Origin of the sequence: Pseudomonas sichuanensis (assembly GCF_024749065.1) — a bacterium.
In the GTDB taxonomy this organism is placed as follows: domain Bacteria; phylum Pseudomonadota; class Gammaproteobacteria; order Pseudomonadales; family Pseudomonadaceae; genus Aquipseudomonas; species Aquipseudomonas sichuanensis.
Map to the genome: position 1 here is coordinate 5,706,459 of NZ_CP087185.1, position 113,554 is coordinate 5,820,012.

Annotated in this window: 100 protein-coding genes and 2 pseudogenes (1 of these 102 running past the window's edge); 43 read left to right on the forward strand and 59 right to left on the reverse strand. The window is 64.8% G+C overall.

Annotated elements, in window-relative coordinates; genetic code table 11:
* Window positions 1-666: the 5' portion of an HDOD domain-containing protein gene (locus LOY51_RS25630; RefSeq protein ID WP_178125763.1), read on the reverse strand. The gene continues 153 nt to the left of window position 1, outside the view; 666 of the gene's 819 nt are visible here — the first part of the coding sequence; it begins with the start codon at window positions 664-666; the stop codon falls past the left edge of the window.
* Between the two features lie 292 nt (window positions 667-958).
* Between LOY51_RS25630 and LOY51_RS25635 the strand changes: the two genes are divergently transcribed.
* Window positions 959-2,155: a class I SAM-dependent rRNA methyltransferase gene (locus LOY51_RS25635; RefSeq protein WP_110992134.1), complete on the forward strand. Its 1,197-nt coding sequence runs from the start codon at window positions 959-961 to the stop codon at window positions 2,153-2,155.
* Window positions 2,156-2,352: 197 nt separating this feature from the next.
* Window positions 2,353-3,345, forward strand: coding sequence for a hypothetical protein (locus tag LOY51_RS25640; protein WP_125860934.1), 993 nt, complete (start codon window positions 2,353-2,355; stop codon window positions 3,343-3,345).
* A 98-nt stretch (window positions 3,346-3,443) separates the two neighbouring features.
* Here LOY51_RS25640 and LOY51_RS25645 read toward each other — a convergent pair whose 3' ends face one another.
* On the reverse strand, window positions 3,444-4,511 hold the full coding sequence (locus LOY51_RS25645) for a phosphatidylinositol-specific phospholipase C (protein ID WP_258643617.1): 1,068 nt from the start codon (window positions 4,509-4,511) through the stop codon (window positions 3,444-3,446).
* Between the two features lie 114 nt (window positions 4,512-4,625).
* Window positions 4,626-6,302 (reverse strand): DUF4153 domain-containing protein, encoded by a 1,677-nt coding sequence (locus tag LOY51_RS25650; protein WP_125860938.1) that lies wholly within the window; start codon window positions 6,300-6,302, stop codon window positions 4,626-4,628.
* Between the two features lie 320 nt (window positions 6,303-6,622).
* On the opposite strand from LOY51_RS25650, the gene ilvD reads away from it, so the two are divergent.
* Window positions 6,623-8,464 (forward strand): dihydroxy-acid dehydratase, encoded by a 1,842-nt coding sequence (gene ilvD, locus LOY51_RS25655; RefSeq protein ID WP_125860940.1) that lies wholly within the window; start codon window positions 6,623-6,625, stop codon window positions 8,462-8,464.
* A 52-nt stretch (window positions 8,465-8,516) separates the two neighbouring features.
* Here ilvD and LOY51_RS25660 read toward each other — a convergent pair whose 3' ends face one another.
* Window positions 8,517-9,572 (reverse strand): HAD family hydrolase, encoded by a 1,056-nt coding sequence (locus LOY51_RS25660; RefSeq protein ID WP_190306096.1) that lies wholly within the window; start codon window positions 9,570-9,572, stop codon window positions 8,517-8,519.
* A gap of 247 nt (window positions 9,573-9,819) precedes the next feature.
* Between LOY51_RS25660 and LOY51_RS25665 the strand changes: the two genes are divergently transcribed.
* Window positions 9,820-11,211 carry an L-cystine transporter gene (locus LOY51_RS25665; protein WP_125860944.1) on the forward strand — a complete coding sequence of 464 codons (1,392 nt, stop codon included), beginning with the start codon at window positions 9,820-9,822 and terminating at the stop codon, window positions 11,209-11,211.
* 255 nt (window positions 11,212-11,466) lie between these two features.
* Here the strand turns inward: LOY51_RS25665 and LOY51_RS25670 are convergent, their stop codons facing one another.
* From LOY51_RS25670 to LOY51_RS25685, 4 genes are all read right to left on the reverse strand, one after another.
* Window positions 11,467-13,851: a TonB-dependent siderophore receptor gene (locus LOY51_RS25670; RefSeq protein ID WP_258643620.1), complete on the reverse strand. Its 2,385-nt coding sequence runs from the start codon at window positions 13,849-13,851 to the stop codon at window positions 11,467-11,469.
* A gap of 119 nt (window positions 13,852-13,970) precedes the next feature.
* A complete protein-coding gene (locus tag LOY51_RS25675) occupies window positions 13,971-14,954 on the reverse strand; it encodes a FecR family protein (protein WP_258643622.1) in 984 nt (327 codons plus the stop codon).
* Complete coding sequence (locus LOY51_RS25680; protein ID WP_125465951.1) at window positions 14,951-15,484, reverse strand: RNA polymerase sigma factor; 534 nt, start codon at window positions 15,482-15,484, stop codon at window positions 14,951-14,953. The genes LOY51_RS25675 and LOY51_RS25680 overlap by 4 nt, the downstream gene beginning before the upstream one ends.
* Window positions 15,485-15,558: 74 nt before the next feature.
* On the reverse strand, window positions 15,559-16,077 hold the full coding sequence (locus tag LOY51_RS25685; protein ID WP_125860947.1) for a dihydrofolate reductase: 519 nt from the start codon (window positions 16,075-16,077) through the stop codon (window positions 15,559-15,561).
* A gap of 54 nt (window positions 16,078-16,131) precedes the next feature.
* Between LOY51_RS25685 and LOY51_RS25690 the strand changes: the two genes are divergently transcribed.
* Window positions 16,132-17,523 (forward strand): DUF2868 domain-containing protein, encoded by a 1,392-nt coding sequence (locus LOY51_RS25690; protein ID WP_125860950.1) that lies wholly within the window; start codon window positions 16,132-16,134, stop codon window positions 17,521-17,523.
* Window positions 17,516-18,874 carry a GTPase/DUF3482 domain-containing protein gene (locus LOY51_RS25695; RefSeq protein WP_125860952.1) on the forward strand — a complete coding sequence of 453 codons (1,359 nt, stop codon included), beginning with the start codon at window positions 17,516-17,518 and terminating at the stop codon, window positions 18,872-18,874. The genes LOY51_RS25690 and LOY51_RS25695 overlap by 8 nt, the downstream gene beginning before the upstream one ends.
* A gap of 107 nt (window positions 18,875-18,981) precedes the next feature.
* On the opposite strand, the gene LOY51_RS25700 is transcribed toward LOY51_RS25695, so the two are convergent.
* The 6 genes from LOY51_RS25700 to LOY51_RS25725 form a co-directional block, all read right to left on the reverse strand.
* On the reverse strand, window positions 18,982-19,533 hold the full coding sequence (locus tag LOY51_RS25700; protein WP_125860954.1) for a phosphonate degradation HD-domain oxygenase: 552 nt from the start codon (window positions 19,531-19,533) through the stop codon (window positions 18,982-18,984).
* Between the two features lie 135 nt (window positions 19,534-19,668).
* Window positions 19,669-20,694 carry a putative 2-aminoethylphosphonate ABC transporter substrate-binding protein gene (locus LOY51_RS25705; RefSeq protein WP_258643625.1) on the reverse strand — a complete coding sequence of 342 codons (1,026 nt, stop codon included), beginning with the start codon at window positions 20,692-20,694 and terminating at the stop codon, window positions 19,669-19,671.
* Between the two features lie 30 nt (window positions 20,695-20,724).
* On the reverse strand, window positions 20,725-22,449 hold the full coding sequence (locus LOY51_RS25710) for a putative 2-aminoethylphosphonate ABC transporter permease subunit (RefSeq protein ID WP_258643627.1): 1,725 nt from the start codon (window positions 22,447-22,449) through the stop codon (window positions 20,725-20,727).
* Window position 22,450: 1 nt separating this feature from the next.
* Window positions 22,451-23,509: a putative 2-aminoethylphosphonate ABC transporter ATP-binding protein gene (locus LOY51_RS25715; protein ID WP_125860956.1), complete on the reverse strand. Its 1,059-nt coding sequence runs from the start codon at window positions 23,507-23,509 to the stop codon at window positions 22,451-22,453.
* Between the two features lie 218 nt (window positions 23,510-23,727).
* Window positions 23,728-24,597: a LysR family transcriptional regulator gene (locus LOY51_RS25720; protein WP_125465959.1), complete on the reverse strand. Its 870-nt coding sequence runs from the start codon at window positions 24,595-24,597 to the stop codon at window positions 23,728-23,730.
* Between the two features lie 123 nt (window positions 24,598-24,720).
* Entirely contained in the window at window positions 24,721-26,979 is a 2,259-nt protein-coding gene (locus tag LOY51_RS25725; protein ID WP_258643629.1) for a heavy metal translocating P-type ATPase, read from the reverse strand.
* A gap of 111 nt (window positions 26,980-27,090) precedes the next feature.
* Between LOY51_RS25725 and cadR the strand changes: the two genes are divergently transcribed.
* Entirely contained in the window at window positions 27,091-27,534 is a 444-nt protein-coding gene (gene cadR / locus LOY51_RS25730; RefSeq protein WP_125465961.1) for a cadmium resistance transcriptional regulator CadR, read from the forward strand.
* Window positions 27,535-27,640: 106 nt separating this feature from the next.
* Here cadR and LOY51_RS25735 read toward each other — a convergent pair whose 3' ends face one another.
* From LOY51_RS25735 to LOY51_RS25745, 3 genes are read right to left on the reverse strand one after another with little or no spacing between them, the layout of a single operon-like run.
* Entirely contained in the window at window positions 27,641-28,612 is a 972-nt protein-coding gene (locus LOY51_RS25735) for a thymidylate synthase (protein ID WP_258643632.1), read from the reverse strand.
* Between the two features lie 50 nt (window positions 28,613-28,662).
* Window positions 28,663-29,472 carry a prolipoprotein diacylglyceryl transferase gene (gene lgt / locus LOY51_RS25740; RefSeq protein ID WP_125465962.1) on the reverse strand — a complete coding sequence of 270 codons (810 nt, stop codon included), beginning with the start codon at window positions 29,470-29,472 and terminating at the stop codon, window positions 28,663-28,665.
* Window positions 29,473-29,488: 16 nt separating this feature from the next.
* Window positions 29,489-30,271 carry a sulfite exporter TauE/SafE family protein gene (locus tag LOY51_RS25745; protein WP_258643634.1) on the reverse strand — a complete coding sequence of 261 codons (783 nt, stop codon included), beginning with the start codon at window positions 30,269-30,271 and terminating at the stop codon, window positions 29,489-29,491.
* A 131-nt stretch (window positions 30,272-30,402) separates the two neighbouring features.
* On the opposite strand from LOY51_RS25745, the gene LOY51_RS25750 reads away from it, so the two are divergent.
* The gene (locus LOY51_RS25750) at window positions 30,403-31,149 is read left to right on the forward strand and encodes an NRDE family protein (protein ID WP_258643636.1); all 747 of its coding nucleotides are present in this window, start codon (window positions 30,403-30,405) and stop codon (window positions 31,147-31,149) included.
* 92 nt (window positions 31,150-31,241) lie between these two features.
* Here LOY51_RS25750 and ptsP read toward each other — a convergent pair whose 3' ends face one another.
* A complete protein-coding gene (ptsP, locus tag LOY51_RS25755; RefSeq protein ID WP_110992113.1) occupies window positions 31,242-33,521 on the reverse strand; it encodes a phosphoenolpyruvate--protein phosphotransferase in 2,280 nt (759 codons plus the stop codon).
* Between the two features lie 22 nt (window positions 33,522-33,543).
* The gene (locus LOY51_RS25760) at window positions 33,544-34,023 is read right to left on the reverse strand and encodes an RNA pyrophosphohydrolase (RefSeq protein ID WP_003249017.1); all 480 of its coding nucleotides are present in this window, start codon (window positions 34,021-34,023) and stop codon (window positions 33,544-33,546) included.
* Between the two features lie 141 nt (window positions 34,024-34,164).
* Between LOY51_RS25760 and LOY51_RS25765 the strand changes: the two genes are divergently transcribed.
* Complete coding sequence (locus LOY51_RS25765) at window positions 34,165-34,821, forward strand: histidinol-phosphatase (RefSeq protein ID WP_258643640.1); 657 nt, start codon at window positions 34,165-34,167, stop codon at window positions 34,819-34,821.
* A 123-nt stretch (window positions 34,822-34,944) separates the two neighbouring features.
* Here the strand turns inward: LOY51_RS25765 and LOY51_RS25770 are convergent, their stop codons facing one another.
* Window positions 34,945-35,370 carry a DUF2269 family protein gene (locus tag LOY51_RS25770; RefSeq protein ID WP_125465966.1) on the reverse strand — a complete coding sequence of 142 codons (426 nt, stop codon included), beginning with the start codon at window positions 35,368-35,370 and terminating at the stop codon, window positions 34,945-34,947.
* 128 nt (window positions 35,371-35,498) lie between these two features.
* Complete coding sequence (gene ilvA, locus LOY51_RS25775; RefSeq protein ID WP_258643642.1) at window positions 35,499-37,013, reverse strand: threonine ammonia-lyase, biosynthetic; 1,515 nt, start codon at window positions 37,011-37,013, stop codon at window positions 35,499-35,501.
* Window positions 37,014-37,148: 135 nt separating this feature from the next.
* Between ilvA and rpiA the strand changes: the two genes are divergently transcribed.
* Window positions 37,149-37,823: a ribose-5-phosphate isomerase RpiA gene (rpiA, locus tag LOY51_RS25780; protein WP_110992109.1), complete on the forward strand. Its 675-nt coding sequence runs from the start codon at window positions 37,149-37,151 to the stop codon at window positions 37,821-37,823.
* A 105-nt stretch (window positions 37,824-37,928) separates the two neighbouring features.
* On the opposite strand, the gene LOY51_RS25785 is transcribed toward rpiA, so the two are convergent.
* The 4 genes from LOY51_RS25785 to LOY51_RS25800 all read right to left on the reverse strand — a co-directional run bounded on the left by LOY51_RS25785 (window position 37,929) and on the right by LOY51_RS25800 (window position 42,093).
* Window positions 37,929-38,834, reverse strand: coding sequence for an SdiA-regulated domain-containing protein (locus LOY51_RS25785; protein WP_125860968.1), 906 nt, complete (start codon window positions 38,832-38,834; stop codon window positions 37,929-37,931).
* A gap of 89 nt (window positions 38,835-38,923) precedes the next feature.
* A complete protein-coding gene (locus LOY51_RS25790; RefSeq protein WP_374046876.1) occupies window positions 38,924-39,850 on the reverse strand; it encodes an SdiA-regulated domain-containing protein in 927 nt (308 codons plus the stop codon).
* 154 nt (window positions 39,851-40,004) lie between these two features.
* Window positions 40,005-40,670, reverse strand: coding sequence for a fumarylacetoacetate hydrolase family protein (locus tag LOY51_RS25795; RefSeq protein ID WP_125860970.1), 666 nt, complete (start codon window positions 40,668-40,670; stop codon window positions 40,005-40,007).
* 25 nt (window positions 40,671-40,695) lie between these two features.
* Window positions 40,696-42,093, reverse strand: a complete 1,398-nt coding sequence (locus tag LOY51_RS25800) for a D-2-hydroxyglutarate dehydrogenase (RefSeq protein ID WP_258643646.1) — start codon at window positions 42,091-42,093, stop codon at window positions 40,696-40,698.
* A gap of 170 nt (window positions 42,094-42,263) precedes the next feature.
* Here LOY51_RS25800 and serA point away from each other — a divergent pair, with 170 nt between their 5' ends.
* Window positions 42,264-43,493 (forward strand): phosphoglycerate dehydrogenase, encoded by a 1,230-nt coding sequence (gene serA / locus LOY51_RS25805; RefSeq protein WP_110992105.1) that lies wholly within the window; start codon window positions 42,264-42,266, stop codon window positions 43,491-43,493.
* A 170-nt stretch (window positions 43,494-43,663) separates the two neighbouring features.
* Here the strand turns inward: serA and LOY51_RS25810 are convergent, their stop codons facing one another.
* Complete coding sequence (locus LOY51_RS25810; protein ID WP_110992104.1) at window positions 43,664-44,140, reverse strand: DUF4399 domain-containing protein; 477 nt, start codon at window positions 44,138-44,140, stop codon at window positions 43,664-43,666.
* 226 nt (window positions 44,141-44,366) lie between these two features.
* Here LOY51_RS25810 and LOY51_RS25815 point away from each other — a divergent pair, with 226 nt between their 5' ends.
* The gene (locus tag LOY51_RS25815; RefSeq protein ID WP_258643649.1) at window positions 44,367-44,837 is read left to right on the forward strand and encodes a transporter substrate-binding domain-containing protein; all 471 of its coding nucleotides are present in this window, start codon (window positions 44,367-44,369) and stop codon (window positions 44,835-44,837) included.
* Window positions 44,838-44,857: 20 nt separating this feature from the next.
* Here LOY51_RS25815 and LOY51_RS25820 read toward each other — a convergent pair whose 3' ends face one another.
* A complete protein-coding gene (locus LOY51_RS25820; RefSeq protein WP_125465973.1) occupies window positions 44,858-45,358 on the reverse strand; it encodes a 2-thiouracil desulfurase family protein in 501 nt (166 codons plus the stop codon).
* The gene (locus tag LOY51_RS25825) at window positions 45,345-45,968 is read right to left on the reverse strand and encodes a 2OG-Fe(II) oxygenase (protein ID WP_125465974.1); all 624 of its coding nucleotides are present in this window, start codon (window positions 45,966-45,968) and stop codon (window positions 45,345-45,347) included. The genes LOY51_RS25820 and LOY51_RS25825 overlap by 14 nt, the downstream gene beginning before the upstream one ends.
* A 121-nt stretch (window positions 45,969-46,089) precedes the next feature.
* On the opposite strand from LOY51_RS25825, the gene LOY51_RS25830 reads away from it, so the two are divergent.
* Window positions 46,090-46,842, forward strand: a complete 753-nt coding sequence (locus tag LOY51_RS25830; RefSeq protein ID WP_110992100.1) for a DUF2059 domain-containing protein — start codon at window positions 46,090-46,092, stop codon at window positions 46,840-46,842.
* Here LOY51_RS25830 and bipL read toward each other — a convergent pair whose 3' ends face one another.
* Window positions 46,843-47,769, reverse strand: a complete 927-nt coding sequence (gene bipL / locus LOY51_RS25835) for a phospholipase BipL (RefSeq protein ID WP_258643652.1) — start codon at window positions 47,767-47,769, stop codon at window positions 46,843-46,845.
* 208 nt (window positions 47,770-47,977) lie between these two features.
* On the opposite strand from bipL, the gene LOY51_RS25840 reads away from it, so the two are divergent.
* A complete protein-coding gene (locus LOY51_RS25840) occupies window positions 47,978-48,547 on the forward strand; it encodes a DUF6436 domain-containing protein (protein ID WP_258643653.1) in 570 nt (189 codons plus the stop codon).
* Here the strand turns inward: LOY51_RS25840 and LOY51_RS25845 are convergent.
* On the reverse strand, window positions 48,526-49,092 hold the full coding sequence (locus tag LOY51_RS25845; protein ID WP_258643655.1) for a sugar O-acetyltransferase: 567 nt from the start codon (window positions 49,090-49,092) through the stop codon (window positions 48,526-48,528). The two genes, LOY51_RS25840 and LOY51_RS25845, sit on opposite strands and share 22 nt — an antisense overlap.
* 86 nt (window positions 49,093-49,178) lie before the next feature.
* On the opposite strand from LOY51_RS25845, the gene LOY51_RS25850 reads away from it, so the two are divergent.
* Entirely contained in the window at window positions 49,179-51,545 is a 2,367-nt protein-coding gene (locus LOY51_RS25850; RefSeq protein ID WP_258643657.1) for a penicillin acylase family protein, read from the forward strand.
* Window positions 51,546-51,676: 131 nt separating this feature from the next.
* A complete protein-coding gene (locus LOY51_RS25855) occupies window positions 51,677-52,495 on the forward strand; it encodes an alpha/beta fold hydrolase (RefSeq protein ID WP_125860986.1) in 819 nt (272 codons plus the stop codon).
* A 139-nt stretch (window positions 52,496-52,634) separates the two neighbouring features.
* On the opposite strand, the gene LOY51_RS25860 is transcribed toward LOY51_RS25855, so the two are convergent.
* The 9 genes from LOY51_RS25860 to LOY51_RS25900 all read right to left on the reverse strand — a co-directional run bounded on the left by LOY51_RS25860 (window position 52,635) and on the right by LOY51_RS25900 (window position 61,116).
* Entirely contained in the window at window positions 52,635-53,507 is an 873-nt protein-coding gene (locus tag LOY51_RS25860; protein ID WP_110992094.1) for a transporter substrate-binding domain-containing protein, read from the reverse strand.
* Window positions 53,504-54,277 (reverse strand): amino acid ABC transporter ATP-binding protein, encoded by a 774-nt coding sequence (locus LOY51_RS25865; RefSeq protein WP_125465980.1) that lies wholly within the window; start codon window positions 54,275-54,277, stop codon window positions 53,504-53,506. The genes LOY51_RS25860 and LOY51_RS25865 overlap by 4 nt, the downstream gene beginning before the upstream one ends.
* A complete protein-coding gene (locus LOY51_RS25870; protein ID WP_125860990.1) occupies window positions 54,274-54,933 on the reverse strand; it encodes an amino acid ABC transporter permease in 660 nt (219 codons plus the stop codon). Before LOY51_RS25870 ends, LOY51_RS25865 begins: the two co-directional genes overlap by 4 nt.
* Window positions 54,914-55,579, reverse strand: a complete 666-nt coding sequence (locus tag LOY51_RS25875) for an amino acid ABC transporter permease (protein ID WP_258643660.1) — start codon at window positions 55,577-55,579, stop codon at window positions 54,914-54,916. The genes LOY51_RS25870 and LOY51_RS25875 overlap by 20 nt, the downstream gene beginning before the upstream one ends.
* 611 nt (window positions 55,580-56,190) lie before the next feature.
* Window positions 56,191-56,976: a MetQ/NlpA family ABC transporter substrate-binding protein gene (locus LOY51_RS25880; protein WP_258643662.1), complete on the reverse strand. Its 786-nt coding sequence runs from the start codon at window positions 56,974-56,976 to the stop codon at window positions 56,191-56,193.
* A 182-nt stretch (window positions 56,977-57,158) separates the two neighbouring features.
* Entirely contained in the window at window positions 57,159-58,106 is a 948-nt protein-coding gene (locus LOY51_RS25885) for a sigma 54-interacting transcriptional regulator (RefSeq protein WP_258643664.1), read from the reverse strand.
* Between the two features lie 63 nt (window positions 58,107-58,169).
* The gene (locus tag LOY51_RS25890; RefSeq protein ID WP_258643665.1) at window positions 58,170-58,751 is read right to left on the reverse strand and encodes an alpha/beta hydrolase; all 582 of its coding nucleotides are present in this window, start codon (window positions 58,749-58,751) and stop codon (window positions 58,170-58,172) included.
* 186 nt (window positions 58,752-58,937) lie between these two features.
* Window positions 58,938-59,576: a peroxiredoxin gene (locus LOY51_RS25895; protein WP_125465985.1), complete on the reverse strand. Its 639-nt coding sequence runs from the start codon at window positions 59,574-59,576 to the stop codon at window positions 58,938-58,940.
* Between the two features lie 166 nt (window positions 59,577-59,742).
* Window positions 59,743-61,116, reverse strand: coding sequence for an OprD family outer membrane porin (locus tag LOY51_RS25900; protein ID WP_258643667.1), 1,374 nt, complete (start codon window positions 61,114-61,116; stop codon window positions 59,743-59,745).
* A gap of 492 nt (window positions 61,117-61,608) precedes the next feature.
* On the opposite strand from LOY51_RS25900, the gene tauA reads away from it, so the two are divergent.
* The 4 genes from tauA to tauD all read left to right on the forward strand — a co-directional run bounded on the left by tauA (window position 61,609) and on the right by tauD (window position 65,222).
* Complete coding sequence (gene tauA / locus LOY51_RS25905; protein ID WP_125465987.1) at window positions 61,609-62,580, forward strand: taurine ABC transporter substrate-binding protein; 972 nt, start codon at window positions 61,609-61,611, stop codon at window positions 62,578-62,580.
* 14 nt (window positions 62,581-62,594) lie between these two features.
* Window positions 62,595-63,389 carry a taurine ABC transporter ATP-binding subunit gene (tauB, locus tag LOY51_RS25910; protein WP_258643669.1) on the forward strand — a complete coding sequence of 265 codons (795 nt, stop codon included), beginning with the start codon at window positions 62,595-62,597 and terminating at the stop codon, window positions 63,387-63,389.
* A complete protein-coding gene (tauC, locus tag LOY51_RS25915) occupies window positions 63,386-64,222 on the forward strand; it encodes a taurine ABC transporter permease TauC (RefSeq protein ID WP_125465989.1) in 837 nt (278 codons plus the stop codon). The genes tauB and tauC overlap by 4 nt, the downstream gene beginning before the upstream one ends.
* 166 nt (window positions 64,223-64,388) lie before the next feature.
* On the forward strand, window positions 64,389-65,222 hold the full coding sequence (gene tauD / locus LOY51_RS25920) for a taurine dioxygenase (protein ID WP_258643671.1): 834 nt from the start codon (window positions 64,389-64,391) through the stop codon (window positions 65,220-65,222).
* Window positions 65,223-65,329: 107 nt separating this feature from the next.
* Here tauD and betT read toward each other — a convergent pair whose 3' ends face one another.
* On the reverse strand, window positions 65,330-67,291 hold the full coding sequence (gene betT, locus LOY51_RS25925) for a choline transporter BetT (protein WP_167409787.1): 1,962 nt from the start codon (window positions 67,289-67,291) through the stop codon (window positions 65,330-65,332).
* 345 nt (window positions 67,292-67,636) lie between these two features.
* Window positions 67,637-68,569 carry a serine O-acetyltransferase EpsC gene (epsC, locus tag LOY51_RS25930; RefSeq protein ID WP_258643673.1) on the reverse strand — a complete coding sequence of 311 codons (933 nt, stop codon included), beginning with the start codon at window positions 68,567-68,569 and terminating at the stop codon, window positions 67,637-67,639.
* Between the two features lie 371 nt (window positions 68,570-68,940).
* Between epsC and tcyJ the strand changes: the two genes are divergently transcribed.
* The 9 genes from tcyJ to LOY51_RS25975 all read left to right on the forward strand — a co-directional run bounded on the left by tcyJ (window position 68,941) and on the right by LOY51_RS25975 (window position 77,900).
* On the forward strand, window positions 68,941-69,735 hold the full coding sequence (tcyJ, locus tag LOY51_RS25935) for a cystine ABC transporter substrate-binding protein (RefSeq protein WP_125861007.1): 795 nt from the start codon (window positions 68,941-68,943) through the stop codon (window positions 69,733-69,735).
* The gene (gene tcyL / locus LOY51_RS25940; RefSeq protein WP_125465993.1) at window positions 69,732-70,400 is read left to right on the forward strand and encodes a cystine ABC transporter permease; all 669 of its coding nucleotides are present in this window, start codon (window positions 69,732-69,734) and stop codon (window positions 70,398-70,400) included. The genes tcyJ and tcyL overlap by 4 nt, the downstream gene beginning before the upstream one ends.
* 2 nt (window positions 70,401-70,402) lie before the next feature.
* Complete coding sequence (tcyN, locus tag LOY51_RS25945; RefSeq protein ID WP_125465994.1) at window positions 70,403-71,164, forward strand: L-cystine ABC transporter ATP-binding protein TcyN; 762 nt, start codon at window positions 70,403-70,405, stop codon at window positions 71,162-71,164.
* Between the two features lie 298 nt (window positions 71,165-71,462).
* On the forward strand, window positions 71,463-72,704 hold the full coding sequence (locus tag LOY51_RS25950; RefSeq protein WP_125861009.1) for an SfnB family sulfur acquisition oxidoreductase: 1,242 nt from the start codon (window positions 71,463-71,465) through the stop codon (window positions 72,702-72,704).
* Between the two features lie 85 nt (window positions 72,705-72,789).
* Window positions 72,790-73,971 (forward strand): SfnB family sulfur acquisition oxidoreductase, encoded by a 1,182-nt coding sequence (locus tag LOY51_RS25955; RefSeq protein ID WP_125861011.1) that lies wholly within the window; start codon window positions 72,790-72,792, stop codon window positions 73,969-73,971.
* Complete coding sequence (locus LOY51_RS25960; RefSeq protein WP_258643675.1) at window positions 73,971-75,362, forward strand: LLM class flavin-dependent oxidoreductase; 1,392 nt, start codon at window positions 73,971-73,973, stop codon at window positions 75,360-75,362. The genes LOY51_RS25955 and LOY51_RS25960 overlap by 1 nt, the downstream gene beginning before the upstream one ends.
* Entirely contained in the window at window positions 75,355-76,155 is an 801-nt protein-coding gene (locus tag LOY51_RS25965) for a MetQ/NlpA family ABC transporter substrate-binding protein (protein WP_125861015.1), read from the forward strand. The genes LOY51_RS25960 and LOY51_RS25965 overlap by 8 nt, the downstream gene beginning before the upstream one ends.
* A 1-nt stretch (window position 76,156) precedes the next feature.
* Window positions 76,157-77,266, forward strand: coding sequence for a methionine ABC transporter ATP-binding protein (locus tag LOY51_RS25970; protein WP_125861017.1), 1,110 nt, complete (start codon window positions 76,157-76,159; stop codon window positions 77,264-77,266).
* A complete protein-coding gene (locus tag LOY51_RS25975; RefSeq protein ID WP_125466000.1) occupies window positions 77,256-77,900 on the forward strand; it encodes a methionine ABC transporter permease in 645 nt (214 codons plus the stop codon). The genes LOY51_RS25970 and LOY51_RS25975 overlap by 11 nt, the downstream gene beginning before the upstream one ends.
* Window positions 77,901-77,966: 66 nt before the next feature.
* Here the strand turns inward: LOY51_RS25975 and dibA are convergent, their stop codons facing one another.
* Window positions 77,967-79,862: a phosphodiesterase DibA gene (gene dibA / locus LOY51_RS25980; protein WP_258643678.1), complete on the reverse strand. Its 1,896-nt coding sequence runs from the start codon at window positions 79,860-79,862 to the stop codon at window positions 77,967-77,969.
* 150 nt (window positions 79,863-80,012) lie between these two features.
* Here dibA and desA point away from each other — a divergent pair, with 150 nt between their 5' ends.
* On the forward strand, window positions 80,013-81,197 hold the full coding sequence (desA, locus tag LOY51_RS25985) for a delta-9 fatty acid desaturase DesA (protein WP_125861023.1): 1,185 nt from the start codon (window positions 80,013-80,015) through the stop codon (window positions 81,195-81,197).
* 139 nt (window positions 81,198-81,336) lie between these two features.
* Window positions 81,337-82,326 carry a GGDEF domain-containing protein gene (locus tag LOY51_RS25990; RefSeq protein ID WP_125861025.1) on the forward strand — a complete coding sequence of 330 codons (990 nt, stop codon included), beginning with the start codon at window positions 81,337-81,339 and terminating at the stop codon, window positions 82,324-82,326.
* A gap of 38 nt (window positions 82,327-82,364) precedes the next feature.
* Here LOY51_RS25990 and LOY51_RS25995 read toward each other — a convergent pair whose 3' ends face one another.
* The 6 genes from LOY51_RS25995 to LOY51_RS26020 all read right to left on the reverse strand — a co-directional run bounded on the left by LOY51_RS25995 (window position 82,365) and on the right by LOY51_RS26020 (window position 92,072).
* Complete coding sequence (locus tag LOY51_RS25995) at window positions 82,365-82,772, reverse strand: hypothetical protein (RefSeq protein WP_258643681.1); 408 nt, start codon at window positions 82,770-82,772, stop codon at window positions 82,365-82,367.
* Between the two features lie 509 nt (window positions 82,773-83,281).
* A complete protein-coding gene (locus LOY51_RS26000; RefSeq protein WP_258643683.1) occupies window positions 83,282-84,619 on the reverse strand; it encodes a response regulator in 1,338 nt (445 codons plus the stop codon).
* 133 nt (window positions 84,620-84,752) lie between these two features.
* Window positions 84,753-86,030, reverse strand: a complete 1,278-nt coding sequence (gene gabT / locus LOY51_RS26005) for a 4-aminobutyrate--2-oxoglutarate transaminase (protein WP_125466006.1) — start codon at window positions 86,028-86,030, stop codon at window positions 84,753-84,755.
* Window positions 86,031-86,219: 189 nt separating this feature from the next.
* On the reverse strand, window positions 86,220-87,662 hold the full coding sequence (gabD, locus tag LOY51_RS26010) for an NADP-dependent succinate-semialdehyde dehydrogenase (protein ID WP_125466007.1): 1,443 nt from the start codon (window positions 87,660-87,662) through the stop codon (window positions 86,220-86,222).
* 346 nt (window positions 87,663-88,008) lie between these two features.
* Window positions 88,009-89,682 carry an aryl-sulfate sulfotransferase gene (locus tag LOY51_RS26015; RefSeq protein WP_258643686.1) on the reverse strand — a complete coding sequence of 558 codons (1,674 nt, stop codon included), beginning with the start codon at window positions 89,680-89,682 and terminating at the stop codon, window positions 88,009-88,011.
* Between the two features lie 17 nt (window positions 89,683-89,699).
* Complete coding sequence (locus tag LOY51_RS26020) at window positions 89,700-92,072, reverse strand: TonB-dependent receptor (RefSeq protein WP_374046877.1); 2,373 nt, start codon at window positions 92,070-92,072, stop codon at window positions 89,700-89,702.
* 155 nt (window positions 92,073-92,227) lie between these two features.
* On the opposite strand from LOY51_RS26020, the gene LOY51_RS26025 reads away from it, so the two are divergent.
* Window positions 92,228-93,142 carry a LysR family transcriptional regulator gene (locus LOY51_RS26025; protein ID WP_110992061.1) on the forward strand — a complete coding sequence of 305 codons (915 nt, stop codon included), beginning with the start codon at window positions 92,228-92,230 and terminating at the stop codon, window positions 93,140-93,142.
* Here LOY51_RS26025 and LOY51_RS26030 read toward each other — a convergent pair whose 3' ends face one another.
* Window positions 93,143-93,595 (reverse strand): YaiI/YqxD family protein, encoded by a 453-nt coding sequence (locus LOY51_RS26030; protein ID WP_110992060.1) that lies wholly within the window; start codon window positions 93,593-93,595, stop codon window positions 93,143-93,145.
* A gap of 147 nt (window positions 93,596-93,742) precedes the next feature.
* Window positions 93,743-95,674, reverse strand: coding sequence for a cytochrome c/FTR1 family iron permease (locus tag LOY51_RS26035; protein WP_258643691.1), 1,932 nt, complete (start codon window positions 95,672-95,674; stop codon window positions 93,743-93,745).
* Window positions 95,675-95,968: 294 nt separating this feature from the next.
* Here LOY51_RS26035 and LOY51_RS26040 point away from each other — a divergent pair, with 294 nt between their 5' ends.
* From LOY51_RS26040 to LOY51_RS26065, 6 genes and pseudogenes are all read left to right on the forward strand, one after another.
* Window positions 95,969-97,360, forward strand: a complete 1,392-nt coding sequence (locus LOY51_RS26040) for a COG3014 family protein (protein ID WP_258643693.1) — start codon at window positions 95,969-95,971, stop codon at window positions 97,358-97,360.
* Between the two features lie 15 nt (window positions 97,361-97,375).
* Entirely contained in the window at window positions 97,376-97,732 is a 357-nt protein-coding gene (locus LOY51_RS26045; RefSeq protein ID WP_110992057.1) for a YcfL family putative periplasmic lipoprotein, read from the forward strand.
* A gap of 21 nt (window positions 97,733-97,753) precedes the next feature.
* A complete protein-coding gene (gene lpoB / locus LOY51_RS26050; RefSeq protein ID WP_258643694.1) occupies window positions 97,754-98,341 on the forward strand; it encodes a penicillin-binding protein activator LpoB in 588 nt (195 codons plus the stop codon).
* 3 nt (window positions 98,342-98,344) lie between these two features.
* Entirely contained in the window at window positions 98,345-99,088 is a 744-nt protein-coding gene (locus LOY51_RS26055) for a penicillin-binding protein activator LpoB (protein ID WP_258643696.1), read from the forward strand.
* Between the two features lie 162 nt (window positions 99,089-99,250).
* Complete coding sequence (locus LOY51_RS26060; protein ID WP_125861044.1) at window positions 99,251-99,847, forward strand: DUF6088 family protein; 597 nt, start codon at window positions 99,251-99,253, stop codon at window positions 99,845-99,847.
* Window positions 99,848-99,926: 79 nt separating this feature from the next.
* Window positions 99,927-100,847, forward strand: a pseudogene (locus LOY51_RS26065) (nucleotidyl transferase AbiEii/AbiGii toxin family protein).
* 55 nt (window positions 100,848-100,902) lie between these two features.
* Here LOY51_RS26065 and LOY51_RS26070 read toward each other — a convergent pair.
* The 8 genes from LOY51_RS26070 to LOY51_RS26105 form a co-directional block, all read right to left on the reverse strand.
* Window positions 100,903-101,154 carry a DUF3077 domain-containing protein gene (locus LOY51_RS26070; protein ID WP_258643698.1) on the reverse strand — a complete coding sequence of 84 codons (252 nt, stop codon included), beginning with the start codon at window positions 101,152-101,154 and terminating at the stop codon, window positions 100,903-100,905.
* Window positions 101,151-101,411 carry a hypothetical protein gene (locus tag LOY51_RS26075; RefSeq protein ID WP_258643700.1) on the reverse strand — a complete coding sequence of 87 codons (261 nt, stop codon included), beginning with the start codon at window positions 101,409-101,411 and terminating at the stop codon, window positions 101,151-101,153. Before LOY51_RS26075 ends, LOY51_RS26070 begins: the two co-directional genes overlap by 4 nt.
* A gap of 760 nt (window positions 101,412-102,171) precedes the next feature.
* Complete coding sequence (locus LOY51_RS26080; RefSeq protein WP_125861050.1) at window positions 102,172-103,611, reverse strand: efflux transporter outer membrane subunit; 1,440 nt, start codon at window positions 103,609-103,611, stop codon at window positions 102,172-102,174.
* Window positions 103,608-104,483 carry an efflux RND transporter periplasmic adaptor subunit gene (locus tag LOY51_RS26085; RefSeq protein WP_110992052.1) on the reverse strand — a complete coding sequence of 292 codons (876 nt, stop codon included), beginning with the start codon at window positions 104,481-104,483 and terminating at the stop codon, window positions 103,608-103,610. Before LOY51_RS26085 ends, LOY51_RS26080 begins: the two co-directional genes overlap by 4 nt.
* Window positions 104,480-104,692 carry a DUF1656 domain-containing protein gene (locus LOY51_RS26090; RefSeq protein ID WP_110992051.1) on the reverse strand — a complete coding sequence of 71 codons (213 nt, stop codon included), beginning with the start codon at window positions 104,690-104,692 and terminating at the stop codon, window positions 104,480-104,482. The genes LOY51_RS26085 and LOY51_RS26090 overlap by 4 nt, the downstream gene beginning before the upstream one ends.
* Window positions 104,689-106,776, reverse strand: a complete 2,088-nt coding sequence (locus tag LOY51_RS26095) for an FUSC family protein (RefSeq protein WP_258643702.1) — start codon at window positions 106,774-106,776, stop codon at window positions 104,689-104,691. The genes LOY51_RS26090 and LOY51_RS26095 overlap by 4 nt, the downstream gene beginning before the upstream one ends.
* The gene (locus LOY51_RS26100) at window positions 106,773-107,210 is read right to left on the reverse strand and encodes a MarR family winged helix-turn-helix transcriptional regulator (RefSeq protein ID WP_125466017.1); all 438 of its coding nucleotides are present in this window, start codon (window positions 107,208-107,210) and stop codon (window positions 106,773-106,775) included. Before LOY51_RS26100 ends, LOY51_RS26095 begins: the two co-directional genes overlap by 4 nt.
* A gap of 127 nt (window positions 107,211-107,337) precedes the next feature.
* Window positions 107,338-108,249, reverse strand: coding sequence for a LysR substrate-binding domain-containing protein (locus tag LOY51_RS26105; RefSeq protein WP_125861054.1), 912 nt, complete (start codon window positions 108,247-108,249; stop codon window positions 107,338-107,340).
* 130 nt (window positions 108,250-108,379) lie between these two features.
* Here LOY51_RS26105 and ycaC point away from each other — a divergent pair, with 130 nt between their 5' ends.
* From ycaC to LOY51_RS26125, 5 genes and pseudogenes are all read left to right on the forward strand, one after another.
* The gene (gene ycaC, locus LOY51_RS26110) at window positions 108,380-109,009 is read left to right on the forward strand and encodes an isochorismate family cysteine hydrolase YcaC (protein WP_110992047.1); all 630 of its coding nucleotides are present in this window, start codon (window positions 108,380-108,382) and stop codon (window positions 109,007-109,009) included.
* 79 nt (window positions 109,010-109,088) lie between these two features.
* Window positions 109,089-109,274 (forward strand): annotated as a pseudogene (locus LOY51_RS27005) (antibiotic biosynthesis monooxygenase); the annotation flags it as partial.
* Between the two features lie 109 nt (window positions 109,275-109,383).
* Window positions 109,384-109,644 carry a putative antibiotic biosynthesis monooxygenase gene (locus LOY51_RS27010; RefSeq protein ID WP_374046878.1) on the forward strand — a complete coding sequence of 87 codons (261 nt, stop codon included), beginning with the start codon at window positions 109,384-109,386 and terminating at the stop codon, window positions 109,642-109,644.
* Window positions 109,645-109,686: 42 nt separating this feature from the next.
* Window positions 109,687-110,505 carry an alpha/beta fold hydrolase gene (locus LOY51_RS26120; RefSeq protein WP_258643705.1) on the forward strand — a complete coding sequence of 273 codons (819 nt, stop codon included), beginning with the start codon at window positions 109,687-109,689 and terminating at the stop codon, window positions 110,503-110,505.
* Window positions 110,506-110,605: 100 nt separating this feature from the next.
* Window positions 110,606-112,579 (forward strand): amidohydrolase, encoded by a 1,974-nt coding sequence (locus LOY51_RS26125; RefSeq protein WP_258643706.1) that lies wholly within the window; start codon window positions 110,606-110,608, stop codon window positions 112,577-112,579.
* Window positions 112,580-112,725: 146 nt separating this feature from the next.
* Here the strand turns inward: LOY51_RS26125 and LOY51_RS26130 are convergent, their stop codons facing one another.
* Window positions 112,726-113,538 (reverse strand): tetratricopeptide repeat protein, encoded by an 813-nt coding sequence (locus LOY51_RS26130; protein WP_125861061.1) that lies wholly within the window; start codon window positions 113,536-113,538, stop codon window positions 112,726-112,728.
* Window positions 113,539-113,554: the final 16 nt, after the last annotated feature.

Genomic DNA, 113,554 nt, shown 5'->3' on the forward strand with positions numbered 1-113,554 from the left:
GGACATCTTCAGCACTGCCAGCAGGTTCTTCAGCTGGGTCTGGGCATTGCGCGAGGACTCGTCGCGGAACACCGCCAGGGCGTTGTGGTGGTTGGCGATGGCGGCGCTGATGTGCTCCGGCAGGCGCCACGACTTGGCGGTGAAGTAGCCGACCACCGAGTGGTTGGTGTTGAACACGCGGTTCTCGGTGTCCACCACGCGGACTTCGTCATTGGCCTTGGCGTAGGACTCTTCCAGCACTTCCATGTAGTTGGGGAAGCGCTTGTGCATCAACGGCACGCCGCAGTCGTGGAACAGGCCCAGGGTGTAGGCCTCGTCCGCCGCCTGGATACCGGTGCGCTTGGCCAGGGTAAGGCAGGTCATGGCCACGTCCTGGGCGGTGTCCCAGAACGGGTTGAGGGTGACGATGGTCTCGTCGCTCATCTCGCCCTTGATCGACTGGGCGTTGATCAGGTTGATGATCGAGCGGCTGCCCAGCAGGTTCACGGCGCGCTGGATCGAACCGATCTTGTTCGACAGGCCGAACTGCGCCGAATTGACCAGCTTGAGCAGGGCGCCGGCAAGGCCAGGGTCCTGGGAAATCAGCTTGGCAATGGTCTCCAGGTCCGGGTCGGGCATGTACTGCTCGAACTGCAGGTCGACCATGATCTGCGGCTGCGGCGGAATGGTGATGCCTTGCAAGGCTTGCTGGATCTGTTCGGCGGTAAGTTCCTGGGACATAAGTGCACACTCGCTGGGGACGGGGGATTCTAACCCTGTACGCCGGCAGGGCACCAATTAGTGGATCGTTGGGTTCAGGAATTTCTTTAGTCATTGCCTGCACGGGCCTCATCGCCGGCAAGCCGGCTCCCACTGTGGGAGCCGGCTTGCCGGCGATGAGGCCACCACTTGGTCGCGCCCCACACCGAACCCTGGGCCGACACGGTATACTCCCGCTCTTTTTTCCCGGAGCGACGTCATGTCCCTGCCCAGCCTTCGTCTCAAAGCCAATGCCGACCGCCGCCTGCGCGCCGGCCACCTGTGGGTCTACAGCAATGAAGTCGACGTTGCCGCCACCCCGCTGCAGGGCCTGAAGGCCGGCCAGCAGGCCATCCTCGAAGCCGCCAACGGCAAGCCGCTGGGCGTGGTGGCCATGAGCCCGAACAACCTGATCTGCGCCCGCCTGCTGTCGCGCGACGCCAAGCTGCCGCTGGACAAGTCGCTGCTGGTGCACCGCCTGAACGTGGCCCTGTCGCTGCGCGAGCGGCTGTTCGACAAGCCGTGCTACCGCCTGGTCTACGGCGACTCCGACCTGCTGCCGGGCCTGGTGGTCGACCGTTTCTTCGACATCCTCGTGGTGCAACTGGCCTCGGCCACCATGGAAGCGCACAAGGACGAAGTGATCGCCGCCCTGATCCAGGTGCTCAAGCCCAGCGGCATCCTGTTCAAGAACGACTCCGCCGCCCGTGACGCCGAAGGCCTCGAGCGCTACGTCGACACCGTCTACGGCGAAGTGCCGGACTGGGTCGCCCTGGAAGAGAACGGCGTCAAGTTCGAAGCCCCGGTACGTGAAGGGCAGAAGACCGGCTGGTTCTACGACCACCGCATGAACCGCGCGCGCCTGGCGCCCTACGTCAAAGGCAAGCGCGTACTCGACCTGTTCAGCTACATCGGTGGCTGGGGCGTGCAGGCCGGCGCATTTGGCGCCAGCGAAGTGTTCTGCGTGGACGCCTCGGGCTTTGCCCTCGACGGCGTCGAGCGCAATGCCGCACTGAACGGCATCAGCGAGAAAGTGACCTGCATCGAAGGCGATGTATTCGAAGCCCTGCGCGAGCTCAAAGCCGCCGAAGAGCGCTTCGACGTAATCGTTGCCGACCCGCCCGCCTTCATCAAGCGCAAGAAAGACCTGAAGAACGGCGAGGCCGCCTACCGCCGCCTCAACGAACAGGCCATGCGCATGCTCAACAAGGACGGCATCCTGGTCAGCGCCTCGTGCTCGATGCACCTGCCCGAGGACGACCTGAACAACATCCTGCTGACCAGCGCCCGCCACCTGGACCGCAACCTGCAACTGCTCGAGCGCGGCGGCCAGGGCCCGGACCACCCGGTGCACCCGGCGATCAGCGAGACCCGCTACATCAAGAGCATTACCTGCCGGCTGCTGCCCAACAGCTGACGCCGCTTGGGGCTGACGCCTTGCGGCCCCATGAAGCTCGTCGTTTGTGGCCTCGCGCAATAGCCGAGGCCATATCCATGCTCGCCAACTGCTCGCCAGCCCCGCGTACCGAACTAGCATTTTTGCCAGTATCCAACGCCAGTCAACTGCCCTCCAATAGAGCCGTCAACTTCACTCTCTTATGAAGGGCAACGGTTATGGCCACTCATCAAAATAAGCTTCAGCCGGCAAGAATCAAGGAAGCAGACAGCGAAGGCGTCGTGTCCTTGGCTGCATTGCAAGTGGGCGTCACGGTCATCATTCCATGGTCTGAATTGTTTGAAATTGGCTATCGCTTTCACATTGTGCTAGGCGAATTCAGCGCCGGCATCGACGTGAAAAACCTTGGCAATGACATCGAGTGCTTCTTCCCTGCTGAAAAACTCATAGGAATGCATGGGCAGCGCGTCAAACTGTACTATCAGAGTCTCGAACTCCCCGTCGGTCCATCTGACGAGACGACCTACCAGTTCGAGGCCGCGCTGTACCATCCTGTCGTCGATGCTGTGATTGGCGGCTTGCTTCCCAGGGATGCCGTGGAAAACGGTTATACCATCAAGATCCCCGTTTTCCCCGGGATGGCAGTCTCCGACACCATCCGCCTGTTCCTGGCCTGCCCTCTGCTGGACGCGAGCAAAGTCATGGACATCCCTGTCAGTGACACAAGCAGCCCTATTGAAGTCCGTATTGGTAATGAGACATCCAGTCGCGCCGATGGAGGCAATGTCCATATCGTTTACCAAGTCGTGCGCGGTGGTGCTGTGCTTAACTCTCCGGCTATTCACTTCGAATGCCCGAAGCGCCTGGAGCCACCGATGCCTACACACGTTTTGAGCTATGGCAGGTACCCGACCGTAGTCATGGCCTTGGTCGAAGAGGGCGACGGGCAATACGAATTTTACACAACGCCCGGCGACCCGTTCGAACAAGGCGATGAAGCTTTTCTTCTGGCCTTTAAGCCGACCTCGAGTATCAGTGCTATCGCACAAGGCGCTATAGAGCAATCGACAGGTAAACTTAAGTTTCGTTTGCCGAAAGATACGCTTTTCTACTTGTTTAGTTACCGAGTGATCACACTGGTGCGCAGAGGCACGACTACTTACAGCTCCGGCATGACGAATGTGGAAATGCCGGTAAGCACGCCGCTCTAACGGACGCTCATCGACGCCATCTGGCGTCTTTTGGCAATCGGTCAACGCCCTGATCTTCTCTCTTGAAGTCGGCCTCACCAATTCGCACGGGTTCGTACTCAGCGCCCCAAGTCGTGGGTCGGGTGGTGATTGTTGGCGATGATGTTGGCAATCAACGACTCGCCCGGGAAGTCGGCCATGATGATGCCGACCGTCCTTTGCGTCGGCCCTGGGCCGTTCATGTCCTTGATATCGTCGCGGGCCAGGGTGTTGGTGCCCTCGAAGGATATCGAGCAGACCCGCATGGCACAGGTTGTCCGGGGAAAGAACGGGTACCAGTCGACTTCCCCCAGCGCGATCAGCCCGGTGGACAACCGCGCGGCATCCGTCCCCGGGCTGACATGGCCGCTGGCAACGAAGTAGGGAAACGAACCGACACTGCCCGACAGGTAGTTCACATAGAACGTATCCGGGCTGCCCGCGGCAGCCCGGTGCAGCTGGCGCCGGACCTTGAGGTACTTCTCGTGCAGGTCCCAGTTGGTTTTCAGGGTTGAATCATCCTGGATGTCGAAACTGGCATAGTCGAGCCCTTGGTTGTTGAGCTCGGCGATATTGGACAGCACGACGAATTTCCCTCGCGCCTCGCCCAGCGTGACACCGGCACCCGGCGCCTTCAGGTAGATGGCCGAGAACTGCGCCATGTACTGCGCGAAGACCTGCGCCAGACTCAGGGTCACATTGCTGTCGGAGGTATGTTCCTGCTTGATGCGAAATAACACGGTTTCGCTGGGATTGGCCTCGAGAAAGCGTCGAATCGACTCAAGCGCGCTGCCGAACATCTTGTCGAGATAGACCGGGCCATGGTGCAAGGCCAATGCATCTCCCGTTTGCCGGATGCGTAGATCGAGCACACGGATGCCGTAGCGCAGCTGCTCGTCGAAATCGAGGGTCTGGGTGCTGACGATGTCCGTGACGATCGGAAACAGGCTGACATCGAAGGTCGCCGAATCGTGGGTGCCCGGAAGTGCCATTTCGCTCAGCCGCACATCGTCACGGATCATGCTCATCCACGCGTGCTTGTCGGTGAATGGATCGTGGGCATCGTGGGAGTAGACATCGTCGAGGTGAGCGAAGGCCGAGCTGGCCAGGCAGCAGAGCAGCCCGGCAAGGCAGCGCAAAGGTCCCATGGGGTGTCCTCCCTGGACTATGAGTAGTGCGGCCACGCTATCAAGCAGGCGAACGACCAGGCGTTAGATAGTTACCCGGTGGCCTGACAGCATGGGACCGCGCTGCTACCCCTGTTACCGCCTGAAGTCCTGCATCAGCTCCTGCCCGTCGATGCTCAAGGTCTTGTAGCGCGGCGTGACCAGCTTCACCACCCCTTCGCGAATGCCCTTGACCACCCCATCCAGGTTGTCCATGTTGCCGCTCAGACTCCCCACCTCCTGCCATTCCCGGTTTTCCCAGGTGAGCACGAACAGGCGCGATGCATAAGTGTGCCGCGGAATCATCAACACTTCGTTGTGGCCGTCGCCATCCAGGTCGACCGCCCACAGGTAGCAGCCCTTACCGCCGCACTGGCTTTCGGCCAGGGTCGAGTCAGCCAAGGCTTCAGTGCTGGACTGCACCGGCCCCAGCCACTCCAGCTTTGGCCCGCGCTCCTCGGCCACTGCCGGGCGTCGCACTTCCTCCAGCGTCGCCAGCAGTTGCGCGCGCCCTGAAGCATCGAACAACTCATCTGTTTGCAGCCGTTTTTCAAGCTGCTCGAAGGCGTCACGCCCCGGCTGGCCCAAGTCGTGGTACAGGTTTCGCGCATCGAACTCGCTGACCGGCGTACGCCCACTGATCAGGCGCTCGACCTGGTTTTTCGCACTCAGCGCCTGTGGCGCGAGCAACGGCGTATAGAACAGCACCACCAGCGCCGCGCTGAACAGGGCGATCCACGGGTTGCTCACCCGCAGGCTGCTCAGCCAGCCCTGACGCGACGCCAGCACCGCCCAGGCCGCCGCCAGGCCGTGGGCCAGCATCACCCCCACCAGCAACAGCGCCATGATGCGCGACGGTGTCAGCCCGTACTGATCGATGCGCATCCAGCTGGCGTAAGCCGCCAGGCCCACCAGTACCGGCAGGCACAGCAGGCTGGCGTTTACCAGGCGTTTGAGCGCAACGGGATAGACGCTGCCCTGATGCCCCTCCTGGAACACACCATTGACCAGGAACAGGTTGATGATCGCCAGCATCAGCAACAGGGTCGTCGAATAGCCTGTGTCCCACACCGGCTGCAGCCCGGTGAACGGCAGCGTCAGGGTGAACAGCACGGTAATCAATGCACCGAGCGGCAACAGGAAGCGGCACAGGGTCAGCAGGATGCCACGCAGCAGGCCGATTACTTTTTCGTTCTCCCGGCCCATGCGCATTCCCAGGGAGAACACCACCGGCAGCACCAGCCAGAGGAACACCGGCGACTCCACCGCCTCCTTCACCTGCGGGATGCCCAGCATGCTGAACAGCAGCGCGCACAGCCACAGCAGCTGCCAGAACAGGCCGGTCAGCATCTGCGCCAGGAACAGGATGAACACATTGTTCCAGGCATGCCGGAACAGGTCTTCGTAGCGCAGCCGCAGCCCTTCGCCGGTCGGCCAGGCAAGGATGAACGCGGTGCCGATATAGCCCAGCACCACCGCCGCCAGGCACCAGGTCATCTGCAGCCAGCCGCTGGGCTCGGCGGCGAACACCCAGGCGCTGATCCCGCTGATCAACAAGGTCAGGCCCAGTACCAGCCAGCCCGTGCCGCGCTGGCGCACAGCGCTGCCGAGCAACTGCAGGTTGAGGCCCGCCACCGCCACAGCGACACAGACCGCGACCGACAGGCCGAAGCCGAGCACTTCACCGCGCCCCAGCACGGCGGCAAGCAATACCAGGCCCTGAAGCAGGCCGATGACAACGTAATACAACAACGAGCGAGCAGGCGCCGGCATGGCAAATCCTTTTGGCCAGAGGGGTATAAAGCGCGCCAGTCTACCGAACCCTGCGCAACCTATGCCAAAGGCTTTAACGTGCGGGCTGGGCCGACTGCCAATTATCACAACGGCATTCCCTCGCAGGCGCGGCGGTGTAGAATCGGGCCTATTCATCGCCAGTCATCCCCGGCGGGTTTATGAGCTCTGGTCGAGCCTGCGGCGATCCCGCGCGGTCTTCGGCCCCCATCCTTGCCAGCGGCAACCGGCCTTCGGCGTATCAGGACAAGAGAAGCTCACTCCCTATTTACGTGATGTGATTTAGCCGCCAGGAGCGCTCCATGCCTGATTACCGTTCCAAGACCTCCACCCACGGCCGCAACATGGCCGGCGCCCGCGCCCTGTGGCGCGCCACCGGGATGAAGGACGACGATTTCAAGAAACCGATCATCGCCATCGCCAACTCGTTCACCCAGTTCGTCCCAGGGCACGTGCACCTGAAGGACCTGGGCCAGCTGGTCGCCCGCGAGATCGAACGCGCCGGTGGCGTGGCCAAAGAGTTCAACACCATCGCTGTCGATGACGGCATCGCCATGGGCCACGACGGCATGCTGTACTCGCTGCCCAGCCGCGAGATCATCGCCGACGCCGTCGAGTACATGGTCAACGCCCACTGCGCCGACGCCATCGTCTGCATCTCCAACTGCGACAAGATCACCCCCGGCATGCTGATGGCCGCCCTGCGCCTGAACATCCCGGTGATCTTCGTCTCCGGCGGCCCGATGGAAGCCGGCAAGACCAAGCTGGCCAGCCACGGCCTGGACCTGGTCGACGCCATGGTCATCGCCGCCGACTCCAGCGCCTCCGACGAGAAAGTCGCCGAGTACGAGCGCAGCGCCTGCCCGACCTGCGGTTCGTGCTCCGGCATGTTCACCGCCAACTCGATGAACTGCCTGACCGAAGCCCTGGGTCTCGCCCTGCCGGGCAACGGCTCGACCCTGGCCACCCACTCGGACCGCGAGCAGCTGTTCCTCACCGCTGGCCGCACCATCGTCGAACTGTGCAAACGCTACTACGGCGACAACGACACCTCGGTCCTGCCACGCAGCATCGCCAACTTCAAGGCGTTCGAGAACGCCATGATGCTCGACATCGCCATGGGCGGTTCGACCAACACCATCCTGCACCTGCTGGCCGCGGCCCAGGAAGGCGAGGTGGACTTCGACCTGCGCGACATCGATCGCCTGTCGCGCAAGGTGCCGCAGCTGTGCAAGGTGGCGCCGAACATCCAGAAGTACCACATGGAAGACGTGCACCGCGCCGGCGGCATCTTCAGCATCCTCGGCTCGCTGGCCCGTGGCGGCCTGCTGCACACCGACCTGCCGACCGTGCACAGCGCCAGCATGGAAGAAGCCATCGCCAAGTGGGACATCACCCAGACCGATGACGAAGCCGTGCACACCTTCTTCAAGGCAGGCCCGGCCGGCATCCCGACGCAGACCGCTTTCAGCCAGTCGACCCGTTGGGAAACCCTCGACGACGACCGCGAAAACGGCTGCATCCGCAGCTTCGAGCACGCCTACTCGCAAGAAGGCGGCCTGGCCGTGCTGTACGGCAACATCGCCCTGGACGGCTGCGTGGTGAAGACCGCCGGCGTGGATGAGTCGATCCATGTGTTCGAAGGCAACGCGAAGATCTTCGAAAGCCAGGACAGCGCCGTGCGCGGCATCCTTGCCGACGAAGTGCAGGCCGGTGACATCGTCATCATCCGCTACGAAGGCCCGAAAGGCGGCCCGGGCATGCAAGAGATGCTCTACCCGACCTCGTACCTGAAATCCAAAGGCCTGGGCAAAGCCTGCGCCCTGCTTACCGACGGCCGCTTCTCTGGCGGCACTTCGGGCCTGTCGATCGGCCACGCCTCGCCGGAAGCCGCCGCAGGCGGTGCCATCGGCCTGGTGCGCGACGGCGACAAAGTGCTGATCGACATCCCCAACCGTTCGATCAACCTGCTGGTCAGCGACGAAGAGCTGGCCGCGCGTCGCGTCGAGCAGGACAAGAAAGGCTGGAAGCCGGCCGAAGTACGCCCACGCAAGGTGACCACCGCGCTGAAGGCCTACGCCCTGCTGGCCACCAGTGCCGACAAGGGTGCGGTGCGTAACAAGGCGATGCTTGAAGGGCTGTGAGGCTTTGATGGCATAAAAAACCGGCGCCTGGTGCGCCGGTTTTTTATGCCTGTTACTGAATCTGCTCCGGCGTCACGATCACCCAGTTCTTGTCCGCCGTCACCGGCAGCCCCTCCTTGGCCTGGGCCGCCGCATGCTTGGCGATCATGCCGTTCAACTGGTCCATGTACTTGGCCTTGCGGTTGATCCACAGGTGGATGCCGCCCTTGCTCACATCGACGCTGTGGAACTGCATGTAGCCATCGCTGGTCGGCGTGTCGCCACCCACCAGCACCGGTTTCTTCCATTCGTCGATATAAGTCAGGATCGCTGCCTGCTTGCCGGCCATCCAGGTCGCCGGGGTCCACAGGTACGGAGTCAGTTCCAGGCCTTCGTTGGCCTTGGGGTCATAGTGCCCGGCGCTGATCTGCTTGCGCGCGGTGGTCAGCTGGCCCGTGGCGCGGTCCTTGAGCAGCAGGCTGACGCCGATCACGTTCTCGGGTTTGACGTTGTAGCCGTACTTGGGATCGGCGGCGACCATGCGCACCAGCTCTTCCGACGCCGCCGAGATCACGTACACCTCGATGCCGTTCTCCATCAGCTTGTTGTACAGCTCGGCCTGGCCAGTGAAGACCTTGGGCGGCTGCACCTCGATGTTCTTGACCTGATCCCCTTCGTAATAGGTGCTGGGGATCGGCTTGCCCGAGGCCATCAACGCGTCGACCTGCTGCTTCAGCTCCTTGAGGGTGAAGCCCGAGAACACCTGGGCCACCCACGGGTAGCAGACCATGTCGTCGATTTCGCACAGGCGGTAGTAGTAGCTGAACAGGCTCTCCTTGTGCTCGGCGGTGTCCTTGAACGGGATCAGCTTGAGCGAGGGGTCGAGCTTGTCGCGGGTCAGCAGGCCCTTGTTCTCCATGTACGGCAACAGCGACTCTTCGAGGTCGAAGCGGTAGCTGGTGTTGTCCATGTCGAACACCGCGTAGTTACCCTTGTTGGCATTGGCGGCGATCATCGCGTCCAGCTTGCTGGCCGCCTCGGCGGGCCAGTGCTTGAGCTCGGTGGCCGCCCAGCTGCTGGCACTGAGCAACAGGGCCAACCCGCCGGCGAGCAGTTTCGGCGCAGACATCATGTGCAGTTCTCCCAAAGACGTGGCCGCTCAACCCTAGACCCGTTTTGTGACACCCGGACATTCGCGACCGACCCCGACGCAGCCACAAACGCCATGCGGATTGCCAATAACGACATGGCGTTATTCCATAAACGACTATGCAAATTCCTTTTGGGTATAAATTCGTTTGTTTTCAGGCTGTTAGCATTTCCGTTCGCAATCGCTCATCAGAGGCGATGCCTCTTCTGCTTTTTCTGGAGCTTCAATGAACCTGCCGCTGTCTCTCAACCTGCTGGCGTTCCTGGCCCTGCTGCTGGGCCTGGCGCAAACCCGCCGCACCGACTGGAGCCTGGCCAAGAAGGTACTGCTGGGCCTGGCCCTGGGCGTGGGCTTCGGCCTGGCCCTGCACACGGTCTATGGCGCCGGCCACCCGGTACTGAAAGCCACCATTGCCTGGCTCGACCTGGTCGGCAACGGCTATGTCGGGCTGCTGCAGATGATCGTCATGCCGCTGATCTTCGCCTCGATCCTCAGCGCCGTGGCCCGCCTGCACAATGCATCGAGCCTGGGTCGCATCAGCGTGCTGAGCATCGGCACCCTGCTGCTGACCACCGCCATCGCCGCGCTGATCGGCATCGTCCTGACCAACCTGTTCGGCCTCAGCGCCGAGGGCCTGGTGGCCGGCGTGCAGGAAAGCGCGCGGCTGCAGGCGATCCACAGCGACTACGCGGGCAAGGTTGCCGACCTCAACATTCCGCAGCTGCTGCTGTCGTTTGTCCCCACCAACCCGGTGGCCGACCTGGCGCGGGCCAAGCCGACCTCGATCATCAGCGTGGTGATCTTCGCCGTGTTCCTGGGCCTGGCCGCCTTGCAACTGATCAAGGACGACAAGGACAAAGGCGAACGCGCGCTGTCGGCCATCGACGTGCTGCAAGCCTGGGTGATGCGCCTGGTGCGCCTGGTGATGAAGCTCACCCCCTATGGCGTGCTGGCGCTGATGACCAAGGTGGTGGCCAGCTCCAACCTCGACGACATCCTCAAGCTGGGCAGCTTCGTGGTGGTCTCGTACATCGGCCTGGGCCTGATGTTCGTGGTGCACGGGGTGATCCTGGCGCTGACCGGCGTCAGCCCGTTGCGCTTCTTCCGCAAAGTGTGGCCGGTACTGACCTTCGCCTTCACCAGCCGCTCCAGCGCCGCCAGCATCCCGCTGAACATCGAGGCGCAAACCCAGCGCCTGGGCGTGCCGCAGTCGATCGCCAGCTTCAGCGCCTCGTTCGGCACCACCATCGGCCAGAACGGCTGCGCCGGCCTGTACCCGGCGATGCTCGCGGTGATGGTCGCCCCGGCGGTGGGCATCGACACCTTCGACCCGCTGTGGATCGCCACCCTGGTGGCCATCGTCACCCTGAGCTCGGCCGGTGTGGCCGGCGTGGGTGGCGGTGCGACTTTCGCCGCGCTGATCGTGCTGCCGGCCATGGGCCTGCCGGTGGAGTTGGTGGCACTGCTGATCTCGGTGGAGCCGCTGATCGACATGGGCCGCACGGCCTTGAACGTGAGTGGCTCGATGACCGCGGGCGTGGTGACCAGCCAGTTGCTCAAGCAGACCGACCAGCAGGTGCTGGGCGGCGATGAGCATGCCGAGCTGAGTCACAGCTGATATCGCCGGGGGCGCTTTGCGCCCCTTTCGCTGGCAAGCCAGCTCCCACAGGGCCATGCATATTCCTGTGGGAGCCGGCTTGCCGGCGATAGAGGTGCTGGGCGGGGATGAGCATGCCGAGCTGAGTCACAGCTGACATCGCCGGGGGCGCTTTGCGCCCCTTTCGCTGGCAAGCCAGCTCCCACAGGGCCATGCATTTTCCTGTGGGAGCCGGCTTGCCGGCGATAGGGCCGCGCAGCAGCCCCAGGCTTCAAGTCAGTAACTGGCCCGCAAGGTCAACGTCAGGTTGCGCGGCTCGCCATAGAAGTTCGCCCCCCAGGCACTGTCCACCCGCTCGTAATACTTGCGGTCGAACAGGTTGTTGGCCGTGAGCGTGGACGACAGGTGCTTGTTGAAGCGATACCCCAGCTGCGCCGTGGCCACGCTGTAACCGCCTTGGACGAAGTCCACGTCACGCTTGTAATAGGTCTGGCTGACCGCCCGCACACCGCCACCCACGCTGAAGCCGTCCAACGGACCATCCTTGAACTCGTAACGCGTCCACAGGTTGAAGTTGTGCTTGGGGGTGATGCTGATGCCCTGGTAGTTCTCCTCGTTCATCGACTTGAGCATGGTGAAGGCGTAGCCGGTGCTGATGCTCCAGTTGTCGGTCAGGTTGCCGGACAGCTCGGTTTCCCAACCCTGGCTACGGACCCTGCCCTGCGCCTCGAAGTAGGTGCTGCGCTCCACCGCCTGCGCACGGTTCTCGTCATAGATGCGGAACAACGCCACGCTGCCGTTCAGGCGGCCATCGAGAAACTCACGCTTGAGCCCCAGCTCGTACTGTTCGCCCTCGCGCGGGTCGATCGGCTTGCCGCTGGCGTCCACGTCGGTCTGTGGCTTGAACACGCTGGTGTAGCTGGCGTAGGCCGAAAGCTCAGGGGTGAGCTTGGCCACCAGCGCCGCGTACGGGATCACCTTGCGGTCGATGTTGGTCTCGGTGTTGGTGAAGTTGTCGAAGAAGGCATTGGCGTTACGCCCTTCGCTCTCGAACCAGGTCACCCGGCTGCCGAGGATCACGTCCAGCCAGTCGGTGGCGCTGATCTTGGTGCGCCCATAGACACCGTACTGCTGCGACTTGACCCAGTTGCCGTTGACCATCTCGTAGTTGCGCTTGGGGATGTTGATACTGCCCGGGTCGTACACATTGATGTCGAAGTACTCCTGGCCGCCGTAGGTGAAGTCCTTGTCCAAGTGCTGGTATTCGGCGCCCACGGTGAGTTCGTGGCTGCGCCCGAACGCCTCCACCGGCAAGGTCACGAAACTGTCCAGGCCGAGGGTCTTGATGTGGGTGTAGTAGGCGTAGGCCACTGCGGAGCTGGCGCCGGTCGCCCTGTCCACCGCGCCATCGGTCCAGGTGAAGTTGCGGGTCGGGGTCTCGGCATCGCGGTAGGTCAGCGAGGTCTTGAACTGGCCGCCATCGTCCAGCGCGTGGTCCACCTCGAAGAAGCCCTCCCAAACGCGTTCGTCCAGCTCGTTCCACTTGGCGTCGACGAAGCTCGAGCGATTCACATCAAGCAGCTTTCCGTCGGCATAGGCCGGCAGGCCGAACGCCGGCGTCGAGTTGTTGCGCTGATAGGCGCCACCCAGGGACAGCGTGGTGGCCGGGGTCACGTCGTATTCCAGGCGGCCATAGACCATGGGCCGCTCGTTCTGCGCATGATCGACGAACGACTGGTTGTTCTCGTAGGCGGTCACGAAACGCCCGCGCAGGCTGCCGTCGCTGTTCAGCGGGCCGGTGATATCGACGGTGGAGTGGTAGCGGTCCCAGCTGCCAGCCGACAGCTCGCCGCTCAGGCCGAAGGTGCCGAGCGCACGCTTGCGCACCAGGTTGATGGTGCCGCCCGGCTCCCCTGCGCCCTGGTACAGGCCGGAAGGGCCGCGCAGTACCTCGACCCGGTCGAACATCGCCAGGTCGAAGCTGGTGGCCATGTCGCCCTGCCCGGTCAGCTGCGAAACGCCGTCCACCTGCACCTGGTCGACCAGGAAGCCGCGCATGTACACATCGTTGAGGTTGGAGCCGCTGTTGTAGCTCTTGATCGTCGCCCCGGTCACCTGGCGCATGGCGTCCTGCAGGCTGTTCATGTTCTGGTCGTTCAGGCGTTGGCGGGTAACCACCGAGACCGACTGGGGGATGTCCTTGAGTTTCTGCTCACCCTTGCCGATGGTCAGCGCGCCGGTGGTGTAGGAGCCGCTGCCCTCGGTGGTGGCCCCCAGCGCGCTGCTGTCGATCTTGACTGCGCCCAGTTGCATCGAGGTGTCGCCTGCCGCGCGCTGGCGCTCCAGGGTGACGCTGTCGGCGTCGATCACGCTGGCGCTCAGCCCGGTGCCTTGCAGCAGCCTGGCCAGCGCCTGGTCCTGTGGATAACTGCCATTCAGGCCCGACGAACGCAGGCCCTGGGTGAACTCGCCCGGCACCAGCACCTGCACCCGGGTGACTGCACTGAAGGCCGCCAGCGCCGAGTCCAGCGACTGCGCCGGGATCTCGAAACGGTAAACCTGTGCCTGCGCTGCGGCCTGCGCCTGCAGCGGCGCGGCCAGGGCTGCGCTGCCCAGCGCGATGGCCAGGCCGAGCACGGTCCGAGTGGCGGTAATCTTCATCAGTGGAGCTCCCCGAAATCGTCCAAGTCATTGAATGGCGCTGCACTATCTGAGAGTGCTTATTATTTGCGCCTGCTCATTCAAGGACGACGGACTTGCGGGAATCCCCGAAACTTTTTTCAACCCTCGCGCAGAATGCGCAGGTAAGGGGTGTATTGCTCGGCGTGGACACCCAGGGTGTGGGTCAGGGCCCTGAGCACGGCTTCCGGCTTGTCGATCTCGAACACCCCGGACACCTTGCGCTGGCGCAGGGCATCGCCCAGCACCAGGGTCTGGCCCGGCCAATAGCGGTTCAGTTCGGCCACCACTTCAGCCAGGGGCTGTTGGCTGAACACCAGTTGCCGTTGCCGCCAGGCGAACGCCCGGCCCGGCTCGAACGGGTGAATGGCCCCCGGCCCATTGGCCGCGTATTCCACCGCCTGCCCCGGCACCAGGAACACTCCGGGGCTTTCCCCCGCACGCACCTGCACCTTGCCCTGGGCCAATTGCACACGGGTCTGTTCGCCTTCGAGGGCGACACTGAATTGCGTGCCGACCACCTTCACCCAGCCGTCGCCGGCACGCACCACAAAAGGCCGGTCGGGGTCACGGGCCACCTCGAACCAGGCCTCGCCACGCAACAGGTGCACACGCCGCTCGCCATGGGCCAGCTCCACCTGGAGCGCGCTGTCGGTGTTCAACTGGATACGCGAGCCATCGGCCAGCTGCACACTGCGCGACTCGCCGGTGGCGGTGGCGTAGTCGGCGCGCCAGCGGTCCAGCCAGGGCGTCTGGCTGAGCAGCAGCCCCAGTGTCAGCACGGCGGCGGCAGCACTTGCCACCCTGGGCCAGGCACGCCGTGGCGCTGTGCGCCATTGCCCGCGCTGCTGCTCGCGCACGCGCCTGGCCGGGGCCTGCAGGGCGCCCAGCAAGGCGATCACCTCGGCCCAGGCCTGGGCCTGCTCCGGCCCCTGCAGGTACCAGTCGGCAAACGCCTGCCGTTCGGCCGCGGTGACATCCTCGGCTTGCAGGCGGTAATACCAGGCGGTGGCTTCGGCGAACAGTTGCTCGCTGTCGGGCATGTCGCTCATGGGGGCAATCGTGCTCTCGGGATCTTGGCTCATGGGCGTTGCCTCCCCCGGTCACCGGCCAACTGCGCCTTGATGAAGGCACGGCAGTCGAGCAGCGCCTTGCGCAACTGGTACTCGACGCTGCGTGGCGTGGTGTTCATGCGCTCGCCGATTTCGCGGTAGGTGCAACCGTCGACATGATAGAGCAGGAAGATATGCCGGGTCGCCTCAGGCAAGGCCTGGATGGCGGCCTGCATCAAGGCTTGCTCCTGCTGTGCGGCCAACTGGTCTTCGGCAGCGGGGGCTTCGCTGGCCAGCTCCTCGCTCGGCTCGCCGGCGTCCAGGCGCTCACGGCGAATGGCCTGGCGCTGGTGGTCGCGCACCAGGTTGCTGGCGATGGTGAACAGAAAAGCCGAAAGGTTGTCGATCTGCTTGTCGGCAGGCAGCCGCGCCAACCGCAGGAAGGACTCCTGGGTCAGGTCGGCGGCCACCTGCGCATTGCCGGTGCGCCGTGCCACGAAGGCCTCAAGGGCCTTCTTGTGCTCGGTGAACAGCCGGGCGATCTGCTTGTTCCATGAAGACACGGCGCATCCTGGCTCTAGGTCTCAAGAGGTGCGCACGCTAGCAGAAGATGAGATGGATTCGCAATTGCTGCTGATCAGCGTTTATCCCAGACCTCGAAATGGTAGGCCGGGCCATCGCCCTCGGCGGCCTGGGCCTGGCTCGATGCCAGCTGCCACTGCGCCGGGTCGTACTCGGGGAACCAGGCATCGCCCTGGGGCGACAGCTCGACCCGGGTCAGGTACATGCGGCTCACCAGCCCTTTTTCCAGCGCCTGGCCGTAAAGCTGCGCGCCGCCGATCAGCATCAGCTCCTCGACGCCCTGCTCCCGAGCCCACTGCTCGGCGCGTACCAGCGCGGCTTCCAGCGACGCGAACACCTCGGCACCGGCCAGTTGCAACCCAGGCTGGCGGCTGACCACGATGTTCAACCGCCCCGGCAACGGCCGGCCCAGCGAATCCCAGGTCTTGCGCCCCATGATGATCGGCTTGCCCAGGGTGGTGGCCTTGAAGTACTTGAAGTCCCCCGGCAGGTGCCAGGGCATGGTGTTGTCGATGCCGATCACACGGTTCTCGGCGAGGGCCGCGATCAGGCTGAGGGGGAGTGAGGTAGTCATGGCGGCGAGGATAGCACCGGGCACGTGGGTTATGCTTGCGCCCTGACCTGTGCAATGGACGAGCTTGTGACTGCACTGACTGAACTGGACAAACACTGGCTCACCGAAGCGGTGCGCCTGCGCGAAGAACACGCCGGCCCCCTGGAGGACCAGGAAGCCAACCGCCGCGCCCGCCAGCAGGGTGGCGACCTGGCCACCCGTATCGCAACCCGCGCCCTGTGGCTGGCCGAGCGTGACGGCATGGCCGAGGCGCTACGCCACTGGAAGCAAGGCGCCCGCCTGGCCTTGATGGCGCTGATGGTGCTGGCCGTGTTCAGCGGCGCCGGCCTGGGCCTGGCGGCGCTGGGCGACGGCCTGCGCCCGGTGAACGTGTTCTGGGCCCTGGGCAGCCTGCTCGGCCTCAACCTGGTGTTGCTGGCCGGTTGGGCCATCGGCTTTTGCTGCGCCGGCGAACAGGGTGCAACGCTGGGCCGCCTGTGGTTGTGGCTGAGCGAACGCCTGGCCCGTGATGCCAAGGCCGCGCAACTGGCCCCGGCGCTGCTGGTGCTGTTGCAGCGCCAGCGCCTGAACCGCTGGCTGCTCGGTGCCCTGGTGCATGGCCTGTGGCTGTTGGCGATGCTGGCGGCGCTGGGCATGTTGCTGGCGTTGCTGGCGACCCGACGCTACGGCTTCGTCTGGGAAACCACGCTGCTCGCCGCCGAACCCTTCATCGCCCTCACCCACGCCCTCGGCGCCCTGCCCTCGTTGCTGGGCTTCGCCGTGCCGGACGAAGCGATGATCCGCGCCAGCGGCGACACCCTGCCGGCCCTCGACCTGGCGCGCCAGGCCTGGGCCAGCTGGCTACTCGGCGTGGTGCTGGTGTACGGCCTGTTGCCGCGCCTAGTGCTGGCCGCGCTGTGCCTGTGGCGCTGGCGCCAGGGCCGCGGGCGGCTGACCCTGGACCTCAACCTGCCCGGCTATGCGCAGTTGCGTGAAGCGCTGATGCCACGCAGCGAGCGGATCGGCGTACAGGACGCGGCCCCAGAAGCGCTCCCGCAGTTCGAGGCCGGGCAACTGGACAGCGGCAGCAGCGGCGCCCTGCTGGTGGGCCTGGAGCTGGACGATCAGCAGCCCTGGCCACCGGTTCTGCCGCAAGGCGTCACCAACGCCGGCGTGCTCGACAGCCGCGAATCGCGCAACAAACTGCTCGAACAGCTTGGCCGCTTCCCCCCGGCGCGCCTGGCCATCGCCTGTGACCCGCGCCGTTCACCGGACCGTGGCAGCCTGGCGCTGCTCGCGGAGCTGGCGCGCAATGCCGGCGCCACGCGCATCTGGCTGCTCCAGCCACAACCCGGCCAGGCGCTGGACGCCGCGCGCCTGGGCGACTGGCACGACGCCCTCGACCGCCTGGGCCTGCCCCACGCCGACACCTCGCCGCTGACCTGGCTGGAGCATGGCCATGACTGAGCCCCTGAAACTGGCCGTGGTCGGCCACACCAACGTCGGCAAGACCTCGCTGCTGCGCACCCTCACCCGCGATGTCGGCTTTGGCGAGGTCTCGCACCGCCCCAGCACCACCCGCCATGTCGAAGGCGCGCGCCTGTCGGTGGACGGCGAGCCGCTGCTGGAGCTGTACGACACCCCCGGCCTGGAAGACGCCATCGCCCTGCTCGACTACCTCGAACGCCTCGAGCGACCGGGCGAGCGGCTGGACGGCCCGGCCCGGCTGGAGCGTTTCCTCCAGGGCAGCGAGGCGCGCCAGCGCTTTGAACAGGAAGCCAAGGTGCTGCGCCAGTTGCTGGCGAGCAACGCCGGGCTGTATGTGATCGACGCCCGCGAACCGGTGCTGGCCAAGTACCGCGACGAGCTTGAGGTGCTGGCCGGTTGCGGCAAGCCACTGCTACCGGTGCTCAACTTCGTCGCCAGCCACCAGCACCGCGAGCCGGAATGGCGCGAAGCCCTGGCGCGGCTGGGCCTGCACGCGCTGGTGCGGTTTGACAGCGTGGCCCCGCCGGAAGACGGCGAACGGCGCCTCTACGAAAGCCTCGCCCTGTTGCTGGAAGACGCCCGCCCGGCCCTGCAGCGGCTGATCGACGACCAGCAGGCGCAGCGCCTGGCCCGCCAGCACAGCGGCAAACGCCTGATCGCCGAATTGCTGCTCGATTGCGCCGCCTGCCGGCGCAGTGTCGAGCCCGCCGACGAAGCCCATGCCATCGAGGCCCTGCGCCGGGACGTACGCCAGCGCGAGCAGCGCTGTGTCGAGGCGCTGCTCAAGCTCTATGCCTTCCGCCGCGAAGATGCCGATGCCGGTGACCTGCCTTTGCTGGATGGCCGCTGGGGCGATGACCTGTTCAACCCGGAAACCTTGAAGTTGCTGGGCGTGCGCCTGGGCAGCGGGGTGGCGGCAGGTGCAGCGGCCGGCGCCGGCGTCGATCTGCTGGTCGGCGGCCTGACCTTGGGCGCCGCGGCGCTGGCCGGGGCCATTGCCGGCGGCGCGCTGCAAACGGCGCGCAACTATGGCGCGCGGTTGATGGGCAAGCTCAAGGGCCAGCGGGAATTGACGGTGGATGACACCGTGCTGCGCCTGCTGGCGCTGCGTCAGCAGCAGTTGATGGTGGCGCTGGAGCGCCGCGGGCATGCGGCGCAGGACAGCATTCGCCTGGGCGCACTGGACGAGAAGGCCTGGCGCGAAGGCAAGCTGCCCGAGGCGCTGAGCAAGGCGCGGGCGCATCCGCAGTGGTCGACGCTCAATCCGGGGGGCAAGGTGAATCAGGCGGAGCGACAGGAGCAACTGGAGGCGTTGGTTTTGCAGATCTGAGTCAGCAGGTTCGGCCTCTTCGCGGGTAAACCCGCTCCCACAGGTCATGTGCAGGCCCTGTGGGAGCGGGTTTACCCGCGAAGAGGCCGGTGCAGGCCATCAAAGTCTCAGAGCAATGCCAGGGCCTTCTGCTTCAGCACCATCAGGTCCATCACCGGCACTCCGACCTCCTTGGCCAACTCATCCCACTCGCGCATCCGCAGGCTCAGCGCAAACAACGGATCCCCCTCGAACGCATCGGCCTCGGCATCGCTCATCACCCCGCCCTGATACCCCAGCGTGCGCCGGCTGGCCTCGCTCAGTCGGTCGTAATACCCCGGCTGGCGCAAGGTCAGGTAGCGCTTGGCCTCGACGTGGTACTCCACCAGGCGCGCCATGCGCTCACCGAAGCCGGCACGGCGCAGGTACTCGGCGCCCAGGCGTTCGTGGCTGACCACGCCATAGCCGCCCATGCTGGCTTCGCCTTCACCCAGCAAGTGGCCGATGTCGTGGAAGAACGCCGCCAGTACCACTTCGTCGTCGTAGCCTTCGGCCATGGCCAGTTGCGCGGCCTGGGACATGTGTTCGAGCTGGGTGATGGCTTCGCCGATGTAGTCGGCGCTGCCGTGGTGTTCGTAGAGGGTGAAGGTGTTATCAATGACCTGGATTGCAGTGAGCATGGATCCACTCCGAATGAATCTGTAAGGCCAATCGCCGGCAAGCCGGCTCCCACAAAGAGCTGCTTCACGCCACCCCTGTGGGAGCCGGCTTGCCGGCGATTCGAGGCCGCAGGCCGCGCAGAAGCCTAGCGGCTGTTACTGCTGGGCGACTTTCTCCGACTTGCCGTCATAGCGCTTGCGCCATTCGCTGAGGATCTCGTCGCGGTTCTTCGAGGCCCAGGCGAAGTCGTTCTTGATCAGGCGCTGCTCGTAGTCCGCCGGCAACTCGGTCTGGGGCTTGGCGATGCCCGGTGCGGCGAGCACGGCGAAGTTCTCTTTGTATAGCTCCATCGCAGCGGGGCTGGCGGAAAAATCTGCCAGGCGCCGGGCCGCATCGGCCTTCGGCGAGCCCTTGATCACGGCGGTGGCCTCTATCTCCCAGCCCAGGCCTTCCTTGGGCAGCACGATGTCCAGCGGCGCGCCTTGGCGCTTGAGCTGCACGGCCGGGTACTCGAACGAGATGCCGATCGGGAACTCGCCGGCAGCGGCCAGCTTGCACGGTTTGGAACCGGAATGAACGTACTGGCCGATGTTCTGGTGCAGGGCGTCCATGTAGGCCCAGCCCTGGGGCTCGCCGAAGGTCTGCAGCCAGGCGCTTACATCCAGGAAGCCGGTGCCGGACGAGGCCGGGTTGGGCATGACGATCTTGCCCTTGTACTCGGGCTTGGTCAGGTCCTGCCAGCTCAGCGGCTTGCTCAGGCCCTGCTTCTCGGCTTCAACCGTGTTGAAGCAGATGGTCGCGGCCCACACGTCCATGCCGACCCAGGCCGGCGGATTGGCGGCGTCGCGGTAATTCGCCGAGATCTTGCCGAGGTCCTTGGGCGCATAGGCATCGAGCATGCCGTTCTGGTCAAGGATGGCCAGGCTGGAGGCCGCCAGGCCCCACACCGCGTCGGCCTGCGGGCGGTCTTTTTCGGCCAGCAGCTTGGCGGTGATGATGCCGGTGGAGTCACGCACCCACTTGATCTCGATGTCCGGGTTGGCCTTCTCGAAGGCCTGCTTGTAGCTCTTGAGCTGCTCGGCCTCAAGGGCGGTGTAGACGGTCAGCTGGGTGGCGGCAGCCGAGGCCTGCAGGCTGAACACGGCGGATACGGCAGCGGCAAGTACGAGGGGCTTGAACATGGTGCGGTTCCTATCGTTGTGGGCAGTCGGTCAATGGCCGGGAGCGCGTTGGCGCCAGGCCTGGGAGCGGCGCAGCAGGCCGCGTGAAGCAGCGGCCAGCAGCAGCGAGGCGGCGGCGCTGGTGAGCAGGATCAGGGTGGACATGGCGGCGGCGCCGCCGACGTTGCCGGCGTCATCCATGTTCAGCACGGCGACGGCGGCGAGAATGGTGTCGGGGCTGTAGAGGAAGATCGCCGCCGACACCGTGGTCATGCCCGAGACGAACAGGTAGCGGATGATGTCCAGCAGCGCCGGCAGGCAGATCGGTACGGTGACGCGCATGAAGTGCTTGTACAGCGGCGCCTTGAGCGACAGCGCGGCGGCTTCGAACTCACCGTCGAGCTGGCGCAGGGCGGTGGTGGCGGTCATCTGCGCGGTGGTCAGGTAGTGGGCGATGGTGCACACCACCAGCAGCGCCATGCTGCCGTAGAACACATGCAGCGGGTTGCCGTTGAGGTTGAAGAAGAACACGTAGCCCAGGCCGAGTACCAGGCCGGGCACGGCCATGGGGATGAAGCTGAGCAGACGCAGGGCCTGGTTGAGCAGGCGTTGGCCTTGGGTCTTCTCCATCAGGTAGGCGCCGCTGAAGATGATCACGCTGCCGATCAGCGCGGTGCACAGGGCCATGGTCACGCTGTTGCGGTAGGCCAGCCAGCCGCCGCCGGCGGTGTCGTCGAACTGGTAGTGGTTCAGCGACAGCGACAGGTTGTAGGGCCAGAACTTGACCAGCGACGAATACACCGCCATGCCGATCACCGCCAGCAACGCCGCGCACACCACCAGCACCAGGGCCAGGAAGCAGGCATCGCGCAGCCTGGAAGGCTTGGGCTCGAACACCTGGGCGCGGCCGCTCATGGCCTCGCCCTGGCGGCGGCGCAACCAGGCATCGACGGCAAAGCTGAGCAAGGCCGGCACCAGCAGCACCATGCCGATCAGCGCGCCACGGCCGAACTGTTGCTGGCCGACCACCGCCTTGTAGGCTTCCAGCGCCAGCACCTGATAGTCGCCACCGACCACCACAGGCACGCCGAAGTCGGTGATGGTCAGGGTGAACACCAGGCAGAACGCGGCGAATACCGCCTGGCGGGTGGCCGGCCAGGTGATGCTGAAGAAGGCCCGGGCTGACCCGGCACCCATGCTCGACGCCGCATCGAACAGCCGGGCATCGGCCAGCGACAGCGCCGACAGCAGGATCATCAGGGCATGGGGGAAGGTGTAGATGGCCTCGCCGAGGACGATGCCCCAGAAGCCGTAGATGTTGTCGCTGAGCAGCCCGCGCAGCAGGCCCTGGTTGCCGAACAGGTACACCAGGGCGATGGCCGGCAGCATCGACGGCGCCAGCAGCGGCAGCAAGGAAATGCCACGCCACAGGCCCTTGGCCGGGATCAGCGTGCGTTGCAGGGCATAAGCGAACAGGTAGGCCAGCGGCACGACGATGGCCGCGACGGTGAAGGCCACCGACAGGCTGTTGCCGAGCAGCCAGTGGAAGTTGGCGCTGGCGAACAGCTCGCGGGCCGCCACCAGGCCACCGCCCTGGCCTGCATCGGCACTGAAGCCTTTCCAGAAGATCGCCAGCAACGGCATCAGCACCGCCAGCACCAGCAGGATCAACAGCAGGCTCTTGCCGCCAACGACGAACAGCCGGTCACCGAAGGCGACGCCACCGCGCGGCGCGGCCTTGGCACTGTTCAGGGGCAGGGTCATGGGCGCGGCCATCTCAGGCAAACACCTGCAGGCTCTGCGGTGGCAGGGCCACCCAGATGTCCTGCGAGCCCAGGCGCGGCATGGCTTCTGGGGCAAGCTCGGCGAGCAGGGCATGGCCCGGCAGGGCCTTGAGCTCGAAGCTCATGCGGCAGCGGTTGCCGAGGAAAGTGATCTCGCGGACCTTGGCCGGGAACAGGTTTTCCTCGTGCACCACCGGGTTCACGGTGATCGCCTCGGGGCGGCAGAACAAACGGCCGCTGCTGGCACGGCCGGCGTTGGCCGCCAGGCGCATGTTCATGCTGCCGACCTGGGCATGGCTGTCGCTGCTGCGCTGGAACGGCAGCCAGTTGCCCTGGCCGACGAACTCGGCGACGAACGGCGTGGCCGGCTGGTCGTAGATTTCCTGCGGGGTGGCGTATTGCTCGACCTGGCCGTTGTTCATCACGGCGATGCGGTCGGCCATCAGCATGGCCTCGTCCTGGTTGTGGGTCACCATCAGCGTGGTGATGCCCAGTTGGCGCTGCAGCTGGCGCAGCTCGGTACACAGGTGCTCGCGCACCCGGGCGTCGAGTGCCGACATCGGCTCGTCGAGCAACAGCAGCGATGGCTTGGGGGCCAGGGCGCGGGCCAGGGCCACGCGTTGCTGCTGGCCGCCGGAAAGCTGGCCGGGGTATTTCTTTTCGCTGCCCGACAGGCCGACCAGTTCGAGCATTTCGCTGACACGCTGGCGCACCTGGTCACGGCTGCTGGCGGTCAGGCCGTAGGCGATGTTGGCTTCGACGGTAAGGTTGGGGAACAGCGCGTAGGACTGGAACAGGATGCCGTAGTCACGGGCCTGGGGCGGCAGCTCGGAGATGTCGCGGTCGCCGATGTACAGGGTGCCGCGGTCCTGGCGTTCCAGGCCGGCGATGCAGCGCAGCAGGGTGGTCTTGCCGCAGCCCGAGGGGCCGAGCAGGCACACCAGCTCGCCAGCGGCGATGTCCAGGGACACGTCGTTGAGCGCGGTGAAGGCACCGAAGCGTTTGTGGATGCCGCGCACTTTCATCTGTGCGCCCGGGGTGACGTGGTTCATGGCGAGTCCTCATCGAAGCGATGGGGGCCATGCTAGGCAGGCTGTGCGAAGGTTCTGTGGCGTTGGGGCAAAAGCCGGTGATAGTGGTATAGGCAGATTTTGTAGTGGCTTTGAGGGCCTCTTCGCGGGTAAACCCGCTCCCACAGGTACAGCACAGTATTCAGAAACTGTGCTGTACCTGTGGGAGCGGGTTTACCCGCGAAGAAGCCAGCGCTTATCTAGAACTGCGAACCCACCACTTCCTGCGCCACCCCCAGGAACGCCGCCGGTAACCGCGCCTGACGGCGCTCCTTCAGGCAATACAGGTACTCATGCATCACCGGCGCATCGTCCAGCGCCAGCACCCGCAGCTCGGGGTTATGCGGCACTTCATGGCGGGCAATGATGCTGATGCCGATATTGCGCAACACCGCCTCACGGATCGACTCACGGCTGCCGATCTCCAGCAGCGCCCCGGCCTTCACCCCGGCGTCCTGCAGCATCTGCTCGGTGAGTTTGCGGGTGGTCGAGCCCTTCTCGCGCATCAACAGGCAATGCCCGGCCACCGCGTCAATCGACACCGCCTGGCGCTGCGCCAAGGGATGGTTGCGGTGAACCGCCAGCACCAGCGGGTCGGTGCCCAGCACCCGGCGCACCAGGCGTGCGTCTTCGAGCAGTTGCGACGAGGCGGCGATATCCACCCGGTAGTCCTCGAGCATTTCCAGCACCTGCTGCGAATTGCCGATCTCCACCGCCACTTCTACCTGGGGCAGGCGCTCGCGGAAGATCTTCACCAGGTCGAGGATGTAGTACGGCGCGGTGGCGGCGATGCGCAGGCTGCCCTGGGCCTGGCCGCTGTTGCGCAGTTCGAACTCGATGTCGGCTTCCTGTTGCAACAGCGCCTTGACCATCGGCAGCAGGCGCACGCCCTCCTCGCTCAGCACCAGGCGCCGGCCGCCACGGTAGAACAGCTCGACGTTGTACTGGCTCTCGAGGTTGCGGATCTGCGTGGTCACCGTGGGCTGGCTGAGCCCGAGCTTCTTCGCCGCCAAGGTGATGCTGCCCAGTCGGGCCACCATGTAGAAGGCTTTGAGCTCGGCACTCAGCATCGCGGTAGACCGCAGCTACAAGCGGCAAGCTGCAAGCTGCGAGAAAAAGTCGGCGCGCGTCGTTTCATGGATCTCGATTCCACCTCGTTCAGCTTGAAGCTTGCCGCTTGAAGCTTGCGGCTGCTACTTACGCAGCAGGCGCAGGCCGTTGAACACCACCAGCAAACTCACGCCCATGTCGGCGAACACTGCCATCCACATGGTGGCCATGCCGGCAAAAGTGATCGCCAGGAATATCGCCTTGATCCCCAGGGCCAGCACGATGTTCTGGGTAAAGATCGCCGCACTTTGGCGCGACAGCCTGACGAACGCCGGGATTTTGCGCAAGTCATCGTCCATCAGCGCCACGTCGGCGGTCTCGATGGCCGTGTCGGTGCCGGCGGCAGCCATGGCGAAACCGATCTCGGCGCGGGCCAGGGCCGGCGCGTCGTTGATGCCGTCACCGACCATGCCGACCCGGTGGCCCTCGGCGTACAGGCGCTCGATGGTGGCCAGCTTGTCCGCCGGCAGCAGGTTGCCCTCGGCCCGGTCGATCCCCACCTGGGCGGCGATAGCCTGGGCGGTGTGAGGATTGTCGCCGGTCAGCATGACCGTCTTGATACCGAGTTCATGCAGTTCGGCAATGGCCTGGCGGCTGCTGTCCTTGACCGTGTCGGCCACGGCGAAGAGTGCCAGCGGGCCACTGCGGTCGAGCAGCAGCACCACGGTCTTGCCCTGGCGCTCCAGCTGATCGAGCTCGGCTTCGAGCTGTGGCGAGCACAGGCCCAGCTCCTCGACCAGGCGATGGTTGCCCAAGTGGTAGGTTTCACCGTCGATGTCGCCGCGTACGCCACGTCCGGCCAAGGCGGCGAACTCGGTGACTTCGCTCAGTACCAGGGCTTGCCCCTTGGCGAAGAGCGCGATGGCGCCGGACACCGGGTGGTCGGAACGGTCGGCGAGGCTTGCCGCCAGCGCCTGGGCGCGGCCCTCGAACAGCGGGTCGAGCACCTTACTGTCGGTTTGCACCGGCTTGCCGTGGGTGATGGTGCCGGTCTTGTCCAGGGCCAGGAAGTCCAGCTTGCGCCCACCCTCCAGGTACACGCCGCCCTTGATCAGGATGCCCTTGCGCGCGGCAGCGGCCAGGCCACTGACGATGGTCACCGGGGTGGAAATCACCAAGGCGCAGGGGCAGGCCACCACCAACAGCACCAGGGCGCGGTATATCCAGTCGAACCAGGCGCCGGCCATGAACAGCGGCGGGATGATCGCCACGGCCAGGGCCACGGCGAACACCACCGGGGTATAGATGCGCGAGAACTGGTCGACGAAGCGCTGGGTCGGCGCACGGGCGCCCTGGGCCTCTTCGACCGCCTTGATGATGCGTGCCAGGGTCGACTGGCCAGCGCCCGCGGTGACGCGATACTCCAGCGAACCGGCCTGGTTGATGGTGCCGGCGAACAGCTTGTCGCCCAGCGTTTTCTCTACCGGCAGGCTTTCGCCGGTGATCGGCGCCTGATCGACGCTGGATTGCCCACTGACAACCTCGCCGTCCAGGCCGATTCGCTCACCCGGGCGTACCCGCACCAGGGCGCCCAGCGTCACCTCGCGCACCTCGACTTCGCGCCACTGCCCGTCAGCCTGCTGCACGGTCGCCATGTCCGGCGCCAGTTGCATCAGGCCACCGATCGCGTTGCGCGCACGGTCCAGCGAGCGGGCCTCGATCAGCTCGGCCACGGTGAACAGCACCATCACCATGGCCGCTTCCGGCCACTGACCGATCAGCACGGCACCGGTCACAGCGATGCTCATCAGCGCGTTGATGTTGAGGTTGCGGTTCTTCAGGGCGATCCAGCCCTTCTTGTAGGTGCCCAGGCCGCAGCCGAGGATGGCGGCCAGGGCCAATGCCGCGACCAGCCACTCTGGGGCAAGGGCGGAGAAATGCACGATTTCAGCGGCGATGGCCGCCACACCCGACAGCGCCAGCGGCCACCAGCGGGTCTTGGCGGCAGGTGCGGCACTGGCCTCGTCTTCACCGCTCAGTGGCTCGGCCTGCATGCCCAGGCTGTCGATGGCGCGCTCGATCTCGGCGGTGCCGTCGAGGGTGTGGCGTACGCCCAGCACGCGGTTGATCAGGTTGAATTCCAGCTGTTCGATGCCGGCCATCTTGCCCAGCTTGTCCTGGATCAGGGTCTGCTCGGTCGGGCAGTCCATGGCCTGGATGCGGAAACGGCTGAGCTGCGCCCCGGCGCTGGCCTTTTCGGTCAGTTGCACCAGGGCCGGCGCGGCGCTGGCACCGCAGCAGCTGTGGGCATGGGTGTCGTGGCTATGGCCTTTGTCACCATGCGCGTGGTCATGGGCGTGGCCGTGGTCATGCTTGTGTTCGGGGCTGACAGGCTGGTTCATGGAATCATCCTTAACTGAGCACTGGCCTCTGCAGTTATCCACAGAGCGGGTTGTTGCCAAGTGAACACCCTGTAGCCACTATAGGGTCAAGCCCTCTGCAGGAGATTTGCCATGAAGATCGGAGAACTGGCCAAGGCCACTGATTGCGCCGTGGAGACCATTCGCTACTACGAGCGCGAGCAACTGCTGCCCGAGCCCGCCCGCACCGATGGCAACTACCGGCTGTACACCCAGGCCCACGTGGAGCGGCTGACGTTCATCCGCAACTGCCGCACCCTGGACATGACCCTCGACGAGATCCGCAGCCTGTTGCGCCTGCGCGACAGCCCGGAAGGCTCGTGCGGCAGCGTCAATGCGCTGATCGACGAGCATATCGAGCATGTGCAGGCGAGGATCGACGGGTTGCTGGCGCTGCAGGCGCAGCTGGTGGAGTTGAGGCAGCAGTGCAATGCGCAGGGGGCGGAGTGCGCGATCTTGCAGCAGTTGGAGACCAATGGGGCGGTGTCGGTGCCGGAGGTGGAGCATTCCCATGTGGGGCGTAGCCACGGGCATTGAAGCCTAAAAGCATCGCGGGGCAAGCCCGCTCCCACGCTGACTGTGTATAGCCTGCGTGGGAGCGGGCTTGCCCCGCGATAGCGTCAGCTCAGGCGATGAGGATCTGTCAGACCGCCATCGGCGCCGTCATCGGCGCATGGTGCTCGTAGCCTTCCAGCCAGAAATCACTCGGTTCGATCTTCTCCAGCCACTCCGGCTCGTACTTGCCGGTCTCGGCAAACGCCGGCACGCGGTCACTGATCACCAGCTTCGGCGACGCCAGCGGCTCGCGCTTCATCTGCTCGTTGAGCATGTCCAGGTGGTTCTCGTACACATGGGCATCGCCGATGAAGTAGGTGAACCAGCGCGGGGTGTAGCCGGTCAGGCGGCCGAACAGCGACAGCAGCGCGGCGCCTTCGGTGAGGTTGAACGGCGTGCCCAGGCCCAGGTCGTTGGAGCGGATGTAGAGGGTCAGGGAGATTTCCTTGGTCTCGACATTCGGGTGGAACTGGTACAGCAGGTGGCACGGCGGCAGGGCCATCTCGTCGAGCTGGGCACAGTTCCAGCCGTGGAACAGGATGCGGCGGCTGCCCGGGTCGTTGGCGATGGTGTCCAGGCACTGGCGCACCTGGTCGATGGCCTTGTACAGGATGACGAACGCCTGGCCGTCCTCCTCGTCCTGGGCGATCTGGCGGAAACCGGCCTTCTCGGCCATTGCGATGGCGGCCGGGTTGCTCAGCGCAATGCGCTTGTAGCCCGGCCACTGGCGCCATTGCACGCCGTAGATTTCGCCAAGGTCGTCATGGCCCAGGCGGAACGGGTTGGCCAGCCACTGGGCGTTTTCGTTGGCGTTCTGGTCCCAGACCTTGCAGCCCAGTTCACGGAACTCGCCGGCGTTCTTCACGCCACGCAGAAAGCCCACCATCTCGCCGATCGCCGACTTGAATGCAAGCCGGCGCGTGGTGATGGCCGGGAAGCCTTTTTGCAGGTCGAAACGCAGCATGGCGCCCGGCAGGCTGATGGTGCGGGTGCCGGTGCGGTTTTCCTGCAGCGTGCCGTTGTCGATGACGTCACGGACCAGGTCCAGATACTGTTTCATGGCTTACCTGTAGCGAGCACGGCAGGGGGATCGCCCCTGCCGTGGAGGTTTCAGTGGGCGGGTGTCGCCGTGGGCTTGCGATTATAAGCCCACCAGATCAGGCCGAGGCCAGCCAGGATCATCGGCACGCAGAGAATCTGACCCATGGTCAGCCAGCCCCAGGCGATGTAGCCCAGCTGGGCGTCCGGCACGCGGACGAATTCGACGATGAAGCGGAAGATGCCGTAGAACAGCGCGAACATGCCGGACACCGCCATGGTCGGGCGCGGCTTGCGCGAGAACGCCCAGAGGATGACGAACAGCGCCACACCTTCCAGGGCGAACTGGTACAGCTGCGACGGGTGACGCGGCAGTTGCGCCGGGTCGCTGAACGGCGGGAAGACCATGGCCCACGGCACGTCGGTGGCCTTGCCCCACAGTTCGGCGTTGATGAAGTTGCCGATGCGCCCGGCGCCCAGGCCGATCGGCACCAGCGGTGCGACGAAGTCCATCAGCTCGAAGAACGACTTGTTGTTGCGCTTGCCGAACCACAGCGCCGCCAGCATCACGCCGATGAAGCCGCCGTGGAACGACATGCCGCCCTTCCACACTTCGAAGATCAGCGTCGGGTTGGCCAGGTACTGGTGCAGGTCGTAGAACAGCACGTAGCCCAGACGCCCACCGACGATCACCCCCATCGACAGCCAGAACACCAGGTCGGACAGCTTCTCGCGGGACCAGGTGGGGTCGAAACGGTTGAGCCGGCGCGAGGCCAGCAGCCAGGCGCCGCCGATGCCGATCAGGTACATCAGGCCGTACCAGTGGATTTTCAGCGGCCCGAGGGCCACGGCCACGGGATCTATCTGCGGGTAAGGCAGCATGGATTTTCCTCTTGGTTCAAATCAGAAAACTTAAGCCGACGCAGAACAGCAGCGCGGCGAACAGGCGTTTGAGCAGACGCGGCGACAGCCTGTGCGCCAGGCGCGCGCCAAAGCGGGCAAAGAACATGCTGGTCACGGCGATGCCGACCAGCGCCGGCAAATACACATAACCCACACTGTGGACCGGCAGGTGCTCCTCGTGCCAGCCAAGCCACATGAAGCTCAGGGCACTGGCCAGGGCGATCGGCAGGCCGCAGGCCGACGAGGTGGCCACGGCCTTCTGCATGGGCAGGCTGCGCCAGGTCAGGAACGGCACGGTCAGCGAGCCACCGCCGATGCCGAAGATCGCCGAGGCCCAGCCGATCACGCCGCCGGCGCCGATCAGGCCAGGCTTGCCGGGGATGCCACGGCTGGCCTTGGGCTTGAGGTCCAGGGCCATCTGCGCGGCGATCACCAGGGCGAACACGCCGATGATCTTCTGCAACATCGGGCCCTGGATCAGCGAGGCAGTCTTGGCCCCCACCAGCGCACCGAGCAGGATGCCCACGGCCATCCAGGTGAAGATCGGCCACTGCACCGCGCCTTTGCGCTGGTGCTCGAGCACGGCATTGATCGAGGTGAAGACGATGGTGGCCAGCGAGGTACCAACCGCCAGGTGGGTGAGGACCGCGGGGTCGAAGCCCTGCAAGGTGAAGCTGAACACCAGCACCGGCACGATGATGATGCCGCCCCCCACGCCGAACAGCCCGGCCAGCACGCCGGCGCAGGCACCCAACAGCAGATAGAGTACGAATTCCATTCGTGGCCCCTGTGGAAAACAATCCGGCATGGTAACGGAAGCCAAGCCCGGCGCTCTAGTGAAGTCTGTGTCAGGTGATGGATCAGCTCCCCCGGCGCGGGTAGAGTGGCCGAAAACACAGGGGACAACCTATGTGCCTGATCGTATTCGCCTGGCGGCCGGGTACCGCCCGGCCGCTGATCGTCGCGGCCAACCGTGACGAGTTCCATGCCCGCCCGACCCAGGCCCTGGCGGCCTGGGCGGATGCGCCGGGGGTGTACGCCGGGCGCGACCTGGAGGCCGGCGGCACCTGGCTTGGCGTAGGGCCGCAGGGGCGCTTCGCCGCGCTGACCAATATCCGCGACCCGCGCCAGGCGCTGGGGCCACGCTCGCGGGGCGAGCTGGTGGCGGCGTTTCTGCAGGGCGAACTAGGGGTAGAGGCGTATCTGGATCAAGTCGCCAGCCGTAGCGGGCAGTACTCCGGGTTCAACCTGCTGGTCGGGGATGCCGGGCAGCTGGGCTACCTGCATGCCCGGGAAGCGGCGCCGCGCTTGTTGGGGCCGGGGGTCTACGGGCTGTCGAATGCCTGGCTGGACACGCCGTGGCCCAAGCTGGTCAAGGCGCGCAACGGCCTTCAGCAGTTGCTTGAATCAGCTGAACCGGAACAACTGATGAGTTTGCTGGCCGACGGTGAGCCGGCCTTGGACAGCGAACTGCCGGAAACCGGCGTGGGGCTGGCCACCGAGCGGCTGCTGTCGAGCGTGTTCATCGCCAGCCAGAACTACGGGACGCGGGCGAGTACGGTGCTGATTGTGGACGACCAAGGGCGGCGGCGCATGGTGGAGCGCAGTTTCGGGCCGTTTGGGGGGCATCTGGGGGAGGTGAGCCTGGAGGTCTGAGCCAGCCCTCATCGCGGGGCAAGCCCGCTCCCACGCAGGCTACGTGGGAGCGGGCTTGCCCCGCGATAGGGCCAGTACAGGCAACGTCGAATTCAGAGGGTTTTGTTAGCCCCAGGCCCGATCATCCGCGCCAGCCCCAGGTTCTTCAGCGCCAGTTGCAGCGAGCTGTGGATAACCTGCGGGTTGTCATGGCTCATGGCATCGACCAGCAACTCCTTGGCCTTGCTCATGTTGATCTGGCGCAGCATCCATTTCACTTTCGGCAAGTTGGTGGCGTTCATCGACAGGCTGTCGAAGCCCATGGCCATCAACAGGATCGCCGCTGCCGGGTCGCCCGCCATTTCGCCACAGATGCTCACCGGCTTGCCTTCGCCATGGGCGTCGCGCACCACGGTGTTCAAGGCCTGCAACACGGCCGGGTGCAGGTAGTCGTAGAGGTCGGCGACCCGCGGGTTGTTGCGGTCGACCGCCAACAGGTACTGGGTAAGGTCGTTGGAACCGACCGACAGGAAGTCCACCTGCCGCGCCAGCTCCTTGGTCTGGTACACCGCCGCGGGGATTTCCACCATCACGCCCACCGGCGGCATCGGCACGTCGGTGCCCTCGTCGCGGACTTCGCCCCAGGCCCGGTGAATCAGGTGCAGTGCCTCCTCCAGCTCGTGGATGCCGGAAATCATCGGCAGCAGGATGCGCAGGTTGTTCAGGCCCTCGCTGGCCTTGAGCATGGCGCGGGTCTGCACCAGGAAGATTTCCGGGTGGTCGAGGGTGACACGGATGCCGCGCCAGCCGAGGAACGGGTTCTCTTCCTTGATCGGGAAGTACGACAGCGCCTTGTCGCCACCGATGTCGAGGGTGCGCATGGTCACCGGCAGCGGGTGGAACGCCTGCAGCTGCTCGCGGTAGATCGCCAGCTGCTCCTTCTCGCTGGGGAAGCGCTGGTTGATCATGAACGGCACTTCGGTGCGGTACAGGCCGACACCCTCGGCGCCACGCTGCTGGGCGCGCGCCACGTCGGCGAGCAGCCCGGTGTTGACCCACAGCGGCATGCGGTGGCCGTCCGGGGTGATGCACGGCAGCTCGCGCAGGGCGTCGAGCCCCTGGGCCAGCTGGCGCTCCTCCTCGACCACGTCGCGGTACTGCTTGCGCAGCACTTCGCCGGGGTTGGTGTACACCTCGCCCTTGTAGCCGTCGACGATCAACTCGATGCCGTCGACTTTCGAATACGGCAGGTCGACCAGGCCCATGACCGTGGGGATGCCCATGGCCCGGGCGAGAATCGCCACGTGCGAGTTGCCCGAGCCAAGCACCGAGACCAGGCCGACCAGCTTGCCTTCCGGCACCTCGCCAAGCATGGCGGGGGTCAGTTCTTCGCTGACCAGGATGGTGTTGTCCTGGTACACCAGCGACTGCGAACGGGCTTCCTGCAGGTAGGCGAGCAGGCGACGACCGAGGTCCTTGACGTCGGAGGCGCGCTCGCGCAGGTAGTCGTCGTCCATCAGTTCGAAGCGGTTGACGTGTTCGCCAACTACCTGGCGCAGCGCACCCTGGGCCCACTGGCCGGTCTTGATGACCTCGGTCACCTCGCCACCAAGGGCGGCGTCCTCGAGCATCATCAGGTAAACGTCGAACAGCGCGCGCTCTTCCGGGCGCAGCTGGGTGGCCAGCTTGGCCGACAGCTTGCGCATGTCTTCGCGCACGCCTTCGAGGGCGTTGTTGAACAGTTTGAGTTCGTTGTCGATGTCTTCGACGGTCTTGTCCGGCACCACTTCCAGATCAGCCGGCGGCAGCATCACCACGGCGCGGCCGACCGCGGCCCCTGGCGAGCCCGGCACGCCGACGAAGCGCGCCTCCTGGATGCCCTTGCCCTGGCGGCCCAGGCCGCGGATCGAGCCGGTGGCCTCGGCATGGGCGATAACCCCGGCGAGCTGGGCGCTCATGGTGACCAGGAAGGCTTCCTCGCCTTCATCGAACTGGCGGCGCTCTTTCTGCTGGATGACCAGCACCCCGACCACGCGGCGGTGATGGATGATCGGTGCACCGAGGAAGGAGGCGAATTTTTCTTCGCCGGTCTCGGCGAAGTAGCGGTAGCGGGGGTGGTCGGCGGCGTTTTCCAGGTTCAGCGGCTCTTCCCGGGTGCCGACCAGGCCGACCAGGCCCTCGTTGGGGGCCATGCTGACCTTGCCGATGGAGCGCTTGTTGAGGCCTTCACTGGCCATCAGCACGAAGCGGTTGGTCTCAGGATCGAGCAGGTAGACCGAGCAGACCTGGCTGCCCATGGCTTCCTTGACGCGCAAGACAATGATACCCAACGCCGTCTTGAGATCTTTGGCGGAGTTCACTTCCTGGACGATCTTGCGCAGCGTATTGAGCATGGCTCGGGGTCGGACTCCGTCGTCAGTCGCGCGTCAGCAGGCGCGGGGCTAGCTCTTTCAGGGCGCGTCGGTAGACCTCGCGCTTGAATGTCACCACCTGGCCCAGCGGATACCAGTAGCTGACCCAACGCCAGCCGTCGAATTCCGGTTTGCCAGTCAGGTCCATGCGCACCCGTTGCTCATTGCTCACAAGGCGCAGCAGGAACCACTTTTGCTTCTGGCCGATGCACAGCGGCTGGCTGTGGGTGCGCACCAGGCGCTGGGGTAAACGATAACGCAACCAGCCACGGGTGCAGGCAAGAATTTCCACATCGTCGCGCTCAAGGCCGACTTCTTCATTCAGCTCGCGGTACAGGGCGTCTTCCGGCGTCTCGTCAGGGTTGATGCCACCCTGGGGGAACTGCCAGGCATCCTGGTTGATCCGCCGAGCCCATAGCACCTGCCCGGCATCATTCGTAAGAATGATCCCGACATTGGGGCGAAAACCATCGGGGTCGATCACGGCAGCAACCTCGCAAACGCATGTCGCGGCATTGTTCCACAAAGCTTGCGAGCGCAGCAACGCGCCCGCCAAGCTTATGTGCAGCGAGGTGAAAACTCCGTATTGTGCGGGGCTTCCCGAGGGCTTCTGCGAGACATTCCCATGCGCCTGGCTTTATTCGATCTGGACAATACCCTCCTCGGTGGCGACAGCGACCACGCCTGGGGTGACTACCTGTGCGAACGGGGCATCCTCGACCCGGTCGCGTACAAGGCACGCAACGATGCCTTCTATCAGGACTACCTGCACGGCAGCCTGGACCTTTCGGCCTACCTGGCCTTCTCCATGGAGATCCTTGCCGCTACCGAACCTGCACAGCTTGCGCAATGGCACCGCGAGTTCATGCGCGACTGCATCGAACCGATGATCCTGCCCAAGGCCCTGGCGTTGCTGCAGCAGCACCGCGAGGCCGGCGACCAGCTGGTGATCATCACCGCCACCAACCGCTTCGTCACCGCGCCCATCGCCCGCCGCCTGGGCGTGCGCGTGCTGCTGGCGACCGAATGCGAAACGCAGGACGGGCGCTATACCGGGCGCAGTACCGATATACCCTGTTTCCGTGAAGGCAAGGTGACGCGGCTGAACCGCTGGATGCTGGAGAACGGCTTCGACCTGGAAGACAGCTGCTTCTATAGCGATTCGATGAACGACCTGCCGCTATTGGAGCAGGTGACCCATGCCGTGGCGGTGGACCCTGACCCGAAGCTGCGCGCCGAGGCGCAGCGGCGGGGGTGGCCGGTGATTTCGTTGAGGGCTTGAGAATGCCGGGGCCGCTTTGCGGCCCAATCGCCGGCAAGCCGGCTCCCACAGGGGAAGTGCAAACCCGATCCTTGTGGGAGCCGGCTTGCCGGCGATTGGGCTGCAAGGCAGCCCCAAAAGGGCCTAGACCGGTTTGGCGCCCATCAGCCCGGCGATGGACAGAAAGCACACACCGCTGAACACCGCCAGCGCCAGGGTGAACTTCAACCCCACCACTTCGGCCTTGCGCAGCCGGTTCAAGCGCACCAGCAGCCACCACAGCGCAAACGCGCCAACGGTATAGATGACGCTGGACGCCAGCACCCAGGTCTGCCCCAGCGGCCAACCCACCAGATGCACCAGCCACCAGCCGGTGAACGGCATGCTCACCAGGCACAGGCCCATCAGCAGCCAGACGAACACCAGCGGCCGGCGCAGCAGTTTGGCGTAGGCCTCGGCATCGCCCTTGCGACGGGCGTAGCCGGTCCAGATTGCCAGGCCCAGCGCGCCGAGCAACAGCAGCGCGGTGGCGAGGATGTGCAGGGTCTTGAGGGTGGTCAGGTGTTCCATTTCAAAGGTGTCCTTCAGCAGGCCTTGTTGCGCCGCCCTCTTCGCGGGTAAACCCGCTCCCACAGTTTCAAGGATGGCCTGTGGGAGCGGGTTTACCCGCGAAGGGCTCCTACGCCCAGCTTAGCCAGTTACCCCAAAAACAGCCGGTAAGCCGGGTTCTCGGTCTCGTCCCAATACGGATAGCCAATCTTGGCCAGCGCCGCCGGCACCAGGTGACGCTCGTCTTCCGGCACCTGCAGCCCCGCCACCACGCGGCCATCGGCGGCGCCGTGGTTGCGGTAGTGGAACATCGAGATGTTCCAGCGCCCGCCCAGTTTGTTGAGGAAGTTGAACAGTGCGCCCGGCCGCTCGGGGAATTCGAAACGCAGCACGATCTCGTCGCTGGCCCCGGCCGAGTGGCCGCCGACCATGTGGCGGATATGCAGCTTGGCCAGCTCGTTGTCGGTCAGGTCGATGACCGGGAAGCCTTGCTCGGTCAACTGCTGCACCAGTGCCGCACGCGGGTCGGTGTCCGGATGGGTCTGCACGCCAACGAAGATGTGCGCCTCGTCCGAGGTGTGCTTGCGATAGTTGAACTCGGTGATCTGGCGCTTGCCGATGGCCTCGCAGAAGGCCTTGAAGCTGCCCGGGCGCTCGGGGATGGTCACGGCAATGATCGCCTCGCGTTTCTCGCCCAGCTCGGCGCGCTCGGCGACATGGCGCAGGCGGTCGAAATTGACGTTGGCGCCGGAGTCGATGGCCACCAGGGTCTGCCCGGTCACGCCCTTGAGTTCGACGTACTTCTTGATCCCGGCCACGCCCAGTGCGCCGGCAGGTTCGGTGATCGAGCGGGTATCGTCGTAGATATCCTTGATTGCCGCACAGATCTCATCGGTGCTGACAGTAATCACTTCATCCACATGATGGCGGCAGATGTCGAAGGTGTGCTGACCGATCTGCGCCACCGCCACGCCGTCGGCGAACAGCCCGACCTGCGGCAGCACCACGCGTGCGCCGGCAGCCATGGCGGCCTGCAGGCAGTTGGAATCGTCCGGCTCGACGCCGATCACCTTGATCTCCGGGCGCAGGTACTTCACGTAGGCGGCGATGCCGGCGATCAGGCCGCCGCCGCCGACCGGGACGAAGATCGCATCAAGCTGGCCCGGGTGCTGACGCAGGATCTCCATGGCCACCGTGCCCTGGCCGGCGATGGTGTGCGGGTCGTCATAGGGGTGGATATAGACGAAGCCCTTCTCGTCGACCAGCTTCAGCGAATAGGCCAGCGCCTCGGGGAAGGAGTCGCCATGCAGCACCACTTTGCCGCCGCGCGAGCGCACGCCTTCGATCTTGATCTCCGGGGTAGTCTTGGGCATCACGATGGTGGCCTTGATGCCCAGCTCACGGGCGGCCAGGGCCACGCCCTGGGCGTGGTTGCCGGCCGATGCGGTGACCACGCCACGGGCCAGTTCCTCCGCACTCAATTGCGCCAGCTTGTTGTACGCCCCGCGGATCTTGAACGAGAACACCGGCTGCAGGTCTTCGCGCTTGAGCAGCACCGTGTTGCCCAGGCGCTTGCTCAGCTGGCCGGCGCTGTGCAGCGGGGTTTCGACGGCAACGTCGTAGACGCGCGAGGTGAGGATCTTCTTGACGTACTGTTCGAGCATCGGGAAAGCATCACTGGGCCGCGGGACAAGGCCTGGGAGTCTACCGCAGCGCTACGTCGGGCGACCACAGCAAAGCCGCGCGAGCCGTTATACTAGGCCCCTTTCGATTTCCGCCCAGCCCCTCCCGGAGCCCGCATGACCCAGGACCAACTCAAACAGGCCGTTGCCCAGGCCGCCGTCGACCTCATCCTGCCGAAACTGGATGAAAAGAGCGTCGTCGGTGTCGGCACCGGCTCTACCGCCAACTTCTTCATCGATGCCCTGGCCCAGCACAAGACCGCCTTCGACGGCGCCGTCGCCAGCTCCGAGGCCACCGCGCAGCGCCTGAAGGGCCATGGCATCCCGGTCTATGAGCTGAACAGCGTCAGCGAGCTGGAGTTCTATGTGGATGGCGCCGACGAAAGCGACGCCCACCTCAACCTGATCAAGGGCGGCGGCGCGGCCCTGACCCGCGAGAAGATCGTTGCGGCCGTGGCCAAGACTTTCATCTGCATCGCCGACGCCAGCAAGCTGGTACCGGTACTGGGCGCCTTCCCGCTGCCGGTCGAAGTCATCCCCATGGCCCGCAGCCATGTGGCGCGTCAGCTGGTCAAGCTGGGCGGCGACCCGGTGTACCGCGAGGGCGTACTGACCGACAACGGCAACGTCATCCTCGATGTGCACAACCTGCAGATCACCGACCCGGTGGCGCTGGAAAGCCAGATCAACGCCATTGTCGGCGTGGTCACCAACGGCCTGTTCGCGGCGCGCCCGGCGGATGTGCTGTTGCTGGGTACCGCCGAAGGCGTGAAGACCCTCAAGGCCGAGTAAACCTCGCGAGGGCGATGCCCTCGAATCGCTGGCAAGCCAGCTCCCACAGAGGCCGCTACGAACCCTGTGGGAGCCGGCTTGCCGGCGATGAGGCCGTCAGGGCATTCAGTTGGCCGACTGCTTGAACACATAGAACAGGTTCGGCTCACTGACCAGGTAAAGAGTCCCGGCGTCATCCATGGCGATCCCCTCTGCCTGGGGCACGGTCTGCTGCAAGCCCTGGAAGCCTTTGCGCAATGACATCGTGCTCAGCGGCCTGCCCTTCACGTCCAGTTCCAGCACCAGCCGCGACTCGTCCGACAGCGCCAGCAGATGCCCGCTGCGCTCGTCGTACTGCAGGCTCGACAGATCCCTCACGAACAACCGCCGGTCACGCTTGCGGTCCTGCACCACATGCACGGCGTAGGGTTTGTCGGGGTTGTCATGGGGAAAGCCATGCACCTCGTAGATCACCATCGGGTCCCGCTCCTTGGCCACGAACAGGCGCTTGCCTGCCGAGTCATAGGCCAGCCCCTCGAAGCCCTTGTTGCCATTGAGGCCGATCCCCAGGCTGAGCTGCTCGGCGTCGTTGGCATCGAGGAACAGGGTGTCGTCATCCAGGCGCACACGGATCAAGCGCTGCTGGCGCTCATCGGTGATCACGTAGGTGCTGGGGCCCACATACTCCACCGCTTCGGGATCACCGAAGCCGGTCAGCGGAATTCGGCGCAGGATGCGCCCGTCCAGCGACAACTCGATCAGCTCGGACTTGGCATTGGTGACGGTGAACAGGCTCTTGCGGTCGGGATCGTAGGTCAGCGCCGAGATATCGTCGTCCAGCCCGGCGACAGGCTGGGCCTCGAGCACCACCTGGTAACGGTCCAGGCCCATGCTCTGTTGCGCGGGCTGCCACCAGGTCTTGAGGTTGAACCAGCCGCGCTCGAACAGGCGGAACTCGTGCCCTGCCGCGCCGGCGAAAAGCAGTAGAACAGAGGCGGTGACAGCACAAATCAGACGGCGGCTAGGGCGCATGGGGGCAAACTCGGCAAAATGAGCACGAATCTAACCACTACCAACTGAAGCAAAGCTTAATGTCAGCCTAGTGCTCCCCTGAGCGCGCCTCAGTGCTTCTTGAAGCGATAGAACAGGTTGGGCTCGCTGACAAAATACAGGTTGCCCTGCTCGTCCATGGCCACGCCCTCTGCCCGGGGGATGCGGTCCTTGAGGCCATTGAAACCGCCGAGCAGGGTCATGAAGCTGACCTGTTCACCCTTTTCATCGAGCTCAAGCAGCATGTTGGAGTCCGCCGACAGCACCAGCAGGTGGCCGGTGCGCGGGTCGACACCCAGCGCCGAGAGGTTGCGCAGGTCGAGTTCGTCACTGGCCAGCGGCTGCTTGTCGCCCTTCAGCGGGCTGCGCCCATCGGTGCTCCAGATGTACAGCTGCGGCGGCAGCTCTTCGCCAATCACCAGGCGCTGGCGCATCGGGTCCCAGACCACTGCTTCAAAGCCTTTGTTGCCTTTGCCTTCATCGCCCAGGTTGTAACTGTGGAAGTCGGCGCGGTTCAGCGACGTGGTGCTGGCGTCCACCTTGACCAGGGTCAGGTCATGGTTGCGCTCGTCGACGATAGCGATCTGGCCATCCTCCAGCACCGCTACGCCTTCCGGGTTCGACCAACCTACCAGCGGCATCTTGCGCAGCACATCGCCTTCAAGCGTCAGCTCGACCAGGAAGGGGTGCTTGCCCATCACCGCGAACAGGGTGCGGGTGTGCGGGCTGTACGCCAGGTCAGAGGCCTCGTCGCGCTCCATGCCCGGTAGCGGTTTGGCGTCGATGTCCACCACATAGTCCGGCAGCCAGATGCTTTCCTGGCGTTCGGCCTGGGTCTCGAAGCGTTCTTTTATCCACAGCAGCCCTCGGTCATCCCAGTGCATGGCCACGGCCAGGCCATAGCCGATCAGCGCCAGGGCAGCGAGCCAGGCCGGCCAACGCAGCAGCGCATGACGTTTACGGGTGGGCGGAACAGGAGCGGTGGACGGGATAGCCATTGGCGGGGTCCTGATGATGAGCCGTAATGTCTTCCTTAACGTCGGCAAATGAACACGAAACTGCGCATTATCCGGATCGTTTGTGAAAAAAACGACAAACGCCATCAGGTGATGGCCACACGACGGCAGCAGGGCTGCCGTCGCGCCTACGCAGTCAGAGCACGCGGCCTTCGAACCGGCTGACGCCCGGAAGTTCCAGGACCAGCTCGTCACCGACATTGAACGGCCCCACGCCCGCCGGGGTGCCGGTGAGAATCACGTCGCCCGCCTGCAGCGAGAAGTTCGCCGCCATGTGCTGGATCATCGGCACGATCGGGTTGAGCATCATCGCGCTGTTGCCGTCCTGGCGCACTTCGCCATTGATGGTCAGGCGGATGCCGATGTCGGTGAGGTCCTCGAAGGTACCGGCCGAAACGAACGGCGGCAGCACACAAGCGCCGTCGAAACTCTTGCACAGCTCCCATGGCAGGCCCTTCTCCTTCAACTTGGCCTGCAGGTCGCGCAGGGTCAGGTCCAGCGCCGGGGCGAAGCCGGAGATGGCGTCGAGCACTTCCTCTTCGGTTGGGTGGGGCGACAGCGACTTGCCCAGCAACACGGCGATTTCCGCCTCGTAGTGCACCGAACCGCGCTCGGTCGGGATCTTGAAACCGCCCTCGAGGGGCACCACGCAACTGCCCGGTTTGATGAACAGCAGCGGCTCGCTCGGGATTGGGTTGTCCAGTTCCTTGGCATGTTCGGCGTAGTTGCGGCCGATGCACACCACCTTGCCCAGCGGGAAGTGGATGCGCGTGCCGTCTACGTACTGGTGCTGGTAACTCATGGCCGACTCCTGTGAACACTGCTTTTTATTCGGGAGCGAAGATCTTACCCGGATTCATGATGCCGTTCGGGTCGAACACCGCCTTGATCGCCTTCATGCAGGCAATTTCATCCGGCGAGCGGCTGTAGCCCAGGTAATCACGCTTGGTCATGCCCACGCCGTGCTCGGCGGAGATCGAGCCGTGGTAGCGCTGGACGATCTCGAACACCCACTTGTTGACCTTGGCGCACGAGGCGAAGAAGTCGTCCTTGCTCATGTGCTCGGGCTTGAGGATGTTCAGGTGCAGGTTGCCGTCGCCGATATGGCCGTACCAGACCACTTCGTAATCCGGGTAGTGCTCGGCGACGATGGCATCGATATCGCGCAGGAACGCCGGCACCTTCGACACGGTGACCGAGATGTCGTTCTTGTACGGGGTCCAGTGGGAGATGGTCTCGGACAGGTATTCGCGCAGCTTCCACAGGTTCTTCAGCTGCGTCTCGCTCTGGCTCATCACCCCGTCCAGTACCCAGCCCTGCTCGACGCAGTGCTCGAAGGTGGCGAGCGCTTCGTTGGCCACCTGCTCGGTGCTGGCTTCGAACTCCAGCAAGGCATAGAACGGGCAGTCCGTCGCGAAGGGCGCGGGCACATCGCCACGGCCCATGATCTTGGCCAGGCCTTTATCGGAGAAAAACTCGAACGCGGTGAGGTCCAGCTTGCCCTGGAAGGCGTGCAGCACCGGCATGATCGCATCGAAATCCGGCGTGCCCAGCACCATCGCCGTGAGGTTGCGCGGCGCGCGGTCCAGGCGCATGGTTGCCTCGACCACAAAGCCCAGCGTGCCTTCGGCGCCGATGAACAGCTGGCGCAGGTCGTAGCCGGTGGCGTTCTTGATCAGGTCTTTATTGAGCTCGAGCAGTTCGCCCTTGCCGGTGACAACCTTCAGCCCGGCGACCCAGTTGCGGGTCATGCCGTAGCGAATGACCTTGATGCCGCCGGCATTGGTGCCGATATTGCCGCCGATCTGGCTGGAGCCGCTGGAGGCGAAGTCCACCGGGTAGTACAGGCCCTGGTCCTCGGCGAACTGCTGCAACTGGCGGGTAATCACGCCTGGCTGGCAGACCACGGTGCGGTCGAACTCATTGAAGGCGAGGATCTGGTTCATGTTGTCGAAGGCCACCACCACTTCGCCGTTGGCAGCGACCGCGGCACCCGACAGGCCAGTGCGCCCGCCTGACGGCACCAGGGCGACCTTGTGCCGGTTGGCCCAGGCGACGATGGCCTGCACTTGCTCGGTGGTCTTGGGGAAAACGATGGCGCTCGGCGCGGGCGGGTAATGCTTGGTCCAGTCCTTGCCATAGGCGTCGAGCGAGGCCGGGGCGGTAAGCACCTTGCCTGGGTCGACCAGGGTCATCAGCTCTTCAATCAATGCAGGCTGGGTCATCGCTGGAACCCTCGACTTATTCATAGTCACCCTGAGTACTCTTCACCTGTCGGGATAAGCTCAGATTGAGTCGCGTATGCTAGCATAGCCCTCCCGCTGTTCGTGCTAAGGCCGACGCCGCGCCGCTTCACCCCCCTCGCCATTTTTCTCCGGGATACAGGTTTACGCAGATGAGCAAGACTTCTCTCGACAAGAGCAAGATCAGGTTCCTTCTTCTTGAAGGCGTCCACCAGAATGCGGTGGATACCCTCAAGGCTGCCGGGTACAGCAACATCGAATACCTCACCGGCTCGCTGCCGGACGCAGAACTGAAGGAAAAGATCGCCGATGCCCACTTCATCGGCATCCGCTCGCGCACCCAACTGACCGAAGAGGTCTTTGACTGCGCGAAGAAACTGGTCGCGGTCGGCTGTTTCTGCATCGGCACCAACCAGGTCGACCTGGGCGCAGCCCGCGAGCGCGGCATCGCGGTGTTCAACGCACCCTACTCCAACACCCGTTCGGTCGCCGAACTGGTGCTGGCCGAAGCCATCCTGCTGCTGCGCGGCATCCCTGAGAAGAACGCTTCCTGCCACCGTGGCGGCTGGATCAAGAGCGCGGCCAACTCCTTCGAGATCCGTGGCAAGAAGCTGGGCATCGTCGGCTACGGCTCGATCGGCACCCAGCTGTCGGTACTGGCCGAGAGCCTGGGGATGCAGGTCTACTTCTACGACCCGCTGACCAAGCTGCCGCTGGGCAACGCCACCCAGATCACCAGCCTGAACGAACTGCTGGGCCTGGCCGACATCGTCTCGCTGCACGTTCCCGAGCTGCCATCCACCCAGTGGATGATCGGCGAGAAGGAAATCCGCGCGATGAAGAAGGGTTCGATCCTGATCAACGCCGCCCGTGGCACCGTGGTCGAGCTGGATCACCTGGCCGCCGCGATCAAGGACAAGCACCTGATCGGCGCCGCCATCGACGTGTTCCCGGTCGAGCCGCGCTCCAACGATGAAGAGTTCGAAAGCCCGCTGCGTGGCCTGGACAACGTGATCCTGACCCCGCACATCGGTGGTTCCACCGCCGAAGCCCAGGCCAACATCGGCCTGGAAGTGGCCGAGAAGCTGGTCAAGTACAGCGACAACGGTACTTCCGTGTCGTCGGTCAACTTCCCTGAAGTGGCCCTGCCGGCGCACCCAGGCAAGCACCGCCTGCTGCACATCCACGAGAACATCCCGGGCGTGCTCAGCGAAATCAACAAAGTGTTCGCCGAAAACGGTATCAACATCTCCGGTCAGTTCCTGCAGACCGACGAGAAAGTCGGTTACGTGGTCATCGACGTCGACGCCGAGTACTCGGACCTGGCCCAGGAAAAACTGCAGCACGTCAAAGGCACTATCCGCTCGCGCGTACTGTTCTAAGTTTGCTGGCTGCATGAAAAAGGGAGGCCCTGGTGGCCTCCCTTTTTTATTGGCGATTTGAACTCGATCCTGTGGGAGCGGCTTCAGCCGCGAAACCGGCAACGCGATTGATGGCACCCGCTTTGCGGGTGATCGCGGCTAAAGCCGCTCCTACAGGCCCGACGCCGGCCTTACTTGACGTTGACGGTAATCTTCTGCGACTCGACGCTCGGCTTGAACGGCACGTGGTACTTGTCGCCCAGCACCAGTTGCAGGGTGTGCTTGCCCGGAGTAAGGGTAATGGTCGCCTCGGTCTGCGCCTTGCCGAAGTGCAGCACCTGCGGGCCGGCCGGCAACGGAGCATTGTTCTCGGGCATCAGGCTGGTAGGCAGCGGCATGTCGGCCACCGGCGCCTTGTCGACATCCACCAGCAGGTGGTGATGGCCGCTGTGCGCGGTCTGGTCACCGGCAGGCTTGAGGGCAATACCCTCGATGCCGAATTTGACGGTGAAGGTCTTGTCGACCGTGGCGCCGTCGGCGGGGGAAACGATGAAGACCTTGGCGCCTTCCGGTGGCTGCTCACTCTTCAGTGCATCCGCGGCACTGGCGAATACCGACGCCCCCATCAACAGCCCGGCAACGGCAGCACGCGAAAATAGGCTTTTCATTCACATCTCCTTTCATTCACTTCAATTGACCGCTATCACTAAAACGAAGCAAAGCGGTAATTCACCATAGTTCATCTGTGCCGGCGAAGGTTCAGAAAAACGCTACAGAAATAGTTGCAGTGGCGTTAAACATTACCCAGGTCCTGGGGTCATAGGCTGCGTTCGACCGGGCGAGGAACAAGCTGCGGCGAATGACATTCACCTGCCATACAAATAAGGGGCTTTCATGCGTTTGACCATTGGCGTACTGCTGGCAGTACTGTTCTGCCCACTGGCCCAGGCCGAACTGATCGACGAAATCAACGACCGTGGCGAACTGCGCATTGCCGTGCTGAGCGACACACCGCCCTATGTGCTTAAAGAAGACCAGCACCTGACCGGCTTCGAAATCGAGCTGGGCCAGGCCCTGGCCAAAGAGCTGGATGTACGCGCCGAGTTCGTGGAAGCCACGCCTGAAGATGTCTTGCCGGGTGTCGTCAGCGGCAAGTACGACATTGCCTTCAACAAGCCTCAGCCTGAACTGGACCCTGAACTGGTAACCAGCCAGCCATTCAGTACCCCGCACCTGGTGATCCCCTTCCAGAAAGGCAACCCGGCCTTCGAAAGCGCCGTGAACAATGCCCTGAAGCGGATCGAGAGCGATGGCCGGCTGGCAGCGCTTGAACAGAAATGGCTGCAGAGCCAAGCGCAGAAGTGAGCCCCCGCTGACGCTGGCGCCTACAACAGGCTTGCCAGCGCCCGTTCGGCCTCGGCCAGCTCCAGCTCGCTGAACACCTGCACCCCGTCACGGCGCAACAACGCCGTGGTGACGCCCTCGCCCGCTACTTTCACCCCGGTGAAAGTGCCGTCGTAGGTCTGCCGGTTTCCACACGACGGGCTGCCGGACTTGAGCACCGCCACCCGGATGCCATGCCGGCGCACCAGCTCCAGCGCCCGCTGCGCCCCGGCCATGAAAGCCGCGCTGACATCCTCGCCGCTGGCCGTGCGCACCTGGGCCTGCCCGTCCAGCACCTGGCCACCCTGCCCGCCCGGGATCTCCGCCGCAGGGCGGGGTGTCGGCAGGCCGCCGGCCACTTCCGGGCACAGCGGCACTACCCGGCCTTCGGCCTGCCAGCACTGCAACAGGTCAGGGTGGCCACTGGCACGCCCGTCGTAGCGCACCGGCTGGCCCAGCAGGCAGGCGCTGACCAGGACTTTCGGCAACTCAGAACGGGTCATTGCCACGGCGGCGGAACCAGCCCGTCAGCGACAGGCGCTCGCGCCCGGCCGGGAGGACTTCATGGGGAATGGCGCCAGAAAGGAACACCACCAGGCTGCCAGCGATCGGCTGCACGTCATGCTCGACATCGCCGTCGAGGAACATGCGCAGCTGCCCGCCATCGTCCGGCTGCCAGCCTTCATTGAGATAGAACACGGCAGAAACGGTACGCCGGTCGTCGTCGCGGAAGCGATCCAGATGGCGGCGGTAGAAGGCCCCCGGTGGGTACAGGGCAAAATGGCATTCGAAATCCTCGAGCCCGAGGAACAACCCCTGGTTGATGGCCTGGCGCAGGCTGTCCATGGCCCCCAGGTAATGGTCGCAGGCCTCGGATTCACCAGGGTCGATCCACTGGATCTGGTCGCCACGGATCGCCTCGCGCACTTCCTGCGCGGCGCCGCGCCCCACCCCGGCAGGGTTGAGTTCGCCTTCGGCATAACGGCGCCGGCACTCGAGCGCGAGCTCACGCGACAGCCCGTCGGGTAGAAAGAGGGTTTGCTGCGACCAGCCACGGGTGGCCAGGTCGTCGACGATTGCCGACAGCATCGGATGTTCGCAAGGATTGTGCATGGCGCATCATAGCCATTCAGCCTGCCCGCGCACAGCGCCACTTGGTCAGGAAGCGCCCCTGGCGACTCGACAAAGCCCCGCCATGCCAAGGACAATGGCGGCCTGACGACAGGAGTCCTGAATGCGCCGTCTGTTTTCCCTGCTTCTGCTGATGATCTGCACCATGCCTGTCTGGGCAGACAACCTCGATCAGCTGTACAAGGCCGCCGGCTGGCCCGACCAGCGCGCCCATTTCAACGATGCCGTGAGCGCCGCCCAACAGCGCTACCGCAACAGCTTGCCGCCTGCGGTTTACCAGGCGCTGGTCAACAACAGCAACCAGCGTTTCCAGGCCCAGGCCATGGACCGCCGCGCCCAGGCGCAGTTGCGCAGCACCCTCAAGAACCCGGCACCGGCCCTGGCCTTCTTCCAGTCGCCGCTGGGGCGCAAGGTGGTGGCCGCCGAGCTGCTGGCCACGCGCAAGGACCAGTTGGCCAAGAACGCCAAGGGCCTGCCGAAGATCCAGGCCAGCGACAATCGCCAGCTGATCATCGGCCACCTGGCGCAGGCGCTGCCCGCGCGCGAGGCCGGCGCGGAAGTCAGCCTGGCCATCGCCGGGGTGGCCGCCGACAGCCTCAGCTCGATGATCCCCGGCCTGTTCGGTGGCGGTCAGACCCAGAGCCTGCTCGACGGCCAACGCCAGCGCCTGATGAACCAGGTCGGCGAAGACCTCGACAACACCCTGTTGTATGTCTATCGCGACCTGTCGGACGCCGAGCTGGAACAGTTCTCCACCTTCGCCGAGTCGCCGGACGGCCAGGCCTACTACAAAGCAGCGGTAAGCGCGGTGCGCGCCGCCCTCGCCGTGGGCCAGAACGCCAACGACCTGAACTGATCAGCCCAGGCGCTGGCCAATGAAGTCGAAATAGCGCTGGCGGATGCCCGGCAGCTCGTTGGCCAGGTGGTGCCGGGCCTCGGGCAGCATCAGGATCTGCGGCTCGGCGAACTTGGCCTTGAGCACCTTGAGGTTGTACGGCCAATCCACCGTGGCATCCGCCTCCCCCTGCACGATCAATGGCCGCCGCGTGCTCTGCGGCGCGGCCTCGATGCGCCTTACCCATTTCATCAATGCCCCGACCCAGGCGGTCGGCAGGCGCCGTGGCTGTAGCGGGTCGGCTTCCAGGAAAGGCAGGAACGCCGGGTCGTTGGTGTTCTCGCTGAAGCGCCGCTCGATGCCGTTGACGAAGTGGCGCAGCACCCGGTAGCTCAGCTTCGACCAGCCCCAGGCGCGCGGGCGCACCAGCGGTGCCAGCAGGATCACCTCACCGTCGGCCGGGCTCTGCCCGGCGCAATGCAACAGGTGATCGACCACGATCGCACCGCCCGTGCTTTGCCCGCACAGGTGCCAGGGGTGCGGCAGCTCGAGCTGGCGCGCCTGCTCGAACAGCGCGTCGAGGGCCTGCTGGTAGAGGGCGAAGTCATCGATGCTGGCCCGCTCGCCGCTGGACAGCCCATGCCCTGGCAGGTCACAGCTGATCACCACATAGCCCTGCGCCAATGCCCACTCGATGACATGCCGGTACAGGCCCATGTGGTCGTAGTAGCCGTGCAGCAGGAACAGCGTCGCCACCGGCTGCGCGGGCAGCCAGGCCTGGCCGACCAGCTCGAACCCCGCCGCGCAAAAGCCGCCAAGCCAGCTCGGCCCCCCCAGGTCCAGGCCGTAAAAGCGCTGGTAATCGCGGGCTTGAGCGGACAGCGGTTGACGTTCGGCAAGCGGCGCCAGGCTGGCGCGCAACAGGTCGGGCTGGAAAGCGGCAGGCATCGGTACATCCACAACGAGGCGAGTATTGATCTGGGATATTCAGGTCTGCTTGATGTCATGGCAAGCTGCAACACCATTCAACGGGCGGCATGCCTCCCTTGTGGGAGCGGGTTTACCCGCGAATGCACTGGTGCTGCCACTGCCGCATTCGCGGGTAAACCCGCTCCCACAGGCGGCATGCGTTGCTCATAAGCGCTGCAGACAGCCCATGCCCATCCCAAATTCCAAGTCATTGCTCGGCGCCCTCGCCGCCCTGCTCTGCGCCGCCGCCCTGTGGTGGGCCTACGACAGCTTCCAGGCCCGTTACCTGCGCCCCTTCGACAACCAGGCCACACTGTTCGACGGCAGCCAGCTGCGCCTGCCGCCCGAACTGGCCGGCCCCGGCCCGATCCGCGTGGTGCATTTCTGGGACCCGGCCTGCCCGTGCAACGTCGGCAACCAGCAGCACCTGGGCGAACTGGTCGAGCACTTTGCCCCGCAGGGGGTCAGCTTCCACGTGGTGCAACGGCCCGGCAGCCACGGCCAGCTACCCGCCAACCTCGCTGCGCTCAAACCCCTGGCCGGGCTGCCCGGCAGCGAACAGCTGCCGGCCACCCCCGCCGTGGCGATCTGGGACCGCAACGGCGACCTGGCCTACTTCGGCCCCTACAGCGAAGGCGCGGTGTGCAATTCGAGCAACAGCTTCATCGAGCCGATCCTCAAGGCCCTGAATGAAGGGCGCCGGGTGCAGGCCAGCAATACCCTGGCCGTGGGCTGCTACTGCCCCTGGGCCGGCTGACGCACCCGCGCCGGGTTACCCACCACCACCGCCCCCGCCGGTACATCGCGGGTGACCACGCTGCCGGCGCCGACCACGGCGTTATCGCCAATGGTCACCCCCGGCAGGATGATCGCCCCGCCGCCGATCCATACATTGTCGCCAATGGTCACCGGCCGCCCGCTTTCCAGGCCGCTGCGGCGCAGATCAGGGTCGAGCGGGTGATCGGCGGTGTAGATCTGCACCGCCGGGCCGATCTGGCAGTCGGCGCCGATGCGCACCGGCAGCACGTCGAGGATCACGCAGTTGAAGTTCATGAAGGTATTGGCGCCAACACTGAGGTTGTAGCCGTAGTCGCAATAGAACGGCGGGCGGATCACCACACCGTTGCCGACGTTGCCGAAGTGCTCGACCAGCAACCCGTGGCGGGCCTCGTTGAGCAGCTCGACGCTGGCGTTGTAGCGGTGCATCCAGTGCTTGTTGGCGATCTGCTCGGCCTGAAGTTCCGGGCAGCCAGCGTGGTAGAGCTGGCCTTGCAGCATTTTCTGTTTTTCGCTGAGGGACATGGAAACTCCTTGTTGGGGCTATGCTCAGTGCGCGAATCCGCCGATGATCGGACCACATTTTTCGCTCGAGTGCACAAGGAGTCTCGATGAAGCGCAGCCTGACCCTGCTGGCCGTGGTGATTGCCGTGGCCGCTGCCGGCGCCGGTTACTGGTATGTGCAGGGCAAGCAGCCCCAGCGCGATGGCGAACTGGCCCTCGCCGGGCTGCAAGCGCCGGTCACCGCCCGCTATGACGCGCGCGGCGTGCCGCACCTGCAGGCGCAGAACGAACAGGACCTGTACCGCGCCCTGGGTTACGTGCACGCCCAGGACCGCCTGTTCCAGATGGAGATCATGCGCCGCCTGGCCCGTGGCGAGCTGGCCGAGGTGCTGGGCGACAAGTTGCTGCCCACCGACACCCTGTTCCGCAGCCTGCGTATCCGCGAGCAGGCCGCGCTGATGGTGCAGCGCCAGGACCGCCAGGCCCCGGCCTGGATAGCCTTGCAGGCCTACCTCGATGGCGTGAACCAGTGGCAGGCCAGCCATCCCAAGCCAATGGAGTTCGACCTGCTCGGCATCACCCCGCGCCCATTTACCGCCGAGGACACCCTGAGCATCGCCGGCTACCTGGCCTACAGCTTCGCTGCGGCCTTTCGCACCGAGCCCGCGCTCACCTACATCCGCGACCAGCTCGGCGCCGATTACCTGAAGATCTTCGACCTCGACTGGCAGCCCGAGGGTGCCATCGCCACGCCGCTGGCGGCCGCCGACTGGCGCAGCCTGGAGCAGCTGGCACGGCTCAGCCACGAGGCCCTGGGTGATGCCGGCATCCCCCAGTTCGAGGGCAGCAATGCCTGGGCCGTGGCCGGCAGCCGCACCCGCAGCGGCCGCCCGTTGCTGGCGGGCGACCCGCACATCAGCTTCGCGGTGCCGGCGGTGTGGTACGAGGCCGAGCTGTCGGCGCCGGGCTTCAACCTGTACGGCTACTTCCAGGCGCTCAACCCGTTCGCCCTGCTTGGCCACAGCCGCGACTTCGGCTGGAGCCTGACCATGTTCCAGAACGACGACGTCGACCTGATCGCCGAAAAGACCAACCCGGCCAACCCCGAGCAGGTGATGGTCGACGGCCGCTGGCAGACCCTGGAAAAAACCGAGCAGCAGATCGCCGTCAAAGGCGAGCAGCCGGTGCCCCTCACCCTGCGCCGCTCACCCCACGGCCCGATCGTCAACACGGTGCTGGGCAACAGCGCCGGCGCCGCGCCCATCGCCATGTGGTGGGCGTTCCTGGAAACCGACAACCCGATCCTTGAAGGCTTCTACCAGATCAACCGCGCCGACACCCTGGGCAAGATGCGCGAAGCGGCAGCCAAGGTGCAGGCGCCAGGGCTGAACCTGGTCTGGGCCAACGCCCGTGGCGATATCGGCTGGTGGGCGGCGGCGCGCCTGCCGATCCGCCCGGACGGGGTGAACCCGGCGTTCATCCTCGACGGCAGCAGCGGCCAGGCCGACAAGCCCGGCTTCTACCCATTCAGCGTCAACCCGCAGCAGGAGAACCCGGCCAGCGGCTACATCGTCTCGGCCAACTACCAGCCACCGGCGGTGGTGCCGGTGCCCGGCTACTACAACCTGGCCGACCGCGGCCGCCAGCTGGACCGCCACCTGAACAACCCGGACATCAAGTGGGACACCCAGAACAGCCAGGCCCTGCAGCTGGACACCAGCAGCGACTACGGCCCACGCACCCTGGCGCCGCTGCTGGGCACCTTGCGCAGCGTGGCCCAAGGCGACGAAGAGAAAGAGCTGGTGGAGCAGTTGGCCGCCTGGCGCGGCGACTACCCACTGGATTCCACCAGCGCCACGCTGTTCAACCAGTTCCTCTACGAACTGGCTTTCGCTGCGCTGCATGACGAGCTGGGCGATACCTGGTTCCCGATCCTGATCAGCACCCGTGCCATCGACGCAGCCCTGCCACGGCTGGCCGCCGACCCGGCCTCACCCTGGTGGAACCTGCGCGGCGGCAATGAGCACACCGACCGCAGCGCCATCGTACGGCTGGCCTGGCAGCGCAGCCTCAAGCACCTGGGCGAGACCTTCGGCAAGGACCCGGCCAACTGGCAATGGGGCAAGGCCCACACCCTCACTCACAACCACCCGCTGGGGGTGAAAAAGCAGCTGAACCTGTTGTTCAACGTTGGCCCCTTCGCCGCCCCGGGCACCCACGAGGTGCCGAACAACCTTTCGGCGAAGATCGGCCCGGCGCCCTGGCCGGTCACCTATGGCCCCTCCACCCGGCGGGTGATCGACTTCGCCGACGCCGGCGCGGCCTTGACCATCAACCCGGTCGGGCAAAGCGGCGTGCCGTTCGACAAGCACTATGGCGACCAGGCAGAGGATTACATCGAGGGGCGCTACCACAAGGCGCGCATGGGGGTGATCCCGGCGCAGAGCACGTTGCGGTTGGTGCCTGGCAATTAACACCTAGGTCGGGCCGCTTTGCGCCCCATCGCTGGCAAGCCAGCTCCCACAGGTGTGCATGTCCCCTGTGGGAGCTGGCTTGCCAGCGATGGGCTGCTCAGCAGCCCCAATAGCAACCCATGAGATAACCCATGCAAAAACACTTCATCGAAATCGACGGCGCGCGCATGAGCTACGTCGACCAGGGCCAGGGCTTCCCCGTCCTGCTCGGCCATAGCTACCTGTGGTCGGCCGCCATGTGGCAACCGCAGATCGACGCGCTGTCGAAGCACTTCCGGGTCATCGTGCCCGAGCTGTGGGGCCACGGCGATTCCGCCGCGCCACCGGCCACCACCACCGACATGAGTGCCTTGAGCCGCCAGCATCTGGCCCTGCTCGATGCGCTGGATATCGCCAAGTGCCACCTGGTCGGCCTGTCGGTCGGCGGCATGTGGGGCGCGCAGTTGGCCATCGAACACCCGGAACGGGTCGATCGCCTGGTGCTGCTGGATACCTACCTGGGGGCGGAGCCAGAGGCCACCCGGCTGAAGTACTTCGGTTTGCTGGATGCCGCCAGCGCCGCCGGCACCTTCGTCGACCCGTTGCTGGATATCGTGGTGCCGATCTTCTTCCATGCCGGCGGGGAAACCGTGCCTGAGGTGCGCGAGCAGTTCCGCGCGGGGTTGAAGGCAAGCAGCGCCCAGACCATCCGCGAAAGCCTGGACCCGATGGGGCGGGTGATCTTCGGGCGGCCGGATCTGCTGGCGCGCCTCGGCGAGCTACCTGCGGATCGGACCATGGTGATCTGTGGTGACCAGGACATTCCCAGGCCGCCGGCGGAGTCGAACGAGATGGCGCGGTTGATTGGCTGCCTGGCGGCGCAGATTCCGTTTGCCGGGCATATCTCCAACCTGGAGAACCCAGGTGTGGTGAATGATTTCCTGCTGAACTGGTTGCCGCGCAATAGCTGATATCGCTGGGGCTGCTGCGCAGCCCTTTCGCCGGCAAGCCGGCTCCCACAGGTGAGGCGCATGGCTTGAGGCTGGCACTGACCATGTGGGAGCCGGCTTGCCGGCGATTGGGCCGCAGAGCGGCCCCAAGATCAGAGGATCAACCCTGCCATTTGCCCCCTTCGACAATCACGCTCTCGGGCTTGGTGTCGTCGCTCAGCTCTTTGCGCACGTACTGGTCATACAGCTTGAGCAAGAACTTCTCCTCACCCAGCTTGGCCAGCTCGGCATTCACCCAGTCGCGCAGCTCGGCATTACCCTTCTTCACCGCCGGGGCAATCGGGGCTTCCTCGCCCAGCAGTTGCGGCAGCACGCGGTAGCCTGGGTTCTGCTTGGCCCAGCTGAACAGGATCAGGTTGTCCTGGGCATAGGCATCGCCACGACCATTGGCCAGGGCGGCCAGCGACTCGCTGTTCTTCTCGAACTTGAGCAGCTTCCAGTCCGGGTGGTGCTTGGTCAGCCAGATATCGGCGGTGGTGCCGGTGGTGACGATGATGGTCTTGTCGGCCAGCTCGTCGAGCTTCTGCACCGGGCTGCCGTCGGCAACGATGGCCTGCACGGCCACGCGCAGGTTGGGGTTGGTGAAATCCACCGCCTCCTTGCGCTCGGGGGTGACCGTCATGTTGGCGAGGATCAGGTCGACCTTGTCGCTCTGCAGGAAGGGGATGCGGCTGGCGGGCTCGACGGCGACAAACTCGACCTTGTTCTCGTCGCCCAGCAAGTCCTTGGCGAAACGCCGGCCGATGTCGGTGTCGAAGCCGACGTAGCGGCCGCTTTCATCGACGAAGCCGAACGGCGGCTTGTCGGTGAACACGCCGACGATCAGCTTGTCGCGGGCCTTGATGGTTTCCAGGTAGCTGGTGGCGGGCGAGGCGGCAGCGGGCTTGGCCGGCTCATCGGCCTTGTTGCAGCCGGCCAGCAGGGCCAGGCCAAGCAGTGGAGCGAGCAGTTTGGCAAAGGGTGCGGTGTTCATGACAGTTCCTTGTGCAGTGTCTTGGGCAGGCTTTCGACGAAAGAGAATTTCTCCAGGAACTGCTGCGCGCGTGCGGTCTGCGGTTGGGTGAAGAAGCGCTCGGGGTGGTTCTGTTCAAGGATCCTGCCGGCCTCCATGAACACGATGCGGTCGGCCACCGCGCGGGCGAAGGCCATTTCGTGGGTAACGATGAGCAGGGTCATGCCGTCGCGGGCCAGGCCCTGGATCACTTGCAGCACCTCCTTGACCATCTCGGGATCGAGGGCTGCGGTGACTTCGTCGAACAGCATCACCTGCGGGTTCATGCACAGCGAGCGGACGATGGCGATGCGTTGCTGCTGGCCGCCGGACAGCTGCCGCGGGAAGGCATCGCGCTTGTCCAGCAAGCCCACCCGCGCCAGCAGCGCTTCGGCCTGGGCCTGGGCTTCGGCGCGCTCGCGCTTTTGCACCTTGAGCGGGCCCAGCAGCAGGTTGTCCAGCACGCTCATGTGGCCGAACAGGTGGTAGCTCTGGAACACCATGCCTACCCGCTGGCGCACCTGGCGCCAGTCGGTGCCTGGGGCCAGCAGCTCTTGCCCGTCCAGGCGCAGGCTGCCGCTGTGGGCCTGTTCCAGGCCATTGAGGCAGCGCAGCAGGGTGCTCTTGCCGCAGCCGCTGGGGCCGAGGATCACCACCACCTCGCCGGCGCGAACCTTAAGGTCGACGTTGGCGAGCACCTGCTGCTCGCCGAAGAACTTGTTGAAACCGTGGAATTCGATCAATGCGCTCATGAGTGGGCCCAGCGGCGTTCCAGCACGCGCGAGGCGGCGGAAAGCGGGTAACAGACGAAAAAGAAGAACAGCAACAGCACGCCGTAGATCAGCGCCGACTCATAGGTACGTTCGATGATCTGCTGGCCGGCCTTGATCACCTCGACCACACCGATCAGCACCGCCAGCGAGCTGGTCTTGATGATCCGCGTATAGATGTTGATGGTCGGCGGGGTCATGCGTTTGAGCGCTTGCGGCAGCAGCACATGGGCGTACAGCTGCCAGCCGGACAGGCCGATCGACAGCCCAGCCTCGCGCTGGCCACGGGGCAGCGAACCGAGCGCGCCACGCACCACCTCGCCGACTTCGCTGGCGCCCCACAGGCCCAGTACCAGCACCGCGCACCAGAAGCTGGGGATGCTCAGGCCGAAGAAGATCGGCAAGCCGAAGAACACCAGGTACAACCAGACCAGTACCGGGATCGCCCGGAACAGCTCCAGGTAAACCTGCAACAGCGCGTTCAGCAGCCGGTTGCCGAGGGTGGCCAGCACGCCGTAGAGCACACCGCCGAGGGTGGCAAAGCCGATGCCCAATGCCGAAATCGCTACGGTCTGCACGGCGCCGGCAGCCAGTTGCGGCAGCGACACCTGCAGCAGTTCAAATGCCGAACTGGCCATGTTGCAGCCTCCTTTCCAGGCGGCGCAGCAGCAGCGACAACGGCAGGAAGATCAGCACGCAAAGCAGGGTCAGCACCGCGAGCATCTCGTAGGTCTTGTAGTACAGGGCGATGTAGTTCTTGGTGGTGTAGAGGATCTCCGGCACCGCTACCGCCGAGACCACGGTGGTCTCCTTGAGCAGGAACACGAAGTTGGCGAACAGTGCCGGCAGGCTGAGGATGCCCGCTTGCGGCAGGATCACATAGCGCAGCAGCTGGCCTTCGGACAGGCCGATCGAACGCCCGGACTCCAGCTGTGCCCGCGGCACCGCTTCGACACCGGCGCGCAGCACTTCGGTGAGGTAGGCGCCGCCCATGAAGGTCATGGTGATGATCGCCGCGGCGAAGCCGGAAATCTTCACACCCACGCTCGGCAGGGCAAAGTAGACGAAGAACAGCTGGATCAGCAGCGGCGTGTTGCGTGCCAGCTCCACGTAGCCCTGCACCAGGCGCCACAGGTACGGCGTGCGAAAGACCAGGATGGCCGAGTTGAGGAGCGCCACCAGCATCGAGGTGGCGATGGCGATCAAGCCGACCTGCAAGGTCACCCCCAGCGCCTTGAAGAACGCCGGCAATGTGCTAAGCATGAAGGCGGTGTCGAAACTCATGGATAGGGCCTCGACACAAGGTTACGGAGGTACGGCATGGGCAGGTTCCAGGTCGGCACGAGGGTCGCTCGGCGTCGTTCAACACATAGTGGCGCTGTGCCGGTAGGCACGATTTATAGACTCTAAAGGTATAAAAATATTTTTATAAATACCTTTATTGCATATCTATATCACCGCTTGTTTCCCTCGGAAATTTCCTGCTTCAACTTGGGACCTTTCCCGCGATCCGCCCCTCAAACAGATTCCAAACTGTGACTTGCATGGCCCATCAACTTACAAGGACGAGAACGATGAACAGCCCCTGCTCACCTGCTGCGAATGAACAATTGCTGTGGCTGCTGGCCCTGCGCCGGGCGCTGGGTGGCCAACCCTGAACTGTTGGCGATACAGGCACCACGCGGCATGGCACCGGCTTCGCCGGTAATCGCCGGCAAGCCGGCTCCCACATGGATCGTACCGCTCTCCCCAAGGCAAACGATGTACCTGTGGGAGCCGGCTCGCCGGCGATGAGGCCAGAAAACCAACACCAGACAGCTGCTCCCGGCAAAAACAAAAACGCCGACGCAAGATGCGTCGGCGTTTTTCGTTTCAGGCTTGGCTGATGCCGCGTATCAGAACGCCGGCAGTACCGCGCCCTGGTACTTCTGAGCGATGAACGCCTTCACTTCCGGGCTGGTCAGCGCTTTGGCCAGTTTCTGGATGGCCTCGCTGTCCTTGTTGTCCGGGCGGGCCACCAGGAAGTTCACGTACGGCGAGTCGGCACCCTCGATCACCAGGGCATCCTTGGCCGGGTTCAGGCCGGCTTCCAGGGCGTAGTTGGTGTTGATCATGTCCAGGTCGACCTGGTCCAGCACGCGCGGCAGCATGGCCGATTCCAGCTCGCGGAACTTGAGCTTTTTCGGGTTCTCGGCGATGTCTTTCGGGGTCGCCAGGGCGTTCTTCGGGTCTTTCAGGGTGATCAGCCCAGCCTTCTGCAGCAGGAGCAGGGCGCGGCCGCTGTTGCTGCCTTCGTTGGGGATGGCAACGGTGGCGCCTTCCTTCAGCTCGGCCAGGGACTTGACCTTCTTCGAGTAGCCACCGAAGGGTTCGACGTGCACGCCGATGACAGTCTCCAGGTGCGTACCTTTGCCTTCGTTGAAGTTCTGCAGGTACGGCAGGGTCTGGAAGTAGTTGGCGTCCAGGCGCTTCTGGTCGACCTGCACGTTGGGCTGCACGTAGTCGGTGAACACTTTGATCTGCAGGTCGACGCCTTCTTTGGCCAGGGTCGGCTTGATCAGTTCGAGGATTTCAGCGTGGGGTACCGGCGTGGCGGCGACCACCAGTTTGTCGGCGGCAGAGGCCAGGCCTGCAAACGAAAGGGCGGCGGCCAGGGCGGTGGTCAGCAGGGTCTTTTTCATGGCGATCCTTGTTATCGAGCTGGGCCATCGCAGATGGCTACGTCAGGTGCCCACCCGTTCGGGTGGGCGTGAAACGGACGATACCGGGATTTTTTATTCCGGAACAATATCTTTTATTTAGCTGCTTATTCCAAAAACAAATGGCCATCAACGCCTTTACTTATGAGCCGCCAGGCGGTGCTCTAAGGTGCGGGCTCATCCAGCTGCGCCAGGCTTTCGCTCAGCAGCTGGCGCAGGGCCCGGAGGGTCTGCGCCTCGCGGCTGCGGCCCAACTGCCCAAGCTGGCGGGCAAGGCTGGCCAGCGGGGTGGCGTCCGGCAGGTCAAGGTGCTCGGGGAGGATCTCCTCACCGTCGCTGACCAGCAGGGCGAAGTGGATGACGTTCTCCAGCTCGCGGGTATTGCCCGGCCAGGCATGGGCCTCCAGCGCCTGCTGGGCGGCCTCGCTGATCAATGCCAGTGGCCGGTCCAGGCGCACGCTGTAGATACCGACGAAGTACTCGGCCAACGGCAGGATGTCACCGACCCGTTCGCGCAGCGCCGGCAGCTCCAGCTCGCCCTCATGCAGGTAATGGTAGAGCCGCTCGTTGAAACGCCCGGCCTGCACCGCCTTGGCCAGATCGATACTGGAGGCGGCGACCAGGCGCACGTCCACCGGCTGCGGCTGGGCGGCACCGACGCGGGTCACTTCGCGGTTTTCCAGCGCCGCCAGCAACTTGCCCTGGATCGCCAGCGGCAGGTCGGCGATTTCGTCCAGGTACAAGGTGCCGCCATTGGCCGAGCCAAACCAGCCCGCGCGGCTGCTAGCGGTACCGCCCTGGCTACCGGCGCTGTAGCCGAACAGTTCGGCGTCGGCATAGGTCGGGCTGATGGCGGCGCAGTTGACCGAGACGAACAGCCCCGCGCGATCACTGGCGCGGTGAATCTGCCGCGCCAGCAGCTCCTTGCCGGTGCCGGTCTCGCCACGGATCAATACCGGCAGCGGCTGCGGTGCCAGGCGTTCGAGGGCCTGGCGCAGCGCCTGTGAGCGCGGGTCGACGAATACCAGCGCCTTGGCGCGGATGCTCAGCGGGCTCTTGTCCAGTTCGGGGAAGGTCAGCAATGGCTGGCCGAAAGGGGTGTGAAAGCTCATGGAAAACTCCCGCCCCGGTCGCATGCAGCCGGGGCTCAAGGCATTCGTGGAACGGCCGTCGGATCAGGCGCGCCGCAGCGCGCGCTGGTCGATCCGGGCCTGCAGGCGGAAAAGGTAGGCGAAGCCCTGTTCCCAGCGCTCATGGCCGGACTTGACGTTGATATGCCCGGCATTGGCCAGCAGCCCCGCCTCGGCATCCCAGGCGCGCGCCAGGTGCAGGGCCCGTGGCACGCTCACCGCAGGGTCGTTGTCAGAGCTGACCACCTGGCTTGGGAATGGCAGCGCCTGCAACGGGATCGGCGCAAAGTTGCGCAAGGCCGGCGCGCAGTTAGGCCGCTCGACATCGGCCGGCGCCACCAGCAGCGCGCCACGCACCCGCCGCAGCAGGCTCGGGCTGGCTTGGGCGGCCCAGTGGGCGACCGTGATGCAACCCAGGCTGTGGGCAATCAGAATCACCGGCGAGCTTTCGGCGGCGATCGCCTGCTCCAGTGCCTGCACCCAATCGAGCCGCTGCGGGGTGAGCCAGTCCTGCTGCTCGACCCGGGCGCTGTTGGGCAGGCTGCGCTGCCAGTGACTCTGCCAATGGTTGTCTGGCGATCCTTGCCAGCCCGGCACAATCAGGTAACGAATCGACTCATTGCGCATGGGGACGCCTCCGAAAGTTTGCGTGCTTGGGGTGCAAGTATAAGGAGGCAGTTATATCCGTAAAGGAATAAGAAGCTATTTATTAATAACCAAAATCACAGGCCACTAAACGACGCCCATAAAAAAGGGCCGTCGAAACGGCCCAAAATCCCTGCTATGGCTAAGAGCATTACAACGAGGATTCACTTAACGGTTGGGTTGCGGCGTCAGGCGCAGATAAGGTTTCACCGCCCGGTAACCTTTCGGGAAGCGCTGCTTGATTTCGTCCTCGTCCTTGAGCGACGGCACGATCACCACCTCATCACCGTCCTGCCAGTTGGCGGGGGTGGCGACCTTGTGGTTGTCGGTCAGTTGCAGCGAGTCGATAACCCGCAGGATCTCGTTGAAGTTGCGCCCGGTACTGGCCGGGTAGGTGATGGTCAGGCGCACCTTCTTGTTCGGGTCGATGACGAACAGCGAGCGCACCGTGAGGGTGTCGCTGGCGTTGGGGTGGATCAGGTCGTACAGGTCGGACACCTTGCGGTCGGCGTCGGCGATGATCGGGAAGTTGACCACGGTGTTCTGGGTTTCGTTGATGTCATCGATCCAGCGGTGGTGCGAATCGACCGGGTCGACCGACAGGGCGATGGCCTTGACCCCGCGCTTGGCGAAATCATCCTTGAGCTTGGCGGTCAGGCCCAGCTCGGTGGTGCACACCGGGGTGAAGTCGGCCGGGTGGGAGAACAGCACGCCCCAGCTGTTGCCCAGCCATTCGTGGAAACGGATCTTGCCGGCGCTGGAATCCTGTTCGAAATCGGGGGCGATATCGCCGAGTTTGAGGCTCATGGAAGCGGCTCCTGTGCTGTGTCTGGCCTTGATGGGTTCAATGTGCCTGCATTCGAATCAAAATAAAAAGAATAAATATCGATTTATTTATAACCAGAACGCATACGAAATGACAGGCACAAAAAAGCCTCGCACTAGGCGAGGCTTCTTCTGTTGCAGCTACGACTTACATGAAGGCGTAAGTGTAGTTGACGATGAAGCGAGTTTGATCCTGGTCTTTGGTGAACTCGCTGGTCGAACCACCGCTGCCACGGTACACGCCCTGACGCAGGCTGAAGCCCAGGCCCTTGAAGGTACCTTGCTGGATGGTGTAGTCGACGCGAGCGTCACGCTCCCACTCGTTGTAGGTGCCATGTCCGCTCTTGTAGCGAATGTCATCACCGCGCAGGTAGGAAACGGACGCCTTCAAGCCCGGTACGCCCAAGCCCGCGAAGTCATAGGAATACTGACCGAAGTTGGTATTTTCGCCAGCACGGGCGAACTGGTTGATCATGCTGTCGGTGAACAGGTAGAAGCTCGAGCCGCCGGCGCCTTCAGGACGGTTGTTGCCGTCGCGCACAGCGCCCTGGTTCAGCCAGACGAAACCACCGTCGTCGCCGACTTGCTGGCGACCCAGCATGAGCGCGTGGCCGCCGAGGGTGTAGGTGAACATGGCGGACCAGGTCTTGTTGTCGACCTTGCCGGTGTTCTTGGCGTAGCCGCCGTTGTTATCGAAGCCGTAGATGCCAACGTCGCCGTTCTTGCCGTCGCTGCTGCTGTCGAAGTAGCGCAGGTCAGTCTTGAACGATTGGTTGTCAGCGATCTTGAAGACGTGGGTCGCACCGAGGAAGTGCTGCTTGTAGAAGTCTTCCAGGTTCGAGTAGTAGTACTGCAGGGTCAGGTCTGGAGTGAGCTTGTAGTCCAGACCGCCGAAGCGGAACTTGTTGCTGTCGGCGAAGGCGCCGGAGACGGACAGACCGGTACGGTTGCTCGAAGCACGGCCCATGGCATGGGTCAGCTGACCGGCGTTGATGGTCAGGTTGTCGATTTCCTTCGAAGTGATGGTGCCACCTTCAAAGGTCTGCGGAAGCAGACGGCCATCGTTGGCGACCAGGATCGGCAGGTTAGGTGCCAGCGCGCTACCGAAGTGCGCTTCGGTCTTGGAGAAGCGAGCCTTGGCATTGGCACCGACACGTGCCCACTGGCTTACCGAGGAGCCATCGCTGTCGTCTGGGAGGAAGCCAGCCTTGTGGTAGCCCTTGCCACCATCGAGGTGAATACCCCAAACGGCCTGGGCATCGACACCGAAGCCTACGGTGCCTTCAGTGAAGCCGGAGATGTAGTCGAGCTTGAAACCTTGACCGGTTTCACGCTGGTCCGGACGCTTGCCGGGCAGACGAGTCGCGGTTGCCGGAGTGCCGTGCGCTTCGCGGTTGTTGTTGTCGAAATACATGGTGCGCGAGCTCAAGGACACTTTGCTGTCCTCGATGAACCCTGCAGCGCCTGCTTGTTGGGCGAGAACCCCCAGTGCCACGGCCAGGGCCAGGCTGGACTTGTACATGTTTTGCTCCTCTACGTTCTAATTTTTGTGCGTCACCAGCGGCAGGATCTTTTGCCCCACTCGCCCGGGATTGGCGATTTAGCACCAATGCGTGACCGCCAAGTCAATGCTCAACGGTCGATTCGCGACTTTGGTCTAAGCCGTCGTCCTGCGCTACAGGATAATGACAATCCTATAAATCCAAAATGACCGTTTTATGAATCTGTAAGACTTTTACGGAATAACATTGGAACCTTTACTGCGAAAGGTTGTATCGACGCCGTCAATCATACCTTTAGGTTATGTGCAAACGTTTGGCGACCCTCTGCCACTCAGCCCCCCGACCGGAGCCGAAAAAGGCTAGCAGCCCTTTTCCATTCCGCCAGCCGCAGCCCCCGCGCCCTTAAAGCGTTTGGCTCCTAAGCTAATGCAAAAAAGTTATTTATTTCTAATTTCTTAGATCATCTAGTCTTCTCGCCATCCATAACCCAATTGCCTGACGAGAGGTTCACCATGATCCCGCATGCCCCGCTGCGCCTGTTCGCTGCCCTGACCCTCGCCGGCACCAGCTGGCTGGCCCAGGCCGCCGACCTGACCGTCGCCTACCAGACCACCGTCGACCCGGCCAAGGTGGCCCAGGTGGACGGCGACTACGAGAAAGCCAGCAAGGCCAGCATCGACTGGCGCAAGTTCGACAACGGCGCCGACGTGATCACCGCAGTGGCCAGCGGCGACGTGCAGATCGGTTACCTCGGCTCGAGCCCCCTGGCCGCCGCCGCCACCCGCAAGCTGCCGGTCGAGACCTTCCTGATCGCCACCCAAATTGGTGCCGGCGAGGCGCTGGTCGCCCGTGACAGCATCAAGACCCCGCAGGACCTGGTGGGCAAGAAAGTCGCCGTGCCGTTCGTCTCCACCGGCCACTACAGCCTGCTGGCCGCGCTCAAGAGCTGGAACATCGACCCCACCAAGGTACAGATCCTCAACCTGGCGCCGCCGGCGATCATCGCCGCCTGGAAGCGCGGCGACATCGACGCCACCTACGTCTGGGACCCGGCACTGGGCGTGGCCAAGGAAAACGGCAAGGTGCTGATCACCTCCGGCGAGCTGGCCGAAAAAGGCGCGCCGACCTTCGACGCCTGGATCGTGCGCAAGGACTTCGCCGCCAAGCACCCAGACATCGTCAAGTCGTTCGCCAAGGTGACCCTCGACGCCTATGCCGACTACCGCAAAGACCCGAAAGCCTGGCTGGCCAACCCGGACAACGTCGCCAAGCTGGTCAAGCTGTCGGGTGCCAAGGCGGCGGATATCCCGGTACTGCTGCAAGGCAACGTCTACCCGCTGGCGGACGACCAGGCCAATGCCCTCGGCGCACCGACCACCCAGGCGCTGACCGACACCGCCACCTTCCTCAAGCAACAAGGCAAGGTCGATGCGGTACTGCCGGACTACTCGCCCTACGTCAGCAAGCAATACCTGCCCAACTAAGACCGGAGCCCGTCATGGCCTTGCTTGAACTGGAGCGCATCAGCGCACAGTACCCCGGCGCCAGCACCCCGGTGCTGGCCGACATCAACCTGAGCCTGGGCCCACGCCAGCTGCTGGTGGCCCTTGGGCCATCCGGCAGCGGCAAGACCTCGCTGCTCAACCTGATCGCCGGTTTCGTCGCCCCCAGCGCCGGGCGCATCACCCTTGATGGTGCCGCGGTGCAAGGGCCAGGCGCCGAGCGTGGCGTGGTGTTCCAGGACGACGCCCTGCTGCCGTGGCAGGACGTGCTGGCCAATGTCGCCTTCGGCCTGCAACTGGCCGGTGTACCCCGCGCGCAGCGTGAGGCCAAGGCCCGCGAGATGCTGGCGCTGGTCGACCTGGCCGGCTTCGGCGAGCGGCACATCTGGCAGTTGTCCGGCGGCCAGAAGCAACGCGTGGGCCTGGCCCGGGCGTTGGCCGCCGACCCTCGGGTGCTGCTGATGGACGAGCCATTCGGCGCCCTCGACGCCTTCACCCGCGAACAGATGCAGGAGCTGCTGCTGCAGGTCTGGCAGCGCACCGCCAAGCCGGTGTTCCTGATCACCCACGACATCGAAGAGGCAGTGTTCCTGGCCACCGAGCTGGTACTGCTGGCGCCCAACCCTGGGCGCGTGGTCGAACGCCTGCAACTGGACTTCGGCCAGCGCTACGCCGCTGGCGAACCAGCCCGGGCGATCAAGTCCGACCCACGCTTCATCGAAACCCGCGAGCACGTGCTGGCGCGGGTGTTCTCACAACGCGAAAGCGCCCGCCGAGAGGAGTCTGCATGAGCAGCCTGGACCTGCCTGTCGCGGCCAAACGTGACGCCAAACCTGCCCCTGGCAAAACCCGCCAGCCCCTTTCCACCCGCTGGATCAGCACCCTGACCCTGGCCACCCTGCTGCTGGCCTGGTGGCTGGTGACGGCTGCCGGCTGGGTCGAGCCGCTGTTCCTGCCGCCGCCCGCCGACATCCTGGCCAAGGCCTGGACCCTGCTCACCCAGGGCTACATGGACGCCAGCCTGTGGCAGCACCTGGGTGCCAGCCTCGGCCGCATCGGCCTGGCGCTGGCGGCTGCGACCCTGACCGCCATCCCGGTCGGCCTGGCCATCGGTTACAACCGCGTGGCCCGCGGCATCCTCGACCCATTGATCGAGTTCTACCGGCCGATCCCGCCGCTGGCCTACCTGCCATTGATCGTGATCTGGTGCGGCATCGGCGAGCTGTCCAAGGTGCTGCTGATCTACCTGGCGATCTTCGCCCCGATCGCCATCGCCACCGCCACCGGCGTGCGCACCGTCGACCCGACCAAGCTGCGCGCCGCGCAATCGCTGGGCGCGACCAAGGCCCAGCTGATCCGCCACGTGATCCTGCCCAGCGCCCTGCCCGACATCCTCACCGGCGTGCGCATCGGCCTGGGCGTGGGCTGGTCGACCCTGGTCGCCGCCGAGCTGATCGCCGCCACCAGCGGCCTGGGCTTCATGGTGCAGTCGGCGGCGCAGTTCCTGGTGACCGATGTGGTGGTGCTGGGGATCCTGTTGATCGCCCTGATCGCCTTCGCACTGGAGATGGGCCTGCGCGCCCTACAACGCAAGCTGGTGCCCTGGCACGGGCAGAGCCATTGACCCCAAAGATCGCAACTGTGGGAGCGGGTTTACCCGCGAAGCAGGCGCCACGGTGGATGGCACCGGCTTCGCCGGTGTTCGCGGGTAAACCCGCTCCCACAGGTCCGCGCCATATCAGAAAAGACTGCCCCCGCCCCTGGGATACGACATCCAAGCGAGACCAACCATGAGCCTGACCATCACCCCTCTCAGCCCGGCCCTGGGCGCGCAGATCAGCGGCGTCGACATCAGCCGCGATATCACCAAAGAACAGCGCGACGCCATCGAGCAGGCGCTGCTCGAGCACCAGGTGCTGTTCTTCCGCGACCAGCCGATCAACCCCGAACAACAGGCGCGCTTCGCCGCCCGCTTCGGCGACCTGCACATCCACCCGATCTACCCCAACGTGCCAGAAACCCCGCAGGTGCTGATCCTCGACACCGCCGTGACCGACGTGCGCGACAACGCCGTGTGGCACACCGACGTGACCTTCCTGCCAACCCCGGCACTGGGCGCGGTGCTCAGCGCCAAGCAGCTGCCGGCCTACGGTGGCGACACCTTGTGGGCCAGTGGCATTGCCGCCTTCGAGGCACTGTCGGCGCCGTTGCGCGCGATGCTCGACAGCCTGACCGCCACCCATGACTTCACCAAATCCTTCCCACTGGAGCGCTTCGGCACCACCCCCGAAGACCTGGCGCGCTGGGAAACCACCCGGCGCAACAACCCGCCGCTGTCGCACCCAGTGGTGCGCACCCACCCGGTCAGCGGGCGCAAGGCGCTGTTCGTCAACGAAGGGTTCACCACGCGCATCAACGAGCTGAACGAGTATGAAAGCGAGGCGCTGCTCAAGCTGCTGTTCGCCCATGCGACGCGGCCGGAGTTCAGCATTCGCTGGCGTTGGCAGGAGAACGACGTGGCGTTCTGGGATAACCGCGTGACCCAGCATTTTGCGGTGGATGACTACCGGCCCAATCGGCGGGTGATGCACCGGGCGACCATCCTGGGGGATGCGCCGTTCTGACAGATAGGCTTTGCCAGTCCCAATGCATTCGCGGGTAAACCCGCTCCCACAGGCGCTGCGCAGAACCCTGTGGGAGCGGGTTCACCCGCGAAGAGGCCGGTACAGGTCTACCTCACCAGATGCAGGTACTGCATGTGCCGCTCGTACTGGTCGAGGATGTCGTTGATGATCTGCTCCTTGCTGTAGCCCACCAGGTCGTAGTTCTGGCTGCCCTCGCTCAGGTGCACCTCGGCCCGGTAATAACGGCGGTTCTTCAAGTCCTGCGTACCCAGCCCACCGAGGGCGAACGACGGTGTGAAGTACCCACGCATCTGCACCTGGTAGATGAACGGCTGCTCATCGCCATGGCCGATCTTCAGGCTGACGTTGTCATGGCTCGGGTCGTCCTGGGTGATCAGCACCAGGCCCTTCTGCTCGAACACCTCGCGTACCTCGGCAATCGCCGGGCGCACCACGTCGTCCATGAAGCGGTACACCTCGTCACGCGACGGGAAATGCACGGCCTGGCTCAGGCGCTGGCGCCAGCCGCCACGGCCGCGCCGCGACTGGGCGAACGGGGCCAGCGAATGCATCTGCGCGATCTGCCGCTGGCTCTCCAGGTAGAAGGCCTTGTGCAGCCCCCACATCATGCACAACAGGATCAGCGAGAACGGCAGCGAGGTCAGCACCACCGCAGACTTGAGCGAGTCGATGCTGCCGGCGAACAGCAGGGCACTGGTGATCAGCGCAGTCATCGCCCCCCAGAAGATCCGCAGCCAGTTCGGCCCGTCTTCGTCAGCGCCGCCGCCCTTGGCCGACAGCGTCGACAGCACCACCGTGCCGGAGTCGGCCGAGGTGACGAAGAACACGAAGCTGATGAACACCGTCACGGCGATCACCGTCTTGCTCCACGGGTAGGTTTCCAGCAGCAGGTACAGGCTCATCGACGGGTTATCCAGTGCCGACTGGCCCAGCGCGGTCATGCCGTGGTTGATCACCTGGTCCAGCGCGCTGTTGCCGAAGATCGACATCCACGCCAGGGTGAAGCCCAGCGGGATCAGCAGCACGCCGAAGACGAACTCGCGGATGGTGCGGCCGCGCGAAATACGCGCGATGAACAGGCCCACGAACGGCGCCCAGGCAATCCACCAGGCCCAGTAGAACACCGTCCAGCCACCCAGCCAGTCACGGTTTTCACCATAGGCGTACACGTCGAAACTCTTGCGAGGCAAGGCGCCGAGGTAGTCGCCGAGGTTCTGGATCAGGGTGTTGAACAGGTGCTGGGTGGGCCCGGCGAACAGCACGAACAGCAGCAGCGCGCAGGCCAGGAACAGGTTGATGTCGCTCATCACCCGCACGCCCTTCTCCACCCCGGCGACCGCCACGGCCACCGCCGCGCCCATCATCAGGGTGATCAGCAGCACCTGCACCCACTGGCTGTGGCTGATGCCGAACAGGTAGTCGAGCCCGGCGTTCAGGTGCAGCACGCCGAAGCCCATGTCGGCCCCCAGGCCGAACACCGTGGCGATGATGCCGAAGCCGTCCACCGCGTAGCCGATCGGGCCGTTGATGCGCTTGCCGATCAGTGGGTACAGCGCCGAACGCAGCGCCAGCGGCAGGTTGTGGCGATAGGCGAAGTAGGCCAGCGCCATGCCGACGAAAGCGAACACGCCCCAGCCATGCAGGCCCCAGTGCAGGAACAGGATCTGCATCGCCTGGCGCCCGGCCTCGGCCGTGCCCGCCTCGCCCTGGGGCGGCTGGAGCATGTGGGTCAGGGGTTCGGAAACACAGAAGAAGAACAGCGTGATGCTGATGCCGGCGGCGAACAGCATGCCCGCCCAGGACAGGTAGCTGAACTCGGGTTCGTCGTGGTCGGCGCCGAGCTTGATCTTGCCGTAGCCGGACACCGCGGTGACCACCACGAACACCAGGTACAGGGTCATGGCCAGCATGTAGTACCAGCCGACGGTGTTGGCCGCCCAGTTCTGCGCCGCCAGCAGCCATTCACCGGCCGCTTGCGGCATGGCGATGACCACCAGGCCGAACAGCAGGATGAAACTGGCCGCGAAGTAGAACACCGGGGGGTTCATGCGGATCTTGCCATTGGCAAGGGAAGGCGTTGGTGCACTCATCGGGCGTGCACCTCGTCAAAGGACGTGAGGTTCGGATTGTACGGGTTCAGCAAAGGAATCCTCCTGTTGAACACCGGCAATGGACCAGCGTTTTTCATTGAACAAGCGTTCAAGTTAAACATGGATCGGATTTCAATGCGACCCGATGCCGCTGGGCAGGAAATCGGCGCTGCCCTCTTCGCGGGTAAACCCGCTCCCACAGAGACCGCACATTTCTCGCCTTGAGCGACATCCTGTGGGAGCGGCGGTGCGCCGATGCGATTTACCCGCGAAGAGGCCGGCACAGGCGACCCACAACTCCGATCAGTTCTTGTCCTGGCAATCCAACTGCAAGTTGGCCTGGGTGATGTTGCTGTCGGCCGGCACGCTGCGGGTCAGCCACACGTTGCCGCCAATGGTCGAGCCCTTGCCGATGGTGATACGCCCAAGAATGGTCGCCCCGGCATAGATCACCACGTCGTCCTCGACGATCGGGTGGCGCGCCAGGCCTTTGTGCAGGGTCCCCGACTCGTCGCTGGGGAAGCGCTTGGCGCCCAGGGTTACCGCCTGGTAAATGCGCACCCGTTCGCCAATGATCGCCGTCTCGCCGATGACCACGCCGGTGCCGTGGTCGATGAAGAAACTCGGGCCGATCTGCGCACCGGGGTGGATGTCGATGCCGGTGGCCGAGTGCGCCAGCTCCGAGCTGATCCGCGCCAGCAGCGGCAAGCCAGCCTGGTACAGGTGATGGGCCAGGCGGTGGTGGATGATCGCCAGGATGCCCGGGTAACACAGCAGCACCTCGTCGACGCTGCGCGCCGCCGGATCACCGTGGTAGGCGGCCAGCACATCGGTGTCGAGCAGCACGCGCAAGGCCGGCAGGGCGGCGGCGAAATCCTGGATCAGGCGCAGGGCGTGGGCGTCGACGTCGGTGACGTCGGTCTTGCCATGGCGCGCCGCGTAACGCAGTTCCAGGCGAGCCTGGGTCAGCAGCGCGGTCAGTGCGGCGTCGAGGGTATGGCCGACGTAGAAGTCCTCGCTTTCTTCGCGCAGATCCACCGGGCCCAGGCGCATGGGAAACAGCGCGCCGCACAGTTGCTCGAGGATCTGGCGCAGCGCCTCGCGCGACGGCAGCTCGCGGCCACCCTGCTCGCCGCTGCTGCGGCCATTGCTGCTGCGCCATTGCTCACGGGCGCTGCGCAGGCCGCTGACGATGCCCTGCAGTTGCCAATGGGCTGTTGATGGTTGTTCGCTCACGGTGATCTCCTGGCGGGGCATTTCTCTTCTTGTTCATCAGTGCTGGCTGCTTCGCGGGTAAACCCGCTCCCACAGAGATTGTGTGGTACCTGTGGGAGCGGGTTTACCCGCGAAGGGGCCAGCACCGACTGAATGCCATCAACGATACGACAAATCCCCCCCTTGGAAAAAACAACGCTTTATTCCATCCTGCGCTAAGTCAGGCATAAGCAACGCTGACGGGGTGTCCATTCGTGGCTACCCTCAACCCTGCCATGGGATGGCAATGTGCAGCCATGGAATAACAACCGGCTTTTTTATTATTTCCAGGCCTATACGGCCCAGCTTTATATTTGCCACCCACTACTTCCACAACAAGCGCGGGGCCACACATGTCCAAATTCGCCAAACCCCTTCTCAATGCCAGCCTGGCGCTGCTGCTCGGCGCCGGCCTGCTCGGCCAGGCCTTCGCCGGCGAGCAACTGAAGACCATCCAGGAAAAAGGCGTGATCAACGTCGGCCTGGAAGGCACCTACCCTCCGTTCAGCTTCCAGGATGAGAACGGCAAGCTGGCCGGCTTCGAAGTGGAACTGTCGGAACTGCTGGCCAAGGAGCTGGGGGTCAAGGTCAAGCTGCAGCCGACCAAGTGGGACGGCATCCTCGCCGCGCTGGAGTCCAAACGTCTGGACGTGGTGATCAACCAGGTGACCATCTCCGAAGAGCGCAAGAAGAAGTACGACTTCACCGAGCCCTACACCGTCTCCGGTATCCAGGCGCTGATCCTGAAGAAGAAAGCCGAAACCCTGAACATCAAGACCGCGCAAGACCTGGCCGGCAAGAAGGTCGGCGTGGGCCTGGGCACCAACTACGAGCAATGGGTCAAGCAGGACGTGCCGAAAGCCGAAGTACGCACCTATGAAGACGACCCGAGCAAGTTCGCCGACCTGCGCAACGGCCGCATCGACGCCATCCTGATCGACCGCCTGGCCGCGCTGGAGTACGCGCAGAAAGCCAAGGACACCCAGCTCGCCGGCGACGCCTTCTCGCGCCTGGAAAGCGGCGTGGCCCTGCGCAAGGGTGAGCCCGAGCTGCTGGCCGCACTCAACAAGGCCATCGACAAGCTCAAGGCTGACGGCACCCTGGCCAAGCTGTCCGAGAAATACTTCGGTGCCGATGTCACCAAATGATTGCTGAAAGCCTGCAACTCGTTGCCGATTCCACGCCCTTCCTGTTGAAGGGCGCTGGCTACACGGTGCTGCTCAGTGTCGGCGGCATGTTCTTCGGCCTGGTGCTGGGCTTTGCCCTGGCACTGATGCGCCTGTCGAAGATCCTGCCGCTGGACTGGCTGGCACGCATCTACGTCTCGTTCTTCCGTGGCACGCCGCTGCTGGTACAGCTGTTCGTGATCTATTTCGGCATGCCGCAGATCGGTATCGAGCTCGACCCGATCCCGGCCTCGCTGATCGGTCTGTCGCTGAACATGGCGGCGTACATCTGCGAAATCCTGCGTGCGGCGATCTCCTCGATCGACCGTGGCCAGTGGGAGGCCGCTGCCTCCATCGGCATGACCCGCACCCAGGCCATGCGCCGGGCGATCCTGCCGCAGGCGCTGCGCACCGCGCTGCCGCCGCTGGGTAACAGTTTCATCTCGCTGGTCAAGGACACCGCCCTGGCGGCGACCATCCAGGTGCCCGAGCTGTTCCGTCAGGCGCAGCTGATCACTGCCCGCACCTTCGAAGTGTTCACCATGTACCTGGCGGTTGCGCTGATCTACTGGATCCTCTGCAGCATCCTCGCGCACTTCCAGAACCGCATGGAAGCGCGGGTCAACCAGCACGACCAGGAGCACTGACGATGATCGTAGTAGAAGGCCTGACCAAGCGGTTCAAGGGCCAGACCGTGCTCAACGGCATCGACCTCACCGTACAACCGGGCGAAGTGGTGGCCATCATCGGCCCCAGCGGCTCGGGCAAGACCACCTTCCTGCGCTGCCTCAACCTGCTGGAAACGCCCGACGCAGGGCGCATCCAGATCGGCGATATCAGCATCGACGCCAACCGCCCCCTGGGTGGCCAGCAAAGCGCGATTCGCCGCCTGCGCCAGCAGGCCGGCTTCGTGTTCCAGAACTTCAACCTGTTCCCTCACCGCACCGCGCTGGACAACGTCATCGAAGGGCCGGTGATCGTCAAGAAGACCCCTCGGGACAAGGCCATCGAGTTGGGCAAGCGCCTGCTGGCCAAGGTCGGCCTGGCCGGCAAGGAAGACGCCTACCCCCGGCGCCTGTCCGGTGGCCAGCAGCAGCGGGTGGCCATTGCCCGCGCCCTGGCCATGGAACCGGAGGTGATCCTGTTCGACGAGCCCACCTCGGCGCTCGACCCTGAACTGGTGGGTGAAGTGCTGGCGACCATCCGCGGCCTGGCCGAGGAAAAGCGCACCATGATCATCGTCACCCACGAGATGAGCTTTGCCCGCGATGTGGCCAACCGGGTGATCTTCTTCGACAAGGGCGTGATCGTCGAGCAGGGTGAGGCCAAGGCGCTGTTCGCCAACCCCAGAGAGGAGCGTACGCGGCAGTTCTTGCGCAAGTTCCTCGGCACGACTGCCGCACAGGATTGATCCACCGCAATCGCGGGGCAAGCCCGCTCCCACGCTTACTCTCAGGTATGGCGTGGGAGCGGGCTTGCCCCGCGATTTTTTTCGACCCTTGAGTTCTTCTATTGATATTCCCAAACGTTAGTTCATAAAGGTTTTACAAACGAATAGGGTATATAGACCGGACCACCGGACCAGCAAACGTCTGCCGACCTCACCCCGAGGCGGCACAGTCAACTTTTGTGAGGTAAGGAATGGTCAGGATCACAATCACCCCAGTGGCCAACGCCAGGGCATTGAGTGCAGCCAAGGAGCGGCACTGATGTCCAGCCAGCCAACTACCCAATCGCACAGCGACACCGACAGCTCGCCCCTGCTGCTGCCCGCCAAGGTGCTGCAGAGCGACCAGGAGGCCCTGCAGGCCGCCCGTGAACTGGCCGACCTGGCCCGCCACAACGCCGCCAGCCGCGACCAGCAGCGCAAGCTGCCGTGGGCCGAGATCGAACAGTTCACCCGCAGCGGCCTGGGCAGCATCAGCATCCCCAAGGCCTACGGCGGGCCGGAAGTATCGTTCGTGACCATCGCCGAAGTGTTCCGCCTGATCAGCGCCGCAGACCCTGCGCTGGGGCAGATCCCGCAGAACCAGTTCGGCATCCTGCAACTGGTGCGCCTGACCGCCACCGAGGCGCAGAAGCAGCGGATTTTCCGCGCCGTGCTCGACGGCTGGCGCATCGGCAATGCCGGGCCGGAGCGCGGCACCAAGGACACCCTGACGCTCAAGGCGCGCATCACCCGCAAGGGCGACGACTTCAGCATCAGCGGCGAAAAGTTCTACTCCACCGGCGCCCTGTACGCCCACTGGGTGGCGGTCAAGGCGCTGGACGACGAAGGCCGCCAGCGCCTGGCGTTCGTGCGCCGTGGCAGCCGCGGCCTGCGCATCATCGACGACTGGTCGGGCTTTGGCCAACGCACCACCGCCAGCGGCACCGTGCTGCTGGAACAGGTGCCGGTGGACGCCGACCTGGTTGTGGATAACTGGCGCCAGCGCGATGTACCGAACATCCAGGGCGCAGCCTCGCAACTGATCCAGGCGGCCATCGACGCCGGTATCGCCGAAGCGGCGATCGAGGACGCGATCACTTTCGTGCGCGAGAAGTCGCGGCCGTGGATCGAAGCCAAGGTCGAGCGCAACAGCGACGACCCTTATGTGATCGCCGACATCGGCCGCCTGAAGCTCGACCTGCATGCCGCCGAAGCGCTGCTGCGCCGGGCCGCCAAGGTGCTCGATGAAGTCAACGCCGGCCCCATCGACGATGCCGCTGCTGCGCGGGCCTCGATCGCGGTGGCCGAGGCCAAGGTGCTCACCACCGAGATCTCGCTGCAGGCCAGCGAGAAGCTGTTCGAGCTGGCCGGCAGCCGCGCAAGCCTGGCCGAGTACAACCTCGACCGGCACTGGCGCAATGCCCGGGTGCACACCCTGCACGACCCGGTGCGCTGGAAGTACCACGCGGTCGGCGCCTACTACCTCAACGGCACCCTGCCAGCCCGCCATTCCTGGATCTGATTTTCGGCCCATCGCGGGGCAAGCCCGCTCCCACGCTGGAACCGTGGGAGCGGGCTTGCCCCGCGATGGGCCCACGGAGAGCACCATGACTGCATCCCTCATCACCAGCGACGCCCAGGCCCTGGCCGTCGCCGAAGAACTCGCCCACCACCTGCGCCAGGACAGCGCCGTACGCGACCGCGAGCGCCGCCTGCCCCACGCCGAACTCGAACGCTTCGTGCACACCGGCCTATGGGGCATCAGCGTGCCCAAGGCCTTTGGCGGCGCCGGCGTGTCCAGTGCCACCCTGGCCAAGGTCGTGGCGCGCATCGCCCAGGCCGACGCCTCGATCGGGCAGATCCCGCAGAACCACTTCTACGCCCTGGAAGTGCTGCGGGTGAACGGCACCCCGGAGCAACAGAAACGGCTTTATGCCGAAGTGCTCGCTGGCCGGCGCTTCGGCAATGCCCTGGCCGAAATCGGCACCAAGAACGCCCACGAACGCACCACGCGCCTGACCCGCGATGGCGAGCACTACCGCATCAACGGCCGCAAGTTCTACTGCACCGGCGCCATTTATGCCCAACGCATCCCGACGCTGGTGATCGACGAACAGGACCTGCAGCACCTGGCGTTCGTGCCCGCCGACAGCCAGGGCATCGAAGTGATCGACGACTGGAGCGGCTTCGGCCAACGCACCACCGGCAGCGGCTCGGTGGTGTTCGACAACGTGCCGGTACGCGCCGAAGACGTGGTGCCGTTCGGCAGCGCCTTCGAGCGCCCGACCACGGTCGGCCCGCTGGCACAGATCCTCCACGCGGCCATCGACACCGGCATCGCCCGTGCCGCCTTCGAAGACGCCCTGCACTTCGTGCGCACCCGCAGCCGGCCGTGGGTCGACTCGGGTGTCGACAAGGCCAGCGACGACCCACTGACGCTGAAGAGCTTCGGCCACCTGGCGATCCGCCTGCACGCCGCCGAAGCGCTGCTGGAGCGCGCCGGCGAAATCCTCGACATCGCCCAGGCCGACAGCACCGCCGACACCCTCGCCGCAGCCTCGATTGCCGTGGCCGAGGCGCGGGCGATCAGCACCGAAATCTCGCTGGCCGCCGGCACCACCCTGTTCGAACTGGCCGGCAGCCAGGCCACCCTGGCCGAGCACAACCTCGATCGCCACTGGCGCAACGCCCGGGTGCACACCCTGCACGACCCGGTGCGCTGGAAGTACCACGCCATCGGCAACTTCTACCTCAACGATGAGAAGCCGCCGCGTCGGGGGACCATCTGATGGCCAAGCAGATCCTGCTCAACGCGTTCAACATGAACTGCATCGGGCACATCAACCACGGCCTGTGGACCCACCCGCGGGACACCTCGACCCAGTACAAGACCCTCGACTACTGGACCAACCTGGCCCGCCTGCTGGAGCGCGGGCTGTTCGACGGGCTGTTCATCGCCGATATCGTCGGCACCTACGACGTGTACGGCCAGTCGCTGGACGTGACACTCAAGGAGTCGATCCAGCTGCCGGTCAACGACCCGCTGCTGCTGGTTTCGGCCATGGCATCGGCAACCCGGCACCTGGGCTTCGGCCTTACCGCCAACCTCACCTACGAGGCGCCCTACCTGTTCGCCCGGCGCCTCTCCACCCTCGACCACCTGAGCAACGGCCGGGTCGGCTGGAACATCGTCACCGGCTACCTCGACAGCGCCGCCCGGGCCATGGGGCTGGAGCAGCAACTCGAGCACGACCGCCGTTACGACCAGGCCGACGAGTACCTGCAGGTGCTGTACAAACTGCTCGAAGGCAGCTGGGACGACGATGCCGTGGTCGCCGACCGCGCACAGCGTGTGTATGCGCGCCCGGACAAGGTGCACAAGGTCAGCCACCACGGTGAGTTCTACGACGTCGAGGGCTACCACCTGTGCGAACCCTCGCCGCAGCGCACCCCGGTGCTGTTCCAGGCCGGCAGTTCGGCGCGTGGCCTGGCCTTTGCCGGCAACCATGCCGAGTGCGTGTTCATCAGCGGCCAGGACAAGGCCGCCACCCGCGCCCAGGTCGACAAGGTGCGTGCAGCGGCGCAAGCCGCGGGTCGCGACCCGCAGGCGGTCAAGGTGTTCATGGGCATCAGCGTGATCGTTGCCGCAACCGAGGACGAAGCCCGCGCCCTGCACGCCGAGTACCTGAACTACGCCAGCCCCGAGGCCGGCGTGGCGCACTTCGCCAGCTCCACCGGTATCGACTTCTCGCGCTACGGGCTGGACGAGCCGATCGGCTTCGCCAAGGGCAATGCCATCCAGTCCGCCACCCGCCAGCTGCAGGACAGCGCCTGGACCCGCCGCCGCCTGCTGGAGCAGCACGCCCTGGGCGGGCGCTACGTCACCCTGGTCGGCAACCCCGAACAGGTCGCCGAGCAACTGATCGGCTGGCTCGACGACACCGGCCTGGACGGTTTTAACCTGACCCGCACCGTCACCCCGGAAAGCTTCGAGGCCTTCATCGACCTGGTAGTACCCGAACTGCAGCGCCGTGGCCGCTACAAGACCGCGTACGCCGAAGGCACCCTGCGCGAGAAGCTGTTCGCCAGCGACCACCCGCACCTGCCCGCCGATCACCCCGGATCCACCTACCGCAACACCCATACCTCTGCCCCGACTGGAGCCCTGCACCATGCTTGAGAAACTGTTCCGGCCCGTCGCGGCCATCGCCCTGGGCCTCGGCCTGTCCGCCGCCGCCTTCGCCGCCGAGCCACTGAAGATCGGCACCACCGCCGCCTTCGCCATACCGCTGGAAGCGGCGGTGGCAGAAGCCCATAAACAAGGCCTGGAAGTGAAGCTGATCGAGTTCAGCGACTGGATCGCGCCCAATGTCAGCCTCAACAGCGGCGACATCGACGTGAACTACTTCCAGCACATCCCCTTCCTGGAAAACGCCAAGGCCGCCGCCGGCTTCAACCTGGTGCCCTACGCGCCGGGGATCATCAACAACGTCGGCCTGTACTCGAAAAAGTACAAGAGCTTTGCCGAGCTGCCCGAAGGCGCCAGCGTGGCTATCGCCAACGACCCGATCAACAGCGGGCGCGGCTTGCAGCTACTGGCCAAGGCCGGGCTGATCACCCTCAAGCCGGGCGTGGGCTACAAGGCCACCGAAGACGACATCATCGCCAACCCGAAGAAGATCAACATTCTCCAGGTCGAGGCCGTGCAACTGGTGCGCGCCTACGATGACGCCGATCTGGTACAGGGCTACCCGGCCTACATCCGCCTGGCCAACACCTTCGACGCCACCTCGGCGCTGCTGTTCGACGGCCTGGAAAACAAGGAATACGTGATCCAGTTCGTCATCCGCCCGCAGGAGAAGAACGACCCGCGCCTGGCCAAGTTCGTCGACATCTATCAACACTCGCCCGCCGTGCGCGCAGCCCTGGACAAGGCCCATGGCAAGCTGTACCAGGCCGGCTGGGAAGGCTGACATGAGCCAGGCCAGCGCCCTCAGGGCGCTTCCCACGCAGCCAGTGCCGCTCAAGGCACCTGAACAAGTGCTGCGCCCGGAGGTGAACCAGGCCCATGTGCGCTTCATCGGCCTGGGCAAGACCTACCCGGGCCAGGCGCAACCGGCGCTGCAAGGCATCGACCTGAACATCCGCCGTGGCGAGATCTTCGGCATCATCGGCCGCAGCGGCGCCGGCAAGTCGTCGCTGCTGCGCACCATCAACCGCCTGGAGCAGCCAAGCCAAGGCCGGGTGCTGATCGACCAGGTGGACATCGCGCCATTCGACGAAGACCGCCTGGTGGCCCTGCGCCGACGCATCGGCATGATCTTCCAGCACTTCAACCTGATGTCGGCCAAGACCGTGTGGCAGAACGTCGAGCTGCCGTTGAAAGTGGCCGGCGTGAGCAAGCCCGAGCGCCAGCGCAAGGTACGTGAGCTGCTGGAGCTGGTGGGGCTGGCGGAAAAACACCACGTCTACCCGGCGCAGCTGTCCGGCGGGCAGAAGCAGCGGGTCGGCATCGCCCGGGCGCTGGTGCACGACCCCGAGATCCTGCTGTGCGACGAGGCCACCTCGGCGCTCGACCCGGAAACCACCGCATCGATCCTCGAGCTGCTGCGCGACATCAACCAGCGGCTGGGCCTGACCGTGGTGCTGATCACCCATGAGATGGCGGTGATCCGCGATATCTGCCAGCGCGTGGTGGTGCTCGAACGTGGCGAAGTGGTCGAGCAGGGCGAGGTGTGGCAGGTGTTCGGTGCGCCGCGCCACGAGGTCACCCGCACCTTGCTCGCGCCCTTGCAGACGCGCCTGCCCGCCGCCTTGCAGGCCAGCCTGCGGGCCAACCCGGCCAGCCGCGATGCGGCCGTGGTGCTGCGCCTGCAACTGGTCGGTGAACCGGAGCTGAGCACGCTGTTCAGCGACCTGGGTGGCCGCGTGCGCCTGCTCCAGGGTGGCGTCGAAACCATTGGCGAGCATGCCCTGGGCCAGTTGATCCTGGCCGTGCGCGGCTCACCGCTGGACACTCATCAATTGCTCGAACGCGCCCGCCGCTGGGCTGCGGATGTGGAGGTACTGGGCCATGTGGATTGATCGCCTGCTGCAAGGCTTGCTCGACACCCTGCTGATGGTCGGCGTGTCCTCGCTGGTGGCGCTGCTCGTGGGGGTACCGATGGCGGTGCTGCTGGTCACCAGCGACAAGGGCGGGATCTTCGAGGCGCCGGCGCTAAATCGGGTGCTGGGTGCCATCGTCAACCTGTTCCGCTCGATCCCGTTCCTGATCCTGATGGTCGCGCTGATCCCCTTCACCCGTCTGGTGGTCGGCACCACATACGGCGTGTGGGCGGCCGTGGTGCCGCTGACCATCGCCGCCACGCCGTTCTTCGCACGGATTGCCGAGGTCAGCCTGCGCGAGGTCGACCATGGCCTGATCGAAGCGGCTCAGGCCATGGGCTGCCGGCGCTGGCACATCGTCTGGCATGTGCTGCTGCCCGAGGCGCTGCCGGGGATCGTCGGCGGTTTCACCATCACCCTGGTGACGCTGATCAACTCGTCGGCCATGGCCGGGGCGATCGGTGCGGGGGGCCTGGGTGATATCGCCTACCGCTATGGCTATCAGCGCTTCGACAGCCAGATCATGCTGACGGTGATCGTCATGCTGGTGGCGCTGGTGGCGGTGATTCAGCTGGGTGGGGACCGCTTGGCCAAGGGTTTGAACAAGCGTTGAGCCCATCGCGGGGCAAGCCCGCTCCCACGACCCAGCGTGGGAGGGGGCTTGCCCCGCGATACGATCTCAGCCCCAGTGCAACTCTGCCGCCGGCACCGGTCGCCCGAACCAGTACCCCTGCCCCAGCTGGCACTGCTGCTCCAGCAGGAAGCGCGCCTGCTCGGCCTGCTCGATGCCTTCGGCGTGCACCTGCATGCCCATGCTGCGCGCCAGGGCGATGATCACCCGCACAATGGCAATGTCGTCATCGTCGAAGGGCAGGCCCGCGACGAAGCCCTGGTCGATCTTCAGTTTCTGCACCGGCAGGCGTTTGAGGCGCAGCAACGAGGAGTAGCCGGTGCCGAAATCGTCGATGGCCAGGGTCAGCCCCAGCTCGCGCAGGCGGTGCAGCTGCTCCAGCGCCACTTCCGGGTCTTCCATCACCGCGCTTTCGGTGACTTCCAGCTCCAGCAACGACGGGTCGAGGCCGGTGTCGTGCAGCACATCGGCCACCTGCCGATACAGCTCGCGCTGGCTGAACAGGCGGCTGGAAATGTTGACTGCGACGAACGCCAGCACCCGGCCGTCCTGCTGCCACTGCACCATCTGCCGGCAGGCCTGGCGCAACACCCAGGCGTCGATCTCGGCGATCAGCCCGGTGCGCTCGGCAATCGGGATGAACTCCCCCGGCGGTACCAGGCCCCGCTGGGGATGCTGCCAGCGCACCAGCGCTTCGACGCCGATCATCTTCGCGTTGAACAGGTCGTACACCGGCTGGAAGAACACCCGCAGTTCCTCCTGTTCCAGCGCCCGGCGCAACTCGCCGGCGGTCTCGACCCGGTGCTGGGCGTGGGCGGTCAGCTCTTCGGTGTACAGCGCGTAGCAGGCGCGGCCACTGCTCTTGGCCTTGAACAGCGCCGAGTCGGCGTTGCGCAGCAGCTGTTCGGCGCTCAGCGCATCGCTGGGGAACAGGCTGATGCCAATGCTGGCACTGATGAACAGGCGGTGGTCGTCGAACGTGAAGGGCTCACGCAAGCGCTCGATGATGCTCTGCGCCAGCTTGCCGGCCTGGCCGACCTGCTGGCAGTTCTCGGCCAGCACGCCGAATTCGTCGCCGCCCAGGCGTGCCAGGGTGACGCCACTGCCCACCACTTCGCGCAGGCGTTCACCCACCAGCTTGAGCAACTGGTCGCCGATGGTGTGGCCAAGGCCGTCGTTGATGCTCTGGAAATGATCGAGATCGAGCAACAGCAAGGCGCAACCGCGTTTGTTCAGTTGCGCGGCAGCCAGCGCCTGCTCGGCACGGTCGTTGAACAACAGACGGTTGGGCAGGCCGGTCAGCGGGTCGTGATGGGCAAGGTAGGCGAGCTCCTGCTCGCTGTGCTTGATCGCGCTGATGTCGCTGAACACCGCCACATAGTGGCTGAGCTCGCCGCTGTCGTCGCGAATGGCGCAGATGGTCTGCCATTGCGGGTAGATCTCGCCGCTTTTGCGGCGGTTCCAGATCTCGCCGCTCCACTCGCCCTTGGCGTTGAGCGCGGCGTAGATCTGTTGGTAGAACGGCGCGCCATGGCGGCCAGACTTGAACTTGCTTGGGCGCTGGCCGATGACCTCGTCCTGCTGATACCCGGTGATGCGCATGAAAGCCCGGTTAACGTGCACGATCAGGCCGTTGCGATCGGTCACCAGCACGCCTTCGAGGGTGCTGTCGAACACCGCCGCGGCCATGCGCAGGCGTTCGCGGTCTTCGCTGCGCAGGCGTGCACCGATGCCGATGAAGTTCAACAGCCGGGCGCGCGAGACGAAGATCAGCAAGGCACTGAGCAGCACCCAGACCACTACGTTGATCTGCCGGCCCACGGTCAGCGCCAGCGGGTCCTCGGACATGCTCTGCAAGACCAGCTCCGACAACGCCAGCCAGAGGATCGAAAGCAGCAGGTAGAGCCCGGCCATACGCAAGGCGTCGCGAACGGAAACAGACATGTCGGGTCGGTGAGCCCATGGAAAATGAGGGGGCATTATAAAGGCTGAAACACCCTGTGACTTCCTATCAAAAAGGCCGACTGGTTTTATTTGCCTGCCAAGGGATAATGCCAGCGCTGTTCCCCTGTGTTTGCGAGGGTTTTTCCCGCTATGTGGTACTACGGTTTGCTCGATCTGTCGGCCTGGCAACTGGTCGCCGTCACCCTGCTGATGACCCATGTGACCATCGTCAGCGTCACCATCTACCTGCACCGCTACTCTGCGCACCGGGCGCTGGAGCTGAATGCAGGCCTCAAGCATTTCTTCCGTTTCTGGCTGTGGCTTACCACTGCGCAGAACACCCGCGAGTGGACCGCCATCCACCGCAAGCACCACGCCAAGTGCGAAACCCCTGACGACCCGCACAGCCCGCTGCACAAGGGCCTGGGCACCGTGCTGCGCAAGGGCGCCGAACTCTATCGCGAAGAGGCGCGCAACGAAGAGACGCTGCGCATCTATGGCAAGAACTGCCCGGACGACTGGATCGAGCGCAATCTCTACACGCGCTACAAGCTCGGCGGCATCGCCCTGATGGCGGTCATCGACCTGCTGCTGTTCGGCACCATCGGCATCACCATCTGGGCGGTGCAGATGATGTGGATTCCGTTCTGGGCCGCCGGCGTGGTCAACGGCCTCGGCCACGCGGTGGGCTACCGCAACTTCGAATGCCGCGACGCCGCCACCAACCTGGTGCCCTGGGGCATCATCATTGGCGGCGAGGAGCTGCACAACAATCACCACACCTACCCCAACTCGGCCAAGCTCTCGGTACGCCGCTGGGAATTCGACATGGGCTGGATGTGGATCCGCCTGCTGAGCATGCTGCGCCTGGCCAAGGTGCAGCGGGTGGCGCCCATCGCCCATCGGGTCGAGGGCAAAGCGTCGCTGGACATGGACACCGCCATGGCCATTCTCAACAACCGTTTCCAGATCATGGCCCAGTACCGCAAGCTGGTGATCGGCCCCTTGGTCAAACAGGAACTGGAGAAGGTCGACGCCTCGGTGCGCCACCGCTTCCGCCGCGCCAAACGCCTGCTGTCGCGTGAGACCAGCTTGCTGCAGGACCGTCATCACGTGCGCATCGAATCGATGCTGGCGCACAGCCAGTCACTCAAGACCATCTACGAGAAACGCCTGGCACTGCAGCAGATCTGGGCGCGCACCAGCGCCAACGGCCACGACATGCTCGCTGCCATGAAGGACTGGGTGCACGAGGCCGAGGCCAGCGGTATTCAGTCACTGCGTGATTTCGCCGCCCAACTCAAGACCTACTCGCTGCGCCCCACAGGCACCTGATAGCCGTTGATCGGCATGCCCCGCAATGGGGCATGCCGCCCGGAACTTCCCTCCCCGATACCACTCCAACGCGGCACATCGTCCGCGTGGCGGGCCGGTTCGTGGCCGCACGCCCCACGTCGAGAACCGTTTCGTGCACATGGCCAAAGACCTCCCGCCCACGTTTACCGACCCTCCCCGCCCCGAAGCGGCCCAGACGCTGCTCGCCCTGCTGCATGCCCAAGGCGAAGTGGCCCGCCTGAGCGAGCGCGAGCAGCTCTATTCATCGCTGCTCGACAGCGTCAACGCCGTGCTCTGGGCCTTCGACTGGGAAACCCGCCAGGTGCTCTATGTCAGCCCGGCCTACGAACGCCTGTTCGGTCGCCCGGCCAGCCTGGTGCTGGCCGACTACAACGAGTGGCGCGACGCCATCTACCCGGACGACCTCGAATACGCCGAGCGCAGCCTGGCCCAGGTGCTGGTCAAGGGTACCGTCGAGGACCGCGAGTACCGCATCCTCAATGGCGCCGGCGAAGTGCGCTGGGTCAGCGACAAGTGCTACATCAACCAGCAGCGCGAGGGTGATCAGCGGGTGATCATCGTCGGCATCGCCGAGGACATCACCGAAAAGAAGCAGCTCGAAGGCGAGTTGCATCGCCTGGCCACCACCGATGTGCTCACGCAAAGCAGCAACCGCCGGCACTTCTTCGAATGCGCCCAACAGGCGTTCGACAATGCCCGGATACATGGCACGCCGCTGGCATTCCTGCTGCTGGACATCGATGACTTCAAGCTGATCAACGACAGTTATGGGCACCAGGAAGGCGACCAGGTACTGCAGCGCATCGCCGACAGCGGCAAGGCCGTGCTAAGGCGTGGCGACCAGTTCGGGCGGATCGGTGGTGAGGAGTTCGCCGCAGTGTTCCCCGGCTGCACTGCGCAGATGGCCGAGCAGATCGCCGAGCGCCTGCAGCGGGAGATCCAGTGCCTGAGTTTCAGCCACGGGCAGCAGACTTACGGCGTGACCGTTAGCCAGGGGCTGACCGGGCTGACTGATGAGGACGAAACGCTCGACAGCCTGTTCGCCAGAGCTGACGCGGCGATGTACCGCGCCAAGCGGCAGGGCAAGAACCAGATCGTAAAAGGCTGACCGGTTACCCGCCCGTAATGTGCAGCAAGTAGCTCATTTCATTTCGTAACGGCTAAGAGCCACTCGTAATCGATCCGGCCGCTACGTGGCCCGGCCATCACACCTCCAGGCTCTTTCTCCCGGCCCTCCCTGAACGCGACATCGAGAATATGACGCTCCAGATCGGTGATTTCGCCCGCAAGGGCGTCAGCTTCGGCAGTGTATCGCTTGATCAATGCAGCCTTCCTGGAACTTGTTGAATAGTTCATGGGTACCTCTGATATCTGGATAGTGGTCTGTTCATCAATCGCCCCTAGCGGCTTCACAAGACGGCCGGCAGGATCACGCACGAAACCAAGGGATAAGTACAAAGATTCGACACCCGGGTCGGGTTGTTGAACCTCGATTCGCGAGTACCTGAGCATCCGTGCGTATTCAATAACGGCCAACACCAACAGCGAGGCCACCAGGCCTCTCAATGGATTCTTCGGGCCTGGTTTGCCCTCCAGCAGAATGATCTTGATGCAGTGATTGCTTCTGCGGGGGCTGGCGTAGCAGTGACCGCAGAGCACATGCTCAGACCACAACGAAACGTCGAATCCCTTGAGATCTCGATCAGCCCAGCGTCAAACCTCCTCCCAGGGAAAGTGGTGAGTCTGCTCGTCCCAGGACTGCAAAGCTTCGATCGCCATGCTTCCAATAGGCTCGAAACGCACCTTTTCAACGTCGAGCTCAGCACCAGACGTGCAGTACCTATTGGAGAATGCTTCATGGGCGAGTATTCGCGCCCTGGAACGACAGACCTGATAGCGCAGTTCACGGTATCTGTACGTATTCATCCTCAGGCGCAACCTCCCTGCCATTCCGTTGGTGGAGTGGCTGGAAAACTACGCCTGAAGTACTTCCATGGATACAAACGGACGTCCGCAACACCTGTAGGACCGATCCCAAGTCTGATGCAACACCGCTGCGCGGCTCAGGCCTGGCGTTCTTCTCCGTCCACGGGCTCGGCATCTGCTGCGGGAGTTACCAGCAAATCAACCTCCGGCTCACTCTCGTCGGCCTGTGCCGCCTGGCGCTCAGCCTCCTCCCGTGCCAGCGCTTCGGGGTCCACCTTGCGCAACCGCGTCAACTCCGGCAGCCCGAGCTTGAGCAGCCGCGCCGTCTTGCCGCTGGCGACCTTTTCCAACCCTTCGCTGGGTCTGAGCCGCGCCAGCTGGCCGGCCAGGCTCATGGCCAGGATCTCCCGCGAGTAAACACCGCCGCCCAGCTGATACACCGCAGCGATCAGCTCGCGCAGGTTCAGCGGCAAGCGCCAGCGGGTGCGCAGCGCCGAGCCGAACGGCGCGCCGAATTCGTTGAGCGACAACTGAACCTGGTCTTCATCCAGTTCGCCGCCCGCCAGGCGCCACTCCTGCAAGGTACGCAGCACCGCCAGGTCACCCAGGCAATGCAACAGGCCCGCGCAGTAGCAACGGCCTTCGTCCACCTCGAGCATGCGTGCCAGGGTGCGGCCGTACTCGGCGGTGTGCAGGGAAAAGTCCCAGTAACGGGCAGCGTGGCGCGCCAGCAAGGGGTCGCTCAAGCGCGCACTGCGCTTGAGGGTCAGGCCCAGAATCAGGTTCATGCTCTGGGTGCTGCCGAGCTTGTTCAGCGCTTGCATCAACGTCTGCACCGGCGCATCGCGGTGCATCGCGGCACTGTTGGCGGCGGCGATCAGTACCCCGGTGATCTGCGGGTCGTTGCGCACCTCCTCCTCGAGCACCTTGAGGTTCAGGCCCTCGGGGTTGAGGGCGCGCTTGATCGCCACCTGCACGTCGGCGAACAGCGGGCCGCCGTCGGCGGTAGCACGGCGCTGTTCGAGGAAGGCCGACAGCTTGAGCCCCGGCGGCAGCGCCGGGACCGGGCAGGCAATCTGCTCGCCGACATGCACCAGCAGGTCTTCCAGGCGCTTGCGCAGGTTATCCAGGTCGAGCGGTTTGCTCAGGTAGGCGGTGGGGTGCAGTGGCAACGCCTCGCGCACACTGGCGGTATCGGTGCGGTTGCTCATGAGGATGAACGGCATACCCGACTGTTCGCCCTGCTTGCGTACCTTGCGCAGCAGGTCGAGGCCATCGAGCCCGGCGAGTTCGCGGGCAGCGATGATCAGGTCGGGCTTGGTTGCCAGCGCGCTCAGCGCCTGGGGGCCATCGGCACAAACGTGCAAGCGTGCATCGCAACGCACGCTGAGCAGCATTTCGCTGAGCATGTCACGCACCCAAGGGTCGCCCTCGGCAATCAAGACACAAGGGGGGATGGGGTCGGCGGCGCTCATGAGCGAGTCTCCTGGTAATGGCGCGCGATCCTTCGCAGCTTCCACGGAATCCTCGTACAACCTTAGCGCCTGAAGCCGACAAACGGCATAAAAAAAACCCGCCTAGGCGGGTTTTTTCTGAAGCGTGTCACACTCAGGCGAGTTCGGCGAAGCACTCTTCGATGATCGCCAGGCCTTTGTCCAGCAGTGCGTCTTCGGCGGTCAGCGGCACCAGGATGCGCAGGACGTTGCCGTAGGTACCGCAGGACAGCAGGATCAGGCCCTTGTCACGCGCCTTGGCGACAACCTGGCCAACGGCGGCAGCGTTCGGGGTGTGGGTACCCTTCTCGAACACTTCCACAGCGATCATCGAACCCAGACCGCGGACGTCGCCGATGATCGGGTACTTCTTCTGGATTTCACGCAGGCCAGCGGTCAGGCGCTCGCCGACAGCCTTGCTGCGATCCAGCAGTTTCTCTTCCTCGAACACTTCGATTACGGCCAGGGCCGCAGCGCAAGCGATCGGCGAACCGGCGTAGGTGCCGCCCAGGCCGCCTGGGGCGATGGCGTCCATGTACTCGGCCTTGCCGCACACACCGGCCAGCGGGAAGCCGCCAGCGATGGACTTGGCGAAGGTGGTCAGGTCAGGCGCAACGCCCATCTGCTCCATGGCGAAGAAGGTGCCGGTACGGCCAGCGCCGGTCTGCACTTCGTCGGCGATCAGCAGGATGCCGTGCTGGTCGCACAGGGCGCGCAGGCGCTTCATCAGCTCTTTCGGCGCTGGCAGGAAGCCGCCTTCGCCTTGTACCGGCTCGAGGATGATCGCGGCGATGTCGCGCGGCTCGGCGTCGTTCTTGAAGATGCGCTCGACCGAAGCGATGGCGTCGTCAACGCTGACACCGTGCAGCTCGCTCGGGAACAGGGCGCGGAAGATGCCGCCCGGCATCAGGCCCATGCCAGCGGAGTACGGCACGACCTTGCCGGTCAGGCCCAGGGTCATCATGGTACGGCCGTGGTAACCACCGGTGAAGGCGATCACGCCAGCGCGGCCGGTGGCGGCACGGGCGATCTTGACGGCGTTCTCGACAGCTTCGGAGCCGGTGGTGACCAGCAGGGTCTTCTTGTCGAAGTCACCTGGGACCAGCTTGTTGATCTTCTCGCACAGCTCGACGTAAGGCTCGTAGGCCAGCACCTGGAAGCAGGTGTGGCTGACCTTGGTCAGCTGCTCTTGCACGGCCGCGACCACTTTCGGGTGCAGGTGGCCGGTGTTCAGTACTGCGATGCCGCCGGCGAAGTCGATCAGTTCGCGGCCTTCAACGTCGATCACCGTCGAGTTCTTCGCGGTATCGACGAAGATCGGGTGAATCTGGCCAACGCCACGTGGGACGGCGGCGACACGGCGTTGCATCAAGGATTCGTTGGTCTTGCTCATAATGCCCTCATTCGCGCCGACTCTGACGGCGCTGTTATTCGGGGGTGGCTGGGTGTGTTCACGTTCAGTATTCGTTGATCGACTGTCGTGAACGCCCTGGCCACCAGGTACTGCGGTGTCAAAAAGACCAGCGAGGCGTCGCTCTCGCGCCCCGCTGGCAGAGGTAAATACTGCTCTGTCAGTCAGCGATCAGACGCTGATGCACAGGTATTTGATTTCGAGGTAGTCCTCGATGCCGTACTTGGAACCTTCGCGGCCCAGGCCCGAGGCCTTGATACCGCCGAACGGCGCGACTTCGTTGGAGATCAGGCCGGTGTTGATACCAACCATGCCGTATTCCAGGGCCTCGGCAACACGGAACACACGGCTCATGTCGCGGGCGTAGAAGTACGAGGCAAGGCCGAACTCGGTGTCGTTGGACATGGCGATGACTTCGGCCTCGTCCTTGAAGCGGAACAGCGGCGCCAGCGGGCCGAAGGTCTCTTCTTTAGCGACAGCGGCGCTCGATGGCACGTCGACCAGGATGGTCGGTTCGAAGAAGTTGCCTTCGATCAGCTTGCCACCGGACAGCACCTTGGCACCTTTGGAGACGGCGTCTTCGATGTGTTCCTGGACCTTGGCGACAGCCTTGCCGTCGATCAGCGGGCCAGTGGTGGTGCCTTCTTCCAGGCCGTTACCGATCTTCAGCTTGGCCACGGCGGCCTTGAGCTTCTCGGCGAACGCCTCGTAGACGCCGTCCTGCACGTAGATACGGTTGGCGCAGACGCAGGTCTGGCCGTTGTTGCGGTACTTGGAGATGATCGCGCCCTCGACCGCCTTGTCCAGGTCGGCGTCGTCGAACACGATGAACGGCGCGTTGCCGCCCAGCTCCAGGGAAACCTTCTTGATGTCCTTGGCGCATTCTTCCATCAGCTGGCGACCGATTTCGGTCGAGCCGGTGAAGGACAGCTTGCGTACCAGGGAGTTGCCGGTCAGCTCGGAGCCGACTTCGCCGGCGCTGCCGGTGATCACGCTGAGCACGCCAGCCGGGATGCCGGCACGGGTGGCCAGCTCGACCAGGGCCAGGGCGGAGTAAGGGGTCTGCGAAGCAGGCTTGAGCACCATGGTGCAACCGGCGGCCAGGGCCGGGCCGGCTTTACGGGTGATCATCGCGGCCGGGAAGTTCCACGGGGTGATGGCCGCGGTAACGCCGATCGGCTGCTTGATGACGATCAGGCGCTTGTCTGGCTGGTGGCCTGGGATGACATCGCCGTAGACACGCTTGGCTTCTTCGGCGAACCACTCGATGAACGAAGCGGCATAGGCGATTTCGCCCTTGGCTTCGGCCAGCGGCTTGCCCTGCTCGGTGGTCATCAGGCGGGCCAGGTCGTCCTGGTGCTCGATCATCAGCTCGAACCAGCGGCGCAGCTTGCCGGCACGCTCTTTGGCGGTCAGTGCGCGCCAGGCCGGCAGCGCCTTGTCGGCGGCCTCGATGGCGCGGCGGGTTTCAGCGGCGCCCATCTTCGGCACGGTACCGATCACTTCGCCGGTGGCCGGGTTGGTCACCTTGATGGTCTGACCGCTGTCCGCATCCAGCCATTCACCGTTGATGAAGGCTTGCTGGCGGAACAACTGAGCGTCTTTGAGCTGCATGTCGGCTTCCCTTAACTGCGCTGCGGCACGGCGCGGCGCGAATTATTGATTGTTGAAAAGGCGCCCCCATGCGGGGGCGGCCGTCAGGAATTCGTGTACCCGGGTGTTCGACGCCTGGGTGCTGAGCGTTTGAAATCTCAAACGGAATGCTAAGCGGGGGCTGGGGTGTTGGACAATAGGCTGTTCGAAAAAAAGAACGAATGGTTGAACACCCCGTCCGAAATTGGCGCTGCCCCTTCGCGGGTAAACCCGCTCCCACAGGGTCGGCGCAGACTCTGTGGGAGCGGGTTTACCCGCGAAGGGGCCAGTGCAGGTTAGCCGATAACCTGCAGGAGAGACGACTGAGTCAGAACGCCTTGTCGAGATCGATCACCAACGCCCGATAACCCACACTCCCCGGCTGGCGGCTGTGCACTTTCAACTCCACCACCACCTCCTGGCTCCCTCGGCGCACTTCATTGAGCACCGTGGTGGTGAGCTTCTCGGGCGTCAGGTAATTCACCGACGCGGAATAGATGAACTGGGTGTCGGTGTCCGCCCGGTAGGCCACCACCGAAGTGATCGGGCTGTACCACTCATCCCCTCGCTCCTTGCCGTACTGCCACACCTGCTCGACCGTGCCCTTGGCCTCGTCGACCTTGTACTCCACCGCCCGGCTGTAGTTGCCGCTGAGTATGGTCGAGGCAAAATCCCGGCCCCAGCCATTGTCGAACACGGTCAGCGTGCCGTAGCCGGTCAGCCAGGCGGTGTGCTGGGTCCACGACCATTCGAAGCCCTCGCCCACCGGCTTGAGCACTTTGTCCTGCAAATGCGCAGGCCAGCCCTGGGGCGCGGCGAGAATCCACTTCACCTGCTTGTCGCGGCCGATCTTCACCACACCCTGGTGCCGTGCTGAAACGATGATGCTGTCGTCATCGGCGTCGTAGTCGATGGCATTGACGTGCGCCCAGTTGCGCCCGGTGCCCACCCCCGGGGTGTCGCCGAACGGCAGGTCGCCCTCGGCCAGCTCGTTGGCCAGACGGTCGTCCTGTTTCTGCACGCCATCCGGCAGCTGGATCGCCGCTTTGCCCAGGGTTTCCAGCAGCTCGCCGCGGTAGGGGTCGAGGATCTGGTTGAGGTCCCAGAAGTCCAGCACGTCACCGGCCTCGCTGACCTCGATGATGTGGTCGCGGATCGAGCGCACGCGCTTGCCGTCCGGGCGCCGGTAGTCGCTGGTACCTACCCGCAGCAAGTAGGTGCCGTTGGGTGTCTCGCGGATCTCGTGGGAGAAGTCGGCGAACTTGTCCGGCAAGTTGCGCTGCCAGACGCGCCGGCCGAGCAGGTCGTACTTGGAGTAGGTCTGGCCCTGGCCCCAGATCAGTTTGCCGTCGCGGGTCTGGTGGAAGCCCATGGTGCCGCCCAGGCCATCGCGGTGGTTGGAGTCGTGGATCTGCTCGATGTCCAGGTACCAACGCACATCGCCATTGCTGTCGGCAACCCAGTTGTTGCCCACCGAATCCCACTCGGCAGCGCCGCCCAGGCCGTTCCACTTGAAGGCGCGCCCGCCGGGGATGTCCGCCAGCAGGTGGTTGAACAGGTACAGGCGCTGTTCGAAGCCTGGGGCGACCGTGACCGGCTCGACCTCGGGCAGGGCTGCCGTCTGCTTGGCCACCACCGGCAGGCGCACTGCCGGGGCATAGATTTCATAGCGTTCGCGGATGCGCTCACCGTCGAGCTTGTAGCTCACCTCCACTTGGTTGACGTGGTCGGGGTACAGGCCGAACACCGGGATGCCGCCGTAGGTCCACAGCGAGCGCTCGGACACGTCGTAGCTGATGGCCACACCGCGCTCGCCACGGCCCAGCACGCGCACATGGGCGGCGCTCAGGGTGCGGCCACCGTCGCGGATGATCGCGGTCAGCGGCGCCAGGCGGTAGGGGTTGACCACCACGTCGCCGAGCAAGGCTTGGTTGCGCTCGGGCACCTTGGCGGTCAGGCAGGCGCCTTCAGGCAGGTCGTGCGGTTGGGTCTTGGCATTCATGGCAAAGCTCCTTGTGCTCAGAAGTCGTAACGGGCGGTGGCGCCCACGGTGCGCGGGGTGCCCAGCACGCCGGCATAGCCGCCATTGGCGGAGTTCCACAGGCTGGTGAAGTAGGTCTTGTCGCCGGCGTTCTTCACCCACAGCGACAGGTCGAGCACGCCGTCGCCCTGGTCCAGGCGCACGCCGGTGGAGAGGTTGACGATGCCGTAGCTGGGGATCTGCCCGTAGTCGGAGTCGTCGATGGTGCCCAGCGCTTTCGAGCGGAAGGCGTAGCTGGCGGTGACGTAGGGTTCGATCCGCTCGCCGAGCTGCCACTTGTACTGGCCGTTGAGGTTGGCGATGTACTTGGAGGCGCCGACCACCTGGTGGCCGGACAGATCGCAGGTGGCCGTGGCGCTGGCCAGGCTCACCTCCGGCGGGCACGGCGCATCGTCGTACTCGGTGTAGCGCACGTCGTTCCACGAACCGTTGAAGTTGAGCGTCAGGCCGCGCACCGGCAGGGCCGTGGCTTCGAACTCCAGGCCCCGCGAGCGCACGCTGCCGGCGTTGGCCAGGTACTGCACGCGGTTGATCTGGTCGTAGACGTTGGCCTGGTAGCCGTGCACCTCGGTCCAGAACAGGTTGCTGTTGAGCTGCAGGCGGCCGTCCAGCAGGGTGCTCTTGACCCCCAGTTCGGCGTTGTTGGCGCGTTCGGTGCCCACCAGCAGCGAATCGGTGCCCAGCCGTGGCGCCGCGCCGACGGTGAGGTTGACCCCGCCGGACTTCTCGCCGTGGGACAGGCTGGCATAGCCGAGCACTTGATCATTGAAGCGATAGCTCAGGCTGAGCAACCCGGAAGGGGCAAAGCTGTACTGGTTGAGGTCACCCGAGTCATAGGCGCCCACCCTGCCCTGACGGGCTGCGGCCGCCGCACCGGTGACTGCCGCGCCACCGAAGGGTGCATCGCGGGTCACCCAGGCGCTCTTCTCTTCATAGGTGCCGCGCACCCCGGCGGTGAAGTCCAGGCGCTCGGTGAGGTGCCAGGTGCCCTGGGCAAACAGGGCGTAGCTGTCGGTGTCGATATGGCCGTTGCCGATCGTGGTGACGTTGGCCAGGGCGCCGGCCGGGGTCAGGTTCCAGATATCCGCCTGCGGGCCGTTGTAGGTGAACGACTTGTTGTCCAGGTCCTGCTTGAAGTAATAGGCACCGAGCACGTAGTCGAAGAACTCCCCCGTTGGCGAGGCCAGGCGGATTTCCTGCGAGTACTGCTTGTCGCGCACCGACACCCCGGCGTTATAGAACACCGGCACGTTCAGACCGTCATCGTTGCGTGGGGTGAAGTCCCACCAGCGGTAGGCACTGATGGAAGTCAGGGTGAAGTCGTTGGGCAAGGTCCAGTTGGCCTCCACCGAGGTGCCGCCCTGGAACACCTTGACCATCTGGTCGGCGTCGAAATTGACCTTGCGGTCCTTGCCCGATACCAGCGTGGCGCCGGCCTGGCGGGCCAGGCTTTCGTAGCGGTTCACCCCATTGATGGTCGGCCCGGTGCTGTACAGGCTGAGCACGCCGTTGTCGGAGTCCTCTTCGTTGTACTCGCCGATCCAGCGCAGGTTGAAGGTTTCGCTGGGCTTGAACAGCAGCTGGGTACGAAAGCCCTGGCGCTTGCCGCCGTTGAGGTCGTGGCCGTTGTAGATGTTCTTCACATAGCCGTCGTCCTCGGTGTGGTAGGCGCTGATACGCCCGGCGAGGCTGTCGGTCAGCGGCCCGGAGAAACTGCCCTGGGTCTGCCAGTAGCCGTCCTCGCCCAGCGACGACTGCACGCTGCCCTCCTGGTGGAAGGTCGGCTTGCGGGTGGTGATGTTCAACACCCCGGCGGTGGTGTTCTTGCCGAACAGCGTGCCCTGTGGGCCACGCAGGACCTCCAGTTGCTCCACATCGAGCAGGTCGAACACCGCCATGCCCGGGCGCCCCAGGTAGACGTTGTCCAGGTACACGCCGACGCTGCCTTCCAGGCCATCGCTGGCCGGGTTGTTGCCCAGCCCACGGATCGAGATGCTCGACTGGCGCGCATGTACATAAGACACGTTGGTGCTCGGCACCAGTTGCTGGATGTCCTGCACCCGATAGATACGCTGGGTTTCCAGGGTTTCGCTGCTCAGCACGCTGATCGGCGTGGGTACGCTCTGCGCGCTCTCTTCGCGGCGGCGGGCATTGACGGTCACGGTGCCAAGCTTGGCGTCCTGCTGGGCGACGGGGGTGGCCGCGGCCGGCTCTTCGGCAAAGCTGCTGCCGGCAGCGGCCAGCAGCAGGCCGGCGGCCAGGGATTGCAGGGCGAACAGCGACGCGCGTAAAGGCCTTGGGGAAAGTCGGGACATGCAAATGCTCCTGGAGGCATGGGCCCTGGCGAGCATTTCCGTTGGCGGAACCGAATCGCGGTCAGAGGGGCTTTATTCTTTTAGGTGATATAAATATTTGTAATTCATATTTTGTGGAATAAGTGACTCCCTTTATAAGGTTCACAACCCTTCCCAGCAATTGCATTCCACCGAAAGTTTCCATGTAGAAAATGCATATCGACCTGCGCCAGCTCCGCCACTACATCGCCCTTGTCGAGCACCGCAGCTTCGTCGCCGCGGCGGCCGCGGTGAACCTCTCGCAATCGGCCTTCAGCCGCAGCATCCAGACGCTCGAACATAACGTCGGCTGCCGCCTGGTCGACCGCGCCAGCAAGGAGCTGGCACCGACTCGCCAGGGCCTGCTGGTGCTGGAGCACTCACGGCGGCTGGTGCACGGCGCGCACAACCTGGTCAACGAGATCAATCAGTTCAATGGCGCCACCACGGGCGTGGTGCGCTTCGGCTCGGGGCCGGCGCCGGCGGGCGGGCTGGTGCCCCGGGCGGTGGCGCGCTTTGTCGCCGAATACCCGGCGGCGCGCACCTGCTTTCAGGTGGACAACTGGCAGGCATTGAACCGCCGCCTGATGGCCGAGGAAATCGAGTTCTTCGTCGCCGACACCCGCCAGTTCGAAGCAGACCCGGATTACCAGGTGCACAAGCTGACGCCGCAACGCTGGCATTTCTGCTGCCGCGCCGGGCACCCGCTGACCGCGCAGGCCGAGGTGCGGGCGCGGGACCTGTTCGACTACCCGCTGGCGACCACTTTCCGCCCGCCCAACATCCGCAAGATCCTCAGCGACCTCAGCGGTCGGCAGGATTTTTTACCCAGCGTGGAATGCGAGCATGGCTACGCGCTGCTCAACGTGGTGCAGCACTCGAACACCATCGGTATCGCCTGCAGCGCCAACCTGCAGCCGTACCAGCGCGAGGGGGGGCTGGTGGCACTGAAACTTTCGGACCTGGCGCCCGAGCAGGAAGAGGCGTGCTACACCCGCTATGGGGTGGTCAGCCGGGTGGGGTATGGTTTGTCACAACTGGCGCAGGGGCTGGTCAGGCAACTGATCGCCTGCGACAGCGCCATGTGATCAGCGCTTGGCCAAACGGCCGAGGATTCGATCCAGCGCGTTGGCAAACGCCTGCTTTTCCCGCTCGCCATAAGGTGCCTGGCCACCGCCCACCTGCCCCTGCTCGCGCAGCTCGGTGAACAGGTTGCGCACCGCCAGCCGGTCGCCCATGTTGCGCTCGTCGAACTCGCGCCCGCGCGGGTCCAGCGCCGCCACGCCCTTCTTGATCAGGCGATCGGCCAATGGCACGTCGCTGCAGATCACCAGCTCGCCGGGCACGGCATTGTCCACCAGATAATCGTCGGCCGCGTCCATGCCGCTGGGTACCACGATCAGCCGCACGCAGGCGAAGGCCGGCTTGATCTGCGGCTGCCCGGCCACCATCACCACCTCCAGCTTGCGCTTGAGGGCGAACTTGACGATCAGGTCCTTGGCCGCCTTGGGGCAGGCGTCGGCATCGATCCATATACGCATGGGAGTTGTTCCTGTGTGTCTCGGGCTGAGATTGTCGCAGGTTCGGCCTCTTCGCGGGTAAACCCGCTCCCACAGGTTCAGCGTCATCCTTGTGTCTGCGCTGTCCCTGTGGGAGCGGGTTTACCCGCGAAGAAGCCAACACCCATTTCAGTTGGCTGTCGCCCGGCGCTTCTCGGCCAACCGGCTACGCCCATACAGGAACACGATGGCCAGCAACGCCAGCGCCTGCGCGCCCAGCGAGTAGGCATCGGCATGAATGCCCAGCCAGTCGAACTCGAAGAACGCCACCGGCCGTGTACCCAGCACGCCGGCTTCCTGCAGCGCCTTGACGCCATGCCCGGCAAAAATCACCGACAACGCGCACAGCAAGGCCGCGTTGATGCTGAAGAACAGCGCCAACGGCAATTTCGCCGAGCCGCGCAGGATCACCCAGGCCAGGCCCACCAGCAGCACCAGCGCCGTGGCACCGCCCGCCAGCACCGCCTGGTGCCCGGCAGGTCCCGCCTGCAGCCACAGGGTTTCGTAGAACAGGATCACTTCGAACAGCTCGCGGTACACCGAGAAGAACGCCAGCAGGGCAAAACCGAAGCGCCCGCCACCGCTGACCAAGCTGCTCTTGATGTAGTTCTGCCAGGCGGCGGCGTGGCGGCGGTCGTGCATCCACACGCCCAGCCACAACACCATCACCGAGGCGAACAGCGCCGTGCAGCCTTCAAGCAGCTCGCGCTGGGCACCGCCCACGTTGATCACATAGGCCGCCAGGGCCCAGGTGGCGAAGCCGGCGACCAGCGCCAGGCCCCAGCCGATGTTGACGCTGCGCACCGCCGACTGCTGGCCGGTGTTACGCAGGAAGGCCAGCACCGCCGCCAGCACCAGGATCGCTTCCAGGCCCTCGCGCAGCAGGATCAGCAGGCCGGAGATGTAACTCAGCGACCAGCTCAGGCCATCGCTGCCCAGCAGTTTGGAGGCTTGCTTGAGCTTGGCCTTCGCGGCGTCCAGGCGCTGTTCGGCCTGGGCCAGCGGCAAGCCGTCCTGCAGCGACTGACGGTAGGCCATCAGCGACTTCTCGGTGTCCTTGCGCACCTGCGCGTCGATATTGTCGAGGGAGCTTTCGACCAGCTCGAAGCCTTCCAGGTAGGCCGCCACCGACAGGTCGTAGGCCTGGTCGTGGTCGCCGGCGCGGTAGGCCGCCAGGCTCTTGTCCAGGGTGCTGGCGGTGTAGTCGAGCAACTGCGCCGGGCCACGCTTGGCCTGCGGCGGCTTGGCACGCTGGGCACGGAAGGCCGCCACGGCATCGGGGCCCTCTTTTTCAGCCACTTCGGCGGGCGTCTGGCGGGCCAGGTCGGCAATGTTCCAGGCCTTGTCGCCCATGGCCACCTGCGGGTCGGCGCTGAAGCTGGCGATATAGGCCGCCACGTCCCAGCGCTGACGCTCGTCGAGCTGGTCGGCGAACGATGGCATCTCGGTGCCTTCGATCCCCAGGCCAAGGGTGTTGTACAGGTCGTACAGGCTCAGCTGGTCCAGCCGCGCAACGTTGCGCAGGTTGGCCGGTGGCGGCTCCAGGCCCAGGCCGGCCGGGCCGTCACCCAGCCCGGTATCACCGTGGCAGATCGAGCAGTTCTGCGCGTACAGCGCCGCACCGCGGGCCGGGTCGGGGGTGATGATCGGCGCCTGGCTGACCTCGTAGGCCACCGCCAGGCGGGCACCCAGCTGGCGGGCCTGGCGGGCGACACCAGCACCCTCCTGGCGCTGCTCGATGGCCTGGCGCAGCCCCAGCACACCCTGTTCCAGCGCCGCGCGCTCGGGGTTGTCCGGCAGGCCCTTGACCAGCTCGGCCAGTACCCCGCTGAACTCCTGCTGCTCGCGGTATTCGCTGGTGTCCACCACCTTGCCGTCACGCACCGTCGGTGGGTAATCGGCGCCAATGTAGTCCAGCAGATGCAGGGCCTTGGTCGCATCGGCGGGGGCCTCTGCCTGCGCCAGGGCGCTGCACAGCAGCAGCACCGGGGCGAGCAGCACGGCAAGCAGGCGGGAACGGGAATTCATGGCCAGTCTCGATGTAAATACGAAAGCGAACATTGTTCACTTCCACTCTGTATCCCTCAAGCTTCAGGGGCAGATTTCATGAAAAATCTTGCTACAAAATCTCCCGGCATCCTCGCCGTCCTCGCCAGGATCTTTACGACGGCGGGCCTGTCACATGGGCAGTAAAGGCACATGGCCATTAAAACGCCGCCACTTTGCGTATAATGCCGCCCATTCGTAATAGCCATTGGCAATCAATGTGCCTTTACCCAAAGGATCTGGCCCGGCCAGAGGGCCCGCCGCCCCGCTACAGCGGCTGCAACATGCTCCAGGGAATGAAAACCTCCGATGGCACCCCGCGTCCTGATCCTGGCAACCCTCTTCACCCTCCTGCAACTCAGCGGCTGCTCGGTGTTTCGCAGCTACGACAGCGAAATGCAGGCAACCAACCAGCAACTGGCCGCGGGCAATGTCGACGCCGCGCTGGCCCTGCTGGAAAGCCACAACACCCGCGAACAGAAGGACCTCCTCTACTACCTGGAGAAAGGTGAACTGCTGCGCTCGAAGGGCGACCTGGCAGGCAGCCAGGCAGCCTGGCGCTCGGCCGACAGCGTGGTGGTGCAGTGGGAAGAGGCTGTGCGCCTGGACACCGACAAGTACCTCAGCCAGTTCGGCAGCTACGTGGTCAACGACAAGGTCCGCCGCTACGAAGGCTACGACTACGAAAAAGTCATGCTGACCACGCAGATGGCCCTGAACCTGCTGGCCCAGAACGACTTCGACGGTGCCCGCGTGGCGATCCGCAAGAGCCACGAACGCGAAGCGATCATCGCCGAGCTGCGCGACAAGGCGTACCTCAAGCGTGAAGAGCAGGCACAGGAAGACGGCATCAAGACCGAAGTCGCCGACCTCAAGGGCTATCCGGTCGCCACCCTCGACGCCCCCGAGGTGGTCAACCTCAAGAACAGCTACCAGAGCGCCTTCAGCCACTATCTGGCCGGCTTCGTCTACGAGGCCCTGGGCGAAAAAGGGCTGGCCGCGCCGGGTTACCGCATGGCCGCCGAGCTACGCCCGAAAACACCGCTGCTGGAGCAGGCCCTGCTGCAGCTGGACGGCAACAGCGCCACCCCGGCAGAGAGCGACGTGCTGTTCGTGGTGCAGAGCGGCCTGGCGCCAGCCCGCGATTCCATGAGCATCCCCCTGCCCCTGGTGATCGATGAAAACCTGGTGATTACCCCGCTGTCGTTCCCGATCATTCGCGAAGACCGCTCCACCGCGCACCTGGATACCCTGCAGCTCGACGGCAGGCCCCTGGCCCTGACCTTGCTCAACAGCACCAGCGCCATGTCGCGCCGGGCCTTGCGCGATGACATGCCCGGCATCATCCTGCGCACCAGCGCGCGCGCCGTCTCGCGCACCTTGGCGCAGAAGAAGCTGAACGAGAAGGACCCGCTGGCCGGCCTGATCTTCGGCATCGCGTCGATGGTGCTGGAGAATGCCGATACCCGCACCTGGCGCACCCTGCCCGACCAGACCCAAGTGGCCCGCCTGCGGCTGAAGCCCGGCGAGCACCAACTGAGCCTGCCGGCGGTACTGGGCGGGGCCTCGATCAACGTGAAGATCGACCGCCCCTATCAGGTGGTCAGCCTGCGCGTGGTCGGCAACCAGGTGTTCGCCAGCGGCCCGGCCGTCCAGGTCGCGCCCACCACCACGGCCGCCACCGTGGTCAGCCTCAAGTAACCTCAAGGATCGAACATGCGCAGAACCTGCCTCGCCCTGCTCACCGCCGCCTTGCTGGCCGGTTGCTCCAACACCGAAACCGCCGCCAGCAAGGTCGTGACCATGGGCCAGTTGGACGATATCGAAGTCCATCAGATGCGGGTCGCCCGCGAGAATGGCTTCCTCACCGTCAACGTGGCGCTGAACAACACCAGCCGCAGCAACCAGACCCTGTTCTACCGCTTCGCCTGGCTGGACGACAGCGGCTTCCCCGTGGCCGACGAAGAAGGCTGGAAGGCCCTGCCGCTGTATGGCAAGCAGGCCAAGTTCCTGCCCGCCATCGCGCCGACCCCCAAGGCCACCGACTTCCGCTTCGAAGCCCACACCCGGTAACCCCTTTCAGGAGCACCCTGCATGTTTGCACGCCTTTCCCTCGCCGCCGTCGCCATCGCCCTGGTCAGCGGCTGCAGCACCCCGTCGCCGGTCCTCGGCGGCAAGAACATCAGCTACGGCGACAGCAAGGCGGTCGAGCTGATCACCAACGAGTTCGGCTCCACCGACCTGCAGATGATCGCCGAGAGCATGACCCGTTCCCTGGCCCAGTCCGGCGTGCTGCACGGCCGCCCGGTGGTGCAGGTGTACGACGTGAAGAACAAGACCAGCGAGTACATCGATACTCGCGAGATCACCACCACCATCAAGACCCAGCTGATGAAGTCCGGCACCGCCCGCTTCGCCAGCGACAACACCGACATGCAGAGCCAGGTCGACCAGCTCAAGCTGCAGAACCAGAGCGGCCTGTACAAGAAGAACACGGTGGCCAAGACCGGCAACATGATCGCCGCCCGGTATCGCCTGGAAGGCTCGATCAGCTCCATCGTCAAGCGCAGCAGTGACTACAAGGACGTGTTCTACAAGTTCAGCCTGCAGCTGGTCGACGTGGAAAGCGGCCTGGCCGAGTGGATGGACGAAAAAGAAATCCGCAAGACCACGGAGCGCTGACCGATGCGTGCATGGATGGCAATCATTGGCCTGGCCTGCGCCTTCGGCGCGCAGGCGGCCCCCAAGGTGGCGGTGACCGACCTGGCCTACGAGGCGCAGGTGGAGGAGTACATCCACAGCGTCAACGCCCAGAACAGCGGGCAGTCGAGCATGTACAACGCCAGCCAGTCGTCGAGCTACAGCGAGTACGAAAGCAGCAAGAGTTACATCCAGCAGACCGAGCTGCGCAGGTTTGGCGGCGACATCAAGGGTGAAATCCTCAAGACCGGCATGTTCGAGCTGATCCAGGGCAAGCCCTACACCGCCGAGGCCGAGGAAGACGTGTACGACGTGATCCGCCGGATCAAGAACGGCGCGTTTGCAGGCGCCGACTACGTGCTGTTCGGCACCCTGTCGGACATCGACTTCCAGGAGGACGTCAACGCCCTGGACCACACCGACAGTTATTCGAAGGTGCTGGGGCTGAGCGTGACCGCCGACTTCAGCCTGATCGATACCCGCACCTTGCAGATCACCTCGGCGTTCACCGCCATGGGTGAGGGGCAGGACATCAAGCTGATGAAAAGCCAGGACCGCCGCGTGAGCCTGAACCGCCCGAAGGTGGTGCGCGAAGTGTCGAAGGCGCTGGGGGAAGATGTGGCGCAGCAGTTGGCCGATCAGTTGGGCGGTGTCGGGCCAGGCCAGCCACGCCCGCCACGGGTGCGGGACAAGCTGCCGCCGGATGAGCCGGCGCGGATCTTGAACTGAGCCCTCTGTTAGCGTGAACCAAGCGCCCGGCGCCTTACGGCCCCGGGCGTTTTTTCTGCGCGCTGGCTCATCGAAACATGATGAAACTGCTCAATAGTTACTCAAATGTCAGAAACTCAACTATGCTTCTGACATTCTGCCGTTAGGTTGGCAATGTCGCTCATGAAGAAACTCCCCAAACAGATCCTCGAATTCAGCCAGGCATCACCAGAGGGTGAACTGATCTCGCCTAAACAATTTCTGCATGCGGGCAGCCGCGCCGCTATCGACCAGGCACTATCCCGCCTGGCCAAAGCCGGCCTGCTGATGCGGGTATCCCGGGGCCTGTACGTGGCCCCGGTGAAGAGCCGCTTCGGGACTCGGGCACCAGAGCCGGAACAGGTGATCGACTCGCTGGGCAGGCGGCTCAATGAAGTACTCACGCCCAGCGGTGCCGGTGCAGCCAATGCCCTCGGGCTCACCCAGCAGGTCCCCGTGCGCCAGGTGTTCTTGACCAATGGTCGCCAAAGGACCCTGACGATAGGAAATGCCAAAGTTGCCATTACCCACGCACCGCGCTGGGCAACGAGCCTGGGCGCAACCGCAGCGGGTGATGCTGTTCGGGCCCTGGCTTGGTTGGGAGAGTCGCAGGCCGCCCCGGCTGTCTCCCAACTGCATGAGCAGCTGGCGCACAGCGACTGGCAGCAACTGGTCTGCGCCATCCCTTCCCTGCCTTGCTGGATGGCCGCCTTGATCGGCAAGGAGGCGGCACTTGGCTGAGCACTTCTTCAGCCTTGCAGCGGCAGACCAGAGGGACGCGCTGTTGCAAGCTGCCTCCGATCTGGGTCGCCCTGCCTATTTGCTTGAAAAGGATGTATGGGTTGTCTGGGCACTCCACGCACTGTTCGCGTCCGATTCCGGTCAGCACCTGACCTTCAAGGGCGGCACCTCGCTTTCCAAGGTGTACCGCCTGATCGACCGTTTTTCCGAGGATATCGACCTTACCTACGACATCCGCCAGATCATGGATGGGCAAGCGCAAGATGAGCTTCCGGCCAGCCGCGCGCAGGCCAGGCGTTGGAGTGATATTGCACGCGAGCGCCTGCCAGAGCACCTGGCTGCCGTTGTCTGCCCAATGCTCAGGCAGGCCATTGAACGCGATGGCGTATAAGCCGAACTCGTCCACGATGGCGACAGGATCTACCTCAACTATGTAACGCGCACACCTGCAAACATGTATATCCAGCCCCGGGTGATGCTTGAGTTCGGCGCACGTTCCAGCGGCGAGCCAAATGACATGCACACCGTAACCTGCGACATGGCGATTGCCCTGCAAGGTCTGGCGTTCCCTCAAGCAAAGCCTCGCGTAATGAACGTCGCCAGGACCTTCTGGGAGAAGGCAACAGCTGCCCATGTTTACTGCGCACAAGCGCGCCTGAAAGGTGAGCGCTTTGCCCGTCACTGGCATGATCTTGCAGCCATTGCCCGCAGCAGCCATTTCGAAGGAGTCGCCACCAATCGCGAGGTAGCGCAACGTGTTGCCGACCACAAACAGTGGTTCTTCCGAGAGCGCTCGCAGGCCATGGAGTGGATCGACTATCGAACAGCCGTGCAGGGAAACCTGCGTCTGGTTCCCGAAGGTGACGCACGGCTCCAGTTGCAAGACGACTACGGGCGAATGCTTGAAGGCGGCATGTTCGACAGTGAACCAATGGCCTTCGATGCGCTGATGGACGCCTGTGCAGCACTCGAGGCACGCCTGAATGCCACACAGGTTTGAACCATCATTACTGAAGGGCTGAGTGAGGCACTTCAGCTGCCTTTGCCAACACTGATCAGCCAGACCTGTTCACCCCCAGCTCTAGATCGTTGATCAGCGCCTTGGCCATATCGCTCAAGATACGGGCCACACTTCCCGCCAGCAGGTCCCCTTCCATTTCCGCCTCGGTGGACAGGTGGCGGATACAGCCGAGCAACACCGAGACCTCATCCAGCACCCGCACCAGCGGAATGCCCGGCTGCACGCGGAACAGCTCCAGGCAGGTTTCGCGGCCCTCGGTGATGCAGGTTTTCAGGTCGTCGCTCATGGGCGTGGCTCCTGGGCGCCGTCGCAACGGGCCATCGTGTGTTCGATCAGGGCACGGGCCATATCGGTGGCGTAGGCAGCGTTGCTCAGCATGTGCAGGCCCAGGTCGCCGGCGTGCAGTCGGCAGTGTTCGTCCAGGGTTTCGCTCACGCCGCGCAGCAGCTGGCTGGCGTGGGCCAGGGCGTCGGGGGTGGGCAAGTTGGATTGGAGGGTGAAATAGGGGATGAAGCGGGGTGGGTCGGGGACGTGTTTTTTCATGACGAATCTCCGTATGACGTAGTCAGGACTGCCGTCCTCCTCGTCTCACGGATTTGGGTGGCAGTCGTACACGGGGTGAGACCCGGGGCATACGGAAAACCCGGCCAGGCATAGCCTGCCCGTGCACGACCACCATCAAGCGGTGCTTCCGTATGCCAGCCGGGTGTCTCACGCCCGATCGCCGAAAAGCGACCCGAGGACGTTATTCCTGAGGCATTCCACCGACAACATCGAAGCTTCCGCAAGGCGCGTAGGATACGTCCCAAGCCATGCGGAGCTGTAGGATTTGGTTTCATTTTCGGAAATGTCGCACGGGTTTCTGGCAATTCCTCGCGCTGGACCGCATCAAGGCCACCAGGTGTTCGCCACAACCCTTGCAGCGCCTATCAGATCGAGCGCCGCCCGCGCGGCGCTTCGCGGGTAAACCCGCTCCCACAGTTTGTTTCGGGCCAGTCTCTCCTGGGCCATTACCTGGTCCGCCTTGTTGGCACGACGCGGTTTCAGCGTGTGCGTTGCCGCCGCCCCACATGGCTCAAGACATGCACCAAAGCAGGTGGCGGTACTTTCACAGGAATAATTGGCCCGAAACAAACTGTGGGAGCGGGTTTACCCGCGAAGCGCCGCGCGGGCGGCGCTCGATCTCATAAGCGCTGCAAGGGTTGTGGCGAGCACCTGTATGCCCTGATGCAATCAACAGCCAGGCACCTGGCGGCCCTGATGCAACCATCGGCCAGACATCTACCCACGCAGCCTACCTACATCAGTTGGTTGAGGCTTTCTCTAGAGGCTTGGCACTACCCTTCCACCCCCCACCCAACGCCAGAAACACCCCAATCTGACCCATCGCCACCTGGCTGTTCGCCGCCGCCAACTGCGCCCGCACATCGGTATAGGTCCGCGTCGCCTGCAGATCAGCCAGGAACGACTCACGCCCCACCTGGTAACGCAGATGCGTCTGGTCCGCCGACTCTTTCGCCGAACGCTCAGCCTCAGCCAGCGCATCACGCCGATCGAGCAAGGCGCTGTACTGCGCCAGCCGCGTCTGTGTCTCACGAATGGCGTTCAGCACCACCCCATCGAACTGCGCCAGCGCCGCCTGAGTCGAGGCTTCCGCCATGCGAATACGCGCACGGGTGCCGTTGGTGGGAATATTCCAACTGATCTGCGGGCCAAAACCCCAACGGTTGGTGGAAGGCTCACCGAGGTTTTCAAGAATGCCGATGGTCCCCACCTGTGCCCCAATGCTGATGTCCGGATAAAGCGCACCAGTGGCCACGCCGATATTCGCGGTCGCAGCCGCCAACTGGCGCTCGGCCTGGCGCACATCGGGGCGGCGTTTGAGCAAGGCGGCGCCATCACCCACCGGGATCAGCTGCGCAAGGTGCGGCAGCTCGGCGCAATCGGCAGTACCCGCCGGCAACTGCTCGACCGGCCTGGCCAGCAACGCGGCCAGGGTGTACAGGCCCGTTTCGCGCTCGGCCTTGAAGCGCGGCAGTTCCGCCCGCAGCGACTTGAACTGGGTCTGCGAGCGGGTGACCTGGGTCTCGTCGCCACGGCCAGCGTCGCGCAAGCGCTGTGTCAGCTGCACGCCCTGCTGCTGCAGGTCCAGCGACTCACGGGCAATGTGGTACTCCTCGTTCGCCGAACACACCTGGGTGTAGGCCTTGACCACATCGGCCACCAGGGTGATGCGCGCGGTGTCGGCAGCGGCCTGCACCGCGTCGGCGTTGGCCTTGGCGGCCTCGGTGCCGCGCTTGAAGGTGCCCCACAGGTCGAACTGGTAGCTGACGCTCAGCAGCGCCTCGCCGATATTGGCCACCGGCACTTTCTCCGGCAGCAGGAAGGCTTCGCCGGACTCCTGCAAGCGCTGGGCACCGGCCTTGATGCCGCCATTGAAACCGCCCTGGGACTCGGCCACTTCCACCTGGGCACGGGCCTTGGCGATGTTGGCGGCGGCCACGCGCAATTCGGTGTTGGCGCTCAGGGCCTGGCGCACCAGTTCGTTGAGGCGTTGATCCTGGTACAGCTGCCACCAGTCCTCGGGCACCGGTGCCGACACCACGCTGTCGGCATCCTGGCGCAACGGGCCGTTGAGGTCGCTGCGCTGCACGGCGGCGTCCTTGGGCACTTGGTAGTTGGGTCCGACCATCATGCAGGCGCCGAGGGACAGGCTAAGCCCCACCAGGATCAGCTGTTTCATGGGCGCTGGCCCTCGATGATCGACACCGTGGCAGTGCGCCCGGCAATCATGCGGAAGTCCGCCGGCACCTCGTCGAAGGTGATGCGCACCGGAATCCGCTGGGCCAGGCGCACCCAGCTGAACGCCGGGTTGACGTTGGGCAGCAGGTTGGCGCCGCTGCTGCGGTCGCGGTCTTCGATGCCGGCGGACAGGCTTTCGACACGGCCGCGCAGGCGGGTGTTGTCGCCCATCACGCGGATGTCCACGGCATCGCCGATATGGATGCCGCCGAGCTTGGTCTCTTCGAAATAGCCATCGACGTGGTACGAGGCGCTGTCGACCACCGACAGCACCGGGCGGCCGGCGCTGACGAACTCGTGGGCGCGCGGGGCGCGGTCGTTGAGGTAACCGTCCACCGGGCTGCGCACCACCGAACGGTCGAGGTTGAGCTGGGCCAGGTCCACCTGCACCTGGGCCTGATTGACCGCCGAGCGGGCGCGGGCCTCGCGCGACTGGCTCTCTTCCAACTGCTCGGCCGCCACCAGGTTGCCCAGCTTGCGGTTGCGCTGCGCCTCGCGGGAGGCCTGGGCCAGGGTTTCCTGGCGCTCGGCCAGGGTCGCCTTGGCCTGGCGCAGGGCCAGGCTGAAGCGGTCCTGGTCGATGGTGAACAGCACGTCGCCGCGCTTGATGGTCTGGTTGTCGCGCACCTCGACCTTCTGGATCAGCCCGGACACATCCGGGGCGATCTGGATCACGTCGGCACGGATATGCCCGTCGCGGGTCCAGGGGGCGAACATGTAGTACACCACCATCTGCCACACGAGCACGGCGGCGAAGGTCACTACCAGCAAGGTCAGGACCACGCGGCCCAGGGTCAGCAAAGGTTTTTTCATGGCAGCATCAGGCTTCGGCAAAAGTGGTCGACCGCGCCCAGCAGCACGGCATACAGGGCAACGTTGAACAGCGCCCGGTGCCAGACCAGGCGGTAGAAATGCACGCGCACCAGCAGCGCGTGCACCCCCAGGAACAACAGGTAGGTCGCAAACATCATCACCAGCAGCGTGGGCAGGAACACCCCGCTGATATCCAGTTCACCTATCACAGGGGCGCTCCATCGAGGCCGGGGGGCAGTTGCGTTTGTTCAGTGGGTTCGAGCATCACCTCCACCCCCGGCAACAGGGCCAGGCGCAGGCCACTCAGGGCGTGCAGCAGGTGGGTGCGGGCATCGCCGCGCTCGTACAGTTCGTCCAGGTTCAGCGCCAGGCGCGCCCGCTCCATGTTGCGCAGCAGCGCTGCCGGGGCATGCAGGCGTTCGCCGGCGCGCAGGCAGGCGGCGTAGTGGCCGCCGACCTCTTCGATCACCGTCTGCAGGCGCTCGCGGGCCTGGCTGCCTGCGCGCGGCAGGTAGGCCAGCAGGTCGAGCAGGTTCAGCCCCACGCGCAGGTCGCGCAGCGCCACGCCGCTGTCCTGGCCGGTCTGTGACAGGCGCGGCAGGTGCTGCATCAGGCGGTCGAGCATCTGCACGCCGACCTGGCGGTGTTCGGCGAGGGTGGCCGGCGCGGTCATCTCGACGATGTCGCGCCAGGCGAAGCGGGTCATGCGCTTGGCCGCCAGCTCCACGCCGAACGGGCGCACCACGATGGTCCAGAGGAAGGCGAACAGCAGCCCCACCGGCCCCGCCAGGTTGGCGTTGAGGAAGGTGAAGAAGTCGGCGTCGTAGGCGCCCTGGATGCTGATGAAGGTCGAGGTGTTGACGATGGTCAGCAAGGTGCCCAGGTAGAAACGCGGCTGCACGGTGAGGGTGCCGACGCAGATGAACGGCACGGCAAAGGCCAGCACCAGCATGGCGAAGTCATGCAGGTTGGGCAGTACCAGGAACAGGTACAGGCTGGAGAAGATCACCGACATCAAGGTCCAGAAGAAGAACCGGTAGATCTGCGGCGCCGGGTCGTCCATGGCGGCGAAGAAACTGCACGACACGGCGGCGAGGATCACCGCGCTGGCGCCGTCGTTCCAGCCCAGGCCGATCCACAGGCCGCAGGCGACGACGATGGCGGTGACGGTGGAGAACACCGAGTAGAGCATCAGGCCACGGTCAAAGAAGGGGGTCAGCCGGCCCAGCCGCCAGTGCCGATACACCGCCCGCCAGGGCTTGGCGTCGTCGCTGCGCAGGGCGTGCTGCAGGGTGCAGCAGTCCTGCCACAGGTCGGCCCACTCGGTCAGGCGGTAGAGCGCATTGGACAACAGCAGCTCGGCGCGCTGGTCGAGGGCGGCGGCGCCGGGTTGCAGGCGATCGATCTGCTCGTGCAGGGCGGTCCAGCGGGCCACCGAGGCGCTGTCGGCGGTGCCCTTGAGCCATTCGCGGGCGGCCGTCAGCACCGGCTGCAACTGGGCGAACTGCACAGGGGCGCGGCCTTCAAGGGCGATCAGGGCGTCGTCGAGGGCATCGATCACCGGCAGCAGGTGGATCATCCGCCCGCGCAGTTCGCGGGCGTTCTTCAAGGTGTGCGGGCCGGCGCCTTCGTGGCCGAGCTGGCCGATCATCAGCTCCAGCGAGTTGAAGGTGGCGACCATCGCCCCGCGCATGCCGCCGACCTTGTCGGCGCTGGCTTCGCGGGCCAGGTAGGTATCGCTGTAGCGGATCGCCTCACCGAACCAGCTGCCGGTCGCGCCCACCACCACCGGCGCCAGCCGGCGCGGCCAGAACACCGCGCCGACCACCGCCGCGCAGACGATGCCCAGGCAGATTTCCTGGGCCCGGGACGAGGCCACGTCGAACACCGCCAGCGGGTTGTCGACCACGGCCAGGGCGATCATCGGCATCGTGTAGCCGGCCAGCATCAGCACGTAGTTGTTGGCGGTGCGCAGGTTCAGCGAGAGGAACAGCAGGGTGCCGGTCCACAGCGCGACGGCGATGCTCAGCAGCAACGGCGACTGCACCAGCAGCGGCACGAAAAAGATCGCCGCACCCGCGCCCAGCAGTGTGCCGAGTGCACGGTACAGCGCCTTGGAGGTGGTGGGGCCGAGGAATGGGCTGGAGACGATGTACACCGTGGCCATCGCCCAGTACGGGCGCGGCAACTGCATCAGCAGGGCGATGTACAGGGCGATCATGGACGCGGCGAAGGTGCGCACGCCGTAGAACCAGTCGCGGGCCGGGGGCACCGAGCTGAAGAAGCCGTTCATGGGGTGAGGCCCGCGTCTTCGAACACGCGGATCACCCGCAGGGTGGCTTCCAGGTCGGCCTGGTCGATGCCCTGCAGCAACTCGCGGCGCAGGCGCACCAGTTCGCCTTCGATCGACTCGGCCAGGGCGCGGCCCGTGGCGGTCAGGCTCAGGGCCTTGGCGCGGCGGTCCAGCGGGTCCTCGCTGCGCAGCACCAGGCCCGCCTTGCACAGCTGGTCGAGCAGGCGCACCAGCGACGGGCTTTCCAGGCCGGCGGCCTGGGCCACCGCCACCTGGTGCACGCCATCGCCCAGGCGCACGATCATCAGCAACGGCACGGCGCAGGCTTCGGAGATGCCATAGCCGGTCAAGGCGCCCTGGCACAGGCGACGCCAATGCCGGGCGGCCACGACCATGCCGCTGCTGATTTTCATGTGCAGAGCGTCAAGTGACATAGGAGGAACCGAGGATATTCATAGTTTGCTAACTATCAATATACGCCCTGCCCTCCCCCTGCCGTCAACCGGGCCTGACCGCAGGCGAAGATGAAAAGTTGTTCATCCTCGCGCCAGACCCGCGCCGTCAGGCCATGTCGCTGGTGGCGAATTCCTCGGCCAGGTGGTCGATCAGCGCGCGCACCGACGGCAACAACCCGCGCCGTGACGGGAAGATCGCATGGACGATGCCGCAGCGCGGGTGCCATTGCGGCAGCAGCTCCACCAGCCTGCCCGCGGCCAGGTCCTCACGCACCGCCACCCGTGGCAGGTGGGCGATGCCCACCCCGGCCACCACGAAATGGCGCAGGGCAAACAGGTCGTCGCTGACCATGCGCGGCGTATGCGGGATGACCAGGCTGTGCTGCTGGTCCTCGCCCTGGAACAGCTCCCACTGGTATTCGCGCTGGGCGCCGCCCCAGTGCAGGCTGGGCAGCGTGCCCAGTTGCTGCGGGTCGAAGCCCGCCGGCAGTTGTTCGAGGAACGCGGGGTGCCCGACCAGGCACTGGGTGCTGTTGCTCAGCACCTTCATCACCATGTCGGTGTTCTCCAGCGGCGGGAAGCGCACCCGCAGCGCCAGGTCGAAGCCTTCGTGCAGCAGGTCGACGCGGCGGTTGGTGCTCTCGATGAACAGCTCCACCTGCGGGTACTTGAGCATGTAGCGGGTGAGCATCGGCCCGACCCAGGAATTGAGCAGGGTGGTCGGGCAACTGATGCGCACCAGCCCGCGCGGCTCGCTGCGGTTGCGCTCGATGATTTCGGCGGCGCCCTCGGCCTCCACGCGCATGGCCAGGCAACGGTTGTAGTAGGCCTGGCCGATCTCGGTCAGCGAACAGTGCCGGCTGGTGCGGTGCAGCAGGCGCACGCCCAGGCGCTCCTCCAGGTCGGCGATGCGCCGGCTGAGCTTGGACTTGGGCATGTCCAGCGCCCGCCCGGCCGGGGCGAAGCCGCCGTGCTCCACCACCTGGGTGAAGTAGTACAGGGAGTTGAGGTCTTCCATTGATCGTTCACCAAATAGAACGCTAGAGGCAATTTTTGCAGTCTACCGCGCCAAAGGTGATGAATCTAATCTTTGCTCATCAACGCGAAACACCCCACCCAGTGAACGACACACCCTAAGGAGCACGACCATGGCTAACTTCAAATACAACCGCCTGAACAAAGACGACGCCGCCGTACTGCTGGTGGATCACCAGGCTGGCCTGCTGTCGCTGGTGCGCGACATCGAGCCGGACCGCTTCAAGAACAACGTGCTGGCCCTGGCCGACCTGGCCAAGTACTTCAACCTGCCGACCATCCTCACCACCAGCTTCGAGCAAGGCCCCAACGGCCCGCTGGTACCGGAACTCAAGGCCCTGTTCCCCGACGCGCCGTACATCGCCCGCCCAGGCCAGATCAACGCCTGGGACAACGAAGACTTCGTCAAGGCCGTGAAAGCCACCGGCAAGAAGCAACTGATCATCGCCGGCGTGGTAACCGAGGTATGCGTGGCCTTCCCGGCGCTGGCGGCCCTGGAAGAAGAGTTCGAAGTGTTCGTGGTGACCGACGCCTCCGGCACCTTCAACGAAATGACCCGCGACGCGGCGCACGACCGCATGAGCCAGGCCGGCGCGCAACTGATGACCTGGTTCGGCGTGGCCTGTGAGCTGCACCGCGACTGGCGCAACGACGTCGAAGGCCTGGCCGCGCTGTTCAGCAACCACATCCCTGACTACCGCAACCTGATGACCAGCTACAACACCCTGACCGCCGGCAAGTAACCCGCCAGCCGCCTGGCGCCCTCGAGGCGCCAGGCGGCCCGGCACACCCCGTCAACGCAGCTCACGCCAGGGCCCGCCGATGAACACTCCGCACAACCGCAACGTCGTCACGCTGGTGATCCAGCACAAGGTCCGCGCCCAGGCGCTGGCGCCCTACGAGGCTTGGCTCAAGCATGCGGTGAGCACCGCACGCCAGCAGCCGGGCCACCTGGACGTCAACGTGATCCGCCCGGACGACGGTGGCCGGCAGTTCACCACCATCGTGCGGTTCGCCGACGCCGACCTGCTGCAGGCCTGGGTCAATTCGGCCGAGCGCCAGGCGCTGGTCAGTGAAGTACTGCCACTGCTTGAAGAGGGCGACCAGACCCAGGTGCATGACGATCCGGAGTTCTGGTTCACCCCGCCCAGCACCCGCGCCACCGCCGCGCTGGAAGCAGGCCGTGCTTACCTACCTGGTGATCTGCCCCATGACCCTGCTGATCCCGCAACTGCTGGCGCCTCTGTTCGCCCGCTACCCGCTGCTGGCTGGCCCTATCAGCGGCAACCTGATCACCAACCTGTTCGTCATCCTGCCCGTGGTGTTCTACATCATGCCCTGGGTGACCCGCCGCTGCGCCGCCTGGCTGCGTGGCTGAAAGTTTTCTCACTGCCTCACTCGAATTTCAGGAGATACCGACATGAGCACACTCGTTACCCGCGATGGCACCTCGATCCACTACAAGGACTGGGGCAGTGGCAAACCCGTCCTGTTCAGCCACGGCTGGCCACTGGACGCCGACATGTGGGATTCGCAGATGGAGTACCTGGCCAGCCGCGGCTACCGCACCATCGCGTTCGACCGCCGGGGTTTCGGGCGCTCCAGCCAGCCTTGGACTGGCTACGACTACGACACCTTCGCCGATGACATCGCCCAGTTGATCGAACACCTCGACCTGCGCGAGGTGACCTTGGTGGGCTTCTCCATGGGCGGTGGCGACGTCAGCCGTTATATCGCCAGGCACGGCAGCGAGCGCATCGCCGGCCTGGTGTTGCTGGGTGCGGTAACGCCGGTGTTCGGCAAGCGCGACGACACCCCGGACGGTGTCGACAGTGCGGTCTTCGACGGCATCAAGGCCGGCCTGCGGGCAGACCGGGCGCAGTTCATCGCCGACTTCGCCACGCCCTTCTATGGCATCAACCATGGCCAGCAGGTGTCCCAGGGCGTGCAGACCCAGACCTTGAACATTGCGTTGCTGGCGTCGATCAAAGGCACCCTGGACTGCGTGAGCGCTTTCTCCGAAACCGATTTCCGCCCGGACATGGCCAAGATCGATGTGCCGACCCTGGTCATCCACGGTGACGACGACCAGATCGTGCCGTTCGAGAGCACTGGCAGGAAAGCTGCAGAGCTGATCCGCGGTGCCGAGCTGAAGGTGTACGCAGGGGCGCCCCATGGCTTTGCCGTGACCCATGCGCAGCAGCTCAATGAAGACCTGCTGGCCTTCCTGAGTCGCTGAAAAGCGGGGGCCGCTTGCCGGCGATGAGGCCGAAGCAGGCTGCACAAAACCTGATCAAGGCTAACCTTCACCCGCCTGCCGCAGCCCGATGGAGAACACCATGTCCCAGGACCCTAACGACAAGAGCCGCCGCCAGTTCCTCGCCACCAGCACCGTGCTCGGCGCCGCTGGCGCACTCTGGTCGGCCCTGCCCTTCAGCGGCTACGCCACTGCATCCACCCAAGGAGGTTCCATGACCGCCGACCTCATCCTGTTCAACGGCAAACTGCACACCGTCGACCGTGAAAACCCCACTGCCACCGCCGTCGCCATCAAGGACGGCAAGTTCATCGCGGTGGGCAACGATGCCCAGGCCATGGCCCACAAAGGCGCCGCCACGCAGATCGTCGACCTCAAACAGCGCACGGTGATCCCGGGGCTCAATGACTCGCACCTGCACCTGATCCGCGGCGGCCTCAACTACAACCTGGAACTGCGCTGGGAAGGCGTGCCATCGGTGGCCGACGCCCTGCGCATGCTCAAGGACCAGGCGGCCCGCACGCCGACCCCGCAGTGGGTACGGGTGGTCGGCGGCTGGAACGAATTCCAGTTCGCCGAAAAGCGCATGCCCACCCTGGAAGAAATCAACCAGGCCGCCCCCGACACCCCGGTGTTCCTGCTGCACCTGTACGACCGTGCCCTGCTCAACCGCGCCGCGCTCAAGGCGGTGGGCTACAGCAAGGACACCCCCAACCCGCCGGGTGGCGAGATCCAGCGCGACAAGTTCGGCAACCCGACCGGCATGCTCATCGCCCGTCCCAACGCGATGATCCTCTACGCCACCCTGGCCAAGGGGCCGAAGCTGCCGCTGGAGTACCAGGTCAACTCGACCCGCCAGTTCATGCGTGAGCTCAACCGCCTGGGCCTGACCAGCGCCATCGATGCCGGCGGCGGTTACCAGAACTTCCCTGACGACTACTCGGTGATCCAGGAGCTGGCCGACAACAACCAGCTGACCGTGCGCATCGCCTACAACCTGTTCACCCAGAAGCCCAAGGAAGAGCTGGACGACTTCAAGAAGTGGACCGCCAGCGTCAAGCTGCACAGCGGCACCGACTTCCTGCGCCACAACGGTGCCGGCGAGATGCTGGTGTTCTCCGCCGCCGACTTCGAGGACTTCCTCGAACCGCGCCCGGACCTGCCGCAGACCATGGAGCAGGAACTGGAGCCTGTGGTGCGCCACCTGGTGGAACAACGCTGGCCGTTCCGCCTGCACGCCACCTACAACGAATCGATCACGCGCATGCTCGACGTGTTCGAGAAGGTCAACCGCGACATCCCGTTCAATGGCCTGCCGTGGTTCTTCGATCACGCCGAGACCATCACCCCAGAGAACATCGAACGTGTGCGGGCGCTGGGCGGCGGCATCGCCATCCAGGATCGCATGGCCTTCCAGGGCGAATACTTCGTCGACCGCTATGGCGCCAAGGCGGCCGAGCAGACCCCGCCGATCCAGCGCATGCTCGACATGGGCGTGCCAGTGGGTGCCGGTACCGACGCCACCCGCGTGTCCAGCTACAACCCGTGGACCTCGCTGTACTGGCTGGTCAGCGCCAAGACCGTGGGCGGCATGGCGCTTTACCCCGAAGGCCTGAGCCGCGACACCGCGCTGCAGCTGTTCACCCAGGGCAGCGCCTGGTTCTCCAGCGAGCAGGGCAAGAAAGGCCAGATCAAGGTGGGCCAGCTGGCGGACCTGGCGGCGTTGTCGCTGGATTTCTTCAGCGTTGATGAAGAGGCCATCAAGGGCATCGAGTCGGTGCTGACGGTGGTCGATGGCAAGGTGGTGTACGGCGCTGCCGAGTTCGACAAGCTGGGCCCGCCACAGGTACCGGTGCTGCCCGAGTGGTCACCTGTGGCCAAGGTGCCGGGGCACTGGCGCGTGGGTACGCCATCGCTGGCGGCCGTCGTGCACCAGTGTTCAGGGCCATGCGGGGTGCATGCGCACAGCCATGAACAGGCGCGCCACTCCAAGGTGCCGATCAGCGACTTCCAGGGGTTCTGGGGGGCATTGGGTTGTTCGTGCTTTGCGTTCTGAGGTGACGGGATGCTCAGTTGAGCGATTTTGGGCCGCGCTGCGGCCCTTTCGCCGGCAAGCCGGCTCCCACAGGTACAGCGCATGCCTCAAGTTTGACGCGATTCCTGTGGGAGCTGGCTTGCCAGCGATGGGCTGCAACCATGCCCTCAACGCTGAACCTGGTCTTCCAGTTTCATGGTCAGCGCCAGGGTGCTGCCCAGCTGGATCGCCTGGTCACGCCAGCTCTGATAGCGCGCCGTGTCGCGGCTGCTGAAGTGCACCGCCAGTTCCTCGGCGGCCTGCATCACCCCGGTGGCCGCTGCCAGCTCCAGCCAGTACAGGGCAGCCCTGGTATCCGCTGCCACGTACAGCCCATGCAGCAAGCGATAACCCACCTCGAAACGGCAACGCGTCTCGCCGCGTTGTGCCCCGCGCAGGAACCAGTGGTAAGCCTCGAGCGGGTCCACCTGCCATGGCGGCTCACCGTCGCACACCTCTTCTTCGTACAGGTCGCCCAGCGCCGCCGCCGCATGCAGCATGCCGCGCTCGAAGGCATGGCGGTAATACTCGGCGGCGTTGGTATAAGACACTTCCACGCCCTTGCCGAAATAGTGCTGCTGGCCCAGGTTGAACCAGGCAACGGCATTGCCCTGCAAAGCCGCCATGCGCAGCAGGTGCCCGGCCAGCACGGTATCGCCGCGCCAATACTTGCCGTTGAGCCAGATCCAGCCCAGGTCGTTGAGCGCCGCCACGTTGCCGAGCAGCGCCTGGCTGCACAGGTCGGCGTACACCGCCTGCAGGTCGGCAGCTTCATCCAGCCGGTCGATCAGGCCGAAGCGCTCACCGCCCTGCAGTGCCTGGCTCGGCATGCCGACCCCGACGAACAGCCGCTGGCGCTGGCCCGGCAATGCCGGTACCGGCGCGATGCGCTCGGGCAGCAGCCGCGCGAGCAGCGAATGGATATTGCTGGCAGCAGACATGTTCATCCTCATTGAA

Bases quoted from the DNA above. Each gene is read 5' to 3' on its own strand.
- LOY51_RS25635 (WP_110992134.1), top strand. From the start codon at position 959: ATGTCCCTGCCCAGCCTTCGTCTCAAAGCCAATGCCGACCGCCGCCTG.
- LOY51_RS25640 (WP_125860934.1), top strand. From the start codon at position 2,353: ATGGCCACTCATCAAAATAAGCTTCAGCCGGCAAGAATCAAGGAAGCA.
- LOY51_RS25645 (WP_258643617.1), bottom strand. From the start codon at position 4,511: ATGGGACCTTTGCGCTGCCTTGCCGGGCTGCTCTGCTGCCTGGCCAGC.
- LOY51_RS25650 (WP_125860938.1), bottom strand. From the start codon at position 6,302: ATGCCGGCGCCTGCTCGCTCGTTGTTGTATTACGTTGTCATCGGCCTG.
- ilvD (WP_125860940.1), top strand. From the start codon at position 6,623: ATGCCTGATTACCGTTCCAAGACCTCCACCCACGGCCGCAACATGGCC.
- LOY51_RS25660 (WP_190306096.1), bottom strand. From the start codon at position 9,572: ATGTCTGCGCCGAAACTGCTCGCCGGCGGGTTGGCCCTGTTGCTCAGT.
- LOY51_RS25665 (WP_125860944.1), top strand. From the start codon at position 9,820: ATGAACCTGCCGCTGTCTCTCAACCTGCTGGCGTTCCTGGCCCTGCTG.
- LOY51_RS25670 (WP_258643620.1), bottom strand. From the start codon at position 13,851: ATGAAGATTACCGCCACTCGGACCGTGCTCGGCCTGGCCATCGCGCTG.
- LOY51_RS25675 (WP_258643622.1), bottom strand. From the start codon at position 14,954: ATGAGCCAAGATCCCGAGAGCACGATTGCCCCCATGAGCGACATGCCC.
- LOY51_RS25685 (WP_125860947.1), bottom strand. From the start codon at position 16,077: ATGACTACCTCACTCCCCCTCAGCCTGATCGCGGCCCTCGCCGAGAAC.
- LOY51_RS25690 (WP_125860950.1), top strand. From the start codon at position 16,132: ATGGACGAGCTTGTGACTGCACTGACTGAACTGGACAAACACTGGCTC.
- LOY51_RS25695 (WP_125860952.1), top strand. From the start codon at position 17,516: ATGACTGAGCCCCTGAAACTGGCCGTGGTCGGCCACACCAACGTCGGC.
- LOY51_RS25700 (WP_125860954.1), bottom strand. From the start codon at position 19,533: ATGCTCACTGCAATCCAGGTCATTGATAACACCTTCACCCTCTACGAA.
- LOY51_RS25705 (WP_258643625.1), bottom strand. From the start codon at position 20,694: ATGTTCAAGCCCCTCGTACTTGCCGCTGCCGTATCCGCCGTGTTCAGC.
- LOY51_RS25710 (WP_258643627.1), bottom strand. From the start codon at position 22,449: ATGGCCGCGCCCATGACCCTGCCCCTGAACAGTGCCAAGGCCGCGCCG.
- LOY51_RS25715 (WP_125860956.1), bottom strand. From the start codon at position 23,509: ATGAACCACGTCACCCCGGGCGCACAGATGAAAGTGCGCGGCATCCAC.
- LOY51_RS25720 (WP_125465959.1), bottom strand. From the start codon at position 24,597: ATGCTGAGTGCCGAGCTCAAAGCCTTCTACATGGTGGCCCGACTGGGC.
- LOY51_RS25725 (WP_258643629.1), bottom strand. From the start codon at position 26,979: ATGAACCAGCCTGTCAGCCCCGAACACAAGCATGACCACGGCCACGCC.
- cadR (WP_125465961.1), top strand. From the start codon at position 27,091: ATGAAGATCGGAGAACTGGCCAAGGCCACTGATTGCGCCGTGGAGACC.
- LOY51_RS25735 (WP_258643632.1), bottom strand. From the start codon at position 28,612: ATGAAACAGTATCTGGACCTGGTCCGTGACGTCATCGACAACGGCACG.
- lgt (WP_125465962.1), bottom strand. From the start codon at position 29,472: ATGCTGCCTTACCCGCAGATAGATCCCGTGGCCGTGGCCCTCGGGCCG.
- LOY51_RS25745 (WP_258643634.1), bottom strand. From the start codon at position 30,271: ATGGAATTCGTACTCTATCTGCTGTTGGGTGCCTGCGCCGGCGTGCTG.
- LOY51_RS25750 (WP_258643636.1), top strand. From the start codon at position 30,403: ATGTGCCTGATCGTATTCGCCTGGCGGCCGGGTACCGCCCGGCCGCTG.
- ptsP (WP_110992113.1), bottom strand. From the start codon at position 33,521: ATGCTCAATACGCTGCGCAAGATCGTCCAGGAAGTGAACTCCGCCAAA.
- LOY51_RS25765 (WP_258643640.1), top strand. From the start codon at position 34,165: ATGCGCCTGGCTTTATTCGATCTGGACAATACCCTCCTCGGTGGCGAC.
- LOY51_RS25770 (WP_125465966.1), bottom strand. From the start codon at position 35,370: ATGGAACACCTGACCACCCTCAAGACCCTGCACATCCTCGCCACCGCG.
- ilvA (WP_258643642.1), bottom strand. From the start codon at position 37,013: ATGCTCGAACAGTACGTCAAGAAGATCCTCACCTCGCGCGTCTACGAC.
- rpiA (WP_110992109.1), top strand. From the start codon at position 37,149: ATGACCCAGGACCAACTCAAACAGGCCGTTGCCCAGGCCGCCGTCGAC.
- LOY51_RS25785 (WP_125860968.1), bottom strand. From the start codon at position 38,834: ATGCGCCCTAGCCGCCGTCTGATTTGTGCTGTCACCGCCTCTGTTCTA.
- LOY51_RS25790 (WP_374046876.1), bottom strand. From the start codon at position 39,850: ATGGCTATCCCGTCCACCGCTCCTGTTCCGCCCACCCGTAAACGTCAT.
- LOY51_RS25795 (WP_125860970.1), bottom strand. From the start codon at position 40,670: ATGAGTTACCAGCACCAGTACGTAGACGGCACGCGCATCCACTTCCCG.
- LOY51_RS25800 (WP_258643646.1), bottom strand. From the start codon at position 42,093: ATGACCCAGCCTGCATTGATTGAAGAGCTGATGACCCTGGTCGACCCA.
- serA (WP_110992105.1), top strand. From the start codon at position 42,264: ATGAGCAAGACTTCTCTCGACAAGAGCAAGATCAGGTTCCTTCTTCTT.
- LOY51_RS25810 (WP_110992104.1), bottom strand. From the start codon at position 44,140: ATGAAAAGCCTATTTTCGCGTGCTGCCGTTGCCGGGCTGTTGATGGGG.
- LOY51_RS25815 (WP_258643649.1), top strand. From the start codon at position 44,367: ATGCGTTTGACCATTGGCGTACTGCTGGCAGTACTGTTCTGCCCACTG.
- LOY51_RS25820 (WP_125465973.1), bottom strand. From the start codon at position 45,358: ATGACCCGTTCTGAGTTGCCGAAAGTCCTGGTCAGCGCCTGCCTGCTG.
- LOY51_RS25825 (WP_125465974.1), bottom strand. From the start codon at position 45,968: ATGCACAATCCTTGCGAACATCCGATGCTGTCGGCAATCGTCGACGAC.
- LOY51_RS25830 (WP_110992100.1), top strand. From the start codon at position 46,090: ATGCGCCGTCTGTTTTCCCTGCTTCTGCTGATGATCTGCACCATGCCT.
- bipL (WP_258643652.1), bottom strand. From the start codon at position 47,769: ATGCCTGCCGCTTTCCAGCCCGACCTGTTGCGCGCCAGCCTGGCGCCG.
- LOY51_RS25840 (WP_258643653.1), top strand. From the start codon at position 47,978: ATGCCCATCCCAAATTCCAAGTCATTGCTCGGCGCCCTCGCCGCCCTG.
- LOY51_RS25845 (WP_258643655.1), bottom strand. From the start codon at position 49,092: ATGTCCCTCAGCGAAAAACAGAAAATGCTGCAAGGCCAGCTCTACCAC.
- LOY51_RS25850 (WP_258643657.1), top strand. From the start codon at position 49,179: ATGAAGCGCAGCCTGACCCTGCTGGCCGTGGTGATTGCCGTGGCCGCT.
- LOY51_RS25855 (WP_125860986.1), top strand. From the start codon at position 51,677: ATGCAAAAACACTTCATCGAAATCGACGGCGCGCGCATGAGCTACGTC.
- LOY51_RS25860 (WP_110992094.1), bottom strand. From the start codon at position 53,507: ATGAACACCGCACCCTTTGCCAAACTGCTCGCTCCACTGCTTGGCCTG.
- LOY51_RS25865 (WP_125465980.1), bottom strand. From the start codon at position 54,277: ATGAGCGCATTGATCGAATTCCACGGTTTCAACAAGTTCTTCGGCGAG.
- LOY51_RS25870 (WP_125860990.1), bottom strand. From the start codon at position 54,933: ATGGCCAGTTCGGCATTTGAACTGCTGCAGGTGTCGCTGCCGCAACTG.
- LOY51_RS25875 (WP_258643660.1), bottom strand. From the start codon at position 55,579: ATGAGTTTCGACACCGCCTTCATGCTTAGCACATTGCCGGCGTTCTTC.
- LOY51_RS25880 (WP_258643662.1), bottom strand. From the start codon at position 56,976: ATGAAAAAGACCCTGCTGACCACCGCCCTGGCCGCCGCCCTTTCGTTT.
- LOY51_RS25885 (WP_258643664.1), bottom strand. From the start codon at position 58,106: ATGAGCTTTCACACCCCTTTCGGCCAGCCATTGCTGACCTTCCCCGAA.
- LOY51_RS25890 (WP_258643665.1), bottom strand. From the start codon at position 58,751: ATGCGCAATGAGTCGATTCGTTACCTGATTGTGCCGGGCTGGCAAGGA.
- LOY51_RS25895 (WP_125465985.1), bottom strand. From the start codon at position 59,576: ATGAGCCTCAAACTCGGCGATATCGCCCCCGATTTCGAACAGGATTCC.
- LOY51_RS25900 (WP_258643667.1), bottom strand. From the start codon at position 61,116: ATGTACAAGTCCAGCCTGGCCCTGGCCGTGGCACTGGGGGTTCTCGCC.
- tauA (WP_125465987.1), top strand. From the start codon at position 61,609: ATGATCCCGCATGCCCCGCTGCGCCTGTTCGCTGCCCTGACCCTCGCC.
- tauB (WP_258643669.1), top strand. From the start codon at position 62,595: ATGGCCTTGCTTGAACTGGAGCGCATCAGCGCACAGTACCCCGGCGCC.
- tauC (WP_125465989.1), top strand. From the start codon at position 63,386: ATGAGCAGCCTGGACCTGCCTGTCGCGGCCAAACGTGACGCCAAACCT.
- tauD (WP_258643671.1), top strand. From the start codon at position 64,389: ATGAGCCTGACCATCACCCCTCTCAGCCCGGCCCTGGGCGCGCAGATC.
- betT (WP_167409787.1), bottom strand. From the start codon at position 67,291: ATGAACCCCCCGGTGTTCTACTTCGCGGCCAGTTTCATCCTGCTGTTC.
- tcyJ (WP_125861007.1), top strand. From the start codon at position 68,941: ATGTCCAAATTCGCCAAACCCCTTCTCAATGCCAGCCTGGCGCTGCTG.
- tcyL (WP_125465993.1), top strand. From the start codon at position 69,732: ATGATTGCTGAAAGCCTGCAACTCGTTGCCGATTCCACGCCCTTCCTG.
- tcyN (WP_125465994.1), top strand. From the start codon at position 70,403: ATGATCGTAGTAGAAGGCCTGACCAAGCGGTTCAAGGGCCAGACCGTG.
- LOY51_RS25950 (WP_125861009.1), top strand. From the start codon at position 71,463: ATGTCCAGCCAGCCAACTACCCAATCGCACAGCGACACCGACAGCTCG.
- LOY51_RS25955 (WP_125861011.1), top strand. From the start codon at position 72,790: ATGACTGCATCCCTCATCACCAGCGACGCCCAGGCCCTGGCCGTCGCC.
- LOY51_RS25960 (WP_258643675.1), top strand. From the start codon at position 73,971: ATGGCCAAGCAGATCCTGCTCAACGCGTTCAACATGAACTGCATCGGG.
- LOY51_RS25965 (WP_125861015.1), top strand. From the start codon at position 75,355: ATGCTTGAGAAACTGTTCCGGCCCGTCGCGGCCATCGCCCTGGGCCTC.
- LOY51_RS25970 (WP_125861017.1), top strand. From the start codon at position 76,157: ATGAGCCAGGCCAGCGCCCTCAGGGCGCTTCCCACGCAGCCAGTGCCG.
- LOY51_RS25975 (WP_125466000.1), top strand. From the start codon at position 77,256: ATGTGGATTGATCGCCTGCTGCAAGGCTTGCTCGACACCCTGCTGATG.
- dibA (WP_258643678.1), bottom strand. From the start codon at position 79,862: ATGTCTGTTTCCGTTCGCGACGCCTTGCGTATGGCCGGGCTCTACCTG.
- desA (WP_125861023.1), top strand. From the start codon at position 80,013: ATGTGGTACTACGGTTTGCTCGATCTGTCGGCCTGGCAACTGGTCGCC.
- LOY51_RS25990 (WP_125861025.1), top strand. From the start codon at position 81,337: ATGGCCAAAGACCTCCCGCCCACGTTTACCGACCCTCCCCGCCCCGAA.
- LOY51_RS26000 (WP_258643683.1), bottom strand. From the start codon at position 84,619: ATGAGCGCCGCCGACCCCATCCCCCCTTGTGTCTTGATTGCCGAGGGC.
- gabT (WP_125466006.1), bottom strand. From the start codon at position 86,030: ATGAGCAAGACCAACGAATCCTTGATGCAACGCCGTGTCGCCGCCGTC.
- gabD (WP_125466007.1), bottom strand. From the start codon at position 87,662: ATGCAGCTCAAAGACGCTCAGTTGTTCCGCCAGCAAGCCTTCATCAAC.
- LOY51_RS26015 (WP_258643686.1), bottom strand. From the start codon at position 89,682: ATGAATGCCAAGACCCAACCGCACGACCTGCCTGAAGGCGCCTGCCTG.
- LOY51_RS26020 (WP_374046877.1), bottom strand. From the start codon at position 92,072: ATGCTCGCCAGGGCCCATGCCTCCAGGAGCATTTGCATGTCCCGACTT.
- LOY51_RS26025 (WP_110992061.1), top strand. From the start codon at position 92,228: ATGCATATCGACCTGCGCCAGCTCCGCCACTACATCGCCCTTGTCGAG.
- LOY51_RS26030 (WP_110992060.1), bottom strand. From the start codon at position 93,595: ATGCGTATATGGATCGATGCCGACGCCTGCCCCAAGGCGGCCAAGGAC.
- LOY51_RS26035 (WP_258643691.1), bottom strand. From the start codon at position 95,674: ATGTTCGCTTTCGTATTTACATCGAGACTGGCCATGAATTCCCGTTCC.
- LOY51_RS26040 (WP_258643693.1), top strand. From the start codon at position 95,969: ATGGCACCCCGCGTCCTGATCCTGGCAACCCTCTTCACCCTCCTGCAA.
- LOY51_RS26045 (WP_110992057.1), top strand. From the start codon at position 97,376: ATGCGCAGAACCTGCCTCGCCCTGCTCACCGCCGCCTTGCTGGCCGGT.
- lpoB (WP_258643694.1), top strand. From the start codon at position 97,754: ATGTTTGCACGCCTTTCCCTCGCCGCCGTCGCCATCGCCCTGGTCAGC.
- LOY51_RS26055 (WP_258643696.1), top strand. From the start codon at position 98,345: ATGCGTGCATGGATGGCAATCATTGGCCTGGCCTGCGCCTTCGGCGCG.
- LOY51_RS26060 (WP_125861044.1), top strand. From the start codon at position 99,251: ATGAAGAAACTCCCCAAACAGATCCTCGAATTCAGCCAGGCATCACCA.
- LOY51_RS26070 (WP_258643698.1), bottom strand. From the start codon at position 101,154: ATGAGCGACGACCTGAAAACCTGCATCACCGAGGGCCGCGAAACCTGC.
- LOY51_RS26075 (WP_258643700.1), bottom strand. From the start codon at position 101,411: ATGAAAAAACACGTCCCCGACCCACCCCGCTTCATCCCCTATTTCACC.
- LOY51_RS26080 (WP_125861050.1), bottom strand. From the start codon at position 103,611: ATGAAACAGCTGATCCTGGTGGGGCTTAGCCTGTCCCTCGGCGCCTGC.
- LOY51_RS26085 (WP_110992052.1), bottom strand. From the start codon at position 104,483: ATGAAAAAACCTTTGCTGACCCTGGGCCGCGTGGTCCTGACCTTGCTG.
- LOY51_RS26095 (WP_258643702.1), bottom strand. From the start codon at position 106,776: ATGAACGGCTTCTTCAGCTCGGTGCCCCCGGCCCGCGACTGGTTCTAC.
- LOY51_RS26100 (WP_125466017.1), bottom strand. From the start codon at position 107,210: ATGTCACTTGACGCTCTGCACATGAAAATCAGCAGCGGCATGGTCGTG.
- LOY51_RS26105 (WP_125861054.1), bottom strand. From the start codon at position 108,249: ATGGAAGACCTCAACTCCCTGTACTACTTCACCCAGGTGGTGGAGCAC.
- ycaC (WP_110992047.1), top strand. From the start codon at position 108,380: ATGGCTAACTTCAAATACAACCGCCTGAACAAAGACGACGCCGCCGTA.
- LOY51_RS27010 (WP_374046878.1), top strand. From the start codon at position 109,384: ATGACGATCCGGAGTTCTGGTTCACCCCGCCCAGCACCCGCGCCACCG.
- LOY51_RS26120 (WP_258643705.1), top strand. From the start codon at position 109,687: ATGAGCACACTCGTTACCCGCGATGGCACCTCGATCCACTACAAGGAC.
- LOY51_RS26125 (WP_258643706.1), top strand. From the start codon at position 110,606: ATGTCCCAGGACCCTAACGACAAGAGCCGCCGCCAGTTCCTCGCCACC.
- LOY51_RS26130 (WP_125861061.1), bottom strand. From the start codon at position 113,538: ATGTCTGCTGCCAGCAATATCCATTCGCTGCTCGCGCGGCTGCTGCCC.